The organism is Streptomyces sp. NPDC051243 (assembly GCF_044455405.1).
Lineage (GTDB): Bacteria > Actinomycetota > Actinomycetes > Streptomycetales > Streptomycetaceae > Streptomyces.
The window spans coordinates 713,341-826,383 of record NZ_JBITES010000001.1 but is presented as its reverse complement, the minus strand read 5'-3'; the positions used below and the strand labels follow the sequence as shown (position 1 = coordinate 826,383).

The window sequence follows — 113,043 nt, the reverse complement described above, 5'->3', positions numbered from 1 at the left end:
AGGTGATGGTGTGGGCGTCGCAGTCGATGAACGTGGTCACTGCGGTGGCCGATTCCGCACCGTCGACCACATGGGCGTACCGCCCGAGGACGTCGAGCGCCTGGGCCGGGCCTTCGGCCACCCGGGAGGAGGCGCTGAGCGCGCTGCGCAGCTGGCCCATGACGCCGGCCGCCGCGAGGCCGTGGCCGACCACGTCGCCCACCGACACGCCGATGCGGTTGCCGCCCACCAGGTCGACCAGGTCGTACCAGTCGCCGCACACGTTCAGCGCGCCGACCGCGGGCCGGTAGCGCACCGCCGCCCGGCGGTTGCCGACCTGCCGCCGGGCGGGCAGCATCGCCTCCTGCAGGGCCAGGGCCACCTCGCGCTCGCGGGCATGGGCCTGCCGCAGCCGGTCGTTGAGCTCCTGCAGCTCGCGGGCGCGCGTGTACAGCTCGGCCTCCAGCACCCGCGCCCGGCTGTCACCGCCCGAGCCGCCCCGCAGCCGGATGAGTTCGGTGACCTCCTCCACCCGGTGCAGGACGAACGCCACCTTCCCGTCGGGACCGGGCACGGGCGCGTTGATCGGGCTCCAGTAGCGCTCCTCCCAGGTGCCGGGGTGCACGGGGTCCTCGACGTCGTAGCGCTGCAGTGCCATCGTGTCGCGCTCGCCGGTGGTCACCACGCGCAGCATCGACGCCCGGACGTCACGCATGCCGGTCGCGGCGGGGTCGTTGGGGTTGTCCGGGAAGACATCGAAGATGTACCGGCCCACCAGCTGTTCGCGGGTGCGCCCGGACAGGTGCTGGAAGTCCTCGTTGGCGTCGGCGTAGACCAGCTCAGGGGTCAGCAGCGCCACCATTCCGGGCAGGGCCTGGAACACCGCCTCGTAGTCGATCGACGTCTCATCCATGGCTCCCGCCTCACCACCGGGATCTGACCAGTTTCCCACGCCGTATGGCGTATGTACCGATGTACTACATCTGAGCCGGTTCGGCAGGTCAGGGAGGAGGGTCCGTCAGGGACTGCTCGGCCCAGATGATCTTCCCCTCGGGCACGAAGCGGGTGCCCCACTGCTGGGTGAACTGGGAGACCAGCAGCAGCCCGCGCCCGCCCTCGTCGGTGGTACGCGGATGGCGCAGATGCGGGGCGGTCGCACCGCCGTCGTAGACCTCGCAGAAGAGCGCGCGCTCCCGGATCAGCCGCAGCCGGATCGGCCCGGCGGCGTACCGGATGGCGTTGGTGACCAGCTCGCTCACGACCAGTTCCGTGGTGAACGCCAGCTCCTCGAGACCCCACTCCGTCAGCTGCCGGGCGGCCGTCTTGCGGGCGTCGGCGACGGCGGCCGGGTCGGCGGGCAGGTCCCAGTCGGCCACCTGCTCGGTGCCGAGGAGCCGGGTGCGGGCCATCAGCAGCGCCACGTCGTCGAACGGCCGGTCCGGGACCAGTGCGTCGACCACGGTTCGGCACTGCACGTCCAGCGAGGCGGCGGCCTGCTCCAGTGCCCGCCGCAGCCGGACCCGGTCGGCGTCCACGGCCCAGGTCTCCCCGCCGGCCAGCAGCCCGTCGGTGTGCAGGGCGAGTGTGCTGCCCGCCGCCAGGGCCAGCTCCACCGACTCGAAAGGGGGACCGCCGACACCGAGCGGCGGGCCCTGCGGCAGGTCGACGAAGGTGACGGTGCCGTCGGGCATGACCACGGCGGGCGCCGGATGGCCCGCGGCCGCCATGGTGCACGTCCCGTCGACCGGGTCGTAGACGACGTACACGCACCCGGCCCCCACGTTCTGGGCTTCCGCGGCCTCCTCCGCGTCCGACTCGACGCCCTCCTCGCGGGCCGACCGCGCGACCAGGTCGTCCAGATGGGCCAGCACCTCGTCGGGCGGCAGATCCAGGGCGGCGAGCGTCCGTACGGCCGTCCGCAGCCGCCCCATCGCCGCCGCGGCGCCGATGCCGTGTCCGGGCACCTCGCCGACGACCAGGGCGACCCGGGCGCCCGACAGCGGGATGACGTCGTACCAGTCGCCGCCGAGGCCGGTCAGCTCGTCGGCCGGCCGGTAGCAGGCGGCCACCGCCACCGCGTCCTGCTCGGGCAGCCGGTGCGGCAGCAGGCTGCGCTGCAGCACCAGGGCGGCGTCGCGCTCGCGGGTGTAGCGGCGGGCGTTGTCGACACACACGGCGGCGCGTGAGACGAGATCCTCGGCCAGGTTCAGGTCGTCCTCCTCGAACGCCTCCTGGCGGTGGCGTCGGAAGAGGGTGGTGACGCCCAGGGTGACGCCCCGGGCGCGGATCGGCACGATCATCACGCTGTGCAGGCCCAGTTCGAGGAAGATGGCGGCCTGTCCGCCGCGCGCGTGCTTGGCCCACGCCTCGGCGAGCGGATCGAGTTTCGCCTCGCGCCAGGACTTGCCCGTCCGCAGACAGCGGATCGGAGGCGACTGGGCCGGATAGGCGACCACCTCGCCGATGTCGACGACGGTCAGCGGCACGCTCCCGCCGACCGACCGGTACCCCGCCCGGCGCAGCGGCACCGGTTCGGTGTCGCCCAGGGGACCGGGCGCGGGCTCGCCGCCCCGCAGCACCGACTCCAGCAGGTCCACCGTGACGATGTCGGCGAGTCCCGGTACGGCCACGTCGGCCAGCTCCTGGGCGGTGCGCGTGATGTCGAGCGTGCGGCCGATGCGCTCGCCGGCCCGGTCGAGCAGGGCCAGACGCTGCCGGGCGCGGTGCCGGTCGGAGATGTCCTCGACCGTGTAGTACACGCCGGTGGGGTGGCCGTGGCCGTCGTCGAGCCGGGTGAACGACATCATGTGCGCGGTCTCGCGCAGGGGGGCGGAGCGGGCGTGGCCGACGTGCTCGTAGCCGACGATCGGTTCGCCGGTCGCCAGGACGTGGCGCATCTGGGCCTCGATGGACTGGGAGTCCAGGCCGGGCTGGATGTCCGCGAGCCGCATGCCGAGCCGATGGGGCGGAGGGCCGCCGCCGAACTGGGCGAGGGCCGGGTTGGACCAGACGTAGCGCAGCTCCGTGTCGACGATCGCTATGCCGACGGGGGAGCGGGAGACCATCTGTTCCAGGGTGTCGCGGCTCATGTCCCAGCCGTGGGAGTCGCCGAGGTCGGACAGGAGCACGAGCCAGCGCGAGGGGCCCTGCGTGTCGAGGGCCGACGTGATCCGCACCATCAGCCTGACGGGCGCGCCGTTCTTGTGCAGGGCCGTGAGCAGTCCCGCCCAGCCGCCCTCGGCACGGCACCGCTCGATCAGCTCCGGGACCCGGCCTGCGTCCTCGGCGCTGAACAGTTCGCCGAGGTGCCGGCCCACCGCCTCCGCGGCCCCGTACGCCAGCAGCCGCTGGGCGTCCCTGGTCCACCCCGTCACCAGGCCCTGCGCGTCGAGCAGAACAGGCGCGGCGTCCGCCACGTCGAACCCCTGCCTGGCAACGCCCTGCTCCTCGTGTGTGCCCACGGCCGACCTCTCTGTCGCTGAGAGCGGTCTACCACCTCTTGTCCCCATCTTCACCCTTCCGGGCAACGCCGCCTCTTTGTGAGGGCCGGGTGGGGCGAGGGTGGGAGCGGTGGGGAGGGATGTGGCCGGTGGTGGGGGGAGGGAGGGAGTTGGTGGCGAGGGTGGACGGCGACAGAAGGGGCCGGCTGAGTCGTGGCAACGCCGCCTCTCAGTGAGGGCCGGGGTGGGCGGGAGTGGGGGGGGTGAGATGTGTGGGCCGGTGGTGGTGGGGACGGAGGGAATTGGCGGGCCTGGGTGGACGGCGACAGAAGGGGCCGGCTGAGCCGTGGGGCTGGGTGTGGAAGGGCGCGCGGGCGGAAGGGCTGCCGACGCAGGGGTGCCGTGAGGAGGGGGCCGGGAATGGCGTGTGCGGCTCCTCCTCGGCCGGTGCCGGGCAGGCCGCAGCAGGCGCCGACTCCACGGCGAACCACCGACTCGCGGACTCGGAAGAGGGGGGGGCGATGTGAGCGGGGCGCCGAGAATGCTGAAGCCCCGCCGCCGGCCGGACACCGCCGCTCCCCACTCCCGGCCGGAAGCCGCCTGCCCTCCAGCGGGCCGGATGTGAGCACGCCCCGTTCCCGGCCGGAAGCCCCCGGCGCCCTGCACCCGCCCGTCCCGGGAGTCGAGCGCGGCTCGGTGCCCGGATCGGGCATCCTTCTTCGGCCCCCTCTTGAGCAGCCGCCCTGGGTGCTCTCCGTGCACCACTCCTCGGCGCTCCGCGAGCCGCGCCCGCCGATGGCGTTCGGCAAGCTGTCCCGCCGATGAGCGGGAGCCGGGCCCTTCCAGCCATCGGGGGTGTGGGAGCCGGGGCCGTGCGGCCATCGGGACTATGGGATCCGGGCCCGCCTGGCCATCGGAGCTGTGGGACCGGGCTCGTGCGGCCATCGGAGCTGTGGGATTCGGGCCCGCCCGGCCATCGGAGCTGTGGGATCCGGGCCCGCCCGGCCATCGGGACTGTGGGATCCGGGCCCGCCTGGCCATCGGATCTGGGGGACCGGGCTCGTGCGGCCATCGGAGCTGTGGGATTCGGGCCGGCGTGGCCATCGGAGCTGTGGGACCGGGCTCGTGCGGCCATCGGGACTGTGGGATTCGGGCCCGCGTGGCCATCGGAGCTGTGGGACCGGGCTCGTGCGGCCATCGGAGCTGTGGGATCCGGGCCCGCCCGGCCATCGGGACTGTGGGATCCGGGCCCGCCTGGCCATCGGAGCTGTGGGACCGGGCCCGCCCGGCCATCGGAGCTGCGGGACGGCCCGTGCAGCCATCGGAGCTGTGGGACCGGGCCCGTGCAGCCATCGGAGCTGTGGGATTCGGGCCCGCCCGGCCATCGGAACTGCGGGAGCCAGGCCCGCCCGGCCACCGGAACCCCGGCAGCCCGGTCCCGCGCTTCGGGGACCGGGTCGCCGAGCCGTTCGGGGCGGACCCGTTACGTCAGCACCCTCTCCAGCGTCTCCAGCGCCCCCACCAGCTCCTCCGACGTGATCGTCAGCGGAGGTGCCAGGCGGATCGTCGAGCCGTGGGTGTCCTTGACCAGGATTCCCTCGCGAAGGAGGCGTTCGCCGATCTCGCGGCCCGTGCCGACCTCCGGGTCGATGTCCACGCCCGCCCACAGGCCCCGCGCGCGGAAGCCGACGACGCCCTTGCCGAGCAGGGCCGACAGGCCGCCCCGCAGGACCACGCCCAGCTCGGCGGCGCGGCGCTGGAACTCGCCCGTCTCCAGGAGCTCGACCACCGCCGTGCCGACCGCGGCGGAGAGGGGGTTGCCGCCGAAGGTCGATCCGTGTTCGCCCGGCCGCAGCACGCCGAGCACGTCGCGGCGGGCCACCACCGCCGACACCGGGACGATGCCGCCGCCCAGCGCCTTGCCGAGGAGCAGTACGTCCGGGACGACCCCCTCGTGCTCGACGGCGAGCGTACGGCCCGTGCGGCCCAGGCCCGACTGGATCTCGTCCGCGATGAACAGGCAGCCCTTGCGCCGGGTCAGCTCCCGCACACCGGCCAGGTAGCCGTTGTCGGGGATGACGACACCCGCCTCGCCCTGGATCGGCTCCAGCAGCACCGCCGCCGTCGTCTCGTCGACCGCCGCCTCCAGCGCCGCCAGATCGTTGTACGGCACGATCCGGAAGCCCGGCGTGAAGGGACCGAAGCCCTGCCGTGCCGTCTCGTCCGTGGAGAACGACACGATCGTCGTCGTACGGCCGTGGAAGTTGTCCGCGGCGACCACGATCGTCGCCTTGTCCGCCGGGACGCCCTTCACCTCGTACGCCCACTTGCGGGCCACCTTGATGCCGGACTCCACGGCCTCGGCGCCCGTGTTCATCGGCAGCACCATGTCCAGGCCCGTCAGCGCCGCCAGCCGCTCGGCGAACTCGGCGAGGCGGTCGTTGTGGAACGCGCGGGAGGTCAGGGTCAGGCGGTCCAGCTGGCGGTGCGCCGCCTCGATCAGCGCCGGGTGGCGGTGGCCGAAGTTCAGCGCCGAGTAACCGGCCAGCATGTCCAGATAGCGGCGGCCCTCCACGTCCTCCACCCAGGTGCCCTCGGCACGGGCGACGACCACGGGCAGCGGGTGGTAGTTGTGCGCGACGACCGGCTCCTCGGCGCGGATCAGGTCGGCGGACGAACGGGTGGTGACGGGAGCGGTCATCAGCGAATCTCCTGCGTGCAGCACTTGATGCCGCCGCCGGCCTTGCGGAACTCCGACAGGTCGACGGGGACGGGGACATAGCCGCGGTCGGCGAGGGCGGAGGCGAGGGCCTCGGCCTGCGGTGCGATGAAGACGTTGCGTCCGTCGGACACGGAGTTCAGGCCGAACGCCATCGCGTCCTCACGGGTCGCCAGCACCGCGTCCGGGTACAGCCGGGCGAGCACCTCGCGGCTGCCCGGCGAGAACGCCTCCGGGTAGTACGCGACGTTGTCGTCGTCGAGCACGAACAGCGCCGTGTCCAGGTGGTAGAAGCGCGGGTCGGTCAGCGTCAGGCTGATCACCGGATGGCCGAAGAACTCCTGCACCTCGCGATGCGCCTCGCGGGTGGTGCGGAAACCGGTACCGGCCAGGACGTACCGGCCCGTCCAGACCAGGTCGCCCTCGCCCTCGCACACCGACTCGGGGCGGTACACGTCGTAGCCCGCCGTCTTGAACCAGGTGTCGTAGTGCGTGGACTCGGGGCGCCGCTCCGGCGCGTGGAAGAGGGAGCCGAAGACACGGCCGTCCACGACGACCGCCGAGTTCGCCGCGAAGACCATGTCGGGCAGGCCCGGCGCGGGCTCCACCGCGTCGACGGTGTGGCCGTGGTCCCGATAGGCGCGGATCAGTGTCTGCCACTGCTCCCGTGCCAGGTCGACGTCGACGGGTGTGTCGGGGTGCATCCAGGGGTTGATCGCGTACTGCACGGCGAAGTGTCTGGGTTCGCAGACGAGATACCGCCGCCGGCGCGGCACACGGGTGTCGGTCACAGAGGGTTTCCTCCGCTTCCTGCGAGTGTCGACTGAGGGTTGACACAAAGGTAGGAAGCGCCGAAACGAGCGACAAGGAAAAAATATTGCGCGCCCACGCAGGAATGCTGCGAATTTTCCGGCAGAGACGCAGGCCTGCTGCGCGCCCCGAGGTTTAGTCCGGCGCAGGCTGACTCGCGCCCGCCTCCGGGCTCTCCGGGAGCAGATGGGACAGCACCATCACGCTGATCGTCTTCCTGATGAACGGCTCGACGCGGATCCGCTCCAGCACCTCCTCGAAGTGCTCCACGTCCCGCGCCCGCACATGCAGCAGCGCGTCCGCGCCCCCGGTCACGGTCATGGCCGCGGTGATCTCCGGATGGTTGCGGACCACCTCCGCGAGCCGCCGAGGCGGGGCCGCGCCCTCGCAGTACACCTCGACGTACGCCTCCGTACGCCAGCCCAGCGCCGACGGCTTGACCGTGGCCGTGAACCCGGTGATCACACCCGTGTCCCGCAGCCGGTCCACGCGCCGCTTGACCGCCGTCGAGGACAGCCCGACGGCCGCGCCGATCTCGGCGAAGCTCGTCCGCGCGTTCGCCATCAGCGCGGTGATGATCTTCCGGTCGAGGTCGTCGAACGGCGCGGGCCTGCTCTCCATGGCGGCACTGTATCCAGCGGGAACGTCACACGTCGGCACGTGTGCAGGCGTACGAATTGCTCCTACACTCCGGGTTCATGCTGCGTGCCCTGGCTGTCGACGACGAACGCCCCTCGCTCGAGGAGCTCCTCTACCTCCTCAACGCCGACCCCCGGATCGGCACCGCGGAGGGCGCCGGCGACGCGACCGAGGCGCTGCGCCGGATCAACCGCGCCCTGGAGTCGGGGCCGGGCGGGCCCGAGGCGATCGACGTCGTCTTCCTCGACATCAACATGCCGGGCCTGGACGGCCTCGACCTGGCCCGGCTGCTCACCGGTTTCGCCAACCCGCCGCTCGTCGTGTTCGTCACCGCCCACGAGGACTTCGCCGTCCAGGCCTTCGACCTCAAGGCCGTCGACTACGTCCTCAAGCCCGTCCGCAAGGAACGCCTGGCGGAGGCCGTGCGCCGGGCCGCCGAGCTCAGGGACACCGCAGCCCCGCGCATACCCGTGAGCGAGCCCGACCCCGACCAGATACCCGTCGAGCTCGGCGGGGTGACCCGCTTCGTCTCCGTCGACGACATCACCCACGTCGAGGCCCAGGGCGACTACGCCAGGCTGCACACCGACAAGGGCAGCCACCTCATCCGCATCCCCCTGTCGACCCTGGAGGAGCGCTGGCGCTCCCGCGGCTTCGTCCGCATCCACCGCCGCCATCTCGTCGCCCTGCGCCACATCGGCGAACTCCGCCTGGACGCGGGCACCGTCAGCGTCATCGTCGGCACCGAGGAGCTCCAGGTCAGCCGCCGGCACGCGCGCGAGCTGCGCGACCTGCTCATGAGGAGGCCGTGAAACCATGCCCCAGAACCCCGCCGACCGCCGCGTCCTCGTCACCGGCCCGCCCCGGCGCACCCGCCGGATCTCCGGCTACTACCGCCCCCGCACCGAGATCGACGAGCAGACCACACTGGGTCACACCTACGTACGGTCGCTGATGCGCACCCAGCTGCGCACCGCCCTCGCGGTGTTCGCCGTCCTCGGCCTGCTCGTCGGCCCCCTGCCGTTGCTCTTCGCCGCGATGCCGGACGCCCGCCACCTCGAATGGGCGGTCCTGGGCTTCGGTCTGTACGCCCCGCTGGTCCTGCTGGCCCGCTGGTTCGTGCGCCGCGCCGAGCGCAACGAACGGGACTTCGTACGGCTCGTCGAGGACCGCTGAGCCGAGCAGCCGAGCGAGAAAACCGAGCCGGCGGACCGAGCCGGCAGACCGAGCCGGCAGACCGAGCCAGGAAACGAGACCAGGAACCGATGCGGCCGTGAACTCCAGCTACGCCGTCCCCGCCGTCGCCCTCGTCGTCCTGGCCACCGTCCTCGTCGGCGCCTTCGGCCTGCGCATATCCCGCACCACCTCCGACTTCTACGTCGCCTCCCGGACCGTCGGCCCCCGCCTCAACGCGGCCGCGATCAGCGGCGAGTACCTCTCCGCCGCCTCCTTCCTCGGCATCGCCGGCCTGGTCCTCGTCCAGGGTCCGGACATGCTCTGGTACCCGGTCGGCTACACCGCCGGATACCTGGTCCTGCTGCTGTTCGTCGCCGCCCCGCTGCGCCGCTCCGGCGCCTACACCCTCCCCGACTTCGCCGAGGCCCGCCTCTCCTCCCAGGCCGTACGGCGGCTCGCGGGCGCCTTCGTCGTCGGCACCGGCTGGCTGTATCTGCTGCCCCAGCTCCAGGGCGCCGGGCTGACGCTGACCGTGCTGACGGGGGCGCCCGACTCGCTGGGCGGACTCATCGTCGCGGTCGTCGTGGTGGCCATCGTCGCCGCCGGCGGCATGCGCAGCATCACCTTCGTGCAGGCCTTCCAGTACTGGCTCAAACTCACCGCGCTGCTCGTCCCCGCCCTCTTCCTCGTCCTCGCCTGGCAGGGTGACGGCGCCCCCCGCCGCGCCTTCGACGAACCGGCCACCTTCCGCGAACAGAGCGTCGTCCGCGTCGACGACACCCTCGACCTGAGGCTCGACCGGCCGCTGACCGTCACGGTGAACGGCACCATCGACGGCCGCGGCCACGACGACAAGCAGCTCCGGCTCCCGGCGGGCACGCACCGCATCGAGGGTGGCACCCGCCTGACCTTCGCCCAGGGCGCCGAGGTCCCCGAACCCGACCACCGAGCGGGCGGCAGCCTGTCGCCCTCGCAGGCCGAGAGCCGCGGCGAGCGCCCGCTGTACGCCACGTACGGACTGATCCTCGCCACCTTCCTCGGCACCATGGGCCTGCCGCACGTCGTCGTCCGCTTCTACACCAGCCCGCACGGCGTCGCCGCCCGCCGCACCACCGTCGCCGTGCTCGGCCTGATCGGCGCCTTCTACCTGCTGCCGCCGGTCTACGGCGCCCTCGGCCGCCTCTACGCCCCCGAACTCACCCTCACCGGCCACGCGGACGCGGCCGTCCTCCTGCTGCCCGACCGCATGATCGGCGGCCTCGGCGGCGACCTGCTCGGCGCGCTGGTCGCGGGGGGCGCCTTCGCCGCGTTCCTTTCCACGGCGTCGGGCCTGACCATGGCCGTCGCCGGCGTCCTCACTCAGGACGTCCTCCCGTCGCGCGGCGTACGGCACTTCCGGCTCGGCACCGTCCTCGCCATGGCCGTCCCGCTCGCCGCGAGCGTCCTGGTCGGCGGGCTACCGGTCGCCGACGCGGTGGGCCTCGCCTTCGCCGTGTCGGCGTCCTCCTTCTGCCCGCTGCTCGTCCTCGGCATCTGGTGGCGGCGGCTGACCCCGCCCGGCGCGGCCGCCGGGATGCTGGTGGGCGGCGGCTCGGCGCTGCTCGCCGTCGCGGCGACCATGGCCGGCTTCCCCGGCTCCGGAGCGCTGCACGCGCTGCTCGCCTGGCCCGCGCTCTGGTCGGTGCCGCTGGGCTTCCTCACCATGGTGCTGGTGTCCCTGGCCACCCCGAGTCGGGTACCGGCGGGGACGGCGGCGATCCTGGCGCGGTTCCATCTGCCGGAGGAGCTCCGGGCGGAGGTGAAGGCATGAGCGGATTCATCGCGGGCCTGTGCGTGGCGATCCTGCCGCTGCTCGCCGCCGGCTTCTGGCTCGGCCGGCGCACGGCACGCCCGCAGAACCTCGGGGGCCTCGGCACACCGGTCGAGCACGCCACCTTCGAGACCCTGCACACCGCCTCCCTCGCCGCGCCCCCGCTGCGGGCCGGCCTGACCGAGGAAACCGCCCGCAAGTCGGCCCGCAGACTTCGCTCACTCCTCGGCACCGACGCACTGTGCCTCACCGACCAGAAGGACGTCCTGGTCTGGGACGGGGTCGGCGGCCATCACCGTACGGAGATCATGCAACTCCTCGCCGGACCGCTGGAGTCGGGCCGCGGCGAGGCCTTCCCACTGGTCTGCGAGACCCCCGACTGCCCGGTGCGCTGGGCGGTCGTCGCCCCGCTCACCGTGGACGACCGGGTCCACGGCGCCCTCGTCGCCTGCGCGCCCCGTGAGTCGGCGGTGCTGGTGCGGGCGGCCGGCGAGGTGGCCCGCTGGGTCTCCGTGCAGCTGGAGCTGGCGGATCTCGACCAGTCCCGCACCCGCCTGATCGAGGCCGAGATCAAGGCGCTGCGGGCACAGATCTCCCCGCACTTCATCTTCAACTCCCTCGCGGTGATCGCCTCGTTCGTCCGCACCGACCCCGAACGCGCCCGCGAACTGCTCCTGGAATTCGCCGACTTCACCCGCTACTCCTTCCGCAGGCACGGCGACTTCACCACCCTCGCCGACGAACTCCACGCCATCGACCACTACTTGGCCCTGGTGCGGGCACGCTTCGGCGACCGCCTCTCCGTCACCCTGCAGATCGCCCCCGAGGTCCTCCCGGTCGCCCTGCCCTTCCTGTGCCTGCAGCCGCTCGTCGAGAACGCCGTCAAGCACGGCCTGGAGGGCAAGGCCGGGTCCGCCGCGGGCAAGAGCCACATCAGCATCACGGCACAGGACGCCGGCGCCGAGGCCCTCGTCGTGATCGAGGACGACGGCGCCGGAATGGACCCCGTCCTGCTGCGCCGCATCCTCGCCGGCGAGGTCAGCCCCTCGGGCGGCATCGGGCTGTCCAACGTCGACGACCGGCTCCGTCAGGTGTACGGCGACGACTACGGCCTCGTCATCGAGACCGCCGTGGGAGCGGGCATGAAGATCACCGCCCGGCTGCCGAAGTACCAGCCGGGCGTGCACTCAGCCGGGCGGCTCACCCGGGAGTGAGGGCCTGTGCGACACAGGCCCTGCGGCTCAGCTGCCGCGGCTGACGGCCATCCCCAGCGTGATCAGCCCCAGCACCACCCACCCGAACCACAGCCAGCCATTGCTCCCGAGCGCCACCGTGTAGGCCGTCACCACGACGAGCCCACCGACGGTGATCACCCCCATCGCTTTCGTAGAACCGTCCGCAGAACCGGGCATCGCAACACCCTCCTAAGGTTCGTCCCCCTCCATGGTGCCCCCGTTCTGCTTCCGGACGGTGCACACGACAAAATGTGTGCCGCTCTTCCAGGCCCCCTCGCTCGTCCAGGAACCGGCCGTGTAGACGGAAGGGTCGAAGCCGTAGTCGCGCGGCGGCACCTCCCGGGCGCACGCCGCGTCCGACTCGGTGCGCGCCTCGGTCAGCGTCACGTCGGCGCCCAACCGGGTGAACCCGAGCACCTGCTCGTCGTGCGGCTCGTCGCAGGACGCCAGGCGGGCGTCCCGTTGGGAGCGGACGTCCAGACAGTCCCGCCGCTGCATGGTCGCCGTGTCGGCGAAGGCCGCCCCGGTCCTGCGATGCTCGCCCAGCGGCCCGTACACCGGCCCGTTCGCGCCCAGCACCAGGCAGGCGGTGCGCCGCCCGGCCGCCTCGAACCCCGCCTGAGTCGGTACGACGGCGAAGCTGCGGACGTCCGCGAGCCGGCCGCGGATCTCCGCCGTCCGCTCCTCGCACGCCGCCGGCCCCTCCTCCCGGGCCTCGGCTGCGGACGCAGCCGCGACAAACGCCAACACCTGGCCGTCGGGTGCCTTCTGTCCGCACGTGGGATCCAGAGTCAGCCGGGGCGTGCCCTGGAACGCGGCCGAACCGGGCCAGTCGGCGAGCACACAGTCACCGTTCCTCAGCGGCTCGCCGAGTCCGACGGCGTCGCCGTACGGCCGCCCCGTCCCGCCGGTGTCCTCCTGCTGGGCCATGGCGTACCAGACACCGGCCCCCGCGAGCGCCATGCCGAGGAGGCCGCCGAGGACCGCGTGCAGGATGCGCGGCCGGGTGCTGCGCCGACCGCCCGGCCCGGGACCGAACGCCTGCGGTCCGGTGGACTGCCCTGGCGGGGCACCGAAGCCCTCCGGTGCACGGGGCTGCCCGGGCGGTGCGAAGCCCTGCGGTCCGCCGGGCTGCCCTGCCACGGAGCCCCGGCCCGGAGCGTTCGGCCGGGACGGAGGGCTGAAGCCCTGTGCGGTGCCGGGCCGATCCGTTCCGGGCGGGGGGCGCAAACCGGCAGCGTCGGGACGATCGGTCGTGGGACGGGGACCGAGCCCCGCAGGGGCGGGCCGGTCGGTGGTGGGGTGGTGGCCGAGGGCCGCGGCGTCGGGTCGGTCGGTGGTGGGGTGGTGGCGGCCGAAGGCTGCCGCGTCGGGCCCGTCGGTCGCCGGACGGGAACCGAAACCCGCTGCCTCGGGTGCGGGTCCGGGTGGCGGTGCCCCGCCCCAGTGCGGCTGCGATCCGAGGTCGGTCTGGGTCCGTGCGTACGCGTCGGCCTCCGGTGTCACGATCCGCGACAGCGCCGCCTCCGCCTGAGCCGCGGTCATCCGCCGCGCCGGATCCTTCTCCAGCAGCGCCCGCACGACGGGCCCCAGCGCACCGGCCCGCGCGGCCGGCCGCGGCTCCTCCGTGACCACCGCGGTGAGCTCCGCCAGATGCGACTCCCGGTCGAAGGGCCCCCGGCCCTCGACGCCGTAGTACAGCGTGCAGCCGAGCGAGAACAGATCGGTGGCCGGCGTCGGCGCCCCGCCCGTGACCCGCTCCGGCGCCAGATAGCCCGACGTACCCACCAGCACCGAGGCCAGTGTGTACCGCGTCTCTCCGGCGTCCGGCTGCACCGAGATGCCGTAGTCGGTGAGCAGCACACGGCCGTACGGCGCACCGGTGCGGTCCGGCGCCAGCAGGATGTTCGCCGGTTTCACGTCCCGGTGCAGGACGCCCCGCTCGTGCCCGGCGGTCAGCGCGTCGAGCACGGCGAGGCCGACGCGGGCGCACTCCGCGGGTGCCAGAGGCCCGCGCTGATCGACCAGGTCACGCAGGTTGACGGCACCTGCCACGTACTCCATGACGATCCACGGCAGCCCCTCGTGCTCCAGCACGTCGTGCACGGTCACCACATGCGGATGTCCGCGCAGGCCCGCCGCATGCCGGGCCTCGGCGCGGGCACGGGCCACCCGGGCCTCACGCTCGTCGGCCTCGGCGGGGTCCCGGAACACGATCTCCTTGAGCGCGACCTCACAGGCGAGTCTGCGGTCGTCGGCGAGCCAGACATGGCCCATACCGCCGCTGCCGAGCCGGTTCAGCAGCAGATAACGGCCGGCGATGACCCGGCCCACTCCCGACGTCGATGATCCTGAAGGCATCCGGTGACTCCCGGGTTCTGCGGGGGCGCTGCGTGGGTTGCTAGGCGGTGGTGCTCGCGGTGAGCCCGTCTGTGGCCGGCCTGTCGGTGGACGGCCCGTCGGCGGACGGCACACCGGTCGCCGGGTCGGTCCAGACCGGCGCGCTTGTCTCGGGTGGCGGCGCGCTGCTGGTGACCGGGGCGCTGGACGGGGGCGAACTGGTCATAGGCGGCGGTGAGCTTGTGGTCTGCGGCGGTGAGCTGGACGCGGGCGGAGGCGAGCTGGCCGGGGGCGGCGGTGAGCTGGTCGTGGGGTCCTTGGTAGACGGGGGCGGAGCGGAGCTGGGCGGTGCCGCGGAGGACGACGGGCCCGAGGACGGGGGCCCGCTGGTGGGACCGGGGCTGCCGGGCCCGGAGCTGCCCGGTCCGGAGGACGAGGGCGGCGGAGAAGTCGAGGTGGACGGCGAGGACGATGACGATGATGACGACGATGACGACGGCGGGGAGCCCGACGGATCCTTCGCCGGCCGAGAGGTAGTCCCCGAGCCCGGGGGAGTGGACGTCGTCCCGCCCGAGGAGCCGCCGGAGCTCTCCCCGGCCACGCTCAACGTCACGTACTCACCGAACCGCAGCTCGGTCCCGGCCGGCGGATCCGACGCCGTGACCCGGGCACCGTCCGGTGGCAGCCCGCCGCCCTCGAAGGCGACCGCCAGGCCGCTGTCGGCCAGCTTCCGGCTCGCCTGCCCGAACGTCGCCCCGGCGAGGTCGGGCACCGCGCGCCGCTCGCGCGTGTCGAACGTCGTGTCCTTCTCGCCCGTCGTGCCGACGGGACGGTTGATGCCCCGCTCCGGCTCCGCTACGTCGACGAGCGCGAGCCGCTCCACTTTCCGCGTGGCGGGCCGCACGGCCACGACGGATGTTTTCTCGTATCCCTTCCACTCCTCGTTGCGGTCGTCGAAATCGACCTTTATCCGAGTCGTGTCACCCTCGAAGGGCCGCAGCGGATTTCCGCAGGAGCACTTCACGACGGGAAGGCCGTCCGCATCGACGAGAATCGCGATTCCCGCCTGAAGCAACGCGTTGAAGGGGGCGGCTTTCCCCTTCTTGTAGTCGTGATTCTTCACGAGAGTGTCGTGACGCAGGAGAACGGGTGTGAGGCGATCGAGAAAGCCGGGAATCTCTGCAGTGGTAATGGAGAGCGCGGCTGCCCATGCCTGTGCCTTCCGCTCATTGGCGGGATCGGTGAGAAACTCCTTGAGCCGTACGACATCACAGATCGTCGGCTGCTTGGATCCCCCGTACAGGCCAGGAGTGTCGCCCTGCTGCAGTCCGCCGGGCGCCGTCAGCGCCCTGACCTGCTGGTCCCGCCCCAGCCCCTGGCCCTCGTCGAAGAAGGGCGCGAGCGACGGTACCCCCGCCGCGACGGCCTTCACCATGACCAGCGGTGTGTCCCGATCGCATCCACTGAGCGCCAGCACGAACACCAACAGGACGGCGATCCTCCGAATCGCCGATTTCCCGACCCTGCGTACGAACACACGAAGCGCCATTACCGCTCCCCCCGGCGGTTCCCCCGACGCGCTTCATGCTACTGAAAGGCGCAGCCTTTCGGTTTCCTCAGTTTCCGCGTGCGTTCAGTGAGGCCAAATAGGCGTTGTACGCCTCGAGTTCCTTGTCACCGTCCCGATCGGCGGCCCGGTCCATACGCCGGGCCTGTCGCTGCTCCGAGCGATACCACTGGAACAGCAGTGCGATAAGCACCAGTACGGACGGAATCTCGCTGAACGCCCAGGCGATACCGCCGGCCGCGTTCTGGTCGGCGAGGGCCTCGATGCCGAGCGAGGCGGGCGGGTTCTTGAACGTCTCGACCATCGGCTCCGACGCCATCATCAACGCGATGCCGAAGAACGCGTGGAACGGCATTCCCGCGAACAGCTCCAGCATCCGCATGAGGTAGCCCGGCCGGTGCGGACCGGGATCCACGCCGATGATCGGCCAGAAGAACACCACGCCCACGGCGAGGAAATGCACCATCATCGCGATGTGGCCCGTCTTGGAGCCCATCAGGAAGTCGAACAGCGGCGTGAAGTACAGCGCGTAGAGGCTGGCGATGAACAGCGGGATGGTGAACGCCGGGTGCGTGATGATCCGCATGTACCGGCTGTGCAGCAGAGCCAGCAGCAACTCCCGCGGCCCCTTGCGCCCGCGCCCGGCGGGCGGCAGCGCACGCAGCGCGAGCGTGACGGGCGCGCCGAGCAGGATCAGAATCGGCGACAGCATGCTGATCACCATGTGCTGCACCATGTGCACGCTGAACATGACCATCCCGTAGTCATTCAGCCCGGTACACATGACGAGCATCACGGACAGCACCCCGACGACGTACGACACGGTCCGCCCCACAGGCCACGAGTCGCCCCGCCGCCGCAGTCGCACGACGCCCCACGCATACAGCGCGAGCCCCACCAGGCAGGCGACGAGGAAGAACGGGTCGGTCGACCACTGAAGTCCCCGCCCCAGCGTGAACGGCGGCAGATCCATCATCATGCCGTGCCCGCTGTGGTCCATCCGGCGGCTCCTGATTCGTGGGGTTGTGCGCTGTCTGTCCCCCACAGACTAGAACTGCCCCCGACCGAGCTTTCGACCGGGGGCAACTGGAGCGCGCCCCCTCAGAGCACGCACTCCGCCTCGTCGTACCGATCCGCGGGAACCGTCTTCAACGTCTCCACGGCCTCGGCCAGCGGCACCATCACAATGTCGGTGCCCTGCAGCGCCGTCATGTGACCGAACTCGCCCCGGTGCACCGCCTCCACCGCATGCCACCCGAACCGCGTCGCCAGCACCCGGTCGTAAGCGGTGGGCGTACCACCCCGCTGCACATGCCCGAGGATGACCGGCCGCGCCTCCTTGCCGAGCCGCTCCTCCAGCTCGATGGACAGCTGCCGCGCGATCCCGGCGAACCGCTCGTGCCCGTAGATGTCCTTGCCGCCCTCGTCGAACTCCATCGTGCCGGCCCGCGGCTTGGCGCCCTCCGCCGCAACGACGATCGCGAAGCGCTTGCCCGCCTCGAACCGCCCCCCGACGACCCGGGTCAACTCCTCGATGTCGAAGGGCCGTTCCGGTACGACGATGGCGTGCGCGCCGGCCGCCATGCCGGAGTGCAACGCGATCCAGCCGGTGTGCCGCCCCATGACCTCGACCACCAGCACCCGCTGGTGGGACTCGGCGGTGGTCTTGAGCCGGTCCAGCGCCTCGGTCGCCACCGTGACCGCGGTGTCGAACCCGAAGGTGACATCCGTGACCGCGATGTCGTTGTCGATGGTCTTCGGCACACCCACGACGGGCAGGCCGCTGTCCGACATCAGCCGGGCCGCCTTCAGCGTGCCCTCGCCGCCGATCGGGATGATCGCGTCGAGGCCGAGCTCCTCGACATGGCCCTTGGCCCGCTCCACACCGTCCCGCAGATGGGAGGGCTGGACCCGGGAGGAACCGAGGATCGTGCCGCCGCGGGCGAGGATGCCGCCGACCGCGTCGAGGTCGAGCTTGAGGTAGTCGCACTCCAGGAGGCCCTTCCAGCCGTCCCGGAAGCCGATGACCTCGTCGCCGTGGTCGGCGACTGCGCGGTGCACGACGGACCGGATGACGGCGTTCAGGCCGGGGCAGTCGCCGCCGGACGTGAGGACACCAATGCGCATAGCCCGAAAAACCTTCTCCACGTGGGCCGGGACCGGACCACGCTGTCCGGCTCGAATCCCCGCCACCCTAGCGGCATCGGGGGGCGGGGCCGAACCGTGCGTCCGCCTGCTGGACGACCCCGCTCACCTGTGCGGACGCACCGTCAGACGGGCTGGTTACGGCAGGCCGGCAGCCGGATGTACGAACCGTCAGACGGACTGCCGCGCCCCGGTGTTCACGCGGGCTGCTGCTGCGCGGCCGCGATGCGCTCGTTGCGCAGCGCGTCGTACCAGCGGTCGTCGGTCGGCGGCAGCGCGTTCACGTCGAGCGCCAGCTTCAGCAGCAGGTCGGCGATCAGCGGGTTGCGCGCCAGCACCGGGCCGTGCATGTACGTACCGAACACGGTGTCGTTGTACGCCCCTTCCGTGCCGTCGCCCGTGCCGTTGCCGTTGCCCAGGCGGACCTGGGCGAAGGGGCGGGCGGTGGGGCCGAGGTGGGTGACGCCCTGGTGGTTCTCGAAGCCGGTCAGCGGGGGCAGCCCGAGGCGCGGGTCGATGTCGGCGAGCACGTCACCGACGCACCGCGCGCCCTCACCCCGTACGGACACCACGTCGATCAGCCCGAGGCCCGGCTCACGCTGACCGAGGTCGTTGATGAACTCGTGGCCGAGGATCTGGTACCCGGCACACACGGAGAACACGATGGCGCCGTTCTCCACGGCCCGGTGCAGACCCCCGTCCCGGCGCAGCCGCTCGGCCGCGAGGCGCTGCGGCCGGTCCTCGCCGCCGCCGATGAGGTAGATGTCGCCGGAGGTCGGGATCGGCTGGTCGCTGCGCACGTCGAGGCGGGCCACATCGAGCCCGCGCTGCCGCGCCCGGCGCTCCACGACCAGGACGTTGCCCTGGTCGCCGTAGGTGCTGAGCAGGTCCGGGTAGATCCAGACGACCCGCAGTTGGTTGTCGCTCACTTAAGTCCCCTGAAGTCTCGTGCTCAGTTGCCGACGCGGCGGCGCAGGTCCTGGAACGCCGTGTAGTTGGCGATGACCTCGATCCGGCCCGGCGGGCACGCCTGCACGGCCTGGTCCAGGTTCTCGCAGACCTGGAACTGCTGGTTCGCGACCTCCAGGCGCACCGCGAGGTCGAGCTTGCGGTCGCCGATGACACAGATCGGGTGCCCGGACAGCCGCGTGTAGTCGACGTCCCACAGCCAGGAGGTGTCGGTGCCGTCGGCGCCGCGCGCGTTGACGGAGAGGATCACCGGGGTCGGCGGCGGGTCGATCAGAGAGAACGTCTCCAGCCAGCCGGCCGGGTTCTTGGCGAGCAGCAGCCGCAGATCCCGCTCCTGGAACTGCACGACGTCGTAGCGGCCGGCGACGGCCTGCACCTGGTACATGCGCTCCAGCGCGACCTGCGGCGGCACCCCGAACACGGCGGCCACGGCCGCGGAGGAGGCCGCGTTGGCCTTGTTGGCGCGGCCCGGCAGCTGCAGATGGATGGGCCAGGCGGAGCCGTGCGGATCGAGAACGTGATCCCCGGACAGCGCCCAGCTCGGCGTCGGCCGCCGGAAGCCGCACTCCCCGCAGAACCAGTCGTCGCCCGGCCGCTGCATCACGCCACCGCAGGACGGGCAGGACCAGGCGTCGTCCTTCCACATCTGCCCGGCCGCGACCCAGATCACATTCGGGGACGAGGAAGCGGCCCACACGACCAGCGGGTCGTCGGCATTGGCGACGATCACGGCCTTCGACCCCGCGAGACCCTCACGCCAGTTCTCGGCGAGCATCCGGGTCTCCGCGGCGCGGTCCAGCTGGTCGCGGGAGAGGTTGAGCAGTGCGATGCACTTGGGGTCGGTGTCCCGGGCGACCCCGGCGAGGTACTTCTCGTCGACCTCGATGACGCCGTACCGCGCGTCCGAGCCGCCGGCCAGCGCCGAGGTGATGCCGGCCGGCATGTTGGCGCCGAGGGCGTTGGAGACGACCGGCCCGGCTGCCCGCAGGGCCTCGGCGATGAGCCGGGTCGTCGTGGTCTTGCCGTTGGTCGCCGAGACGAGGACCACGTCCAGGTTCTGCGCGAGCCGCGCGAGGAGGTCGGGGTCGAGTTTCAGTGCCACCCGGCCGCCGATCACCGAACCGCTCCCGCGCCCAGCGGCGCGCGATGCCGCCGCGACCGCCTTGCCCGCGGTCACGGCGATCTTGGCCCGCGGCGTGAGCGGGTCCGAGTTGCCTGCCATCAGTTCTCGATCCTCCTTGCGTACGCGCCGCGCCTCTGCCTGACGGCAACGTGGTGGTGGTCAGCCTATCGAGATCCATTCGCACTCCCGAATCGCCGTACCCTTGCGGCCATGCGCAACGGCTCCATTCCGGGCACCAACGGACGCGTCCGGCCTCTCACCCTGCTCGGCGACGCGGTGCTGCGCGAGCAGTGCCGGGAGGTGACCGACTTCGGCCCCGAACTGGCGGCGCTGGTGGACGACCTGTTCGCCACGATGTACGCGGCCCAGGGTGTGGGCCTCGCCGCGAACCAGGTGGGGGAGTCGCTGCGGGTGTTCGTGTACGACTGCCCCGACGACGAGGACGTACGGCACCTCGGTCATGTGGTGAATCCGCGGTTGGTGGAGACGGACGGGGTGGTGATCCGGGGGCCGGAGGGCTGCCTGTCCCTGCCGGGTCTGGAGGCGGGGACGGAGCGGTACGACCACGCGGTGGTCGAGGGTTTCACGATGACCGGGGAGCCGGTGACGATCCACGGCACCGGGTTCTTCGCGCGGTGCCTGCAGCACGAGTGCGACCACTTGGAGGGCAAGCTGTACGCGGACCGCGTGACGGGCTGGCGCCACCGCCGCCTGATGCGACAGGTGGCCCGAGCTTCCTGGCGCCGGTGACGGTCACGCCCTGAGGGGCGCGAGGGCTCAGAACCCGGGGCCGCCCATCTTGTCCCCCGCAGCCGCAAGCCGACCCCACAACAGGTCGGCCAAACTCCGCACCAACTCCGCCCGCGAGCACGGCCGTTCACCCAGCCACCAGTCCCCGGCGGCATGCATCATCCCGACGATTCCGTGCCCCCACACCCGAGCCAGCTGCTGACTCCCCGGCCCGAGATCCAGCCGTTCTTCGATCACGGTGGCCAGTTCCTCGCCCATCCTGCGGAGCAACGGTGCGGAGTGCTTGCCGACGTCGAACCCCTGGTCCCCCACCTGGCCCCCGTCCGCCGGATGCATCAGGAACCGGTACACCTGGGGCCGTGCCTCGATCGCGGCGAGGTAGGTGTCCAAGGTGGACTCGACGCGCTCCCGCCGGTCCGCGGGGGCATCCAGCGCCGCTCTCAGGGAGTCCAGCAGCGCGTCGGTGTGCCGCTTGGCCAACGCCGCGTAAAGTCCGCCCTTGTCGCCGAAGTGCCGGTACAGAATCGGCTTCGTGATGCCCGCCTCGGCGGCGATCGCGTTCATCGAGGCCTGTGGGCCGTCGCGCAGCACCACCCTGTCGGCGGCCTCCAGCAGCTCGCGCCGACGGCGGTCGGCGGACCGCTGCTGATCGGTCCGCTGCGTGGTGTCCATGTGCTCTCCCCACCCGTGGTGAATCGCTGACGCCTGCGCAAACTAACACTCAGCATGCCCTTTCCATCGAATGGGCTGTCGAGGAGTCATCGGGAGTTGACTTTACCTACCGGCGAGTAACAAACTAGGGTTACCGCTAGTAACACGCACGTACGCCGCTGGAGGGGTCATGGCCGAGTTCACCATGGAGCTCAACGACGAACAGAAGGAGGTCCGCGACTGGCTCCACGGCTTCGCCGCCGATGTGATCCGCCCCGCGGCCGCCGAATGGGACGAGCGTGAGGAGACTCCCTGGCCGGTCATCCAGGAGGCCGCGAAGGTCGGCATCTACTCCCTCGACTTCTACGCCCAGCAGTACTTCGACCCCACCGGTCTCGGCATCCCCATGGCGATGGAGGAGCTGTTCTGGGGTGACGCGGGCATCGCCCTGTCGATCGTCGGCACCGGTCTGGCCGCCGTCGGTGTGCTGGCCAACGGTACCGAGGAGCAGATCGGGACCTGGGTGCCCCAGATGTACGGCGACGCCAATGACGTCAAGCTCGCGGCGTTCTGCTCCTCCGAGCCCGACGCCGGGTCCGACGTGGCCTCGATGCGCACACGTGCCGTGTACGACGAGGTCAAGGACGAGTGGGTGATCAACGGCACGAAGACCTGGGCGACCAACGGCGGTATCGCCAACGTCCACGTGGTCGTCGCCGTCGTCGACCCGGAGCTGGGCTCCAAGGGGCACGCGTCCTTCATCGTCCCGCCGAACACACCGGGCCTGTCCCAGGGCCAGAAGTTCAAGAAGCACGGCATCCGTGCCTCGCACACCGCCGAGGTCATCCTGGACGACGTGCGGGTGCCGGGCTCCTGCCTGCTGGGCGGCAAGGAGAAGCTGGACGAGCGGCTGGCGCGGGCCCGGGAGCGGGCCAAGGCGGGTGGCGAGCGGGTCAAGAACGCGGCGATGGCCACGTTCGAGGCTTCGCGGCCGGCCGTCGGTGCGATGGCCGTCGGCACGGCTCGTGCCGCGTACGAGGTCGCTCTCGACTATGCGATGACCCGTGAGCAGTTCGGGCGGCCGATCATCGACAACCAGGGTGTGGCCTTCCAGCTGGCGGAGATGCGGACGCAGATCGACGCCGCGCGGCTGCTGGTGTGGCGGGCGTCCTGGATGGCGATCAACGGCAAGCCGTTCACCGCGGCCGAGGGGTCGATGTCGAAGCTGTTCGCGAGTGAGACGGCGAAGAAGGTGACGGCGCAGGCGATACAGATCCTCGGGGGCAACGGCTACACGCGGGAGTATCCGGTGGAGCGGATGCACCGGGACAGCGCCATTTACACGATCTTCGAGGGGACCAGTGAGATTCAGCGGCTGGTGATCGCGCGTACGTTGTCGGGTATGCCGATTCGGTAAGCGCCCAGGGGTTTCTGCGCGACGCGGTCCGCGGGATCGTGGTGGCTGGTCGCGCCCGCGCGGCGGGGCCGCATACAGATGCGGCCCGCGTCCCTGGGCTGCCCGAGGCGCGTTGCCGAGTCGACGGAGGACGTCTGTGACGGTCAATCCCCTCGTACCGCTGATCGCCCGGGGCGAAGCCGACCGCACCACCACGCTCGCCGCCCTGGCCCTGGAACAGAGCCTGGTGATTCCGGCCGACCGCCGGGCCTTCCTCCATCTGGCCCAACGGGCTGCCTCCGACGCCCCCGAGTCCGCCGCCTTCTTCACCCTGCTGGCCGGGGGAGAGGCGCTGGCCGAGGAACGTCTGGTCGCGTTCGCGGCGGCGTGGGGAGTGACGGAGGCGGTGGCGGCAGCCCACCAGCCCCTCCCGGGCTGTCAGGCCTACCCCGCGTACGTGGCCTGGCTCGCCCTGAACGCGGCACCGGCCGAAGCGGTACTCGCGCTGACGGCCAACTTCGCGACCTGGGGCGGCTATTGCGCGACGATCGCCGAGGCCCTGCGCCGCCACTACGGCTTCACGGACGAGGCCTGCGCGTTCTTCGACTTCTTCGCGGAGCCGTCCGCAGACCTGGAGCGGACGGCAGCGGCCGCCGTCCGGGCGGGACGGGACGCCGGACAGGTCGACGAGGAACGAGCACACCGGTACGGCCACTTGCTCCAGTCCTACGAGGAACTGTTCTGGTCGACCTTGCATGGACCGATGCCTACGGCGTAGTCCCGCTGCTGTGCGCGATGCACGCCACGTCGATGCGATCCGCGAGCTTCGCCAGCTCGATGGTCAACGCGGCCACCGTGTCCTCGTCGAGCCCATCCTCCCCGGCCTCGACAAGGTGCAGCCACCGAGCACCCACGGTACGCAGCAGCTTGCTCACATCGGCGGCAGCCACCTGCAAGGTCCCGCGGTCGTCGACGATCAGCGGCAGAGTAACTTCGCGGTTCACACCCGGGATCGTAGTCGCGCAGCGCTCACGCACCGTGCCAAACAGTGGTGATGTTGCAGAACTCGCGGATTCCGTGCCCGGACAGCTCACGCCCGTACCCGGACCGCTTCACGCCGCCGAACGGGAACGCCGGATGGGACGCCGTCATGCCGTTGACGAACACGCTCCCCGCCTCCAGATCCCGTACGAAACGGTCGACCTCGGCCTCGTCCCGCGTCCATACGTTCGAACTCAGTCCGAAGGGCGAGTCGTTGGCGATGAGCACCGCCTCGTCCAGGTCGGCCGCCCGGTACAGCGTGGCGACCGGACCGAACGCCTCCTCCCGGTGGATCCGCATCTCACGGGTGATGCCGGCGAGGACGGTCGGCGGGTAGTACCAGCCGGGCAGTTCCGGCCGGCGGAGCCGGTGGCCGCCGCACAGCACCTCGGCTCCACTGTGCCGGGCGTCGTCGACGAGTTCCTCCAGATCGTCGCGCCCCTGCTCGCTCGACAGCGGGCCGACCTCCGTCTCCTCCTGCATCGGATCGCCCACCACCAGCGCCTTCATGCCCTCGACGAACCGCTCGGCGAAGGCGTCGTAGACGTCCGTGTGCACGATGAACCGCTTGGCGGCGATGCACGACTGCCCGGTGTTCTGCACCCGCGCGGTCACCGCGACCTGCGCGGCCCGATCGAGGTCGGCCGACGGCATGACGACGTACGGGTCGCTGCCGCCCAGCTCCAGGACCGTCTTCTTGACCATCTCCCCGGCGGTGGAGGCGACCGCCCGGCCCGCGGGCTCGCTGCCCGTGAGGGTCGCCGCCTTGACGCGCTCGTCGCGCAGGATGTCGTCGACCTGTCCGGAGCCGACGAGCAGAGTCTGGAAGCAGCCCTCGGTGTAGCCCGCGCGGTGGAAGAGGTCCTCGATGTAGAGGGCGGTCTGGGGGACGTTCGAGGCGTGCTTGAGCAGGCCGACGTTGCCCGCCATCAGCGCGGGCGCCGCGAACCGGACCACCTGCCACAGGGGGAAGTTCCACGGCATCACCGCGAGGATCGGCCCCAGCGGGCGATAGCGCACCCGCACGCGTGACGCGGCCGAGTCCTTCACGTCGGACTCGGCCGGCTCCTCGTCGGCGAGCAGTTCCTCGGCGTGGTCGGCGTACCAGCGCATCGCCTTGGCACACTTGGCGACCTCCGCCCGGGCCTGCTTGATGGGCTTGCCCATCTCGGTGGTCATCACCCGGGCGATGTCCTGCTGGTCCTCTTCCAGGAGCGTCGCGGCCTGGAGCAGCAGACGACCGCGGTCGACGAAGCTCGTCGCCCGATACGTGCGGAACGTCGCCTCGGCGAGCTGGAGCCTGCGCTCGATCTCCTCCTCGCCCATGGCCTCGTACGTCTTGAGCGTCTCGCCGTTCGCCGGGTTCACCGTTGCGATGGGCATGACCGACCTCCTGGGAGCTCACTGTTGCTACGACCTTCGCGCGCGGCGGGGCGGACCGCAACGCGTGTACGGCTGCTCAGGCCGAGTGCTCCGCCAGCCGGTCGAGAAACGTGGCCTGGGCCTTGACGATCACCTCGCGCGCCCGCTCGACGCCCAGCCACTCCACCCGGTCCAGCTCCGGGAACTCCTGGGTCCGGCCCGAGCGCGGCGGCCACTCCATCCGGAAGGTGCCGGGGACCACCGTCGCCGGGTCGAGGTCGGACTCGACCGCCCAGACCGTGACGATTTTGCCGCCCGACTGTCTGACGTCGCCGAGCGGTACCGCCTCCCCGTCGGGCGGCGGCAGCCCGAGCTCCTCCTGGAACTCGCGGCGGGCCGCCTCCCAGGCGGACTCCTCGGGGTCGTACTCGCCCTTCGGGACCGTCCAGGCCCCGGCGTCCCGCCTGGCGAAGAACGGGCCGCCCATGTGCCCGAGCAGCACTTCCAGCCCGCCGTCGGTGCGCCGGAAGAGGAGCAGGCCCGCGCTGTGCTTCCCGCGGGACGACGACGTCACCGCCTTGCCTCCCAAGTCATGGCCGCACCTCCGGGTGCGCGGCGAGCAGGGTCTCGACCGTGTCGGCCTCCTCCGGCCGTTTGTCCTCGCGGTAGCGGACCACGCGGGCGAAGCGGAGGGTCACGCCGGCCGGGTAGCGGGTGGAGCGCTGCAGACCGTCGTAGGCGATCTCGACGACGAGTTCGGGACGTACGGTGACCACCCAGTCGTCGCTCTCCACGGCGAGTTCCCGGAGCCGCTCGGTCTGCCAGGTCAGCATCGCGTCGGTCATGCCCTTGAAGGTCTTGCCGAGCATGGCGAAACCGCCGTCCGCCGTGCGCGCCCCCAGATGGAGGTTGGACAGCTTGCCGGTCCTGCGGCCGTGGCCCCATTCAGCGGCCAGTACCACCAGGTCGAGGGTGTGGACGGGCTTGACCTTCAGCCAGGAGGCGCCGCGCCGGCCCGCGCTGTAGGGGGCGTCGAGGGCTTTGACGACCACGCCCTCGTGGCCGCGCTCGAGGGTCTCGGTGAGGAAGCTCTCGGCCCGCGGGAGGTCCTCGGGGCCGGACACCAGCGCGCGGCGCACCCGCATCGGCTCGGGGACCAGCCGGGCCAGCTCCGCGTGCCGCTCGGCGAACGGCAGGTCGAGCAGGTCGTGGCCGTCCACGGACAGGGCGTCGAAGAAGACCGGGGAGACGGGGATCTCCTTGGCCGCCGCCGTCACATCCGTGCGGGAGCCGACGCGGCCGGCGGTCTCCTGGAAGGAGCGGGGGCGGCCCGCGTCGTCGAAGGCGATGACCTCGCCGTCCAGGATGAAGCGCTCCCCGTTCAACCGCAGGGCGGCGGTGGTCAGTTCGGGCAGGCGGTCGGTGATGTCGTCGAGGGTGCGGGTGTAGATCCGTACCGTGTCGGCCTCGCGGTGGACCTGGACACGGATGCCGTCCAGTTTCTCCTCGACCGCGCAGCCGCCCAGCTTGCCGACGGCCTCCGCCACCGAGGACGCGGTGTGCGCCAGCATCGGCAGGACCGGGCGGCCGACGGTGAGCCGGAAGCGGGCCAGCGACTCCGGACCGTCCGCGAGCAGCGCCTGGGCGACGTTCTGGAGGGAACCGGCGAGCATCACCGCCCGCCTTACGTCGGCGGGCGGCGCCCCGGTCGCCACCGCCAGGCCCTCCACCGCGACCGCGTCCAACGCGCCCTGCCGGACCTCACCGGTGATCAGCCCGAACAGGAACCGCTGCTCGTCCTCGGTGGCCGCACCCATCAACTCGCCGACCAGCCGGGCCCGTTCGGCCTGCGAGCCGGCGCCGGACACCTTGCCCAGCGCGGTCAGCCGGGCGTCCACCTCGCGCACCGTGAGGGTCGGCTCGGCGGCCGGGGCGACCGGGCGGCTCAGCATCTTCCAGCCGATGCCGAGCCGCCCCTGGGGCAGCCGTCCCGCCAGATACGGGATGACGATCGGCACGTCGTCCGCCTCGGCGTCCCGGAACAGCTCCGCCAGCAGAGCGATCTTCCGGGACCGCGCCGAGGTCGCGGCGACCTCCTGGGACACGTGGGCCAGCCGGGTGAGCAGCATGCAGCCATGGTGCGACGCGCTTCGCTGGATTACACGTCTTGAACGGGTTGTGTTGCGTCTGCGGGTCCGTCGTGGCTGGTCGCTTCCCCAAGCTCTCGGCTTCGCTCGAGCAGGGGGGACCCCCATCGCGGCGGAGCCGCATCATCGACACAGCCCCGCGCCCCTTCAGGGCGTTGCGTCGAGGTCCGTGAAAAGCAGCTCCCCGTTGATGAAGGCTCCCGCCCGGTAGCCGCCTGCCGCCGCGTTGATGACCTGTTCGGAGAAGCCCATCGCGTTGCCCACCGCCCACACGCCCGGCACGGAGGTCAGTCCCGTCGGGTCCACCACCGGATACGAGCCGAAGGGGGTCTCGTTGAGTTCGGCACCGAGCTTCTCCAGCAGCCCGGTCTGCGGGACCGCCCGCGGCGCGACGAACAGCACCTCACGTGCGTGCACCGTGCCGTCGGCCAGGCGTACGCCCGTCAGCCGGTCGTTCTCGATCACCATCCCGGCCACCTCTCCGGGCACGACCTTCACGCCGGCCGCCGCGAGCCTGCGCAGGTCGTCGTCCGAGAGGTCCGGCTCGGCCACCTCGTGGAGGAAGAAGGTCACGTCCTTCGACCACTGCGACACCATGAGCGCCTGGTGCACGCTCAGCGGCGTCGTCGCCAGCACGCCGAAGGCCTGGTCACGGACCTCCCAGCCGTGACAGTACGGGCAGTGCAGGACGTCCTTGCCGAAGCGCTCGGCGACGCCGGGGACCGCCGGCAGCTCGTCCTTGAGGCCGGTGGCGATGACGAGCCGGCGGGCGTGCACGTGGCGTCCACTCGCCAGCGCGAGCGCGAAGTCCTCGCCGCGCGTCACGTCCACCGCCCGGTCCTCGACCAGCTCGACGCCGTACCGTGCGATCTCCTCTCGTCCGACCGCCAGGAACTCGGCGGGCGGCATGCCGTCCCGGGACAGATAGCCCTGCATATGGGCCGCGGGCGCGTTGCGCGGTTCGCCGGCGTCGACGACGAGGGTGCGGCGCCGGGCGCGGCCCAGGACCAGGGCGGCGGACAGGCCCGCGGCGCCGCCTCCGACGACTACGACCTCGTACTGCTCGGTGTGCTTCTGGGTCATGGTGACCACCTCCACGACGACGGTCGCTCGGATGGCGCGGGATTGACAAACCTGTTTGCCGATTCTGCAATACAGGCATGAGTACCGACGATGTTCTCGCCGAGGTGGGGCCACGGCTCAGGAGGCTGCGCAAGGACCGGGAGGTGACGCTCGCGGCGCTGTCCGAGAGCACCGGCATCTCCGTCAGCACGCTGTCCCGTCTGGAGTCCGGCCTGCGCAAGCCCAGCCTGGAACTGCTGCTGCCGATCGCGCAGGCCCACCAGGTGCCGTTGGACGAGTTGGTCGGGACGCCGCCGGTGGGGGATCCGCGGGTGCGGGCCAAGCCTCTCGAGCGACACGGACGCACCTACTGGCCGCTCACCCGGCAGCCCGGTGGTCTGCAGGCCTTCAAGGTGCTGGTGCCGCAGCGCAACGAAGAGCCCGAGCCGCGTACCCATGAGGGCTACGAGTGGTTGTACGTACTGTCCGGGCGGCTGCGGGTCGTGCTGGGCGAGCACGACGTGGTGCTCACGGCGGGAGAGGCGGCGGAGTTCGACACGCGGGTGCCGCACTGGTTCGGGTCGACGGGGGAGGGGCCGGCGGAGTTCCTGAGTCTGTTCGGGCCGCAGGGCGAGCGGATCCATGTACGGGCGCAGCCCCGGAGGTCGTGACGCCCGCTACTGTTCCGCGGCCACCTGTTCCCTGATGGGCAAGCGACCGCTTAGTATGCGAAGCGACCCCGGTCAGACGAAGCAGTCCCGTGGAGGCCCCGCATGCAGGCATGGCAAGTGCACGAGAACGGCGAGCCCGGCGAGGTGATGCGCCTCGAGGACGTCGAGACGCCCACGCCCGCCGACGGCCAGGTCCTGCTGAAGGTGCGTGCCGCGAACATCAACTTCCCGGACGCGCTGATGTGCCGGGGGCACTACCAGGTCAGGCCGCCGCTGCCGTTCACGCCGGGCGTGGAGATCTGCGGCGAGACCGAGGACGGGCGCCGCGTGCTCGCCAACCCCGCGCTGCCGTACGGCGGTTTCGCCGAGTACGCCGTCGCGGACGCCGCCGCCGTCCTGCCCGCGCCCGAGGCGCTGGACGACGCCGAGGCCGCCGCCCTGCACATCGGCTACCAGACCGGCTGGTTCGGCCTGCACCGCCGGGCCGGGCTCGAAGCCGGGGAGACGCTGCTGGTCCACGCTGCCGCAGGAGGGGTCGGCAGCGCGGCCGTGCAGCTCGGGAAGGCGGCCGGGGCGCGGGTCATCGGTGTCGTCGGCGGGGCGGAGAAGGCCGCGGTGGCCCGGGAGCTGGGCTGTGACGTCGTCATCGACCGTCGGACCGAGGACGTCATCGGCGCCGTGAAGGAGGCCACCGGCGGCCGGGGCGCCGACGTCGTCTACGACCCGGTCGGCGGAGAGGCCTACGCTCAGTCCGCCAAGGTCGTCGCCTTCGAGGGCCGGATCGTGGTCGTCGGCTTCGCGAGCGGCAGCATCCCCAGCCCGGCGCTCAACCACGCCCTGGTGAAGAACTACTCGATCCTCGGCCTGCACTGGGGCCTGTACAACACCAAGAACCCGAAGCTGGTCCAGCACTGCCACGAGCAGCTCACCGAGCTGGCCGCCCGGGGCGCCGTCAAGCCGCTGGTGAGCGAGCGCGTACCGCTGGGCGGGGCCGCGGCCGCCGTGCAGCGGGTCGCCGACGGCGTCACCACCGGGCGCGTCGCCGTGGTCCCGGGACTCACCGAAGGAGGAGCGGCATGATCGACGCCGCCGAACTGCGCCGCCGTACGGCGGAGTTGCTGGCCGCCCACCCGCCGGCCGGCACCGAGCGCCTGGACTTCCTGCGCGCCCGCTTCGACGCGGGGCTCGCGTGGGTGCACTACCCCGAGGGCCTCGGCGGACTCGGGGCGCCCCGCTCCCTGCAGGTCGTCGTGGACGCCGAGCTGGAGGCCGCGGGCGCCCCGGACAACGACCCGCGGCGCATCGGCATCGGCCTGGGCATGGCCGCGCCGACGATCCTCAAGTACGGCACCGAGGAGCAGAAGCAGCGCTATCTGCGGCCCCTGTGGACCGGTGAGGAGGTCTGGTGCCAGCTCTTCAGCGAGCCCGGCGCCGGATCCGACCTCGCCGCGCTCGGTACGCGGGCCGTCCGGGAAGGTGACGACTGGGTCGTCAACGGGCAGAAGGTGTGGACGTCCAGCGCCCATCTCGCCCGCTGGGCCATCCTCATCGCCCGCACCGATCCGGGTGTGCCCAAGCACGCGGGCATCACCTACTTCCTGTGCGACATGACCGACCCCGGCGTCGAGGTCCGGCCGCTGCGCCAGATCACCGGCGAGGCCGAGTTCAACGAGGTGTTCCTGACCGACGTCCGCATCCCGGACTCGCGGCGCCTCGGCGAGATCGGCGACGGCTGGAAGGTCGCGCAGACCACGCTGAACAACGAGCGCGTCGCCATCGGCGGCATGCGGCTGCCCCGCGAGGGCGGCATGATCGGCCCGGTCGCCAAGACCTGGCGTGAGCGGCCCGAGCTGCGCACCCACGATCTGCACCAGCGGCTGCTCAAGCTGTGGGTGGACGCCGAGGTCTCCCGCCTCACCGCGGAGCGCCTGCGCCAGCAGCTCGTCGCGGGCCAGCCCGGCCCCGAGGGCGCCGGCATGAAGCTCGCCTTCGCCCGTCTCAACCAGGAGATCAGCGGCCTGGAGGTCGAACTCCGTGGGGAGGAGGGTCTGTTGTACGACGACTGGACCATGCGGCGGCCCGAGCTCGTGGACTTCACGGGCCGCGACGCCGGCTACCGCTACCTCCGCTCCAAGGGCAACAGCATCGAGGGCGGGACCAGCGAGGTCCTGCTGAACATCGTCGCCGAGCGCGTCCTGGGCCTGCCGTCCGAGCCGCGCACCGACAAGGACGTCGCGTGGAAGGACCTGTCCCGATGAGCACACAGCCCGACCTGCTGTACTCCGAGGAGGAAGAGGCGCTGCGGGCCGCCGTACGGGACCTGCTCGCCGACCACTGCGACGCGCCCGGCGTCATCGCACGCACCGAGTCGGACAACCCGCACGACCTGGAGGCGTGGAAGGCGCTCGCCGACGGCATGGGCCTGGCCGGCCTCCTGGTGCCGGAGGACAAGGGTGGTCAGGGTGCCACCCACCGCGAAGTCGCCGTCGTGCTGGAGGAGTTGGGGCGCGCGGTCGCTCCGGTGCCGTATCTGACGAGCGCTGTCGTGGCCACCGAGGCGCTGCTCGCCTGCGAGACCGACGGGGGGCTGCTCGCCGAGCTGGCGTCCGGGCGGAGGATCGGCGCGCTCGCCGTCGCGCTGAACGTCCTTCCCGGCGGCGCCTACAAGGTCGTACGGCATGAAGGTGGTGTCCTGCACGGGGAGTTGACCGGCGTCGCGGATGCGGCCGTCGCCGATGTGCTGCTCGTGCCCGCCGACGACGGCGGGTTGTACGCGGTGGAAGCCGACGCCGTGACCGTCACTCCGCAGACGTCCCTGGACCTGACCCGGCCCGTCGCCACGGTCACCCTGGACGGTGCGGCCGGTCGTCTGCTGGGCGACGCCGAGCCTGCCGTACGACGCGCCCTGCGGGCCGGCGCCGGACTGCTCGCCTCCGAGCAGCTCGGGCTCGCCGACTGGACGTTGACCGAGACGGTCCGCTATCTGAAGGACCGCAAGCAGTTCAACCGCCCCGTCGGTGGCTTCCAGGCGCTCAAGCACCGGCTCGCACAGCTGTGGCTGGAGGTCGTCAACCTGCGCGCCGCCGCCCGGAACGCCGCCGACGCGCTGGCGACCGGCGAGGACGTCGACATCGCGGTCGCTGTCGCCCAGGCCTACGCGGCGCCCGTCGCCGTACATGCCGCCGAGGAGGCACTGCAGTTGCACGCCGGTATCGGTATGACCTGGGAGCACCCGGTGCACCTGTATCTGAAGCGGGCCAAGGCCGACTCGATCGCCTACGGCACCGCGGGCGCCCACCGCGAGGCACTGGCCGAACTCGTTGGCCTCGGGGCTCCCTGACCTACACCTGAGCGAACCGCGCGAAAAGCCCGCCCGACCTGGGGCGGGCTTTTTCGTGTGCCCTGCACCGATGAAGTGAACACGGGACGGCGGTCCGGCCAACTCGCCGCTCAGCTCTGCTGTTCGGGCCTCTCGGAATCGCATACTCGCAGCGGTTCCCCACGCCCCGAATCGCCCCTTCAGGGAGGCAGAGCATGGCCCTCACCACTCGCCGCAGAGCCCTCACCACCCTCGGCGCCGCCCTCGCCGGCGCGGTCGCCCTGCCCGCCACCAGTGCGCTGGCGGGCGAACGGAAGCACCGCCCGCGTCCGTTGTGGCGAGCGCACGCCCACAACGACTACGAGCACCCGCGCCCCCTCCTCGACGCCCTCGACCACCGCTTCGGCAGCCTCGAAGCGGACATCTACCTGGTCGGCGACCAGCTCCTCGTCGCCCACGACCCCGAGGACCTCGACCCCGGCCGCACCCTGGAGTCCCTCTACCTCGACCCGCTGGCCGCCCGTGTCCGGGCCAACCACGGCTCGGTTTACCGGGGTTACCGGCGGCCGATCCAACTGCTCATCGACATCAAGACCGAGGGCTCCTCGACGTACCTGGCGCTGGACCAGCACCTGGCGCGCTACCAGCACCTGTTCACGACCTACGCCCATGGCCGGGTCTTCCCGGGTCCGGTCACCGCGGTGATCTCCGGCGACCGTGCCGCCCGCGTGCCGATGGAGGCGCAGAGCCTCCGCCGCGCCTTCTACGACGGCCGCCTCGCCGACCTCGGCAGCGCCGCGCCCGCCTCCTTCATCCCCCTGATCAGCGACAACTGGACACGCAACTTCACCTGGCCGGGCGTGGGCGCCTTCCCGGACGCCGAGCGGAAGAAGCTGCACGGCATCGTCCAGGCCGCCCACTCCCGTGGGCAGAAGGTGCGCTTCTGGGCCACCCCGGACGTCGCCGGATCCGCCCGGGACGCCCTGTGGAGCGAACTGCTCGCCGCCGACGTGGACTTCCTCAACACCGACGACCTCGCCGGTCTGGAGGCCTTCCTCGACGCCAACGAGGCGGTTTGACCCGGCTCGGCGGGACACCACACGTTCGGCGGACAGGCCAGCCGCCCGGACGAACCCTCCGCTACGCCACACTTACGGCCGAACGCCGTGAACCGGGATGAGGCGGCGTGGCGGAGGAGGTTGTCGATGGCCATTTCCATCTCTGTGGTGCTGTTGCTGTTCGTGCTGGCGGTGATCTTCGTCCGCAGCGGCGGACTGAAGATCACCCATGCGATCGTGTGCCTGCTGCTCGGCTTCTATCTGGCGAGCACCAGCATGGCGCCCACCATCAACAGCGGTCTGACGGCCACGGCGGACATCGTCAGCAGCCTCAGACCATGACCGTCAGCGCTTCGAGAAGACCCCGATGCCGTTGGGGACGGCGCGTTCCCGCCCGCCGTCGGTCGGATGGTTCCGTACGGACACCGTCGCCGCTCCCGGCTCCCGGGCCACCAGCGTCGACGAACCGCCGCCGTCCAGACTGAAGGCGTCCACCGAGCCCAACTCCCGCAAGGCGGACGCCACTTCGGCGATCGTCAGCCCGGTGCGGTACTCGGGCGCGCCGTCGAGCGCGAGCAGGACGACGCGCCGCCCGCGGTCCGCGATGCCCACCGCGGTGCGCACGGCCGAGGTCCTGGCGTCCAGGCCGGGCAGCGGCCGCCCGTCGTCGAGCACCGGGTAGCCGCCGAGGGCGAAGCGGTACGGGACCCGGGACGCCGACGCCACCAGCCGGTACTTCACCTTCACCCTCCCCCGGTCTCCGGCCGGGGGGACCCCCATCTCGCTTCGCTCGCCCGCGAAGAACTTCCGCAACTGTTGCGCGCCCGCCTCCCGGCCCACGAGGACGGTCGTGTCCGGGGCGATCGGCCCGCTGCCCGGGGTGTCGGCGGTCGACACGACCCGGCCCCCGCGGACCGTCACCTCGTAGGTGTCGGTACTGCACGGGGCGGCCCGGTCCGCGTCCGTGCCGCAGGTGGCGCGCACCCGGGAGGCGCTGCCCCACTTGGACGTGAACGCCCCGATGGAGCCCACCGGCAGCGCGTACTGGTTGAGCCCGCGCAGCGGCAGCCGGCCCGCGGGCGTACGGATCGAGCCGTCGAGGCTCAGGCCGTCGAGCCGGGCCCGGCGGTCGGTGCCCACGCCGAACACGTCCTCGGTGCTCGTGCCGGGTGGCAGCGCCGGGCCGAAACGCTGGCCGTTCGGCACCGCCGCCTTGAGCGCCCGGCCGCGCGCGATCGCCGGACCCACGCTGGCGCCGGTCGCCTGAACGCCGGGGTGCTGGGTCTCGCTGATGTTGAAGAAGTCGCCGTTCACGCCGGCGACGGCACCCTGCGCCGTCGCCTGCCGCGAGACGGTGGCCCGCGCCGCCACCGCGCCGGGGTGCAGCAGATCGAGGCGTACCCGTGGATTGCGCAGATCGACGGTGAGCACGTGGGCGTGTGCCGGGCCCTTCAGCGCCGCGATGTCGAACTCCTCGTACCGGACGCCCGGCGCGATCTGGATGCCCCGCTGCGCGGCGCCGGCCGGTGCCGCCCCCACCAGGGCCGCACCGGCCAGCGAGCCGAGTGCCGTGAACAGCGCGAGCGCCGCTCTGGCCGTTCCGAGCCGCTTTTGATGACGTGTCACATTTCCCCCCTGATGTCTCGTCAAATGTGGCAGGGCTCAGGGGAAGTGCACCAGACCGCGATGACCAGCGCGGTTGCTAGCCGCCGACGACCCGCGAACGGGTGAGGAAACGCACCCCCTCGGGCGCCTCCAGCGAGAAGCCGCTGCCCCGGCCCTCGACGACGTCGACGATCAGCCGGGTGTGGCTCCACACCTCGTACTGACCGCGCGACATCCAGAACGTCACCGGCTCCGGAACCCCCTCGACGACCAGCTCCGCGAGCAGCACGTCCGAGTCGCCTGTACGGAACTCGCCCTCCGGGTAGCACATCGGCGCGCTGCCGTCGCAGCAGCCGCCGGACTGGTGGAACATCAGCGGGCCATGCGTCGCGCGCAGGCGGCGCAGCAGGTCCTCGGCCGCGGGAGTGAGTTCGACGCGCGGGGTCTCCTCATACATGGCGGCAAGGAGAGCACGGGCAACGTTGCGAGAGGGTTGCACCCGGCCGGCGGGCCGGCGCCGGCGGGACCTGGATGCTTGAAGGGAAAATGGTTCTGGCCATGTCAGTGGGCGCTGTTAGCCTCCTGCAGCCCGTGTGATCCATGGGCTCACCAGGGGAGGAGAAGACTTGAACAGTGCCAGAACCAGGGGGAACCGGTTCAGACCCGGCCACCTCGCCGCCTGCTGCATGGCCGGCGCCGTCGTACTGACCACACCCGGCCTCGCACGCGCCGCCGAGAACCTGCCGCCGCGTCAGCCGCTCGTCCAGGATCTGCAGACCAATACGAAGGCGTGCGCCACGGGGGAGCAGAAGGCGTATGTCGGGGCGCCGCCCACGCTGCGGGCCGTCCTGTACGACCCGGAGGAGGACAACCAGCCGGCCGAGGCCAACATGGTCAAGGGCGAGTTCGAGGCCTGGTGGACGGGCGCGGACGGGGTGGAGCAGCGCCGTACGTACACCACCTTGGAGACGCTGTCCGGCTCGCCCCAGCAATGGCGGATGCCGGAGGACATCCCGGCGAACACGGTGATCTCCTGGCACGTGCGCGCGAACGACGGCACCGCCGCCTCCGCCTGGAGTTCGGCGGGCGACGGTTCGGTGTGCCAGTTCGTGTACGACGACACCAGCCCCGAGAAGGCCGTCGTCACGTCCTCCGACTACCCGCAGGACCAGTGGCAGGACGGCGTCGGCGTCTACGGCAGCTTCACCATGGACTCCCCGTCGGACGACGTCGCGCAGTACATCTACAGCTTCATCGGCGGCCCGCAGCTGACGGCCCGCCCCGACGAACTCGGCGGACCCGTCACGATCCGGCATCTGCCGCTACAGGACCGCCCGGACTACCTCAGCGTCCGAGCCATCGACCGTGCCGGCCGCAGCAGTACGACGACCACCTACCACTTCCGGGTCAAGTCCGGCCGCGCTCCCGTAGCCCAGTGGACGCTGGCGGACCCGGCCGGCTCCACCACGGCCACGGCCGTGACCGGGCCCACCGCCGACGCCGGCTCGGGGGTGACCTTCGGCGCGCCCGCGCCACGCGGCACCTCGCTGCCCTCCGTGGCGAGCCTCGACGGCAGCAGCCACGCCTTCCTCACTCCGAACGCCCCGGCGGTCGACGCCGGCCGGACCTTCGCCGTCAGCGCCTGGGCGCGCCCCGCGCGGACGGACCGGAACATGACCGTGGCAGGCCAGGACGCGTCGGACGACGCGGCCTTCGCCTTGGGGCTGCGCACCCGGGACGAGGGCCCCGAATGGTCGTTCACCGTCGGCGGCACCCGGATCACCGGCGGCGCCCCGGAAACCGGTGAATGGGCCCACCTCCTCGGCCTGTACGACACCGAGACCGGCCGGGCGAAGCTCTACATCAACGGTCAGGAGGCCGGCACCGGGGCGGCGGCACCCGCCGCGACCTCCGGCGCCTTCCAGATCGGCCGTTCCCGCAACGGCGACGGCTACCGGGACCGCTGGCACGGCGAGATCGGCGACGTCCGCACCTACGACCGGGTGGTCGTCCCCGTCGAGATCACCGAACTCGCCCACCGCAAGCCGACGTTGCTCGGCCACTGGTCGCTGGAGACCGCCACGGACGGCGTGAGCCCCGAGCAGGGCGGCAAGGCGCCGCTGACGCTGGGCCCGGGTGCCGCCATCCACCGTGGACCTGACGGCTCCTGCCTCCCCGACCTCGATCCGGACTGCCCGGTCGTGCCCTACGCCCTCGTCGGCGACGGCCACCTCCGACTGGACGGTGAGACGGGGTACGCGGCCACCGGAAGTGCCGTGGTGGACACCTCGGACAGCTTCACCGTCGGCGTGGTGGTCCGGCTCGCCGACTCCGAGCCGGCCGCTCCGATGACCGTGCTGTCACAGGCCGGTGAGCACACGGACGCCTTCAAGGTGCGCTACGACCCGTCGGTCCACGCCTGGCAGTTGGTGATGCCGCGGAAGGACGAGGCCGGCGCCCCCGAGGTGGTCGTCTCGCAGATCGAGGCCGCGGACGGCGGAGAGGGCCAGGGGCACCGGCTGGCCGTCGTCTACGACGACGCGACCGATCGGATCAAGCTGTACCTCGACGGCTACACCAACGCCGCCGCGACCGCCACGCTCCCGAACGGCTGGGAGAGCTCCGGCCCCCTGCAGATCGGGCGGGCCAGGGCCGGTGACGGCTGGGGCGAGTACCTGCACGGTGACGTCGACGAGGTACAGGCCTACGCCGGTGCCCTGAGGGACCGCGACATCGGCGGTCTGGGCTCGGGCACCGACCCCTGCCTGTGCTGAGACGGCATGCCCCTAGCGTGGCCCGTCGCCGACGGTGACGAAGCCAAGGGGCCTCGCGCCGGTGGCGTTGTCGTAGACGACGTCACCGGTGGACTCCTTCCAGATCCTGATGCGGAAGGTGTCCGGCGCGTCGGTCGCGGTGATCCGGAAGCCGTAGCCGCCGCTGCCGCCCACGGTGCCGGAGCCCTGGTACACGGCCCGGGTGCCGGTGACCACGAGCCAGTCGGAGCCGGTGGAGCGGAACTTCAGCCTGGCCGGGCCGAAGTCGAGGGACGCCTTGCCCGTGGGGACGGCGGCTCCCTTGGCGTACGCGGCCGCGAACGAGAAGGCCGCCTTGCCGGTCAGGGCGGGCTTGGCCGGGTAGGCACCCGCCGGGGAGGTGATCAGGCCCGCCCCGAGCGCGGGTCCGGCGGCACGGTCGTAGACGATCAGCTCGGGAAGTGTCGTGCGGTCCGAGCCGGCGTCGTTGTCCGTGACGGTGACGACCGGGCGGAGGATGCCGGCCTTGGCGTAGGTGTGCTCGGCCCGGCAGGTGGTGCCGTCGACCGTGCCCGCCGTCGGCTCGGTGCCGTCCTGCCAGTCGACCCGGCAGGTGTGGGTGTCGCCGACGTCGGCGTCCCGGAACTCGGCCGTGACGGTGGTGCGGTGGCCGGCCGCCACGGGGGCCGTCGGCCCGGTGGCGGAGGTGATCTTCGGGGCCCGGTTGACGATCGGGTCGATGCCGGTCAGGGTCGGGACGACCTTCTCGAGCAGCCCGTCGGAGCCGAACTCCAGCTTGTCGACGGTGGTTTCACGGTGGGTGCCGTCACCGCCGGGGATGGCGAACCGGTGGTAGGCGATGTACCACTCGTCGGTCTTCGGGACGTGGACCACCGAGTGGTGCCCGGGTCCCTTGACGCCGAGGGAGAGGTCCTTCTCCAGGATCACGCCGTGCTTGGTCCACGGGCCGGTGGGGGAGGGGCCGGTGGCGTAGGCGACGCGGTAGTTCTCGTCGCGCGTGTCGTTCTCCGACCACATGAAGTAGTAGGTGCCCTTGCGCTTGATGACGAAGGTGCCCTCGTTGTAGCCGCTCGGGGTGATGTCCTTGACCTTCGAGGTGTCGATGGACGTCATGTCGGCGTTCAGGGGAGCGACGTAGGCGCGGCCGTTGCCCCAGTAGAGATACGACTGCCCGTCGTCCGTGAACACGGCCGGGTCGATCATCTGGCCGCTGAACTGGCCCGCCTTGAGCAGCGGCTTGTCCAGCGCGTCCTTGAACGGCCCGGTCGGCGAGTCGGACACCGCGACGCCGATGTTCGCGTCGGCACAGAAGTAGAAGTAGTACTTCCCGTCCTTCTCGGCGATCGCCGGCGCCCAGGCTCTGCTGTCCGCCCACGAGACGTCCGGCCCGAGGTCCAGGATGACGCCGTGATCCTTCCAGTGGACCAGGTCCTTGGAGGAGTAAGCCTTGAACTGCGTGCCGCTCCAGCCCGGGAAGCCGTCGGTGGTCGGGTACAGGTAGAAGGTGTCGCCGAAGCGGACGATGTTCGGGTCGGCGTTGAGACCCGGCAGGACGGGGCTTCTCATGACGAGCGCCGAGACCGTCCAGGTGCGCTTCTTGCCGTCGGAGCCGGTCACCTCGTACGTCACCGGCTTGCTGAAGTCCTGCATGCTGCCGGAGGCGGGGCTGATCGCCGCTCCGTGAGCGAGGGTGAACTCCGGGGCGAGGGCGGTGAGATCGGTGCCCTCCTTCATCGGCAGGGTGATTTTGCTGCCGGGGTTGTCGACGAGCGCGTCCACCTTCAGCGCCGGGTGCGTGGCCTTCGCGATGCCTGCGGTGTTGCCGCTGAGCTCCATGACCTCGGTGCCCGTGAGGGCCCGGTCGTAGACGCGGAAGTCGTCGACCTCGCCACCGAAGTAGGGGTCGGCCGCGTACAGGGAGCGGCCGATGTAGCCGCTGTAGTCCTTGTTCGCGTCGTACAGCTCGGACGGCTTGATGGTGGTCGTGGTGCGGGCCGCCTCGATGCCGTCGACGTAGAGGACCATCGTGCCGGTCGAGCCGTCGAGGGTGACGGTGACGTGCCGCCACTCGCCCGGTGTGAGCTGCGAGCCCGCCGTCAGCTTGGACTCCGCCGACCAACTCGCCTTCGTGATCGCCGAGTAGAGGCTGGATCCGCCGTTGGCGGGGGTGGCGAAGAGGTACTTGTCGCTGTCGGGGCCGAGGCCGAACAGCCACTGGAAGCTGTCGCCGCCCTTCCACTTGGCGTACGCCGAGACCGTGACGCTGTCGGCGCTCTTCAGCACGCCGTTCGGGATACGGACGTACGGCGAGGTCGTCGAGGAGCTCGAACCGCCGGACATCTTGAACGAGCCGCCCTCGACCCCGGTACCGAAGTCGGGCGTACGGGCATAGGTGCCGTGGTAGCCGTGGCCACTGGAGTCACGGGCGATGGTGCCGCCGGTCTCGTCGAAGTCGTACCGCAGGAGCAGGTCGGCGGGGACGTCGGGGCCCTCCTGCGAGACCGAGACCTCGGCGCGGACCGGGATCGCGGCGCCGTCCGGCAGGCTGCCCGTCACCGTGAAGGTGCCGGCCTGCGCGTACCGCGACTCCGGGATGTCCTCCCAGGTCACCGCGACGGGACGCTTGACGCCGTCGGCGTAGCCGGCGATCACGGTGGCCGGCAGGACGGGGGCCTGGCCGATGCCGGTCTGCACGGAGACGTCCTCGACGCTCTCCACCAGTTGGTCCGGCTGGTAGGCGCGCAGCAGGCGGTCGTACTCTGCCTGCGTCACCGGCAGGACGGTGCCGTGGCGGGGCTTTGCCGGGAGGTCGTAGCCGGTGGACGGGGTCCAGGTGCCGGAGGCCAGGTCGGTGGTCTCGAAGGGGATGTAGCCGCGGCCGCCGAACTCGTCGAGGAAGGCGTACCACTTGTCCTCGGTGTTCGACTTGAACACCAGCGGACCCTCGGCCGCGCTCATCGAACCCTTGCCGATGCCCTCGGCGACCGCGTCCCAGGACAGGTCGAGGAGCGAGTCGCTCTTCTCCTCGAAGATGAACTTGCTGTTGGGCGTGGAGGAGGTGTTGTTCCGCTCGTCCTTGGAGAGCCGGAAGTACGTCCCGTCGTGCTCGATCACCGTGGAGTCGATGACCGAGTAGTCCCGGTCGATCCAGACCCTGGGCTCGCTGAACGTGTAGAAGTCGCGGGTGGTCGCGTACATCATGCGGTTGTACGTGTCGCCGGAGTGCGCCTCGTTGTCGTAGAGCTTCGACGCCCAGAACACGACGTACTCACCGCGTTGCGCGTCGTAGAACGCCTCCGGTGCCCAGGTGTTGCCCGCGCTGTCCGGGGAGACCTTGACCAGCCGCTGGTTCGTCCAGTGCACGAGGTCGGTGGACTCCCAGACCATGATGGACTTGCTGCCGGTGCGCTGGGCGGCGTCCCAGTCGCCGTTGCCGTAGATCCTCAGGTCGGTGGCGATCTGGTAGAACTTGTCGCCCTCGGGGGAGCGGATGATGAACGGGTCGCGCAGGCCCTTCTCGCCGAGCGTGGACGTCAGGACGGGCTTGCCGTCATTCAACTCCCGCCAGTGCAGCGGGTCGTTGCCCTTGCTCAGGGCGGCGTAGAGCTGTTCGCCGTCGGCCGTGCCCTCGCCGGTGAAGTAGCTGAACATGTAGCCCTTGAGGGCCTCGCGCTTCGGCAGTTCGGGGACCTTGGCGGTGAAGGCGCGGGTGGTGCTCGCCTCGCCCTTGGTGACGGTGGCGGTCAGTTCGACGGTGGTGGCGCCGGTGCCGTGCGCGGGGCGGTGGACCAGGCCGTCGGCGGAGACGACGTCCGGGGTCGCGGAGGACCAGGTGACCTTCGTGCCGTAGGAGCCGGTGGCCGGGAGGGTGAGGTTGCCGCGCACGTCGTCGAGGTTGTGGACGGCGAGGGCCGCGGCGGCCTGCTCGGTGGCGGTCCGGTCGTCGAAGTCGGGGAGCACCGTGACGTCGAAGGTCTTGGTGTCGGTCACGGTGCCCTTCCTCAGGGTCGCCGTGAGCGTGGCGTGCGCGTCGGGCTCACCGGCGGCGGGGCGCGTGACCTTGCCGGAGTCGGACACGGCTGCCGGGTTGTCGCTGGCCCAGCTGATCGCGGAGCCGCCGGCGGTGCCGGTCCTCGGCAGGTCCAGGTCGGCGACGACGGCACTGGTGTCACCGAGGCTCAGCGCGGCCTTGTCGTCGGAAACGCCCCGCGTGGCGACGGGGAGCGCGAGTTGCCCGACCTCGGAGTCGGCGAGGGCACGGTCGTAGACCCGGAAGTCACGGATGCTGCCCTTGAACAGCTTGTCGCCGGAGTAGACCGACTTGCCGATGTAGTTGGCCGTGGTGGTGCCGGAGCCGATCGAGCCCGGGGTGATGCTGACGGAGGTGTTGCGGCCGACCTCGATGCCGTCCTCGTACAGCACGCCCGTGGTGCCCGTCTGGGTGTAGGCGATGTGCTTCCAGACCGAGCGGGTCAGGTTGTGTGAGTCGGTGGGCCTGGTGGTCTGCTCCGTCGACCAGTTGCCGGACGCGATGGACGTCCGGAAGGAGTTGCCGGTGGTGAAGAGGTAGCCGTTGCCGCTGCTGCCGCTGGAGTTGCCGAAGCCGTAGACGAAGTACGGCGTGGTCTGCGTGGAGTCGATCCGCACGTCCATCGAGACGGTGATCGCGTCCATGCCCTTCATGATGTCGTTCGGCACCTTGATGTAGGTGTCCGAGCCGTTGAAGGCGAGCCCCTGACCGGTGCCCGACCAGTCGGCGGCGCCGCTCACCGTGCCGTCCCGGCCGTTTCCGGAGGCGTCGGTGGCGGTGCTGCCGGAGGTGGCGTCGAGTTTGTACCAGAGGGCGAGACCGTCGGTGATCTCCGTCGCCTCGGCGGTGCCGGCGGCCTGCGCGGGAAGGGCGGGCCCGGCGAGTCCCAGCAACAGCGACGCGGCGGTCAGCCCGGCGAGTCGGCTCGCCAGGCGTCTCGCGCGGACACGGACGCGTGCGGTGTACGGCATGTCGAGTTCCCTGCTGAGGCATGGCGGGGCCTCGGCCGTGGGCACCCTGCCGTGTCGGCTGTGTGACGTCGTGTTGCGAGAGTGTCAATCGGGGTGTGGCACAGCGTCAAGAGGTTTCGAACAATGTCCGACTGGTCGAACGTCGATGGGTGCTCGGCCGCATGAGGTACCGGCTTGGCCCCTTGAGGTACCCGTCAGCGATCGCGCCGCGCGCGACGCGACTCGGTCACTACCGGCAGCAGGGGCAGCAGCGAGACCAGGACGACGAGGGCGACCAGGGGCAGCAGATAGTCGTCGATGTCGGGGACGGAGGCTCCGAGGAGGTATCCGGCCAGGACGAGACTCTGCGACCAGAGCAGACCGCCGACGATCTGCCAGATCGTGAAGGTCCGCGTGGGCACGCCGAGCGCACCGGCCGCCGGATGCAGGACCGTCCGCACCATCGGGACGAAACGGCCGATCACCAGGGCCTTGCCGTACCCGTAGCGGGCCAGCAGCTTCTCGGCGCGTCCCGCGGTCTCCCGTACCCGCCGTCTCTCGGTGCGTGCCAGCAGGGCCCGTCCCCCGTGCCGCCCGAGCAGGAACCCGACCTGACCGCCCGCCACCGCGCCGACGCCCGCGCACAGCAGCACCTGCCACAGCACAAGGCGGGGCGCCTGCTCGGCGGTCCCGGCGCACAGCACACCGGCCGGGAGCAGGAGCGTGTCGCCGGGCAGGAAGAAGCCGAACACGAGCAGCCCCGACTCCGCGAAGATCACCACGAGGACCCCGAGGGCTCCGAAGGTCGCGAGCACCGAGGCGCCGTCCATCGGGTTGACGGCGAGTGCGGCATGGACGGTGCCCACCGGTTTGACGGCGATCATCGAGTGGTCAGCGGCCAGAGTCATCGACTGGTCCGCGGCCATCGACTGGACAGCGATCACCGCCATCACCTCCCGGCCGCCCTCGTCCCGCGCCCTCCCTGTCAAGCATCCCGTGCCTGCGACGCGGGCGCCTGCCCCGGCATCAGGGGGTGGGCGTGTCGGCGAACTGGTTGGTGTCGAAGAGGCGGTTGATGTGGCCGCCGAGTTCGGACCAGTGCCGGCCCGAGAGCTCCGCGGCGGCGCGGGCGTCACCGGTGGCGCAGACGGCGATGAGCTGGTCGTGGTGTTCGACGGTGTTGCGGCCGCCGAGCAGGGTGGAGAACTTGCGGTGGAGGATGCGGTGGAGCTGCGGGTGGAGCTGCTCGACGACCCGGCTGAGGACGGGGTTGTCGGCGGCCGCGATCGGCACGGCGTGGAAGCGGTCGTCGGCGGCGAGGGCGGCGGTCGTGTCCTCGGCCGCGACGGCGCGCTCGAAGTCACGGTTGGCCTCGCGCATGCGCTCCAGGTGCTCGTCGGTCAGCACCGGGACGGCGGTCTCCACGGCGAGCCGGTCGAGGGAGCGCAGGACGGCGAGGGTCTTCTCGGCGTCGCGGCGGTTGAGGGTCGTGACGCGGGTGTACGCGCCGGGCTTGGCCTCGACCAGACCGATGTCGGCGAGCCGGGCGAGGGCCTCGCGCACCGGGGTGCGGCTCAGCCCGAGACGCATGGCCAGCTCGTTGTCCTTGACCTTCTCCCCGGGGGCGAGTTCACCCCGCACGATGGAGTCGCGCAGACGGTGAAAGACCTCGTCGCTGAGGAGACGGCGGGAGACGGGGCTGTCGAGCGACATATTGCGTACGATACATCGGCCGTTTCGGGCTTCCGCGAGGTCAACGTCCCAGGCCGATCGGATTGGGCGGCGCCTCCCTCGCCGTACCGGCGCGGGCCCGGCGGACCAGAGCCCGGGCAAGGGTGAGCGCCGGGTCGACGAGCGGGACCTCGACCGTGTCGGCGGGCAGACCGAGGGGGATCTCCGTGCAGCCCGCGATGATCGCCTGCGCTCCCCGGTCGGCCAGCCGGCGTGCGGCGCGGGCGAGCACCGCGGTCGTGGCGTCGTCGCGGACACCCGCCTTCACCGCGCGGATTCCGGCCATCACCTCGGCGTCCTGGCTGTCGGCGTCGGGGAGCACCAGCTCGATGCCGGAACGGTCCAGCCACTCCTGGTACAGCCCCGCCCGCACGGTGCCGGTGGTGGCGAGCAGTCCTGCCGTACGCACCTGGGGGCTGAGTGTGGTCAGGTGCCGGGCCACCTCGCCGATCATGTGGACGATCGGCAGGCCGACACGGTCGACGATGCGGGGCACGAAGGCGTGTGCGGTATTGCAGGGGATGGCGATGACCGTGGCGCCGGCCTCGCGCAGGACACGGCTGCCGGCGAGGAGCCAGGGGGTGGGGTCCGGTCCGTCACCGAGAAGGGCCGCGGTGCGGTCGGGGATGGTGGGGTCGGACCAGATGACCGTTCTGAGATGGTCCTGGTCGCTGTGTCCCGGGGTCATCGACACCAGCTTGGCGTAGAAGTCGGCGGTGGCCGCGGGGCCCATGCCGCCCAGAATGCCGATGATCTCCTTCGTTCCGGTCGGGTCGGTCACGGTGGATGTCCTTGGGCATGGGGCGATGGCTGGCAGGATGCAATATATTGCATGCTGCACGCGGAGGTAAGTGGCTCCCCTGCGCGTGCGCTACCTGGAGGGCGACGGGCGGCTTTCGCAGAGCGCGGCCTGGACGGCGGCCTTGATGTCGTCGCTCTGCGCGTCCGAACCGCCCGGGTCGAGGTTCACCATGACCGTCGCCTGCCTGCCGTCGACCGTGGCACCGCCCGCCGTCTCGGACCCGAGCATGTCGCCGGTGTGACCCCAGTACAGTCCGCCGCAGGGCAGCGGCCTGCTCTCCAGGCCCAGGCCGTACGCCCGGCCGTCCGGGTTTCCGGTCGGCCGCGTCCTCGTCATCTCCCGCAGCTGGGCCGGGCGCAGCAGCTCGCCACGTACCAGGGCGTCCAGGAACCGGTTCAGATCGGTACCGCTGGAGATCATCTCCCCGCTAGCCCCCGCGACCGAGGGGTTGACCGCGGTGATGTCCATGAGGGGCGCGTCCGCGCCCGGTCGCACGTACCCGCGCGGATGCGGTCCCGGAATCGCCGGGTCGTCACCCGGCACGTACGTCTCCCGCAGGCCGAGCGGAGTGATGATGCGCCTGCGGATCTCCTCGCCGTACGTGTGGCCGGTCACCTTCTCGATGATCAGGCCGGCCAACAGATAGCCGGTGTTGGAGTAGCGCCAGCCGGTGCCCGGCTCGAAGGTCGGGGGGTGGGCGAGCGCGATGTCCACGAGGTCACGGGCGTCGTGGTGGGCCAGGGGGTCCTTGAGGATCTCCGCCGGGCCGAGGTGGTCGAGGACGTCGGGCACGCCGCTGGTGTGCTGGAGCAGCTGGCGGACGGTGATCACGCGCCCGTCGTTGCCGTGCCCGCGGACGACGCCGGGCAGATAGCGCTCCACCGGGTCATCGAGGACGACGCGACGCTCTCCCACCAGTTGGAGCATGACCGTCGCCACGAACGGCTTGGTCATGCTGCCGATCCGGAACCTGCTGTCACGCCTGATCGGCGCGCCGCTGCGCACGTCGGCGACACCGCTGGTCAGCACCGCGCTCCCGGTACGGTCCCGCACTTCGGCGAGTGCGCCGGGGCCGCCGTCGACGGTGGTCAGCCGACGGAGGAGTTCGCACAGCCGGGGGCGGCCGGTGGGGTCGGCGGAGCCGAGCGCGGTGTTCTCGCCGGTGGCCCGGACCGTGCCGGCGGCGTTCCCCCGCGGCGCGTCGCCGCTCGCCGGCGCGCCCGCCGCGACGCCGACCGCCAGGGCCAACGTCAGTAACCCACCCACCGCACGCTTGCGCTTGAACACGTCTGCCCCCTGGACGTACGCGGGTCGGCGACCTTCGGGCCTGTCCTCGCCGTACCGTCCAACGATGGCCTTGGTGCGCGAGCCGGATCGATGGGGCGGCCATCCGGGTCGAGGGTGGGGGTAACCCCCGGTTCACGGGGGCTTCGGCCTCCTGCCGGAAAACTTCGCGCGGCGATGTCGAGAACCCGCAACCGGCTCCGTCCCCGGGGTGAACGCGACCACAATGGATCGCACGAGCATCGAGGAGAGATCACGATGGCCAAGTACCTGCTTCTCAAGCACTACCGCGGCGCCCCGGCTCCGGCCAACGACGTGCCCATGGACCAGTGGACGCCGGAGGAGATCTCGGCCCACATGCGGTACATGCAGGACTTCGCCGCCCGGCTCGAGAAGACCGGCGAGTTCGTCGACGGTCAGGCGCTCGCCCCCGAGGGGACGTGGGTCCGGTACGACGGTGAGGGGCGCCCGCCGGTCACCGACGGCCCGTTCGCCGAGACGAAGGACCTCATCGCCGGCTGGATGGTGATCGACGTCGACAGCTACGAGCGCGCCGTCGAGCTGGCCGGGGAACTGTCGGCCGCCCCCGGGGCGGGCGGGAAGCCGATCCACGAGTGGCTCGAGCTGCGCCCGTTCTACGGCGTGTCGCCCGCCATCACGGAATGACCTCACCGATGGACGAGGCCCGGCTGAGGAACCTCACGCCGAGTGTGCTCGCCGTTCTCGTCCGCCGCGGAGCCGACTTCGCGGCGGCCGAGGACGCCGTGCAGGAAGCGCTCATCGAGGCGGTCCGCGTCTGGCCGGACGATCCGCCGAGGGATGCGAAGGGCTGGCTGGTCACCGTCGCCTGGCGCAAGTTCCTCGACGCGACCCGGGCGGACGCCGCCCGCCGCAGGCGTGAGGACCGCGTCGAAGAGGAGCCCCCGCCCGGACCCACGCCCTCGGCGGACGACACGCTCCAGCTCTACTTCCTGTGCGCCCACCCCTCGTTGACCCCGTCGTCCGCGGTCGCGCTCACGCTGCGTGCCGTCGGCGGACTGACCACCCGCCAGATCGCCCAGGCCTACCTGGTGCCCGAGGCGACCATGGCGCAGCGCATCAGCCGGGCCAAACGCACCGTCTCCGGCGTGCGGTTCGACCAGCCCGGTGACGTCGCCACCGTGCTGCGCGTCCTCTACCTGGTCTTCAACGAGGGCTACTCCGGGAATGTCGACCTGTCCGCCGAGGCCATCCGCCTCACCCGGCAACTGGCGTCGGCGATCGACCATCCCGAGGTGGCCGGGCTGCTCGCCCTCATGCTGCTCCACCACGCCCGGCGTGACGCCCGGACCGCACCCGACGGCAGCCTGGTGCCACTGGCCGAGCAGGACCGCGGCCGCTGGGACACGCAGTTGATCACCGAGGGCATCGAGATCCTCCAGTCGGCCCTCGCCCGCGACCGGCTGGGCGAGTTCCAGGCCCAGGCCGCCATCGCCGCGCTCCACGCCGACGCGCGCACCGCCGAGGAGACCGACTGGGTACAGATCGTCGAGTGGTACGACGAACTCGCGCGCCTGACCGACAGTCCGGTCGTCCGCCTCAACCGCGCGGTAGCCGTCGGCGAGGCCGACGGCCCACGTGCCGGTCTGGTGGCGCTCGCGGCACTGGACGACTCCCTGCCCCGCCACACCGCGGTGGCCGCCTACCTCCACGAGCGCGACGGCGACCTGGCGACGGCGGCCCAGCTGTACGCCGAGGCCGCCCAGAAGGCCCCCAACCTCGCCGAACGCGCCCATCTGACCCGCCAGGCCGCCCGCCTCAACGCCCGCCGACGCGGCTGACGGGTCGGGGCGAGTCGTCAACGCCGGTCCCTCCAGGGGAAACTCCGTGCGGATCAGGCAAAGTGCAGGGGCCCACCGGGTTCCGAACACAGAGGCGAATGCCGCTATGATCTCCGCGGCAAGGCTGTAGCGCAGAGGTCGTCGCGCCCAAGCATCAAGCTGGAGGACGTCGGTTCGAATCCGACCAGTCTTGCCGCCCTTGTCGTGGAGGAAAGTCGATTGGCGTCGGTTCGTCCTGGGCGGGCGGAGGGCGATGCCGCCCTCGGCGAGCCGGGCACCGGCGATGGACCGGTGGAGTGGTGATGACGCAGCCGACACCCGTACGCTGCCCCGCGATCGAGCACCCCGACATCCCGATCAGCGATCCCGCAGCCCTGGAGCCGTTGCTCGCCCGACTTCGCTCCGCCCAGCCGGTCGAAGCCGACGAGGCCTTCCCGCTCGGCACGGTGCGCGCGGACGGGCGTGTCGATCTGTGCAAGCAGGGACTGGGCGCGGTCGGCGCCGACCGGTTGATGCCGGTCGCCGCCGCTTCCCCGCACGCCACGCATGTCCTGCTCGGCACCAATGCCATCGGCGACGAGGGAGCCCGCACGGTCGCCGACGCGCTGGTCGACGGCCACGGCCTGCACACGCTCTACCTCGGCTGCAACCGCATCGGACCCGAGGGCGCCACCGCACTCGCCGACGCGCTGACGACGGACGGCACCGTCCGCGCCCTGTGGCTCAAGCGCAACCCGGTGGGCGACGAAGGCGCCCGGGCCCTCGCCGCGACGCTCCGCAGCAACACCACGCTGCGCACCCTCGACCTGGTCAACACCGGTCTGACCACCGACGGTCTGCAGGCCCTGTTCGAGGCCCTCACCAGCCGGCCCAGCCCGGTGGAACGCCTCTTCCTCGGCGGCAACGGCCTGACCGCCGACGCCGCCCCGCTGCTGGCCGCGCTGATCCGTGAGGCGGGGGTGCGTGAGCTGTACCTCCCCGCCAACCACCTCGGAGACGAAGGCGCCGCCATCCTCGCCGCCGCGACCGACCCCGCACGACCGGTGCGCCTCGGCCTGGGCGGCAACGGGATCGGCCCGGTCGGCGCCTCGGCCCTCGCCGGTTCCCTCGCCGGGATCGAGGCACTCGACCTCGGGCGGCCGCCGTCGGAACGCAGCCTCGGCGCCCCCGCCAACACCACCGGCGACGAAGGCGCCCACGCGCTGGCCGCCGCCCTGCCGGGCAGCCCACTGCGCCGGCTGGAGCTGTGCCACACCGGCCTGACCGGCCGGGGCGCCAAGACACTGCTGGCGGCGGTGCCCGACAACTCGCCCCTGGAGTACGTCGGTCTGGGACCCGGTCTGCCCCGCAAGGTGAAGCGGTCCTTCACCCGGCGTCTGCGGCCCGCCGGCAGGACACATCCCGACCTGCGCGCGATAGGGAGCGTCTACCGGTGAGCTCTCGTGGCGAACTGCGCTGCTTCCCCCCGGACGAGGCGGCGAGCCTGCGCCGGATCCGCCGGTACGCGGTACCCGGCTGGATGATCGAGCGGGCGACCGAACGCAGGCTGGCCGGTGACTGGCGCGGCGCCTGCGCGGCGGCCAACGTCGATGTCACCTTCGACCTGTCCGATGTCGCCGACCACTGCGGCGACGACGTCGCCGAGGCCCTGGAGGACGACCTCCGTCACTTCGCCCCGGACCTGCTGCGCTGGCACCTGCCCCGCGTCCTCGGCGGACGGAGCACCCTCGCCACGGACCGGACGGTCGTGCTGGCGCGCTACCGCCCCAAGGCGCCGGACGAGGGCCGCGGGACCACGCCGTACCTCCACATCACCACCGGTCCCATGATCGCCGGACCGCAGCGGATCGCTCTGCGGTTCAGCACGCTCGGGGTCGTCGAGCGAGCCGCGGGCGTCTTCGGACGGGACACCGGGGACTGGCGCTACGCGCGGCACCTGTGGGACGTACGGCACACCGCCGAACTGCGTGAACGGTGCGGCGGCGGCACGGACAGGCCGCCGTTCTTCCACGCCGACGGCACCCCGCGCGGCGCGGACGAACTGCCGACGGCCGATCCCGGCGACGGCGACCCGGTGACGCGGGCCGAGTGGGCCACGCTGCTGCACCAGAAGGGCGGGACACAGGCCGCCTTCGCCGCCGCCGGCATCGAGCTGGACCTGACGCCCCCGCAGAAGTCGGGCTGGTACCAGGCGGACCCGGAGCGGCTGCTGAGCGGGATGGCGCTCAACCACACCCGCCTGGAGCCGGAAACACGCCGGCAGATGTCCGAGGGCGTCGGCGACCGCTTCCTCATCGCCGAGCACTGGCGGACTTACCTCCTGCTGGAACCCACGGGCCCCGCCGGGATGCTGGTACGAGTAGTCGACCGGGACGACGTCAAGGACGAGCCCATCCTCGCCGAGGCCCTGTGGCGCAGGCTCCCCGACCTCGACCTGATGCGCGTGGGAGGCGTCGCGGCGGAGCAACTGCATCCGCTCGTCCGCGAGTCGCTGTTCCCCGCCCTCCAGGTCCCGCAAGGCCCCGTCGGCCCGCCGGGGCCGACGGCTCCCGCACCCGTACGGGTCAGGTGCCGGGGCGAATGGCACGAGGTGGCCTTCCGGCCCGGCGGCCTGCTGCGCATGCCGCACAGCGACGCGGAGCAACAACGCGAGCGCGCCATGCGCGCCTTCGGCGGTGCCGTCGCCGGATGCTTCGCCGTGGAGCAGACGTGGACCTCCGGAGAGGGCCGCCTGCCGAAGGCGCTGCGGGCGCAACGCGACGAACTGTTCATGCGGGCTCAGCACGGTGACACCCCCGGCGTGCTGGAACTCCTGGACGCCGGTGTCGACCCCCGCGTGCGGGACGCCGGCGGGCGCACCCTCCTGCACGTACTGAACCTCCTCGACCACCGGACCCTGCTGCCGCGGCTGCTGGCGGAGGGGCTGGACCTCGAGGCCCGCGACCAGCGCGAGCGCACGCCGCTGTTCGTGGCGGTCAACGACCTCGGGTCGAAGGAACTGGTGGAGGCGCTCGTCGCCGCCGGGGCACGGCTCGACGTGGTCGACCAGTCCGAGCTGTCACTCGCCCAGCTCGTCCGCCGGTACAAGCGGCGCGACCTGGCCTTCCTCCGGGCACGCGTACTGGAGGAGCACCCGGGCGTCGGCGCCGAGTGGTGGGACGAATGGCAGGACGAGCAGGAGGAGTACGACGCGGACGATCCCGACGACGAGGAAGAGCTGACCTTTTGAGCACCGAAGCGGGTCCCTTGAGCAGCGAAGCCGGTCCGTTGAGCAGCGAAGCCGGTCCGTTGAGCAGCGAAGCCGGTCCGTTGAGCAGCGAAGCCGGTCCGTTGAGCAGCGAAGCCGGTCCGTTGAGCGCAGACGGTACCGCCCCCACCGCGCCGTCCGGCCCGCTGGCGGCCGCCGACGACCTCAACCGACGGCTGCGCGCGCGCCGGACCGAGCCCGCCGCGAACCCGCAGTTGGAAGCGCTCGCGCTGGCCGTGACGGCGAATCAGCCCGTCCTGCTGTGGGGAGAGCCGGGAATCGGCAAGTCGGCCGGCCTGGAGCAGCTCGCCGCCGGGCTCGGTCTGCCGCTGGAGACGGTCATCGCCAGCGTGCACGAGCCCTCCGACTTCGCCGGACTGCCCATCGTCGGTGACGACCCGGCCGTGACCGGTGTGCCGATGGCCCCGCCGGACTGGGCGGTCCGCCTCGCCCGGGCCGGACAGGGCCTGCTCTTCTTCGACGAACTGTCCTCCGCACCCCCGGCCGTGCAGGCCGCGCTCCTGCGGGTGGTGCTCGAACGGCGGGTCGGCAGCCTCGTCCTGCCGGAGGCGGTGCGGATCGTCGCCGCCGCCAACCCGCCGTCCAGCGCGGCGGACGGCTGGCATCTCAGCCCCCCGCTCGCCAACCGGTTCGTCCACCTCGAATGGACCCATGACCCCCGGACGGTCGCCCGCGGCATGGCCGGCACCTGGCCCGAGGTGACCGTGCCCGTGGTCGCCGCCGCCAAGGTGCCCGGTGCTGTCGCACGGGCCCGTGGCGCGATCTCCGGCTTCCTCACGGCCCGGCCCGGCCTGGTCCACCACATACCGGGCGACGCCGAGAGCCGGGGCCGCTCCTGGCCGTCCCCCCGGACCTGGGAGATGGCACTCAGGCTGCTCGCCGCCGGGTACGCGGCCGGCGTCGGCCGTGAGGCGCTGGCCGCCGCGCTCACCGGTGCCGTCGGGGACGGCGCGGGCATCGAGCTGCTGTCGTACCTCGAACACCTCGATCTGCCCGACCCCGACCGTGTCCTCGCCGACCCCGACGCCTTCGCCCTGCCCGACCGCGGCGACCGTCAACTGGCGTTCCTCATCGCGGTCGTCGCCGCCATCCAGAGCGACCTCACCCGACCCTGGTGGGAGGCAGGCTGGGCGGTGCTGGCGAAGGCCGTGGACGCGGGCGTACCGGACGTGGCCGCCCGCGCCGCCACCGACCTCGCGGCGATGCGGCGGCTCGACTGGCCCGTACCGCCCGGCATCGACGGGTTCCTGGACCTGCTGCAGATGTCCGGGGCGCTGCCCGGCGCCGGCCGGTGACGGGGGACGCGCGCCGCGCCCTGGACGTGACCAAGCTGCTCGCGGCCCGCTACCGGGCGGCGAGCGACCGGCCGTATCTGGCGTCGGCGTTGTACGCGCTGACCGTCGTCGCGAGCACCGACGTCCCGACGATGGGGGTGGACCGGCACTGGCGCTGCTATGTGTCCCCCGCCTTCGTCGACGCGACGCCGGTTCCCGAACTGGCGGGCGTCTGGGTGCACGAGGCGGCGCACCTGCTGCGCGACCACCATGGCCGCGCCGACCGCCTCCCCGCCGCCGCCCAGCGCGACGGGCACCGCGTCAACGTCGCCCAGGACTGCGAGATCAACGACGATCTCCTCGCCGACGGCCTGCGCCTGCCCGAGGGGCGCATGGAACCGCGCCTTTTCGGCCTCCCCGAGGGTCAGTTGTTCGAGGCGTACGTCGACCGACTCCCGCCGCACGTACGAACGCCGGACTGCGGATCGGGCGCCCACGGCCGGCCCTCGCCCTGGGAACTCCCGGAGTCGGCCGGCCCCGCCCGGCTCGGCGAGGTCGAGGCGCAGGCCCTGCGGCGGCAGACCGCCGAGGCGATGCGCGCCCACCAGCGCACCCGCGGCACGCTGCCCGGGGGCTGGCAGCGCTGGGCCGAGGAGGTCCTGGAACCCACGGTGGACTGGCGACGGGCGCTGTCCGGCGCGGTACGGGAAGCCGCCGCATGGGCCGGCGGAGCCGTCGACTACACCTACCGCCGACCCTCGCGCCGTACTCCGGCGCTGCGCGGCGTCGTCCTGCCGAGCCTGCGCCGCCCGCTGCCGCGGGTGGCCGTCGTCATCGACACCTCCGGATCGATGGGCGACGCCGAACTGGCGGCCGCCCTCGGGGAGGTGACGGGTGTCCTGCGCGAGGTGGGCATACGCGGCAACCGCGTGACCGTGCTCGCGTGCGACGCCGACGTGCACGCCGTGTCCCGGGTGACCGCCACCGAGCAGATCACCCTGGGCGGCGGTGGCGGCACGGACATGCGCGTCGGTATCGAAGCGGCCCTCGCGGCACGGGACCGCCCGAACATCGTCGTCGTCCTCACCGACGGATACACCCCCTGGCCCGACGAGAGCCCACCCTGCCGCATCATCGCGGCTCTGATCGGCTCTGCCGCGCCGCAGCCTCCGAGCTGGGTGGAGACGGTGCGGATTCCCACCTAGAAGAAGCAGGCAGGCCCGAAGCCACGGCGCCTGACGGTAAAAGAACAGGTCAGGCGCGTTTTCGTAGCCGCTTTAGAAGAAGCCCAGCTTCTTCGGCGAGTACGACACCAGCAGGTTCTTCGTCTGCTGATAGTGCTCCAGCATCATCTTGTGCGTCTCACGGCCGATCCCCGACCCCTTGTAGCCGCCGAACGCGGCGTGTGCCGGGTACGCGTGGTAGCAGTTCGTCCAGACGCGCCCCGCCTGGATGGCGCGGCCCGCTCGGTACGCGGTGTTGATGTCCCGCGTCCATACGCCCGCACCGAGGCCGTACAACGTGTCGTTGGCGATCTTGACGGCGTCGTCGAAGTCGTCGAAGGACGTCACCGAGACGACCGGCCCGAAGATCTCCTCCTGGAAGATCCGCATACGGTTGTCGCCCTCGAAGACCGTCGGCTGGACGTAGTAGCCGCCCTTCAACTCGCCGTCGTGCTCGATACGTTCGCCGCCCGTCAGCACCCGGGCGCCTTCCTGCCGGCCGATGTCCAGGTAGGAGAGGATCTTCTCCAACTGGTCGTTGGAGGCCTGCGCGCCGATCATCGTGTCCGTGTCGAGCGGGTGGCCGGTCTTGATCTGCTCGGTGCGGGCGATCGCCGCCTCCATGAACTCGGCGTAGTGACCGCGCTGCACCAGCGCCCGGGACGGGCACGTGCACACCTCGCCCTGGTTGAGCGCGAACATCGTGAACCCCTCGAGCGCCTTGTCCCGGAAGTCGTCGTTCGCCGCCCAGATGTCGTCGAAGAAGATGTTCGGGGACTTGCCGCCCAGCTCGAGGGTCACCGGGGTGATGTTCTCCGAGGCGTACTGCATGATCAGCCGGCCGGTCGTGGTCTCCCCGGTGAACGCCACTTTGGCCACCCGGGGGCTGGACGCCAGCGGCTTGCCCGCCTCCACGCCGAAGCCGTTGACGATGTTGACCACACCGGGCGGAAGCAGATCGGCGACCAGGCTGAGCCAGTAGTGGATGGACGCAGGTGTCTGCTCGGCCGGCTTCAGCACGACCGTGTTGCCCGCGGCCAGCGCCGGGGCGAGCTTCCACGTCGCCATCAGAATCGGGAAGTTCCACGGGATGATCTGCGCGACCACACCCAGCGGCTCGTGGAAGTGGTACGCCACCGTGTCGTCGTCGAGCTCGCCGAGTGACCCCTCCTGCGCCCTGATCGCGCCCGCGAAGTAGCGGAAGTGGTCGACGGCCAGCGGAATGTCGGCGGCCAGCGTCTCCCGCACCGGCTTGCCGTTCTCCCAGCTCTCGGCTACGGCCAACTTCTCCAGGTTCGCCTCCATACGGTCGGCGATCTTCAGCAGGATGTCGGCGCGCTCGGTCACCGCCGTCCGGCCCCACGCGGGTGCGGCCGCGTGCGCCGCGTCCAGCGCCCGCTCCACGTCCTCCGCCGTGCCCCGCGCGATCTCGGTGAACGGCTGCCCGTTCACCGGGCTCGGGTTCTCGAAGTACTGCCCCTTGATCGGCGGCACGTACTCACCGCCGATGAAGTGGTCGTAGCGCGCCTGGTAGGAGACGATCGCGCCCTCGGTGCCGGGCGCCGCGTAACGGGTCATTCTGCTCTGCCTCCCGAAGAAGCGCTGCCCGCCGTTGGGCAGCTCTCGGCGCGAGGCTAGGGACGGCGAGGTTGCAAGTACGTTGCGTGGGGCGGTGTTCCAGTGGATCCAGCAGCCTGGCCGGTGGTTCCATCAGCCGACCGGTGGCTCGATCAGTCGGCGACCGGTGGCTCGGCCAGTCGGGCGGTGGCTCGGCCAGTCGGGCGGTGGCTCGATCAGCCCGTCGGTGGCTCGGCCAGTCGGGCGGTGGCTCGACCAGCCCGTCGGTGGCTCGACCAGCCGGGCGGTGGCTCGACCAGCCCGCCGGTGGCTCGACCAGTCGGCTGGTGCCTCGGTCAGCCGGCCGGTGCCTCCGTCAGCGTGGCGGACGGCCCTCCCAAGAAGGCCGTGCCATGAGCTCGGACTCCAGCGCGGCCAGCCTCGACCGTACCGCCGCCGTCGGGCGCACGGCGGCGAGTGCCCGCCACACCTCCACGTCGTCCTCACCCCATGGCGCGTGCACCCAGTCGGCCAGCAGGTCGGGGTCGCGGCGCGCGATCAGCGCCGTCCGCAGTCCGTCGGCCAGGCGCCGCCTGAGCCGCACCACCGCCGGTGCCTGCGAGCCCGGCAGCAGCGGTCCGTCGTACGCCGTGACCGCGGCCGTGACCGCACCCGTCTCCAGCCGCCGCTCCACGACCGCCACATCCGACTCCACCGGCACCGTGAGCCGGTAAGGCCGCGAGGCGAGCAGACCGGGCCCCAGCACCCGGCGCAGGCGGGCCAGTTCGGCGCGCAGCGTCACCGGCGTCACCGACTCGTCCTCGTACAGCGCGCACAGCAACTCGTCCCCGGTCAGCCCCTCCGGATGCCGGGTCAGCAGCACCAGGATCTCGCTGTGCCGGCGACTGAGCCTGACCCGGCGGCCGCCCATGAGCAACCGCGCCTCGTCGCGGCCCAGCGCGCTCAGCTCCGGCCTGTCGGCGGTGGGCGCGGGCGGGGCGAGCAGCGCCAGCTGGGACTCCGCGGCCCGTGCCACGGCCTGTACGAACCCCAGACTGTGCGGGTGCGCGAGCCCGTCCCCACCGGTGATGTCCACCGCCCCGAGCACCCGCCCGGTGCGCGGATCGTGCACCGGAGCCGCGGCACAGGTCCAGGGCTGCACGCGGCGGATGAAGTGCTCGGCCGCGAACACCTGCACCGGCCGGTCCACGGCGACCGCCGTGCCCGGTGCGTTCGTGCCGACCGCTGTCTCCGCCCACCGCGCACCCGGCACGAAGTTCATCCGCCCCGCCCGCCGCCGCGTGGTGGGATGACCTTCCACCCACAGCAGCCGGCCGTGCGCGTCGCACACCGCGAGCAGATGCTCGCCGTCGGCGGCGAACGTGCCCAGCAGCTCCCGGAACAGCGGCATCACCCGCGCCAGCGGATGCTCCGCGCGATAAGCGCCGAGATCTCCGTCCGCCAGCTCCACACTCGCGGTCCCGTCCGGACCCACACCGGCCCGCGCGGAACGCCGCCACGAGTCGGCCACCACGGCACGCACCGGCTTCGACACGGTCCCCGCCTCGGTGAACGTCTCATGGGCACGACGCAGCACCCGTACCCGCTCGGCAGGGTCGGCCCCCGGCTCCAGGGCCACCCATGGATCGGTCAACTCGGCCTCCCCGGAAGGCGATGAGGATGGGGACATCGTCACTCCGGGTGCGCGCGCGGACAACCTTTTCGACGGGCGGCACCCGAACGACGGGCACACCGGAGCAGATGTGCGAGCCTCAGGCGGCGTTGACGAGGCGTATGTAGCGCGTCCAGTCCCAGTGCGGACCGGGGTCGGTGTGGTCCGTGCCGGGCACCTCGTGGTGCCCGATGATGTGCGTGCGGTCCTTCGGTATGCCGTGTCTGGCGCAGATGGCCGCCGTGAGCCGGGCCGATGTCTCGTACAGGACGTCGGTGAAGTAGCCGGGTCGGTCGACCCAGCCCTCGTGCTCGATGCCGATGCTGCGCGTGTTGTGGTCCCAGTCCCCGGCGTGCCAGGCGATGTCGGCCTCGCGAACGCACTGGGAGGTGTGTCCGTCGGCGGACCGGACGACGTAGTGAGCCGACACTTTCTTCTTCGGGTTCTGGAAGACGGACAGGGTGTTGGGGTAAGTGGTCTGGGTCACGTGGATGATCACCTGGTCGACGGGATGGGTCGTGGGCCGGTTCGCCTCCGTGTAGTTGGCGGTGCTCGCCGGCTGCCACTCGGCGAGCGGGTAGTCCGGGCCGGGGACGTGTGCTCCGGCCCGCCACTCGGGGAGCAGGGCGTACGGGACGGCGGCGAGGGCGGTGCCCTGGAGGATCCGGCGGCGGCTGAGGCGTGGTCTCGCGCGTTCCAAAAGGGATTGCCTTTCGGTAAGGGGAGTGCATTTCAGTGGTGAGCGTGGCAGCGGGGTGGCTCAGCGCAGCGTCGCCGCCGTCTCCCGCAGTCGCGCGTGTACTCCACGGTGCGTCTCCCGTGCGGGAAGCCACTGCTTGCGGATCTTGGCCACGCACGTGTAGTTGGTGTCGCACACGTTGGCCAGCGGTGACTCGACGGCCTGGGTCGCGAACTGGTAGGCGTCCACCTCGCTGAAGCCGTAGTCGCGCACCAGCCACTGAACCAGGTCCAGCTGGGATATCCGGAACGCGTCCTCCAGCGGCCGGGCCGATCCCGTCGAGATGATGTGCGTGTCGGACTCGATGCGGGGCCAGGGCGTGGCAAGTCCCTTGAGCAGCTCGATGATCACCACGGTGTTCATCGCGCATTCGACCGCGACCCCGCAGGTCTCGCCCTCGCCCTGCCGGGCATGTCCGTCACCGAGGCTGAGCAGCGCGCCCTCGACGTTCACCCCGAGATAGCAGGTGACACCCGCCCGCATCTCCGGGGTGTCCATGTTCCCGCCGTGCGCGTCGGGCACCAGGGCGGAGCGCACCTCGAGGTTGGCCGGCGCTACTCCGACTGTGCCGTGCATCGGGTCCATGGGCAGCTCGGCCTCGATGTCACTGTCGTGCGCCCGGAACAGCGCCGTCCGACGCGTCCGGTCCAACTGCCAGATCCAGACGGTCTCCGGGAGCGGCGGTTGCAGTGTGGCCGTGGTGTGGGTCGAGGTGAGTGCGCCGAACAGCGGGACGGTGGTCGACGCGGCCCAGTCCCGGGCCGGTTCGATCGACACGAAGTGCACGGCGACCGTGTCGCCGGGCTCGGCGCCCTCGATGTGAAAGGGGCCGGTCTGCGGGTTGAGGAAGGGAAACTCGCACACCTCGGACACCAGGTCCTTCTCCGACCGCACCCGTCCGGCGAAGCAGTCCTCCGTGTACAGGTCGAGGACCGTGCCGGGCGCTATGCGTGCCACGGGCGGCGCCCCGCCGAACGTCCAGGCGTACTCGCCGGGCTCGGGTCGCACGGTCAGGATCCGGGGGTCGCTCATCGCTGCCCCCCTGCTGCGGTTTTCCTCGACATCCGAATCCCCCTCGTCGCACGGTGGTGAGCTGCTCAGGCGCCCCTGACACGGCAGCCCGGGCCTCGCGTGAATCACGGTACGGGGCAGGCAGGTCGGGCAGAAGGGCGTGCCGTGTTTCCGTGGACAGCGGCCGGATTGTGGATAACTCGCTCACTCGCACGGGTAATGCCAGGCACGGTGCGAGGAGGACGGCCGGCGCGGCGCGGGTAGCCACGGCGCCGCCCCGCCCGGAGAAACGGGGGGTCGAACGATCGCCAACTCGGCCCGGAGTCAGGCTCGTTCCGCCACAACCGCCGGATCGTCGAGCACCGCCCGCACCACCGAGTGCGCCGCCCCCAGCAACGGTCCCTCCGGACCCAGCCGTGACACGGACACCGGGCAGGCGGGCCCCGCCGTGCGCCGGTCCAACTCCGCCTCCAGCGACGGCAGCAGCCAGGGCGCGAGCCCCGCCAGCGCGCCGCCCAGCACCACACTCTCGGGGTCCAACAGATTGACCGCGCCCGTCAGCGCGACACCGAGCGCCGTCCCCGCGTCGCGCAGAGCCCGCCGTACGTCCTCGTCACCCTCGGCGGCACGCCGGGCGAGCAGTCCTACGCGGTCCTCGCCCGGCTCCAGTCCGGCCGCGCGCAGCACCGCCTCCTCACCGGCGTACTGCTCCAGGCATCCACGCCCGCCGCACGGGCACTCCGGTCCGTCCGGCTGGACGGGCACGTGCCCCAACTCGCCCGCGAAACCGCGCGTTCCGTGCAGCAGCCCTCCGTCCACCACGACCGCCGCGCCGATGCCGATTTCGGCGGACACGTGCAGGAAGTCACGCGGAATGCCGTCGCCGAGCCAGAGTTCGGCCAGCGCGCCGAAGTTGGCCTCGTTGCCCACGGTCAACGGGAAGTCCACGGGCAGCAGGGCGCCCAGGTCGGTGTCACGCCAGTCGAGGTTCGGCGCGCGTACGACGGTACGGGCATCCCGCGCCACCAGACCCGGGACGGCGACCGCCAGACCGGCGGGCCACAGACCCTCGCGCTCGGCCTCGGCGAGCACGCGGCGCACCAGCCCGGTGAGTTCCTCGATCACCGGCTCGGGGGCACGGCCCCGGTTCGCCCCGTACCGCACCGCCCTGGACCGCACCTCGCCACGCAGGTCGACCGCGCAGACGGCGAGATGGTCGACTCCGATCTCCGCGCCGATCCCGGCCGGACCGTGCCCGCTGACGGCCAGCGCCGAGCCCGGACGGCCCACCCGGCCGGGCCGCTCGGGACCGAGTTCCTCCAGCAGCCCCGAGCGGATCAGTTCGTCGACGAGCGTGGACACCGCGGCACGGGTCAGCCCGATGCGGGAGGCGACGGCAGCGCGCGAGAGCGGACCCTCGGCGCTGACGGTGTGCATCACCCGGGCGAGGTTGCGGCGGCGCATGCCCTGCTGGGTGTTGGGCAGCGCGGGCCCGGCGCCGGCGGGGTGGGCCTCGTGCGGCGGTGCGGTCATGCCTCCGTCAGTCCTCGTCCGTTCTCAGTGGCCTTCGGGGCTCCGCTCCAGCAGCGGGGCCGCGTCGGAGAGTACCCCGCTGATCCTGGTCAGCGTCTCGTCGTCCCGTTCCACGGCGTCGAGAACCGGCCCGCGCGTGGTGTTCCAGCGCCGGGCGACCGCCGCCGGATCCTCGCCGGTCAGCAGCCCGGCCGCCTGGGCCGCCGCACCCAGCGCGACCAGCTCCTTGGCCTCGGGCACCTGCACCGGGCGCCCCGACAGCCGTCGTACGGTCTGCTGCCAGGCCGTGCCCCGGGCGCCGCCGCCGATCAGCAGTAGCGGGGCCGACCGGTCGGCGTCGTCGTCCAGGACCAGGTCCAGGGCGCCGAGCAGTGCGTGGACGGCACCGTCGTAGGCGGCCTGGAGGAGCTGGCCGGCGGTCGTGTCGTGGCGCAGGCCGTGCAGCAGGCCGGAGGCGTTGGGCAGGTTCGGGGTGCGTTCGCCGTCCAGATAGGGCAGGAGGGTGAGGCCGGTGGTGGGTTCCACGGCCTCGCGGTCGAGGCCCAGCAGGGCGGCGAGCCGGTCGACGGCCAGCGTGCAGTTCAGCGTGCAGGCCAGCGGCAGCCAGTCGCCGTGCGCGTCGGCGAACCCCGCCACGGTGCCGGTCGGGTCGGCGGGGCGCCGCTTCGACACCGCGTACACCGTGCCCGACGTGCCGAGGCTCAGCACGGGCATGCCGGGACGCAGACCGAGGCCCAGCGCGGCGGCCGCGTTGTCGCCGGTGCCGGGGGCGACCAGGGTGCCCTTGGAGAACGGCAGGTCGTGGCTGTCGCGCACGGTGCCCGCGACCTCGCCGGGCCGGACCACGCGGGGCAGCAGCGCCGGGTCGAGCCCCACGCGCGCGAGGATCTCGTCGTCGTACGACTCCGTCCCCGACGCCCACCAGCCGGTACCGGAGGCGTCGCCGCGGTCGGTGGTGCCTTGCCCGGTGAGACGTTCGGTGAGGTAGTCGTGGGGGAGTCGTACGGCCTTGGTGGCCCGGACCGACTCGGGCTCGTGCTCGGCCAGCCAGGCCCACTTCGTGACCGTGAAGGAGGCGGCCGGGACGGAGCCCGTGCGCTCGGCCCAGAACTTCGCGCCGCCGAGTTCCTCGGTCAGGCGGCGGGCCTGCGGCGCCGAGCGCACGTCGTTCCACAGCAGGGCCGGACGTACCGGCTCGCCCTGTGCGTCCAGCGTGACCAGGCCGTGCTGCTGCCCGCCGATCGACACCGCGGCAGCCTCGTGCGCGGCGTCGCCGCACTGGCGCAGCGCCTCGCAGAGGGCGTCCCACCACTGGCGCGGGTCGCTCTCTCGGCCGGCTCCGGAGGACACCGTGTGCGGTGCCTGGCCGCTCGCGACGACCTGCCCGGTCGACACGTCGACGACCAGCGCCTTGGTGGACTGGGTGGACGTGTCCACGCCGACGACGAGCGGACCCTCGGCTGCTGACATCGGGCTCTCCCTTTTCCGCGGCTCTGCGGGATCTGACCTGCTGTTTCAAGGGTGCCCGAGGCGTCGCTACCCCGTCCTCACCCCTTCGGTGGACATCTTGTCCCTTCCCAGGGACGCGTCGGCATACTAATTTGTAAATCGCCATGACGAAATAGTCGTGGCAAGCAGTCGTCAGCAAGCAAGGAGCCGCGGCATGAGCTACCAGCCCACCCCCGAGGACAGGTTCACCTTCGGCCTGTGGACCGTCGGCTGGCAGGGACGGGACCCCTTCGGCGACGCCACCCGCCGTGCCCTCGACCCGATCGAGACGGTGCAGCGCCTGGCCGAGCTCGGGGCCTACGGCGTCACCTTCCACGACGACGACCTGATCCCCTTCGGGTCCTCCGACACCGAGCGCGAGGCGCACATCAAGCGCTTCCGCGAGGCCCTCGACGCGACCGGCATGACCGTGCCGATGGCCACCACCAACCTCTTCACGCACCCCGTCTTCAAGGACGGCGCCTTCACCGCCAACGACCGCGACGTGCGCCGCTACGCCCTGCGCAAGACGATCCGCAACATCGACCTCGCGGTCGAGCTGGGCGCGAAGACGTACGTCGCCTGGGGCGGTCGCGAGGGTGCCGAGTCCGGCGCCGCCAAGGACGTGCGCGTGGCGCTCGACCGTATGAAGGAGGCCTTCGACCTCCTCGGCGAGTACGTCACCTCCCAGGGCTACGACCTGAAGTTCGCCCTCGAGCCCAAGCCGAACGAGCCGCGCGGCGACATCCTGCTGCCCACCGTCGGTCACGCGCTGGCGTTCATCGAGCGCCTGGAGCGCCCCGAGCTGTACGGCGTCAACCCCGAGGTCGGGCACGAGCAGATGGCCGGGCTCAACTTCCCGCACGGCATCGCGCAGGCGCTGTGGGCGGGCAAGCTCTTCCACATCGACCTCAACGGCCAGTCCGGCATCAAGTACGACCAGGACCTGCGCTTCGGCGCCGGTGACCTGCGCTCGGCCTTCTGGCTGGTCGACCTACTGGAGAGCGCCGGCTACACCGGACCCCGCCACTTCGACTTCAAGCCGCCGCGCACCGAGGACCTTGACGGCGTGTGGGCGTCGGCCGCGGGCTGCATGCGCAACTACCTCATCCTGAAGGAGCGTTCGGCCGCCTTCCGCGCCGATCCGGAGGTCCAGGAGGCACTGCGCGCGTCGCGCCTGGACGAGCTCGCGCAGCCGACCGCTGCCGACGGCCTCAAGGCGCTGCTCGCGGACCGCACGGCCTTCGAGGAGTTCGACGTCGAAGCGGCAGCCGCGCGCGGGATGGCCTTCGAGCGCCTCGACCAGCTGGCGATGGACCACCTGCTGGGCGCCCGCGGCTGAGGCCACGCGCGCGTACCCAGTCGCCGCCTCACCACGTGCGACCGCCCGTCGAAGGCCCCGGTCGCACGCGGTAAGGGGCGCTCTCCGGTCTTCGCAGGGAATGAATGTTCCGGAATCATGTGATCCATGGAATGGGGACGTACCAACTCATCCGGAGGCATCGCGTCCTGACGGCTAAGAGGCGACTCTTGACGGTATGGCCATGCCGCCCGTACCGCCACAGCCCCCTGGACCGCCGGGTGACACACCGCCCCCGGGCGGTGGCTTCGGACCGCCTCCCACCGATGGGTACGGTACGCCGGGAGGCTACGGTCCGCCTCCCGGTGACAGCGGCCCGCCGACGTACGGTGATTGGCCGCCGCCGGAACCACCCGACCGAGGCCGTGGGCCAAGGCGGCGGAACCAGCTGCTCATCCTGCTGGCAGCCGTTGTCGCCGTCGGAGCCGTCGTCGCCGTGATCCTCACGGCCTCGGGCAGCGATGACTCGCCCGACGGGAATCCGACCAACGGGACCAGCACGAGTGGCACGCCCAAACCGTCCTTCAGCATCCCGACGGAGCTCCCCAGCAGGCTGCCGAGCGAACTGCCGACATCACTGCCGTCGGGGTTCCCCACCGAGCTGCCCAGCGGCTTTCCGAGCGATCTCGAGTCGCTGATCCCGTCCCTGGCGGACGAATTGCCGTAGGCGCGGCGCGACCGGGTGCATGAACGCACCGCACGCGCGCGTGCCGCTCCGCGTCGGCCACGCGCGCGTGCCGCGATCGAGACAGGCCTCGTGAACGGCCGTCAGATGCCCCTCGGCAGCAGCACGTAGACCACCGACGTCTCCACTCCGCCGCCGATCAGCCGGCTCTGTGCGTCGAAAGCGCCCTCGCCGTCCGCCATCCCCAAGTTCGTTGTCGTTGACGAGCGCGAGGGTGTAGTGGTCCACGCGCGCGATACCCTCGGTCTCTCCTACGAGGTCAGCAGCTCGTACGCGGCGTACACCTCGTCGATCAGCGCGTCCTCGTCGGCGCCCGACGCCGAGCCCGCCTTCTCGACCCCGTCGAGTTCGGCGGTGAAGGCCGCGTAGCTCTCCTTCGTCCGCATCCGTCTTCCTGGCCCGTACGAGCAGTTGCGCGAGACTTTCGGCGACGACGATCGCCGCGTCCTTGCTGACGGTGCCGGCGCCGCCGGCCGGGCGTTCTGGCTTCGGGCGCCGACCGCGGTCATGACCGGGGCCCCGGGTCCCGACTCGCGGCGCACGCCCTGGTTCCGCCTGTGCCTGCTGCCGGCCCAACTTGCCGACCCGTCCGTCGAGCTGACCGCCGTGCCCTGTTACGCCTGGGCGAACCGCGGCGACGGCGCCATGCGCGTGTGGACACCCCGAGGGGCTGATCAGACAGCGGCGGCGGTCCTCGCGGCCGGCGCGGACCTACATGGGCTGGATGGTGATCGTGCAGAGCCTCTTGGTGGCCCGAGTCAGGGCTACGTAGAGATCCTTCTCACCGCCGGGGCGGGCGGTGCTGATCTCCTCGGGACTCACTACGACGACCTCGTCGAACTCCAGACCGCGCGCTTCGGACGCCGGGACGATGCGCGCATGCTCCGCGATGCCCGCGGCCGTCAGCTGATCCACCCTCGACTGCGCGCAGATCACCCCGAGGAGCTCGCCGGGGTACGCGGCCGTCTGAGTCTCCAACTCCCGGGCGACGGTGGCGGCAATCGCATCCGGCTGCGTGGGCACGATGCGAGGAGGCTCACCACGGCGCAGGGACCGTGTCGGCGTCTGGTCCGGAGCGATCCGTGCGAGAAGCTCTCGGGCGGTCTCCAGGATCTCCTGAGTGGTGCGGTAACTGACGGTCAGGGTGTGGAGGTTGAATCTCGGGCCGACATGGGGGCTCAACGCCTCCTTCCAGTCACGTGCCGTCGTGACCGGGCCCGCCTGGGCGAAGTCGCCCACGAGCGTCATCGCCCTGCTCGGGCATCGTCGTACGATCATCCGCCACTGCATGGCGGTGAGCTCCTGTGCTTCGTCGACGACGACATACCCGTACGTGCGCTGCGGCGGGCCGTCGATCAGGCTCGCTGCCTCGTCCAGGAGAGGTACGTCGGCATCGGTCCACGAGCCTTCCGAAGTGTGCGACAGCCGCGACCGCTCGTGTTCGGTCAGCCCGGGCAGGTGCTCGGCGAGAGCGTCCGGGTCTGCCAGGAGAGCACGCACGAGTTCGCTGGGCACCAGTCGTGGCCACAGCGTGTCCACCGTGCGGTCGACGTGGGTGTCGTCCAGGAGGCCGGCCCGGACGGCGTCCGCGTCGAACTCATCGGCCGGTCCGGTGGCGGGTGCGTCGTCGTAACCGAGGTTGCGCAGGTCGGCCGCCGTCGCGCGGTCGAGGTCCGTGCCTGTCAGTGTGGCGACTTCCGCATCGATCTGCTCCAGGATGTCGCCCGTGCTGCGCTCCAACGCGTCGGTGACCGCGTCGACCAGGAGTTCTTTGAACACCTGACGCGCGGGGTTGTGCCCCAACCCGGTGGCGACGGCGGCGTCTCGTGCCGTGGCGACGACCTCTTCCCGGAGGCGCACCGATTCGTGTCCGATCCGCACGGTGAAGCCGCCGCTCGGAGCCTGGTGGGAGCGCACCAGGCCGGCCAGCGCGTCGGCCATCGCCGAGCTGCCCTTGAGACGGGCCACATCGAGCGGCTCGGTCGTATCCGCGAAGACCCCGGCCAGTTCCTGGCAGGTCGCCAGCACGACATCGTTCTCGCCGAGTGAAGGCAGGACCTGGGAGATGTATGCGAGGAACCGTGGGTTCGGGCCGACCACCAGGACTCCGTGCTCGGCGGCGCGCGGGAACGCGTACAGGACATAGGCCGCACGGTGCAGGGCGACCACCGTCTTGCCGGTGCCGGGGCCGCCCTGGACCACTGACACCCCGCGGTGTGCGGAGCGGACGATCTCGTCCTGCTCGGCCTGCAACGTCGCGACCGCCGCCTGCATCCGACCCGTACGGCGCGCCGTGAGGGCCTCCAGCAGGGGCCCGTCACCCACGACGTCCCCGGCGGTCGGAGCGGAGCCGTCCAGCAATTCGTCGCTCACCGAGACCACCGTGCGGTCCTCCAGGCGAAGGTGCCGACGGCGCCGCAGGCTCATCGGGTGGACGGGCGTCGCTTCGTAGAAGGGCCGCGCCGCGTTCGCACGCCAGTCCACCAGCAGGGGCAGGTCTTCCTCGTCCGTTTGCAGGCCGAGCCTGCCGATGCGCAAAGCGGTGCCGTCCGCCCGGTCGATCCGACCGAAGACCAGCCCGCTCTCGGCTCCCTCCAGCCGGCCGATCTCCTTCGCCAGACGTTGGGCGGTGACCTCTCGCTCGTGCACCTCGCCCGCACTCTCGGCCGGGCTCTTGAGCACCTCCGCCAAGCGTGTCCGCGCCTCGGAGAGCCGCTCGGTCAGCAACTCGTACAGAGCGGACACGTGGGCTTGTTCCGACTCGACCTGGCCCGCGGCGGGGTCGTTGACCTGCGACAACAGGAGGCTCCTCCAGACAGGGGGGTGAGTGCGCACTCGAAGTGGTGTCCGGCCGCCGCCGGAGCGACTGTGATCGCCGGGGGCGGGAACGGCACAGCAGGATGCCAGGTCGGAGATCTCGGGCGGTGTTGCCTCGGAAAGGCTCGGCACAGCTCTGCGACACTCCTCAAATTTGACTACTGCCGGTGGGTGGCCGAGGGTACAGCACTTCGGCGGCGGACCTGGCATCTCCGTGCCGTGACCTGGGTCACTCATCGGTCGGTACGGGTATCCCCCCAGTGCGGAGTCCGGTGCATCGGCCGCGCACCTCGTCCGCCATCGGACCTCCGTGACCAGTAGGGGTCGTACCTCAGGGTCGTCTCAGGGTCGCGGTCCGGAACCGCCGGAAGCGCGGACCCGTTTTCAGGACAGAGAGCGGCAGTGGCCGCGAAGGAGGCGACGCACATGTCGAAGAACGCGAAGATCGCCGCGGGAGGGGTGGCGGCGGGCATCATCCTGCTGATCTGGCTGCCCTGGTGGGCCGCGCTCCTGATAGTCCTGGGAGTCCCGGCCGCCGCGTACCTCACGCTCGACCCCTCACAGCGGCGCAGGCTGCGCCGCGCCACGCGCAAGGAACTCGGTCGCTGACCCTCATCCGGCCGCCGGTGCGACCGGGGCGGACAAGGCGCAGGAGTTGAGCACATCGCCGTTCGCGGGCCTGCCGACGGTACGGTCCGCGGGCGGTCGAGTGCCTCGCTGCACCCAGGAGACCAGCGCGTCGAAAGCCGAGCGGTAGCAGGGCAGGATCGGCCGGAGCCGGTCCGGATAGGTGTCGTACAGCCCGTCGACATGCGTGCCACCCGCGATCGTGAAATAGCGGTGCAGGGCTCCCCGTCCGCTCGCGTCGACCATGCCCGCGTACACGTCCGAGTCGACGGCCTTCGGCAGCAACGCGTCCAGATCACCGTGCAGGGTGATCAGTGGTCTGCCGATGCGCCCGGTCAGAGCGACGCGGTCCACCGCGCGACGGACGGACGCCGGACGCGAGGCGTAGTCGTAGGCGGCATCGGACGCGCACGGTGCCAGGATCTGCTCCGGCGTGCTCCCGGCGGACGGGCCGGGGCAGCGGGGGTCGTATGCCGGGTCGAACTCGGCGCGGTAGATCTTCTGCGTCACTCCCCAGTAGGCCTGCTCGTGGTACGGCCACAGGAACTCCGAGCCGCGCGGGAAACCGGCCGCATACAGATCCTCGTCTCGTGCGCTGCCCAGCTTGCGTGCCACAGCCGTGGGCAAGGAGGCGAGCAGGTTGGGGCCGTCCGCGGTCCACAGGGCGCCCTCCCAGTCCACGCCGCCGTCGTACAACTCGGGATGGTTCTCCAACTGCCAGCGGGTGAGATAGCCGCCATTGGAGATACCGGTCATGTACGTACGGCGGGGAGCGTGCCCATAGCGCTGGGCCACCGCCTCGCGGGCGGCCCGGGTGAGCTCGGTGGTCCGCGCGTTCCACTCGGCGACCGCGTCCCCGGGGCGCTTGCCGTCGCGGTAGAAGTCGGCGCCGCTGTTGCCCTTGTCGGTCGCCGCGTAGGCATAACCCAGCGCGAGGACCTGATCGGAGATCGCCGCGTCGGTCGCGTACTGCCTGCGGGTGCCGGGAGCTCCGGTGACGACCAGCCCGCCGTTCCAGCGGTCCGGCAGCCGGATCACGAACTGCGCGTCGTGGCGCCAGCCGTGCGTGGCGTTGAAACGGGAGGAGTCCGGGAAGTAACCGTCGATCTGGATCCCGGGGACCGCGGCCGGTGTCCGGCTGCCCCGAGCCGTCAGCCCCGCCTGGTCGGCCATGTCGGTGTAGGGCGTCCCGGCGAGTCCCGCCGTGGTCAGATCCGCGAGGCAGGCGCTCTGCTGGAAGGCCGCGCCCGGTACGCGTACGCCGTCCTGGCGCGCGCAGTGACGCTCGCCAACCGGGGTGGCCGCTACGGGAGTCGGCAGGCTGAGGGCGCCGGCCAGCAGCGCGGCGACGATGCACGGGACACCTCGGGACAGGCGCATGACGGCCTCCTGGAGCCGGAAGGTGGGAGCAGACGGAGCACAGCAGAGGGCAGAGCCGCGAGGGCTGCCTCATGGTGCGGGTCCCGTTCCGTGCCTTCCATGGGTTGGGGCCACATGGCGGGTCGCCGTCGAATGGGGCTTCGGTACAGGGGCGGGAGGCGAGGGGGGTGCGCGCCGGGCCAGGACGCCCCGTGACTCCGCGATGATCGCCGTGGCAGTGGCGGGAGGCGTCCGGTTCTAGGGCACCTGCCACTGAGCAGGCCGCTGTCGCTGCGCAAGCTGCTGCCGCTCCGCGTAAGCCGGCCTGTGTCGGCTGCGGGCCGTGGCCGCCGGCCCCGCTGCCCACCGCCCTGCCGCTGAGCAGGCCGCTGCCACTGCGCAAGCTGCTGCCGCTCCGCGATCCGCTGCCGCTCTGCGTAAGCCGGCCTGTGGGGCTGCGGGCCGTGGCCGCCGGCCCCGCTGCCCACCGCCCGCCTACATCTCAGCTCGGCCGTACGGCCATCTTGTCGAGCGCTTCCAGCAGCCCGGGCAGCGCCGGTCCCCGGCCCACCGGCAGGACCTCGCCGGGTTCGTCGTCGAGGAGCACGAACGCGATGTCGTCGGTCCTGGCGACGAGCGACCAGCCGGGGCCGTCCGCGCGCAGGGTCCGCGCGTCACCCGGGGCGAACGACGAACGGACGCGGCCGAGGGGCGGCGGGGAGTCCACGTACCCGCGTGCCTCGGCGAGAACCCGCCGGATGCCGCTGTGGCCCCCCTGGCCCTCGGCCTTCTCGGCCCCTTCACCCCGCTCCTCGTGCGAGCCCTCGCCCTGGTCCGAACCCTTGCTCTCGCCCTCGGCCTCGACCTTGCCGGCGTCGGACCCGTCGCCCGGCGTCGCGAAGGCGGCGTCGTTGACCTGGTCCCGCCACGTCGCCCACTGCAGGGCGATCTCGTCGGCGCCCAGGCGCCGCTGAGCGGGGCCCCAGACGCTCGTGTCCGGCGGCGCCAGCAGCGGACCGTCCGCGATCTCGGGGTCGGGATCGTGCGGCGCGGGAACATTGGGGGCGGCGACGGCGACCGCCAGGGGCCATCCGGGCAGAGCGGCCACGACCGTGCGCTCGTCCGGCGACAGTTCGTACTCCATGCCGCAGTCCCAGGATGCGATGGCGACGGCGACCAGAGAGACGTCGTCGATGACGACCGTCCAACGGGCGCCCTCGCCGTCCTGGCCGAGTACCAGGCCGTAGCCGTCGGCGCGCGGCGCGAGACCGAGCGCCGCGCAGGCCTCCGGAAAGTCGTCGCCCAGCACGCTCGGGAACTGCGCCGGCGTCAGCAGCACCGCCGTGAGCACGTACAGCGCATCGTCCGCGGCGGCGACGGCCTCCTCGTCCGTCCCGGCCATCCCAGCCTCCCCATCGGTTCGTCCATCGGCGCGCACCCTAGTGCGCCCGGAAGCCGCTTGTCACGACTCCCAGACATATCCGGAGCTGCAGTTTTCCGGCCGGACGGGGCGAATCGACCACGAATGACCGCGGTGTCAGGCCGCCGGGAGCCCGAGGAGGGACCGGGCGACGGTCTGCGGCGACTCGTCGCGCTCCCGGGCGAGCGCGATGACGGCCCGGCACGCCAGCTCGCTCACCCCGAAGGAGAGCGCCTCCGGAGACACCCAGCCCGCGGCCTCGTCGATCTGATCCTGGTCGTCCTCCGCACAGGCGGACACATACACGGCGGCGGCCTCGAACAGGTTGTGCGTGCGCCTGTCCTTGTCCCTGCCGGCGTCGGCCTCCGCGCGCAAGGAGCGGAGAAATCTCGCAGACGACTTGCGCATCCTGCCCCACATAGCTACCGCCTTCCCCCTGTGTGGCTGACCTGACCGATCATTCCATGTTCCCCTAATCAACGTAGAGTTGGAGTCTCGGCTGCAGAAGGGGGACAGCGCGGTGAAGCGCTTCGAGCGGCTCGCACAGATCCGGCGGATGGACCCGTTCCGCGAGGCCTCGGAGATCTACCGGCTCACCGCGGCGTACGAGTTCCCCTGGGACTTCACCCGGGCACTGGAGCTGGCGCTGTACCGCACCTACGCGGTCCCCGCCATCGGCCGGCTGCTCGCCGAGACGGCCGAGCTCACGGACCGGGCGCAGAAGCGGTACGACGACACCACGCTGCTCCTCGACGCCGTCGTCGAGCACGGCTTCGACAGCGAGCAGGGGCGTACGGCGATCCGGCGCATCAACCAGATGCACCGCAGTTACGACATCGGCAACGACGACATGTGATATGTGCTGTGCACGTTCGTCGTGATGCCCAAGCGTTGGATCGACGCCTACGGCTGGCGCAGGCTGTCCCGCCACGAGATCGTGGCCTCCGCCGTCCACTACCGCACACTGGGCAGGCACATGGGAATCCAGGACGCACCGGAGTCCTACGAGGAGTTCGAGGCCCGCCTCGACGCCTACGAGGAGGCCCACTTCGGCTGGGACCCGGCCGCGCGGCGGGTCTCGGACGCGACCCTCGACCTGATGGCCTCCTGGTACCCGCGCTCCCTCGCACCCCTTGTGCGCGCCTCGACACTCGCCCTGCTCGACGAATCGCTGCTGAGAGCCTTCCGCTACCCGGCGCCGGGCGCCACCACCCGCGCCCTCGTCAGGCGTGCGGTACGCGCGCGTGGGCGGGTGGTGCGTCTGCTGCCGCCGCGCCGCGCACCGCACCACGCCCGCCAGAACCGGGAGATCAAGGGCTACCCGAACGGCTACCGGCTCGAGGAACTCGGCACCCTCCCCGTCCCCGGTGTCCGGGGCTGCCCGGTGCGGCACAGCGGCCGGCCGGCCCCCGACTGAGGCGATCGCCCGCCCGACCGCCCGGACCGAGACGTCAGGAGTCCCGCACGGCCAGCGCCAGGAACCGGTCGTCCTCGTCGACGTAAGACGTCATGCGCCACCCCGAACCGGCCAGCAGCGGCCGGAGGTTGGGCTCGGCCCGCAGGTCGTCCGGTGTGATCCGCCGGCCCTGGCGTGCCGCCAGCGCCGCCCTGCCGATCGGGTGGAACAGCGCGAGCGTGCCGCCGGACCGCACCACGCGCGCCAACTCCCGCAGGTTCGTCGCCGGCTCGGGCAGGTGCGCGATCAGGCCGGCCGCGAACACGGCGTCGAGCGACTCCGACCGCAAGGGCAGCGCGGCCACGTCGGCGAGCAGCAACCGCCCGTCCCGACCCCGTCCGGCCCGTACGGCGGCCTCCAGCATCGCCGGGGTCAAGTCGGCCCCGACGACCACTCCCGAGGGCCCCACCGCGGCACGCAGCGGCGGCAGGGCGCGTCCCGTGCCGCAGCCCGCGTCCAGCACACGATCCCCCTCGCGCAGTCCGAGGTCGGCGACCGCGGCCGCGTAGGCGGGCCCGTCGTCGGGGAACCGGCTGTCCCAGTCGGCGGCGCGGGCCGTGAAGAACTCCTGCACGTGCGTGTGGTCGTCGCTCATGCTCCGCATGATCCCTCACCGGGACGGAGGACGCCGCTGCGCACACGTTCGAGCGTGACGCGATCGTTCCGTTGCATCGGTGCGTCATATTCCAACAGCTTTCGAAATGCGCCCCCTTCGTGCGCCCGTGCCCCGACTAGCGTCCCGGAGCCATGGGACACCTGGACCACGCCGCCCTCGGCTGGCTTACCCCCGTGCTGTCGTACGTGATGGCGTGCATAGGCGCCGCGCTGGGGCTGCGCTGCACCGTGCGCGCGCTCGGCGCCACCGGCCGGTCGCGCCGCAACTGGCTGATCACCGCCGCCTCGGCGATCGGAACCGGCATCTGGACCATGCACTTCGTGGCCATGCTGGGCTTCAGCGTCAGCGGTACGGACATCCGCTACGACGTGCCGCTCACCATCGTGAGCCTCCTCGTCGCCATGGCCGTCGTCTGCGCCGGCGTCTTCGCCGTCGGCTACGGTCGTGACCGCACGCGCGCGCTCTTCCTCGGCGGGCTCACCACCGGGCTCGGCGTCGCGAGCATGCACTACCTGGGCATGGCCGCCGTACGGCTGCACGGCGACGTCGGCTACGACCCGGTCCTCGTCGGACTCTCCGTCCTGATCGCCGTCGTCGCGGCGACGGCGGCCCTGTGGGCCGCGCTCAACATCAAGTCGCCCGTCGCCGTCACCATCGCCTCACTGATCATGGGCGCCGCGGTCAGCAGCATGCACTACACCGGGATGTTCGCGGTCAGTGTCGACGTCGAGCCCTCCGGCACGGTCCTGCCCGGGGCCACGGCGATGCAGTTCATCTTCCCCCTCGCCGTCGGCCTCGGGTCCTACCTCTTCCTGACCTCCGCCTTCGTCGCACTGTCGCCCACGACAGGGGAGCGCGAGGCGTCGGCGTCGGCCCAGCGGCCGGTCGAGGGAGCCGTCGGCTGACGGCGGGTCCCGACCGGCGACGGATCGGCAGGACACGCCCCCGAACCACTTCCGAGTGAGGAGGCCATGCGTACACCCCGTAGGACCACCGCGACCGGCGGCGAGACGCCGTCCCCGCCCCCTGTGCGCGGCCGCCGCGCCCATGCCGGACCACCGGCCGACGAAGGTCCCGAAGAGCCCCCGGGCGTGGCGCCGGACGCCCCGCCCACGCGCGCGGAGCGCTGGCGCATCCGGCCGCGCACCGTCCGCGCCAAGATCGTCTGCCTCCTCATGGTGCCGGTCGTCTCGCTGCTGGCCCTGTGGGCCTACGCCACCGTCACCACCGCGCAGGACGTCTCCAGACTGCGTCAGTTGCAGCGCGTCGACTCCGAGATCAGGGCACCCGTCACGGACGCCGTGGCCGCCCTCCAGGCCGAACGCGCGGCCGCGGTGCGCTATGCGGGCGATCCCTCCGCCGGACCGAGCGCCGCCTACGAGAAGCTCGCCAAGGACACGGACCGGGCGGTGGCACGACTGCGGCTCGACGACCGCAGCACGGTCGCCGACGGCGAGGAACTCCCCGCAGGAGTGGCTCGCCGGCTCGAGGAGTTCGTCACCGGAGCCGAGCAGCTGAGCACGGTACGCAGTGCCGTCCTCGACGGCCGCTCGGGCTGGGACGAGGCGTACGGGCGCTACACCAGGACCATCGCGAGCGCGTTCTCGGTCGGCGGCGCGCTCAGCGGCATCCAGGACGCCGAGCTCGGCTCCGACGCGCGCGTTCTGCTCGAATTCGCCCGCGCGGGCGAGGCGTTGGCCCAGGAGGACGTCGTGCTGGACAGCGCGCGCCTCGCCGGGCGCCTCGACGGAGAGCGGCTGCGGCTGTTCACCGGCGCCGTCGACACCCGCCGTACCCTCACCGAGTCCGCCGTCGCCGACCTGCGGAGCCCGGAACACGCGGCCTGGCAGCGCCTCGCCGACGGCAGCGCCTACGCCGCCGTCGCCGCCGCCGAGGACAAGGTCCTCGCCACCGAACCGGGCGCACACGCGATCGACGCGGCGCCGGAAGCGGCCTGGAGCAAGGCACACACACGCGTGCAGGGCGGCATGCGGACGATCGAGCAGGACGCCGGGCGCGGTGTCGCGGACCGCGCCGACCCCTTCACCCGCGGGCTGCTCACCCCGGCCGGCGCCGCCGTACTGCTCGGCCTCGCCGCCGTCGCCGCCTCCCTGGTGATCTCCGTACGCATCGGCCGAGGCCTCGTCGTCGAGCTGGTCAGCCTGCGCAACAGCGCCCTGGAGATCGCCCGGCGCAAGCTCCCTGAGGCCATGCGCAAGCTGCGGGCGGGCGAGGAGATCGACGTCCGGGCCGAGGCGCCGCCCGGACCGCCCGCCGAGGACGAGGCCGGTCAGGTCGCCGAGGCCCTGGGCACCGTCCACCGCGCCGCGCTCCGGGCCGCCGTGGAGCGCGCCGAACTCGCCAGCGGCATCTCCGGGGTCTTCGTCAACCTCGCCCGCCGCAGCCAGGTCCTCGTGCACCGCCAACTGAGCCTGCTGGACAGCATGGAGCGGCGTTCCGACGATCCGGACGAGCTGAGCGACCTCTTCCGGCTCGACCACCTGACCACGCGCATGCGACGCCATGCGGAGAGCCTGATCATCCTCTCGGGAGCGGCGCCCGGCCGGGCCTGGCGGATGCCGGTCTCCCTCACCAACGTGGTCCGCGCGGCCGTCTCCGAAGTCGAGGACTACGCGCGCGTGGAGGTACGACAGCTGCCCGAGACGTCCGTCATCGGCGCGGCCGTCGCCGACCTCACCCACCTCCTGGCCGAACTCGTCGAGAACGCCGCCCAGTTCTCGCCTCCCCACACGCGCGTGCGCATCACCGGCGAACCCGTCGGCAACGGCTACGCCGTCGAGGTCGAGGACCGGGGTCTCGGCATGGGCAAGGAGACCCTCGCCGAGGCGAACCGGCGCATCGAGCAGTCCGAGGCGCTCGACCTGTTCGACAGCGACCGGCTCGGCCTGTTCGTGGTGAGCAGGCTCGCGTCCCGGCACGGCATCAAGGTGCATCTGCGCACCTCGCCCTACGGCGGCACCACCGCGGTCGTCCTGCTGCCCACCGCCCTGCTGCACAACGCCACGGCGGAACGTTCCCTCGGCGACCGGACGGAGTCCGGGCGACCCGCAGAACGCGATTACGCGCGCGTGCCCGACGCCGAGCAGCACCGGGAATCCGTCCGCATGGCCGCGGACCGGCACCAGGACTCCGTCCACGCGGCCGCCGACCGACCGGCGCTGGTGGCTCCCGTGCCGCCCGCCGCCGGCCCCACGACCGACACCCCACCCCCCGGAGTCACCACCTTGCGCCTGCACCGCCCCCCGGACGACTCCGAAGCCTCCGACGACCTTCCGCGCCGCGTACGGCAGGCGAGCCTCGCTCCCCAACTGCGCGAAGGGCGCCCGGAGGAACGGCCGGTGACGGCCGCCTCCCGCGACGACGACCGGCGCACCCCCGAACTCGTCAGGGACCGCATGGCGGCCTACCGCGACGGCTGGGCGCGCGGCGGCGGCAGGCAGCCCGGCCGCGGTGCCACTCCCGAATCCACAGCGCGCAGAGACAGCAGCGAAGGAGACCCCGCATGATCCAGGATCCGAGCATGAGGGCCGACATGGGGGTCCCCCCGCTCGAGCGAAGCCGAGAGCGGGGGAGGTCCGGCGAACTCGACTGGCTGCTGGACGACCTGGTGCTGCGGGTGGACGAGGTGCGGCACGCCGTGGTGCTCTCCAACGACGGGCTCGCCGTGGGCGCGTCCACCGGCCTGCGCCGCGAGGACGCCGAGCACCTCGCCGCGGTCGCCTCCGGCTTCCACAGTCTGGCCAAGGGCGCGGGCCGGCACTTCGGCGCCGGTGGTGTGCGCCAGACCATGGTGGAGATGGACGACGCCTTCCTGTTCGTGGCGGCAGCCGGCGACGGGTCCTGTCTCGCCGTCCTCACCGCTGTGACCGCCGACATCGGGCTGGTGGCGTACGAGATGGCACGGCTCGTCAAACGCGTCGGCGAACACCTCCACACCCCTGCGCGCGCCGCAGCGCGCCCGCCCGCCGCGGGATGAGCCGGGAAGGAGGTCCGCGCACATGACGCAGGACACGACGGGCGCTCCGCGCGAGCAGGGCAGTCAGTGGTACGACAGCGAAGCCGGGCCCCTCGTCCGCCCGTACGCCATGACGGGCGGACGCACCCAACCCGGCCCCACCAGCGTCCGTTTCGACCTGATCGCCCTGGTCACGCTGGACCCCGCCGCGCCCGCAACCGGCGACGACACCGCACTCGGGCCGGAACACCGCTCCCTCATCGAGCTGTGCCGTACGGAGACGCAGTCGGTCGCGGAACTCGCCGCGGGCGCCGATCTGCCCGTGGGCGTCGTCAGGGTGCTCCTCGGCGACCTCCTGGAACTGGGCTGCGTCACCGTCAGCCGTCCGGTACCGCCCGCGCAGCTTCCCGACGAGCGGATTCTGCGCGAGGTCATCGAAGGATTGCGGGCGTTGTAGATGACTTCAGGGAAAGAAAACGGTCGCCTCGGGCAAAAAGCGATCCAACCCCCCGAAACGCAGGCGCAGTTGTCATGATGCTGACTTCGCACCGTGACGTCGACCGATGCCGGCACTCCAGAGAGAAGTGATCGATGGTCTCCGAGCACTCCGACGCATCCGACGCATCAGAGGCCTCCGACGGCGAGACGGCCGCACTGGCGTTGAAGATTCTTGTCGCCGGTGGATTCGGCGTGGGCAAGACCACCCTGGTGGGCGCCGTCAGCGAGATCCGGCCGCTGCGCACCGAGGAACTGCTCAGCGAAGCCGGGCAACTGGTGGACGACACCGACGGCGTGGACCAGAAGGTCACCACGACTGTCGCCATGGACTTCGGGCGCATCACCATCCGCTCCGGCCTGTCCCTGTACCTCTTCGGCACCCCCGGTCAGGACCGCTTCTGGTTCCTGTGGGACGAGCTTTCGCAGGGAGCGCTGGGCGCGGTGGTCCTCGCGGACACCCGGCGCCTGGAGGACTGCTTCCCCGCGGTGGACTACTTCGAGCACCGGCACATCCCCTTCGTCGTGGCCGTCAACTGCTTCGCGGGCGCGCGCACATACGGCGCCCACGACGTCTCGCGCGCCCTCGACCTGGACCAGGGAACGCCCGTGGTCCTCTGCGACGCCAGGGACCGCGACTCGGGGAAGGAGGTGCTGATCCGGCTCGTCGAGTACGCCGGGCGGATGCACACCGCCCGGCTGCTCGACTCGGTGGGCTGACTGGTCATCAGCCGCCGCCCACGGGAGCCCGGACCACGCTCACTCCGCGACGCCCTTCTCCGCCAGCACCTTCTCGATCTTGACGCGGACGAGGAGTTCGCCCGGAACGCCGTTGCGCGCCCCGAATTCCTCAGCGCGTTCCTCACCCATGTAGCGCGCCCCGATACGGCCGGCCCAGTGCCGCACCTCGCTGAGATCCTCCGAGATCCGGGCACGGCCTCGCAGCACCACGAAGTCGAACGGCGGCCGATCGTCGTCCACGCACAGCGCCACGCGGCCGTCACGGGCCAGATTGCGCCCCTTCACGGACGACTTCCCGGTGTTGAACACCACCTCGTCCCCGTCCAGCATGAACCAGATCGGCGCCACATGCGGGCTCCCGTCGGCTCGTACGGTCGACAGCTTGCCGGTGCGCGTGCCGTGCGAGACGAACGCGCGCCATTCCTCATCGGTCATCTTCTGCGCCATGCCCCCATCCTCCTTGCCCACGGGCCGGATTGTCGGGAAGGGTGGCGAAGGAGATTCCTCCGGTGCAGGGGGAGACATCTACACGGGGAGACCGGATCATGGCGCAGAACCAGGGACTTGGCTGGCTCCTGGACGACCTGACGGAGCGCGTCGATCATGTGCGACACGCGTTGGTGCTGTCCAACGACGGCCTGGTGACCGGTGCGAGCACGGGACTGCGACGCGAGGACGCCGAGCACCTCGCCGCCGTCTCGTCGGGACTGCACAGCCTGGCCAAGGGCTCGGGCCGGCACTTCGGCGCGGGCAGAGTGCGCCAGACGATGGTCGAGTTCGACGACGCCGTGCTGTTCGTCACCGCGGCCGGGAGCGGCGCGTGTCTGTGCGTGCTCAGCGGCGCCGAAGCCGACATCGGACAGATCGCCTACGAGATGACGCTGCTCGTCAACCGGGTCGGCGAGCATCTCGACGTGGATGCCCGGCAACCCGAGCGGGCACCGAGCACGGACCTCTGACCCGCTGATTCGCCGCCCCCCGTGGAGTTATCCACAGGCTCGCCACGCGATCTCGCGGATTGGCTACGGTTTTTGTCACGGCGAGCGCACACAGCGTGAGCAACTGACTCCACGGGGGAGACCGACCATGTCCGGCGACACCATCACGAAGCCTTCCCAGCCGTCCTGCACGCCGGGCCGTGCGGCTCGGGAACTTTCACTGAAGCGAAGCGATCTGGACCTCGCCGTCCACCTCGGCCTCATCCGGACCGTGCCGGACGAGGGAGGCGGGGGCCGGCGCGTGCCGCGCGGCGAGATCGACAGGGTGCGCTCGGGGGACGGGTTCCCCGACTCGTTGCTGGAGCGTGTGAAGGCCGTGGGGACGGCTGAGGGCGCTGCTCTCATGGACGTGTCCGTGGGCAGGTTCACGCGCCTCGCACGTCTGGGCCTGGTCGTGCCGGTGAAGTGGTATCTGAACCGCTATCGAGCCGTGGTCTGGCTGTATCTGGCCGAGGAGTTGAAGCGGTTCGCCGCCGACGACAAGAACGCCTCACTGCTGAAGGCCCGCCGTATGCCCGAGGGCTTGCTCGCCATGCTGGACGCGGGCGTGGACCTGCGTCCGCACAACTGGCGGGGACGTCACCGGGACTTCCTGTTGCGGCAGGCCGGGGGCCCCTGGGAGAGGGCGGGCGCCCTGGCCGCTTTCCTCGACCCCGTTCAGATCGCGGAAATCGTCCCCGACCCCTATGAGCGCTCCCACCTGAATCGCTTCCGGCCCGGGCCGCCGGCATCCGGGGCACCCGGTTCGCCCGCCGCGCACATCGCTCAGAGGCTGATGACGGCGGACGACCCGGACGAGATCAGTCTGCTCCGGACCGACCTGACAGCACTCCTGCGGGAAGCCCTTGAGACAGGGCCCGCGCCCCGTCCCACAGTGAGCCGTGCCCGGGTTCCCGTGCATCCGGAGCCCGCCGGATCGCCCCGGCCCACGGAGCCGGAGCGGCCACGCGGCCTGCTGAGCCGGCTGCGGCGCAGAACCCTCCGGGCTACAGCGCCCTGAACAGACCCTCCTGGACGACGGACACCAACAGACGTCCCTCCAGGTCGTAGATCCGCCCACGGGCGAGGCCCCGGCCACCGGTGGCGATCGGCGACTCCTGGTCGTACAGGAACCACTCGTCCGCGCGGAAGGGCCGGTGGAACCACATGGCGTGGTCCAGCGACGCGATGTCGAAGCTCCGCGGGCCCCACAGCGGCTCGACCGGGATCCGGACCGCGTCCAGGAGGGTCATGTCACTGGCGTAGGTCAGCGCGCACGTGTGCACGACCGGGTCGTCACCCAGCGGACCGACCGCGCGCATCCACACCGCGCTGCGCGGCTCGGCGCCCTTGACGTCCTCGGCACTCCAGCGCAGCCGGTCCACATAGCGGATGTCGAAGGGCTGCCGACGCGCCATCCGCTCCAACTGCTCGGGCAGCGTGCCCAGATGCTCCCGGATCTCGTCGGTGACCGTCGGCAGCGACTCCGGTTCCGGGACCTTGCGGGCCGGCGGCAGCTGGTGCTCGAAGCTCCCTTGCTCAGGCTTGTGAAAGGAGGCGGTGAGATTGAAGATCGTGCGGCCCTGCTGCACGGCGGTGACCCGGCGGGTCGTGAACGACCTGCCGTCCCGCACCCGTTCGACCTGGTACACGATCGGCACGCCCGGCCTGCCCGGCCGAAGGAAGTACGCGTGCAACGAGTGCACGGGCCGGTCGCCGTCCGTGGTCCGCGCGGCGGCGACCAGCGCCTGGCCTGCCACCTGGCCGCCGAAGACCCGCTGCAGGGACTCCTGCGGGCTGCGGCCCCGGAAGATGTTGACCTCGATCTGCTCCAGGTCGAGCAGGTCGACGAGCCTGTCGGCCGGGTTCGTCGTCATGGGTGGGATTCTCCTGTGCTCACAGCTGGCCTACGTCGGTGACGCGGACCACCGCGCGGCCCTCCGCGTCGGAGGCGGCGAGGTCGATCTCCGCGCTGATGCCCCAGTCATGGTCGCCGTTCGGGTCGTCGAAGATCTGGCGGACGCGCCACAGGCGGTTCGCCGGTTCCTCCTCGATCACCAGGAGCTTGGGGCCACGGGCGTTGGGCCCGGTGCCCAGGTCCTCGTACTCGTCCCAGTACTTGTCCATGGCCTCGCCCCAGGCCTCGGCGTCCCAGCCGGCGTCGGCGTCCATCTCGCCCAGCTCCTCGACCTGGTCGAGGGCGGCGAGTTCCACGCGGCGGAACATGGCGTTGCGGACGAGGACGCGGAAGGCACGCGCGTTCGTGGTGATCGGCTTGACCTCGTCCGCCTTCTCCTGGGCCTCCTCGGCGGTCATCTCCTCCGGGTTGGCGAGCTGCTCCCACTCGTCCAGCAGGCTGGAGTCGACCTGGCGGACCATCTCCCCGAGCCACTCGATCAGATCCTGGAGGTCCTCGGACTTGAGGTCGTCGGGGATGTTGTGGTCGAGGGCCTTGTAGGCGCTGGCGAGGTAGCGCAGCACGATGCCCTCGGTGCGGGCCAGCTCGTAGAAGGACACCAACTCGGTGAAGGACAGCGCCCGTTCGTACATGTCCCGGATGACGGACTTCGGCGACAGCGGGTGGTCGCCGACCCAGGGGTGGCTCTTGCGGTACGTGTTGTAGGCGTGGAAGAGGAGCTCCTCCAGCGGCTTCGGGTAGGTGATGTCCTGGAGGCGCTCCATGCGCTCCTCGTACTCGACGCCGTCCGCCTTCATCGCGGCCACGGCCTCGCCCTTGGCCTTGTTCTGCTGGGCGACGAGGATCTGCCGCGGGTCGTCCAGGGTGGACTCGACGACGGACACCATGTCGAGGGCGTAGGACGGCGAGTCCGGGTCCAGCAGCTCGAACGCGGCCAGCGCGAAAGTGGACAGCGGCTGGTTCAGCGCGAAGTCCTGCTGGAGATCGACCGTGAGACGGACGATGCGGCCGGTGGGGTCCGGTTCGTCGAGCTTCTCGACGATCCCGCCGTCCAGCAGCGAGCGGTAGATGGCGATCGCGCGCCTGATGTGCCGCAGCTGCTGCTTGCGCGGCTCGTGGTTGTCCTCCAGGAGGTGGCGCATCGCCTCGAAGGCGTTGCCGGGACGGGCGATCACCGAGAGCAGCATGGTGTGGGTGACCCGGAAGCGGGAGGTCAGCGGCTCCGGTTCGGAGGCGATGAGCTTCTCGAAGGTGTTCTCCGTCCAGCCGACGAAGCCTTCCGGCGCCTTCTTGCGGACGACCTTGCGGCGCTTCTTCGGGTCGTCACCGGCCTTGGCGAGCGCCTTCTCGTTCTCGATGACGTGCTCGGGCCCCTGGGCGACGACGAACCCCGCCGTGTCGAAGCCCGCGCGTCCCGCACGGCCCGCGATCTGGTGGAACTCCCGGTTGCGCAGGGTGCGGACACGGTTGCCGTCGTACTTGGTCAGCGCCGTGAACAGCACTGTGCGGATGGGGACGTTGACGCCTACCCCGAGCGTGTCCGTGCCGCAGATGACCTTCAGCAGTCCGGCCTGCGCGAGCTTCTCCACCAGACGCCGGTACTTGGGCAGCATGCCGGCGTGATGGACGCCGATGCCGTGCCGTACGTAACGGGAGAGGTTGCGGCCGAACTTGGTGGTGAAGCGGAAGTTGCCGATCAGTTCGGCGATCTGGTCCTTCTCCTCGCGCGAGCACATGTTGATGCTCATCAGCGCCTGCGCCCGCTCCACGGCCTGCGCCTGTGTGAAGTGCACGATGTAGACCGGCGCCTGCTTGGTCTCCAGGAGCTCGGTCAGCGTCTCGGTGAGCGGAGTGAGCTTGTACTCGTAGGAGAGCGGCACCGGACGGGTCGCCGAGCGGACCACCGCCGTCGGGCGGCCGGTGCGCCTGGTGAGGTCCTTCTCGAACATCGAGACGTCGCCGAGCGTGGCCGACATCAGGATGAACTGCGCCTGGGGAAGTTCGAGGATCGGGATCTGCCAGGCCCAGCCGCGATCCGCCTCCGCGTAGAAGTGGAACTCGTCCATGACGACCTGGCCGACGTCCGCCTGCTTGCCGTCGCGCAACGCGATCGACGCGAGCACCTCGGCGGTGCAGCAGATGACGGGGGCGTCGGCGTTGACGGACGCGTCGCCGGTCAGCATGCCGACGTTCTCGGTGCCGAACAGCTTGCACAGCTCGAAGAACTTCTCCGAGACGAGTGCCTTGATCGGAGCGGTGTAGAAGGTGACCTCGTCCCGGGCCAGCGCGGCGAAGTGGGCGCCCGCGGCGATCATGCTCTTGCCCGAGCCGGTGGGCGTCGACACGATCACGTTCGCGCCGGAGACCACCTCGATCAGCGCCTCCTCCTGGTGGGGGTAGAGAGTGAGGCCGCGCTCCTCGGCCCACGACTCGAAGGCTTCGTAGAGGGCGTCGGGGTCGGCGGTCGGCGGCAGCTGATCGATGAGGGTCACCCACCCATCTTGCCTGCCCTCACGTCCCATAGGGGAATCGGCTGCGGGGTCGAAGATCGCGAACGCTACTCTGTGTCGCCGACGACAAGTCAGCGATCCCGGTCAACTGGACAGCGGCACACGAGGAATGGGGCGGGCAACGGCGATGATGGGACCAGCACACTCACTGTCGGGGGCCGCCGCCTGGCTCGGCGTCGGAGCGGCCGCCGCCGCGGCGGGACACGGGATGCCCTGGCCCGTCCTGCTGTCCGGCGCGCTGATCTGCGCCGGAGCGGCCCTCGCCCCGGATCTCGATCACAAGGCCGCCACCATCTCGCGGGCCTTCGGGCCGCTGTCGCGCTGGCTGTGCGAGATCGTCGACAAGCTGTCGTACGCCGTCTACAAGGCGACCAAGAAGCAGGGCGACCCGCGTCGCTCCGGCGGGCATCGCACGCTCACGCACACCTGGCTGTGGGCGGTCCTGATCGGCGGGGGCGCCTCGGTCCTGGCGATCACCGGCGGGCGCTGGGCGGTGCTGGCGATCCTGTTCGCGCACATGGTGCTGGCTATCGAGGGCCTGCTGTGGCGTGCGACCCGCGGTTCCAGCGCCGATGTCCTGGTCTGGCTGCTGGCCGCGACCAGCGCGTGGATCCTCGCCGGGGTCCTGGACAAGCCGGGCAACGGCTCGGACTGGTTGTTCACGGCGCCCGGTCAGGAGTACCTGTGGCTGGGGCTGCCGATCGTGCTGGGCGCGCTGGTGCACGACATCGGGGACGCCCTGACGGTGTCCGGCTGCCCGATCCTGTGGCCGATCCCGGTCGGCCGCAAGCGGTGGTACCCGGTGGGCCCGCCGAAGGCCATGCGGTTCCGGGCGGGCAGCTGGGTCGAGCTCAAGGTGCTGATGCCGGCGTTCATGGTGCTCGGCGGGTTGGGCTGCGCGGCAGCGCTGAACGTCATCTGAGTGGACGGGACCCTCGGAGTACCGGCCGAGGGGAAGTGCTCGGCATCCTGGCGACGGAAGTACTCCGGGACGTCCTCACCCGGGCGATCGGTTCCGCCGAGTCCCCGGGACCAGGCATCGGACGCGACGGTTCTCCGGGTGGGCTGCCTGCCGACGGAGGCCCTGGTGGAACCCGCTGCAGGACCCCCGGTATCGCCGGATCAGCCGCCCTGGCCCGCTCCACCGCCGTAGCGCCGCTCGAAGGCGGCGACGCGGCCCTCCGAGTCGACGGTCCTCGCCTTGCCGGTGTAGAAGGGGTGGCTCTCCGAGGAGATCTCGACGTCCACGACGGGGTAGGTCTCGCCGTCGTCCCACTCGATGGTCTGGTCGCTGGTCGCGGTGGACCTGGTCAGGAAGGCGTAGCCGGCGGCGCGGTCGCGGAAGACCACCGGGCGGTAGTCGGGGTGCTTGTCCTGCTGCATGCGAACTCCTCCTCTGGCGGCGTCGGAAAGGGCCGACGGTCCGGGTCACGAGGCGCGCGGACCGAGCCACACGGGGCGGTGCGGTCTGTCGTACGGCGGTCAGCCGTACAGGGCGTCCTCGTCGACGATGTGCATGGCGGCCTCCTCTGCGGACGCCGCCGCGCCGTCGATGCCCACGTCCGTCGCGACGAGTGCGCTCTCCTCGTCCTCATGGGCTCCTTCGTCGGGGGCGACGAGGCGGCCGGAGCGCGTAGCGCCGACCTCGTTGTCGAGGAGTTCCCCGTCGGTACCCTCGGCGTCGCCCAGGCCGTCGCCGTCCTGCGGGACGAGGTCGGGCAGCTCCTCGGCGAGCCGCTGGTCGAGGGTCTCGCCCTGCTGGCGTTCGGCGGCCGTGACACCGCTGTGCTCCACCGCCCACGGACGCTCCGGAGGGGACCAGCCCCGGTCCAGGGGGTCGTCGACGCCGTCGTTCACCAGGGTGTCCTCAGCGTCGAGCAGCCCCGTGTCCTCACGTTGGTCGGATGCGTCGGGCTGGTAGACGTCGTCCCCCCATCCGTCGGCGCTGTTCACGGGTACCTCCAGGTGGTGGGGACGGGCCCGAGGTCACCGCGGTCGGCGGCGAGCCGCCGCGGCGCGGGGCACAGGCCGCACCCGGCGGGAATCGCGTGGTTTCCGGGTGCCCCCGAACCGGTGCCGCTATCCAGACTTCCACCCCTCTTCGCCCCGGCGCAACGGCACGGGGCCAGGCCGAGGCCTTGCGGATCGGCCACGCCTGGATCCCCGCCGCCGCACTGGGCAGGGCAGGGGCTGGCCGGTCCGGCCGGGAGCACGAAGGCCGGCCGGCCCATGCCACCCCGGCCCACTACAGCCCGCCGACCGCGCTCCGCGAAGCCTGGGCCGGTCACCTGGGTGGCGGCTGTGGTGGGTCAAGGTCCGTGGTCTGGGGTGGCGGCTGTGGTGGGTCAAGGTCCGTGGTCTGGGGTGGCGGCTGTGGTGGGTCAAGGTCCGTGGTCTGGGGTGGCGGCTCTGGTGGGTCAAGACCCGTGGCAGAGGGTGGCGGCCGTGGTGGGCCGAGACCCCTCACCTCGGCTTGAGGCCGCGGCGGGCCGAGCCCGTCACCTCGGGTTGCGACGGTGGTCGGCGCAGCCCCGCCACCTCGGCTTGTTGCGGCGGCCGGCTGAGCATCGCCACTCCGGTACGCGACCGCACAGCGGCGAGCGGTGGGCAAGCCCTGCCATCCGGCCCGCAACTGCTGCCGGCTGAGCCCCGCCTTCCCGGCGCGCAACTGCTGTCGGCCGAGCCCAGCCCTCGGAGCCGCGCAACCGCTGTCACGCCGAGCACGGCGGCCACAGCTCGGAACGCCGGTCGGCGGCCGAGGCTCCGCGTACCCCACCCTGGTCGGTGGCTGAGTGCCCGGGTCACCTCATCTGCCGTGGTCGGTGGCCGAGCGCCCGGCGCATCTCGCCTTGCCGTGGTCGGCGGTCGAGCGCCCGGCTCTCCTCGCCTGCCGTGGTCGGTGGCCGAGCGCCCGGCTCACCTCACCTACCCTGGTGGGCGGTCGGCGGTCGAGCGCCCGGCTCTCCTCGCCTGCCGTGGTCGGTGGCCGAGCCCCCGGCTCACCTCACCTACCCTGGTCGGCGGCCAAGCCCCCAGCGCATCTCACCCCAGTCGCCGGTCGAGCCCCCCCTCGCGCGCCCCCGCTCACCCATGCCAGGACCGCCAAAGCGCCGCATACGCCCCGTCGGCCCTGACCAGGTCGTCATGGCTGCCCAGTTCGGTGATGCGGCCGTTCTCGACGACGGCGATGATGTCCGCGTCGTGGGCGGTGTGGAGGCGGTGGGCGATGGCGACCACGGTGCGGCCGTCGAGGACGCGGGCCAGGGACCGCTCCAGGTGGCGGGCCGCGCGTGGGTCGAGGAGCGAGGTCGCCTCGTCCAGGACCAGTGTGTGCGGGTCGGCCAGCACCAGGCGGGCCAGCGCGATCTGCTGGGCCTGGGCCGGGGTGAGCGAGAACCCGCCCGAGCCGACCTCGGTGTCCAGGCCGTCGTCGAGCGCACGGGCCCACGCGTCCGCGTCGACGGCGCCCAGCGCCGCCCACAGTTCGGCGTCCGTCGCGTCGGTGCGGGCCAGCAGCAGGTTGTCGCGCAGCGAGCCCACGAAGACGTGGTGTTCCTGGTTCACCAGGGCAACGTGCGAGCGGACCTGCTCGGCGGTCATCCGGGACAGTTCCGCACCGCCCAGGGTGACCCGGCCGTCCCGGGGCGCGTAGATGCCGGCGAGCAGCCTGCCCAGGGTCGACTTGCCGGCGCCCGAGGGACCGACCAGTGCCAGCCGGGTGCCGGGCGCGACCTCCAGGGAGACCTGGCGGAGCACGTCCACGCCCTCCAGGTAGCCGAAGTGCACCCGGTCGGCGCGCACGTCGCGTCCCTCGGGCGACAGCAGGGCGTCGCCGGCCTCCGGCTCGATGTCCCGGACCCCGACCAGCCGGGCCAGCGACACCTGGGCCACCTGCAACTCGTCGTACCAGCGCAGGATGAGCCCGACGGGATCCACCAGCATCTGCGCGATGAGCGCACCCGTCGTCAGCTGACCGATCCCCATCCAGCCCTGCAGGACGAACACGCCGCCGACCATCAGGACCGAGCCGAGGATCATCACGTGCGTGACGTTGATGAACGGGAAGAGCACCGACCGCAGCCAGAGCGTGTAGCGCTCCCAGGCCGTCCACTCCTTGATCCGCCGCTCGGAGAGCTCCACCCGGCGTTCGCCGAGGCGGTGGGCCTCGATGGTGCGCCCGGCGTCCACGGTCTCGGCGAGCGCGGCGGCCACGGCGGCGTACCCGGCGGCCTCCGAGCGGTAGGCGGACGGCGCCCGCTTGAAGTACCAGCGGCAGCCGATCACGAGCAGCGGCATGGTGAGCAGCACGGCGGCGGCCAGCGGCGGCGCCGTGACGACGAGCCCGCCGAGCAGCAGAACCACCCACACCACGCCGATCGCCAGCTGGGGCACCGCCTCGCGCATCGCGTTGGCCAGCCGGTCGATGTCCGTCGTGATCCGGGAGAGGAGATCGCCCGTTCCGGCCCGCTCCAGGACGCCCGGCGGCAGTCCGACCGACCGGACGAGGAAGTCCTCGCGCAGATCGGCCAGCATCCGTTCGCCGAGCATCGCGCCGCGCAGCCGCACCTGCCGTACGAACACGGCCTGGACCGCGAGTGCGGCCACGAACAGGCCGAGGGTGAGCTCCAGTTGGAGTTCGCGCTCGGCGACGCCCGCCGACACCCGTTCCACCAGGCCGCCCAACAGCCAGGGGCCTGCCATCGAGGCCACCACGGCGACCGTGTTGACGGAGACGAGGAGGAGGAAGGCACGGCGGTGCCTGCGGAACAACTCGACCACATAGGCGCGTACGGTCGCGGGGGCGCCGACCGGCAGGGTGTTCGCCGTCGTCGGGGCCGCCGGGTCGTACGCCGGTGGCGCCACGCCGATCATGCCGACTCCTCGATCTCTTCCAGTTCCTTCAGTACGTCGTTCAGGGAGGCGCCCTTGCCCAGCGCATTGCCGAGGGCGGCCCGCTCGCCCGGGGCGTCGCCCAACTCACCGCTCAGGGCGGCCTCTTCGTCGGTCTCCCGGGTCACCACCGCCCGGTACCGCGGTTCGTCGTGCACCAGGTCGCGGTGTACGCCGACCGCCGCGACCTCGCCCTCGTGGACGAGGACGACCCGGTCGGCGCGGTCCAGGAGCAGCGGGGACGAGGTGAACACCACCGTCGTGCGCCCCGCCCGCAGGTTCCGCACGCCCTCCGCGATCCGGGCCTCCGTGTGGGAGTCGACGGCCGACGTCGGCTCGTCCAGGACCAGCACGTCCGGGTCCGTGATCAGCGACCGGGCCAGTGCCAGACGCTGGCGCTGGCCGCCGGACAGGGACCGGCCGCGCTCCGTGATGCGGGCGTCCATCGGGTCCTCGGCGCCGAGCGACCCCTGGACCAGGGCGGCCAGGACGTCCGCGCACTGCGCCGCCGCCAGCGCCTCCTCGGCACCGACGGCGCCGGACCTCGGCACGTCGAACAGTTCGCGCAGCGTGCCGGAGAGCAGCACCGGGTCCTTGTCCTGCACGAGGACGGCCGTACGGGCGGTGTCGAGCGGCAACTCGTCCAGCGGGACGCCGCCCAGCAGCACCGCAGTGCCCTCCTCGGAGGCGTGCCCGCCCAGCCGTTCGGCCAGCCGCCCAGCCGCGTCCGGGTCGCCGCACACCACGGCGGTGAGCCGGCCCGCGGGGGCGAGCAGCCCGGTGGCCGGGTCGTACAGGTCCCCGGAGGGCACCTCGGACCCGTCGCGCGACCCGTCGGTGTCGGTGGCCCGCTCCAGGGACAGCACGCCTGCGGCCCGCCGGGCCGAGGGGCGTGAGAAGGAGTAGGCCATCGCGATCTCTTCGAAGTGCCGGAGGGGATAGGTGAGGATCAGGATGGAGCTGTAGACGGCGACGAGTTCGCCGACGGTGACGCGGCCCTCGCGGGCCAGCTTGACGCCGTACCAGACCACGCCGATCAGCAGCAGCCCCGGCAGCAGCACCTGGATCGCCGAGATCAGGGACCACATCCGGGCGCTGCGCACGGCGGCGTGGCGTACCTCCTGGGAGGCGCGGCGGTAGCGGTCGAGGAAGAGCTCCTCGCCGCCGATGCCGCGCAGGACCCGCAGTCCGGCGACGGTGTCCGAGGCCAACTCGGTGGCGCGGCCCGCCTTCTCGCGCTGGAAGTCGGCCCGCCGGGTCGCCCGGGGCAGCAACGGCAGCACGGCGACCGCCAGCACGGGCAGGCCCACGGCGACGACCGCACCGAGTGCCGGCTGATAGACGACCAGGCCGACGCAGACCACCACGATGGTGACCGCGGCCGCGGTGAACCGCGACCAGGCCTCGACGAACCAGCCGATCTTCTCGACGTCACCCGTGGAGACGGCCACGACCTCACCGGCCGCCACGCGTCGGGTCAGCGCGGAGCCCAGCTGGGCGGCCTTGCGGGCCAGTACCTGCTGGACGCGGGCGGCCGCGGTGATCCAGTTGGTGACGGCGGTGCGGTGCAGGAAGGTGTCGCCGATCGCGTTTCCGGCGGCGCACAGGGCCAACAGCCCGCCCGCGAGGGCGAGTCGCGCACCGGAGCGGTCGACCACGGCCTGCACGGCGACGCCGACGCAGAACGGCAGTGCGGAGACGGACAGGAAGTGCAGCAGCCCCCAGGCCAGGGACTTCAACTGTCCGCCCAGCTGGTTCCGGAAGAGCCACCACAGGAATCGGGGACCCGAGCGTGCGTCCGGCACACCTGGATCGGGATACGGAAGGTCTTGAATCTGCATGACGTCCCAGTGGCTCGTGTCAGTGGGGGGATCGGGGATGGGAGTGATGGAGTTGATCGGGTGCCGATGCGTGGTGCGGGGACGCGCACGGCGGCAGCAAACCGTGACAGGTTCGCGTCGCAGCGTGGTCGGACGCAAACGGTTTTCCGCCGCGCCGCACAGTTCCGGTCCCCGGCGGGAACGCGGAGCGGTCGCCCATGCCGCTACCTCGCCGATCCCGCCGCCTTTCCGATCCCGTAACCCCGCCGATCCCGCAGCTCCGCCCGCCCCGCCGCCTCCCGATTCCGCGGCCGCGCCGAACGCGGTGCACCATGGAGTGATGCGTCCGCGGTGAACCGCAACCGCCGGCAGCGGCGCGTCCCCGCCGCCTCCCGCCAGGTCGTGACGGTCCATGGCGACGGCAGGGGCTCCCGGAGATCCACGGTCGTGCTCTGCACCCCGCCCGACGACCCCACCCGCCCCGAGGGCGAGGCGGAGAGTGGTGGCATCTGGTTGCACATGGGCCACAGCAGTGGCACGTCGGCCTGCGGGAGTTTGTCCGAATCGGCGATGGAGTGCCTGCTGCGCGCGCTCGATCCGGACCGGCATCCCGTGGTGGTGAGGGGGGGCAGGGCCGACCTGAAAGGCTTGCTCTGACGCAGGAGGCATCATTGCGGCCGATGCCCAACTCCCCGTAGAACACGGCCATGAAGAGACGGATCGTCATGTCCATGCTCGCGGGAGCGACCCTCCTGGCGACCTCGTTCCTCGGGGCGGCCCCCGCCCGATCGGCCGATGTGCCCGCCGAGTTCGGCACCGACTGGCACGACCCCATCACCGCCGCCCCACCCGTCACCAGACCTTCCGGCAAGTCCTGCCAAGTCGCCGTCGCCGAGGCCCAGTTCCGGGACTTCACCCCGTACAGGGGCACCTACGCACCGCCCGAAGGCTGCGGCGACCGCTGGAGCAAGGTCGTGCTGCGGATGGACGGCAAGGTCAAGGGACGTCAGTACGACCGGCTCGGCTATCTGCACGTCGGCGGCGTCGAGATCTTCCGTACGTCGACTCCGGAGCCGTCGCCCGACGGCATCGAGTGGTCCGTGGAGAAGGACGTCACGCGCTACAGCGACACCCTCCGCCGTGGCCAGGACGTCGAGATGCTCATCGGGAACGTCGTCAACGACACGTACACGGGCGTCATCGACGTCAAGGTCACGCTGACGTTCTACGCCGGCCGCACCGCCGCCGAGGTCGCCAACCACACCGCCGAGGTCACCGGCGGCCCCGCCGCTGGCCCCGACCGCGCGGCCGCGACCCCCGACCGCGTCCTCACCCTCCAGGACGGCACCCTCACCACCCCGCGCAACAGCGAACGCATAGTCGCCGAGGTGTACGCCACCGGCTCCGGCGGCGGCTGCGAGGAGTTCTGGTACCTGTCGGCGCCCGACCCGGCGCCCTACTCCTGCAAGGCCGCCGGCGGCCCCTACCGCGAGGTGCAGATCAAGGTCGACGGCCGACTCGCCGGAATCGCCGCGCCGTTCCCGCACGTGTGGACCGGCGGCTGGTCCAACCCCTTCCTCTGGTACGTCATCCCGGCACCGCGCGCCTTCGACGTCAAGCCGATCGAATACGACCTGACGCCGTTCGCAGGCATCCTCAACGACGGCCGCCCGCACCGCGTCGAGGTCTCCGTCGCCGGCGTTCCCGAGGGGCAGAGCGGCTGGAGCGCGCCGGTGAACGTCCTCGTCTGGCAGGACGCGAAGAGCGCCCACGTCACCGGCGAACTCACCGCGCACCGGGTCGGCGAGCTCGCCAACTCCTCGACGTACACGCCCGGTTCGGAGCACCGGGTGGACACGCAGGGTGGTCACCGGCTGACCGTCGCCGGCTACGTCGACACCTCGCACGGCAGGGTGACGACCACGGTGCGCCGGTCGCTTACGAACGACTCCGTGCACCGCTGGACGGACGGCGAGAACCTGGACGCTCTCGACGCCACCTGGACGGAGGAGGGATCGGTCACGGTCGACGGACGCGGACCGGCCCGTACGACCCGCACCCAGCGGACGTACACGATGGACGGCTCGATCACGATCGGTACGGGCGACCGGCTGCGGACCGTGCTGACCCTCGGTGACCGTGCCGCGGTCGTGACGACCCAGGACGGACGGCGAACCGTGTGGTCGCGGCTCGACGACACCTACACGGGTGACGCCGCCTGGACGTTGAACGTGCCGCGCGACCAGCGGCACGCGGTCGGAACGACGAGCGAGCGTTACCGGCTGCACGGCTCGGGTGGGTGCTGGGACCGTTCTCTGACCAGCGTCCAAGGGGTGCTCACCGAGGACCGCAGGGCCTGTTGAGGCGGGATGTGTGCGATGCGTCACTCGGGGCGTGATTTACGCGGATGCAACACGGCGGTCTTGTGCGGGACCAACATCACCCGCAAAGTGATCGCCACGGAATGCGCTTTCCGTATCGCAGAAGTCCCACCCGTTCCCAGGGGACTTCTGTGTGCCGCCGTCCCCAAGGAGTGCCCGTGCCGCCGTCCGTACCGTCCCTGCCGCGACGCGTCGCACGCATACTGCGTACCTCTCTCTTCGCGCAGGTCGCCTGCGCGCTCGTGCTCGGAATCGTCGTCGGGAAGCTGTGGCCCGGATTCGCCGCGGATCTCCAGCCGCTCGGCGACGGGTTCATCCGGCTGATCAAGACGATCATCTCGCCGCTGGTGTTCTGCGTGGTCGTCGTCGGCATCGCCAAGGCCGGTGACCTGAAGGCGTTCGGGCGGATCGGGCTGAAGGCCCTGATCTGGTTCGAGGTCGCGAGCACGCTCGCCCTGCTCATCGGGCTCCTCGCCGCCAACGTGGTCCAGCCCGGGTCCGGGATGAACGTGGACCCGTCCACGCTCGACGCCTCGGCCGTCGACGCGAAGACGAACGGCGGTTCGCTGCCCTCGACGACCGAGTTCGCGCTGAACGCGATCCCCACCTCCTTCATCGGCGCCTTCGCCGAGAACTCCCTGCTGCAGGTGCTGCTGCTGGCCTGCCTGGTGGGTGCCGCGCTGCTGCACCTCGGGCACACCAAGGTGCCGCAGGTGCTGCCGGCCATCGAGCAGGCCCAGGAGATCATCTTCGCGATCGTCGGCTTCGTCATGCGGCTGGCGCCCATCGCGGTGTTCGGCGCGATGGCCGTCCTGATCGGCAACTACGGGCTCGGGGTGATCGAGACCTACGGCAAGCTGATCATCCTGTGCTACGCGGCGGCGGCGTTCTTCATCGCGCTCCTCGCCATCGCCCTGAAGGTCGTCACCGGGCTCAGTCTGTGGAAGTTCCTCCGCTACATCCGTGAGGAGATGCTGCTCGCGCTCGGCACCGCGTCCACCGAGTCGGTCCTGCCGCGTGTGATGCAGAAGCTGCGCAAGGCCGGCGCCCGTGACGACGCCGTGGGTCTGGTACTGCCGACGGGCTACTCCTTCAACCTCGACGGCGCCTCGCTCTACCTGTCCATCGGCACGCTGTTCATCGCCCAGGCCGTGGGCGTCGACCTCAGCCTCAGCCAGCAGGTCACCGTGATCCTGGTGCTGATGCTGACCAGCAAGGGCATGGCGGGCATCCCCGGCTCGGCGTTCCTCGCGCTGTCCGCGACCGCCTCCTCGCTGGGCGCGATCCCGGCCGGAGCCGTCGCCCTGCTCCTCGGCGTGGACCGCATCATGGACTCGATGCGCGTCGTCACCAACCTGCTCGGCAACTGCGTCGCCGTCTTCGCGGTCTCCCGCTGGGAGGGCGCGCTGGACAGGGAGCGGGCGAGGAAGGTCCTCGACGGCGAGATCGTGGTCAAGGCGGACGACGACGAAACGGCCGTATCGGACAGCGGCGAGCCGGTCGCCGTTCCCGCTCGGACGGACAAGGAGCCGGCCTCCGAGGCCAGTTGAGCCCGACCGCCGGAACAGGCCGCGGTCCCCTCCAACCGCTGGAGGGGACCGCGGCCTGTTCCGGTGCGGCCGCCCGAAGGGCCCCCTGCGCAGCGCCGCTCAGCAGCGCCGCTTGGCACCCCCGTCGATCAGGGTGTCCAGCAACTCGCCCAGCACCCCACGCTGCTCGTCCGTCAACGGCGCGAGAATCTCCTCCGCCGCCGACCGCCGCGCGTCATGCAGCTCCCGCAGGGCCACCCGCCCGTCGTCGGTGAGCTCGATCCGGATCACCCGCCGGTTCGTCGGATCCGGCACCCGCCGTACCTTTCCGCTCGCCTCCAGCCCGTCGACCAGCGACGTCACCGCGCGCGGGACCACCTCGAGGCGCTCGGCGAGATCGGCCATCCGGGGCGGTGAGCCATAGTGCGCGAGCGTGCGCAGGAGACGGGACTGGGCCGGGGTGACGCCCAGGCCGCACTGCTGCAGGTGCTGTTTCTGGATGCGGTGGACCCGGCGGGTGAAGCGCAGCAGCTGCTCGGCGAGCGGGCCGTCGGGGTCGGGGGCGGTCATGCGGGAACAATATCAGGACGACATTCATTGTGAGCATAGGTAACAATGAGCTGAGGTCCGTCAGTCCGCATCACCACCCCTCCGTAGGAGCCCATGCATCCCGACAACGCACCCACCTGGACGCCATCCGACGTCGAGAAACAGCAACCCCGGCAGGTGCGCCGCATCGTGCGGCTCTTCCGTCCCTACCGCGGCCGCCTCGCCGTCGTCGGCCTGCTCGTCGGCGCCTCGTCACTCGTCGGCGTGGCCACGCCCTTCCTGCTGAAGGCGATCCTCGACGTCGCGATCCCCGAGGGCCGCACCGGCTTGCTCAGCCTGCTCGCGCTCGGCATGATCCTCAGTGCCGTCCTCACCAGCGTGTTCGGCGTGCTGCAGACGCTGATCTCCACCACGGTCGGCCAGCGCGTCATGCACGACCTGCGCACCGCGGTCTACGGCCGCCTCCAGCGCATGTCGCTCGCCTTCTTCACCCGCACCCGCACCGGCGAGGTCCAGTCCCGCATCGCCAACGACATCGGCGGCATGCAGGCCACCGTCACCTCCACCGCCACCTCGCTGGTCTCCAACGCCACCAGCGTGGTCGCCACGATCGTCGCGATGATCGCGCTCGACTGGCGCCTGACCGTCGTGTCGCTGCTCCTGCTGCCGGTCTTCGTCTGGATCAGCCGCCGCGTCGGCAACGAACGCAAGAAGATCACCACCCAGCGCCAGAAGCAGATGGCCGCGATGGCCGCCACCGTCACCGAGTCGCTCTCGGTCAGCGGCATCCTGCTCGGCCGCACGATGGGTCGGTCCGACTCGCTCACGACGGCCTTCGCCGACGAGTCCGAGCGGCTGGTCGACCTCGAGGTGAGGTCGAACATGGCCGGACGCTGGCGCATGGCCGTCATCACCATCGTCATGGCCGCCATGCCCGCCGTCATCTACTGGACCGCCGGCATGGCCCTCCAACTCGGCGGCCCGCAGGTCTCCATCGGCACGATCGTCGCCTTCGTCTCGCTCCAGCAGGGCCTGTTCCGCCCGGCCGTCAGCCTGCTGTCCACCGGCGTCCAGATCCAGGCCTCGCTCGCGCTCTTCCAGCGCATCTTCGAGTACCTCGACCTGCCCATCGACATCACCGAGCGGAAGGACCCCGTCCACCTCGACCGCATCAAGGGCGAGGTCCGCTTCGAGAACGTCGAGTTCCGGTACGACGGCGACGACGACGAGCGGGGCGCCATCCTCGACGGCATCGACCTCACCGTCCCGCCGGGCGGCAGCCTCGCGGTCGTCGGCCCGACCGGCGCCGGAAAGTCGACGCTGGGCCATCTCGTGCCACGGCTGTACGACGTGACGGGAGGCCGCGTCACCCTCGACGGGGTCGACGTACGCGACCTCGACTTCGACACCCTCGCCCGCGCGGTCGGCGTCGTCTCTCAGGAGACGTACCTCTTCCACGCCTCCGTCGCCGACAACCTGCGCTTCGCCAAGCCGGACGCCACCGACGACGAACTGCACGCGGCGGCGAAGGCGGCCCAGATCCACGACCACATCGCCGCCCTGCCCGACGGCTACGACACCGTCGTCGGCGAACGCGGGTACCGCTTCTCCGGCGGCGAGAAACAGCGACTGGCCATCGCCCGTACGATCCTGCGGGATCCGCCGGTCCTCATCCTCGACGAGGCGACCAGCGCGCTGGACACCCGCACCGAACACGCCGTCCAGGAGGCCATCGACGCCCTGTCCGCCAACCGCACCACGGTCACCATCGCGCACCGCCTGTCCACCGTTCGGGGCGCCGACCAGATCGCGGTCCTCGACGCGGGGCGCGTGGCGGAACTGGGTACGCACGAGGAACTCCTGGAGCGGGAGGGGCGGTATGCGGGGCTGGTCCGCCGAGACGCCCAACTGGAGCCGACGAGGTGACGTTATGTCGGGTTTGTAAGCATGTGCGGGTTACCGTTCCCGCATGTACCTGAACAATCCGTCACGGAGAACGATTCGACTGACGCGCCGGGGCCGTATCGCTCTCATCGCCGCCGGCGCAGTCGTGGCCGGCACCGCCGTGGCGGTGCCGCTGTTGAGGACGGGCGGCGTGGAGAAGCCGAAGCCCACCTCGCTGGTGGTCCCGGAGGGCTGGCGCGCGAGCCAGGTCTACGACGCCGTCGACAAGGCCCTCGCCCTGCCGCCCGGTTCCACGAAGAAGTCCCTCGAGAAGCTCGACCTCAAGCTGCCGAACGACGCCGAGGGCAACCCCGAGGGCTACCTCTTCCCGGCGACGTATCCGCTGGAGCGGGGCGGCAAGCGGGCGACGCCGGAGTCCCTGCTGTCGGCGATGGTGGACACCGCCAACAAGAAGTTCAACGGCGCCCCGATCGCCGCGGGCGCGCAGCGCAACGCCATGAACGTCTACCAGGCGGTCACCATCGCGAGCATCGTCCAGGCCGAGGCCGGCAGCAAGGCCGACATGGGCAAGGTGGCACGGGTCGTCTTCAACCGGCTCGAACGCGGGATGCCGTTGCAGATGGACTCCACCATCAACTACGCGCTCGGCCGCTCCACCCTTCGGACCACCGAGGCCGACACCCGGATCGAGAGCCCCTACAACTCGTACCAGCGCATGGGTCTGCCGCCCACGCCGATCAGCAACCCGGGCGAGGAGGCGATGCGCGCCGCGATCAGCCCTTCGCCGGGCGACTGGCTGTACTTCGTCACGGTCAAGCCGGGCGACACCCGGTTCACGGCCGACTACACGGAACACCAGCGCAATGTGGCCGAGTTCAACGCCCAGCAGAAGGCGAGCCCGAAGACGGGGAGATGATCCGCCGGCTCATCGAGGGTGGCGGTTCGCAAACGCCCTGAAGGGGCGCGGGGCTGAGCTGATGTGCGGCTCCGCCGCGATGGGGGTCCCCTGCTCGAGCGAAGCCGACAGCCTGGGGGAGCGACAAGCCACGACTACGCCGCAGACGGCTGACGACATCACGCGGCACTTCCGTAGTCGCGGCCCTCCCGGCGGAGCGTCTCCGTCAGCAACCGCCGGATGTCCCGTACGGCCGCGTGGCCGGCCCGGTTGGCGCCGATCGTGCTGGCGGACGGGCCGTAGCCGACGAGGTGGACGCGGGGATCGGCGACCGCGCGCGTCCCCTCCACCCGGATTCCGCCGCCCGGCTCGCGCAGGCGCAGCGGGGCCAAGTGGTCGATTGCGGCCCGGAAGCCGGTCGCCCACAGGATGACGTCCGCGACCACATGGCGGCCGTCCTTCCACTCCACTCCGTCCGGCGTGATCCGGTCGAACATGGGCTGCCGGTCCAGTACCCCGTCCGCGAGCCCCTGCCGGACGGCGTCGTTGAGGGGCAGCCCGGTGACCGACACGACACTCTTCGGCGGCAGCCCCTGCCGCACCCGCTCCTCGACCAGGGCGACGGCCGCCCGGCCCACGTCCTCGGTGAACGGGCCCTCGCGGAACACGGGCGGGCGCCGCGTGACCCAGGTCGTGGCCGCCGCGTACGGAGCGATCTCCAGCAGATGCTGGGTGCCGGAGGCGCCGCCGCCCACCACCACGACCCGCTGCCCGGCGAACGCCTCGGGTCCGGGGTACTGCGCGGTGTGCAACTGCCGCCCCCGGAACGCCTCCTGACCGGGATAGCGCGGCCAGAACGGCCGGTCCCAGGTGCCGGTCGCGTTGATCAGCGCCCGCGTCGCCCAGGTCCCCGCCGAGCTCTCGACGAGCAGTCGCCCGTCCGGTCCCTCCCGCACGGCCCGTACCTCGACGGGCCGCCGGACCCGCAGGTCGAAGGTCCGCTCGTAGGCGTCGAAGTACCCGGCGACGACCTCCGACGACGGCCTCTCGGGATCAGCACCGGTCAGCTCCATACCGGGCAGCGAGTGCATCCCGTGCACCTTGCCGTACGTCAGGGAGGGCCACCGGAACTGCCAGGCGCCGCCCGGGCCGGGGGAGTGGTCCAGGACGACGAAGTCACGGCCCGGCTCGAAGCCGGTGCGCCGCAGGTGGTAGGCGCTGGACAGTCCTGCCTGACCAGCGCCGATCACGACCACGTCGACTTCCTCGACCGCCTCGGCATTGTTCATGCCTCCACCAACAGCCTCGAGGGCGCGGATCTTCCCGAAGCGGACCGCCTCGGCCTCCCGCGTACAGGTCGGGTCAGGACCCCTTCGAGGCGCGGGCCCGCGTGGTCGACGGCGGCAGATCGCCGTTGTACCGCGTGTCCACGAACTCGCCGAAGTCCACCTTCTTCGGGATGAGCTTCAGCTCGGTGAAGGTGTCGGCGATCTCCTGCTCGGAGGCGACGAGTGGCTCGTCCACCGCGACCGAGATCCGGGTGGCGTTGGTGCGGTGCACCGACGCCAGCGCCACCTCGTACGGCAGCCCGGTGTCCTTCGCCCAGACCTTGGCCCACTCCTCCTGGTGGTCGTACACCCACGCCGTGGCGCGCCGCAGCCGCTCCAGGTAGTCCTTGATGGCGGCGGCCTTCTTCTTGTCCCGCAGTGCTGAGGGGGCGGCCACCTGGAAGGTCAGGCCGTTGGTGATCCCGTCCCCGGTCGTCAGGATCCGGCCCTGCTGGGACAGCAGCACCTGAGAGGTGTACGGGTCCCACACCGCCCACGCGTCGACCTTGCCGGCCGTGAACGCGGCCAGCGCGTCGGCCGGTTGAAGGTACTTGACCTTGACGTCGCCCAGGCTCAGCCCGACCTTCCTGAGGGACGCGACCAACTGGTAGTGGGCGGAGGAGCCCTGCGCCACGGCGATCGACCTGCCCTTGAGTTGCTCGGGCCTCGTCAGCTTCGAGTCGTTCGGCACGAGGATCGCGTCGCCCTTGGAAGTGCCCTTGAACGCGGCCACCGCCGTGATCTTCGAGCCCGCGCCCGCCGCGAAGACCGGCGGGGTGTTACCGACGCCTCCGATGTCGACGGCCCTCGCGTTGACGGCCTCCAGCAGCGGCGGGCCGGAGGTGAAGGTCGACCACTTGATCTTGTAGTCGAGGTTCTCGAGCTCTCCGGCAGCGCGCAGGATGGCCTCCGAACCGCCCTTCTGGTCACCGACGTCGAGGGTGAGCGAGCCCTGGCCGTCGGTGTCCGTGGAAGCTGCCGAGTTGCCGCCGCAGGCGGTGAGCAGGAGCGCGAGGGGGAGGAGGAGCGCGGTGGGGAGGAGGAGCGCGGTGGGGACGAGGCGTCGTCGCATGGTGGTTCCGTTCCGGGGTGGGTGATCAGGCGGCTTCGGCGGCGGTGTCGACACCGAGGCGCTCCAGCAGTCCGGCACGCAGTTCGGCGAACCGGGGGTCGGTGATGTCGCGCGGGCGGTCGAGGTCGACGCGTTGCTCGTGCGCGATGACCCCGTCGTCCATCACGAGGACGCGGTCGGCGAGGAGTACGGCCTCCTCCACGTCGTGGGTGACGAGCAGTACGGCGCAGCCGCGCCGCTGCCACAACTCGCCGACCAGCCGCTGGGCCTTGATGCGGGTGAGTGCGTCCAGCGCGCCGAACGGCTCGTCGAGCAGCAGCAGATCGGGTTCGCGGACCAGCGCCCGTGCCAGTGAGGCGCGTTGGGCCTCGCCGCCGGAGAGCGTCTTGGGCCAGGCGTCCGTACGGTGGTCCAGGCCGACCTCCTTGAGTGCCTGCTCGGCTACGGCGCGACCGGGCTTGCCCGGCAGCCCGAGGAGTACGTTGCGCCACACCTTCTTCCACGGCATCAGCCGCGGCGCCTGGAAGGCGACGGCCTTGCGGCGGGGCACCAGGACGGTGCCCTCGATGTCGCGGTCGAGGCCGGCGAGGATGCGCAGCAGAGTGGACTTGCCGCAGCCGCTGCGGCCGAGGAGGGCGACGAACTCACCCGGCCGGACGTCGAGTCGGAGCCGGTCGATGACGGCACGCCCGTCGAAGGAGCGGGTCAGCCCCGCCACGTGCACGGCTTGGGCGGGCTGGGGGGCCGGTACGGCCTCGGGACTCACCGGCCGGTGAATGTCGGTCGCCATTGCAGCAGCAGCCTTTCGAGGGAGCGGACGACGAAATCGGCGAACAGGCCGAGGAAGGCGTAGACGATCAGGCAGACCACGATCACGTCGGTCCGCAGGAAGTCCCGCGCCTGCACCATGAGGAATCCGATGCCGGAGTCGGCGTTGACCTGCTCGGCGAAGACGAGGGCCAGCCAGGCGATCCCGAGCGAGTAGCGCAGGCCGGTCAGGGCACCCGGCAGCGCGCCCGGCAGCACGACGTGCCGCACGAGTCCCCACCTCGACAGCCCGAGGGACTCCCCGGCCTCGATCAACTGCGCGTCCACGCCGCGGATCCCGGCGTAGACGTTCAGATACAGCGGGAATGTCACCCCGAGCGTGATGATGGCGACCTTGGGTGCCTCGCCGATGCCGAACCAGATGATGAACAGCGGGATGAGCCCGACGAACGGCACGGTCCGCAGCATTTGTACGGGCGCGTCCACCAGGTCCTCGCCGATCCGGAACAGGCCCGAGACCAGGGCGAGTCCGGTACCGACGACGGTGCCGAGCGCCAGCCCGGCGGCGACGCGCTGGAGGGACGTACCCATGGCCGAGGGCAGTGAGCCGTCGGCGATCAGATCGCCCGCGACCTGGGCGATGCGGCCGGGTGAGGCGAGCACGTCGGCGGTCAACACGCCTGTGGCACTGAGCAGTTGCCACAGGACGAGGAGCAGGACGGGGCCGGTGGTGCGGCGCAGCCAGCGCGGGACGCGGGTGCGGCGGGAGGAGGCGGGGAGGAGCGGGACGACATCGACCGAGGCCGGGCTCTCGAAGCCGGATTTAGAGGAAATATCCCTCTCAGGAGAGCTGGGTGGGGCATGGCTGATGCTCATGAGTGCTCCAGGAGGCGATGAGCGTTCGAAGGAGACGCGCGTCAGAGCCGCCGGGTCAGGTCAGGACCGGGCGGGTGCGCGAAAAAGCGAGGGTGAAGAGAGTGGGCGTCAGTGGCCGCGGCGACACGCGGCGGAGGCCACCCGCAGCAGGTCGATGTGACCGCGCGTGGTGAGCAGGGCTGAACGCAACATGCCGCTGAACGTAGCCAGATGGTGGGGCGACGGTCAACGGTGTCTCGCGAAGTGGACCTTGCGTATCACGGCTCGACCGTCGCGAGGCCGTCACCTGGCCCGCGAACTCCGGTGCATGGGCGAGGATGGGGGCATGTCAGACGCCTTCACCACCCGAGTTCTGAACATCGCCTCCGGCTCCTCGGAGCGGGTCGTGGACCTCACCTCCGACTGCGAGGCCTTCCTGCGGGAGGCGGCGGCAGGCCGTGACGGCCTCCTGAACGTCTTCGTGCCGCACGCCACGGCCGGCATCGCGATCATCGAGACCGGCGCCGGCAGCGACGACGACCTGCTGGCCGTCCTCCACACCCTCCTGCCGGCCGACGACCGCTGGCAGCACCGGCACGGCAGCCCCGGCCACGGCCGCGACCACGTCCTCCCGGCCTTCGTCCCGCCCCACGCGACGCTGCCCGTGCTGGGCGGCCGCCTGGAGCTCGGGACGTGGCAGTCGGTGTGCCTCGTCGATACGAACAAGGACAATCCTCGTCGGCAGGTGCGGTTGTCCTTCCTTGGGTGACGAGGGCGCCGACTGTAGGTCTGAAGTCCGGCCGTACCCGACGAGTCCGGCTCGCCCTCGCAGTCCACCCGCAGTTGACATCGAGCGATGCGGTGGGCCGCGCCGACGCCTGCCGGCTCTCGACCGATGAGGCGGGACCTTTCTGGATCTGATGTTGCGTCTGGTGCTGAGGGGCTGTGGGGGGTGTGAGTCCGAAGCGGTCGGGAACGGCGCTGCAAACCGGGGCATGCGTCTGGTGGCGGCGGCTCTGCTGCTCCTGTCCGGATGTGGGGCCTCGTGCTGCCTATGGCCGCTGACCTGGGGTTACCCTGGTGGCCGCTGAAACCGACCTGGGCAGGTCCACCCGGGGCACCCGGTGGACCATTCCACTTCATGAACTGCCTCGGCCCGGTAGGCGCGGCGGAAGGTCTGCGGCCCTGGCTGGATGGGCGCCCTGTTCGACCGAGTCGTTCGTGCACTCGGTCGCCGACTCGCGGCGGAATCCGAGGCTGACCTTGCCCGCGGCAGGCACTGCCCGGTCCGGTGGGATCCCTTCTTCCGGGACTTCATGAAGCCTCCGGGCTGCGGCGTTCCAGCAGTACGACGTCGCGCGCTTGTGCAGGGCGAGGCCGACGGTGCTCCCGGGGAAGATCCCGGACTGAATCGGCCAGATGCTTGCCGCCTCGGTGGAGTCCATGAGCGTGTTCAGCCGCGCGCGTCGGGGTGGACGTACACGGAATGTTCCACGACGCCGGCGTACGCGCAGCGGTCGAGCACGGCAGTGGCGGCGACCCGTCCCAGCAGCGTAGCGACGGGCCTGCCTACGCGCGCATACGCTGGTGATGTCTCGCCGAACCGGAGCGGACGCCATGAATGCAATCGCGAAGGGACCTTCCTGGCTGCATCGGAAGCTGTCGAGCCATCCGTTTGCCGGGCAGCCACGTAATCGTCGCGAGTCCCTGCTGAACCCGCGCAGCATCGCCGGGCGGGTGTTCCTCATCGAAATCCTGATCGTCGTGCTGCTGGTCGCGGCCGGGGTGACCTCCGTTGTGCTTCAGGCGGCCCGTGACGCGCTGCAGCAGGGGCGTCGGGAATCGGTCGTCGCGGCCCAGGCTTTTGCGGAGGCCCCAGGCGTGGCCGAGGCGCTGCGCAGCCCGAACCCGACGGTGGTGCTGCAGCCGCGTGCGGAAGCGGCTCGTAAGAGTGCGGGTGTGGACTTCATCGTTGTCATGGACACCAACGGGATTCGCTATACATACCCGTACCCGGAAGAGATAGGGAAGAAGTTCGTCGGCACCATTCAACCGTCGCTGGAAGGCCGCACCACCATCGAGGAGGCGGGCGGGCCGCCCCTGCCGGCGGGCCGGGGAACGGCCGTCCAGGCAGTGGTCCCCGTGACCGATGCCGACGGCGAGGTCGTCGGCCTGGTGTCCGCCGGGATCACGGTCAAGAACGTGGCGAGACTGTGGATGCCGCAGCTGCCGATCACCTTGGGTGCCGGTGCGGCCGCGCTGGCTCTGGCTGTCGGCGGGACAGTTCTGGTGACCCGGCGGCTGCAGCGGGAGACCCATGGCCTGGGCCCGGCCGAGATCACGCGCATGTACGAGCACCACGACGCGGTCCTGCACGCGGTGCGGGAAGGGGTCCTGATCACCGACGCCGATGGACGGTTGCTGCTGGCCAACGATGAGGGGAAGCGGCTGCTGAGTCTGTCGGTGGACGCGGAGGGACGGCATGTGCGGGAGCTGGGTCTGCCGGTGGAGATCACGCGCATGCTGGCGTCGGGGGAGGCGGTCACGGACGAGGTGCACGTGGTGGAGGGTCGGTTGCTGGCGGTGAACAAGCGGCCCACGTTCCCGCACCGGGCCGGAGGGGGCAGCGTGGTGACGTTGCGGGACACCACGGAACTGACGGTGGTGTCGGGGCGGGCAAAGGCGGCCCGGGGGCGGCTGGACCTGCTCTATGAGTCGGGGGTGCGGATCGGGACGAAGCTGGATGTGGTGAGTACGGCTCAGGACCTGGCTCAGGTGGCGGTACCGCGGTTCGCCGACGTCGTCACGGTCGATCTGCTGGATGCGGTGCTGGAAGGCCATGAGCCGACGGCGGAGAAATGGCGACAGCTGCGGCGTGCGGCAATCAGCGGCGAGCAGCAGGCTTTGCCGCTGTATCCGGTGGACGAAAGGATCCCGCTTTCCCCGGCGACGCCGCAGATGCGGGCGTTGGAGCGGGGCCTGGCGGTGCTGGAGGCGGACCTGCGAAAGGCGCGGGGGTGGCAGGAGCAGAACCCGGATCGCACGCGCAGGGCGCTGGAGCTGGGGGTGCATTCGCTGGTGACCGTGCCCCTGCAGGCGCGAGGTGTTGCGTTGGGCGTGGCGAACTTCTACCGGATGGGGGATTCGCCGGCGTTCGAGCAGGAGGACCTGTCCTTCTCGGAGGAGTTGGCCGCGCGGGCGGCGGTGGCCATCGACAACGCGCGACGGTTCACCCGCGAGCACACGATGGCGGTGACGTTGCAGCGGAGTCTGCTGCCGCGGGGGCAACCGGAGCAGGATGCACTGGCGGTGGCCTGGCGGTATCTGCCGGCGGAGGCAGGGGTGGGCGGGGACTGGTTCGATCTCATCGCGCTGCCGGGCGGGCGAGTGGCGCTGGTAATGGGTGACGTCGTCGGTCACGGATTGCACGCCGCGGCGACGATGGGGCGGCTGCGCACCGCCGTACAGAACCTCTCCGCGTTGGACCTCTCCGTGGACGAGGCGCTCGGCTACTTGGACGACCTGGTCGTGCGTATGGACAGCGAGGAGAGCACCGGCGAGGCGATGGAAGCGCACGAGGGGCAGGGGGTGACGGGAGCGACGTGTCTGTACGCGATCTACGACCCGATAGCAGGAGCGTGCACGGCGGCCCGTGCCGGACACCCCGACCTGGTAGTGGTGCGCCCCGACGGGACCGTCACCTGTGCGGACGTGCCGGCATCTCCCCCACTCGGACTGGGTGGCTACCCCTTCGAAACCCGTGAACTGCACCTGCCCGAGCACTCACGACTGGTGCTGTACACCGACGGGCTGGTGCGGGACCGCACCCGCGACATCGACGTCGGGCTGAACGGGCTGCGTCGGACGTTGGAGCGAGCCGGGGCGGAATGCACGCCCGAGGAGACCTGTCAGGCGGTGGTCGACGCGATGGTGCCGAGACACCCCGCCGATGACATCGCACTGCTGATCGCGCGTACCCGGGTGTTCCCGCCGCCGGGCGTGGCGGAGTGGGACGTGCCGCCGGACCATGCAGCGGTCGCCTCGGTTCGGGCGCACTGCAGGGAGAAGTTGCGTGAGTGGAGGGAGGAAGAGATCGGGTTCAACACGGAACTGATCATCAGCGAGTTGGTCACGAACGCGATCCGGTACGGATCGCCACCGATCAGGGTACGACTGCTGCACGGGCGCTCTTTGACCTGCGAGGTGTCGGACGGCAGCAGTATCTCGCCGCGTCTGCGCCGGGCGGCCACCATGGACGAGGGTGGGCGGGGGCTGTTCCTTGTGGCCCAGCACGCTCAGCGATGGGGAACGCGGTACACATCCGGTGGCAAGGTCATCTGGACCGAACAACCTCTTGGCGGCGGCCCGTCCACCGCCAAGGTCAGCACACCGGCCGAGGTTCTCCTTGAGCAGTTCGATGATCCCACCCTCTGAGTTCAGACGGTGCTGCACGCCCGTTCTGCGCCGAAGGCGCGCTCGCCCGCACCGATGGCTTCACCTCGTCGGCCAGGAGCCGCGGGGAGACGGCGCCAGTCTCGGCGTACATCTGCTGCCTCGTCGCGCGCCGCGTCCAGGCGGCCCGAGCCGGTGCCGAACACCGGCTGCGCGGCTGCCGGATCGGCGGAGGAGACCAGGGCCGCCTTCAGCTGCCGCCCGCTCCAGTCTGGGTGCCGCTGGGCGAGCAGCACCGCCGCCCCCACGTGCGCAGTGGCCATCGACGTGCCGGACAGGCGGGGGTAGAGCTTGTCGACGGGCTCGCCGATGCTCGTGCCCGCCGCGCGGGCGGCGACGTCGTGCCGCCGACCAACTGCTGCGCCCCGGCCACAGCGCGGGCATCGACTACGTGGCCGCAGCCGTCGTAGAGCGAGCACCGCTTCCGGACCACGGACGAGGCACTGACCTGGCTGAAGGCGGAGCGCGGCGCGATACTCGGCGCCGCCCTGCGGGGAGCTGAGACCGGGGCGATCGAGCCCGCTCGGCCGGCCGAACTGACCACCCGGCTACGCGCCTTCCTGCTGCGCTGCGGACACTGGCTGGACTGGGAGCAGCCGGGCGAGACAACGGTGCGGCCGGCCCGCCCCGACCCGGACCCGCTCGCCGAGGCGACCGGCCGTCCTGGCCTTCGGCGGCGTCCAGCGAGCAGCACCAGGCGGCCACCGTGCCCGAGCCGCCGTTCCTGCAGGGCTTCTCCGGCCGTCGGCCAGCGGATATGTGGCCCCCTTTCACATCACGGCGTCGGAGAGCCTGCTGCGTCACGGCGGCGGGCCGGAGCCGGCGTGTGCGGGCGTCGGCTTTGCCGCCGTCTGCGGTGGCGGGGCGTACTCGGTGAGCAGGAGGGCGATGTCGTCCGCCCGGTCGGCGGACCGGCGGGCGTCCCGCAGCAGCGCGTCGGCCAGATCCTCCAGGCGGCCCCCGCCCATGCGGGCCAGTGACGCCCGGAGCCGGTCGACGTCGGAATCGATGTCCGAGTCACGCCTCTCGATCAGTCCGTCCGTGTACAGGGCCAGGATCGACCCGGGTACGAGGCGCAGCTCCGACTCCGGAAAGTGTGCCGCTGTGTCGATGCCGAGCAGCGGGCCGCCGGGCACATCCAGGACTTCGGCCTGCCCGTCGGGCAGGCGCAGCAAGGGCGGGGCGTGGCCGGCACGGACGATGCGCAAGACCCCCGAGCGAGGATGGAGCCGGGCGTAGCAGCAGCTCGCGAGCAGCGCCGGGTCGAGGTCCATGTGGAGCCGGTTGGTGTTGGTGACGACGTCGCTCGGCCGGTGGCCGGCGGTGGCGAAGGCCCGCACCGCGCTGCGCAGCTGGCCCATGGCCGCCGCGGCGGCGACGTTGTGCCCCTCGACGTCCCCGACGATCAGCGCGACCTCGTCGCCGGTGGGGATGACGTCGTACCAGTCGCCGCCGATGTCCATCCCTCTGGTGCCCGGAAGATAGCGTCCGGTGACATCAAGACCCGGCAGTGTGGGCAGCCGGCGCGGCAGCAGCGCGTTCTGCAGGCCGCGGGCGAGGGCGAATTCGGCGTCGTAGAGCCTGGCGCGTTCCAGAGCCTGGGCGATCAGGCCGCCCAGCGCGGTGAGGACTCCGCGCTCCTCGTCGGGAAATCGGTGGACGTCGTTGAAGCCGAGCAGGCAGACGCCGACCGGTCGGTTCGAGGCGATCAAGGGCAGGAACGCCCAGGAGTTGGCCTGACTGACCATGATCCCGGGGTAGGTCTCGAGAAGCTCCTCACGGGACTCGACGAACAGCGGGGTCCCGGAGGTCAGCGCGTCCGTCACGGGCAGCCGGGCATGCAGCGGAGTGCCTTCGAACCGGGCGAGAAAGCGCTTCGAGTAGCCGCGCTGATCGAGCAGGCGCAGGCGCCGCTCCTCCACCACGGCCATCGCCAGCTTCTGACCGCCGAAAGCGGGCAGCAGTTGCTCGGCGACGGCCTCGAACACCTCGTGCGCGGTGACCGCCTCGGTGAGCGCGCTGCCCAGCGTGAGCACCCGGTAGAGGGAACCCACGCGCGGGGCTGCGGGCGGAGGGGACCAGGAAGCGGGCGGCCCCCCTTCCGTGAGGGTTGCACCGGGGCCGGTGCCGGCCGGTACGGGCTGTCGCACTGGTGCCACCCATCCCGTCATGCCCTGGGCGCCCGGGTGGAGGGAGAAGACCAGCCATGTGGCCGGTGGGCGGCGGACCAGGAAAGAGACCGGTTGCTGGGAGACCAGGGCGGCCCGGTAGCGGTCCTCGTACAGGGGATCGGCCAGCCAGGGCAGGACGTCCCAGGGGTGTCGGCCGAGCAGTTCGTCCTGGCGGACCCGCAGCAGGTTCTCCAGGCTGTGGTTGGCGTAGGCGACGCGTCCGTCGGGCGAGAGCGCGAAGAAGCCGTCGGCGAGCTGTTCGATCGCCGCCACGGCGGCCATGCGGCTCCCGGAGTCGAGTACGGCGCCGACCAGATGGGCCGAGGCCTCCAGGTCGTCAGGGCTCTCGGGCACCCGGCCCCACAGCTCGACGGTGTGGTGGCCTCCGCGGCCGTCCCGGATGCGCAGGCAGTGTGCCAGTACGTGGCGTTCCTGGACCGCGGCACGGGCGGCGGACCGGAAGCCGGGCAGATCCGCGGGCTCGATCAGGGCCGCCAGGGTGGTCGCCCGTCCGTCGAACTCGTGGGGCGGCATTCCGAAGATCGCGCACAGCTCGTCGTCGGCCGTGAGTGCTCCGGTGTCGAGATTCCAGTCGAACAGGCCCACCCGGATCACCGGAGCGGACGGCAGCGGGACCACTACCGGAGCCGCCCGCTCGTCGTACTCACCGAGCGCGCCGCGGGCCCGCAGTCCGGCGAGGGTGGTGCCCAGCCGGTCGGCGGCGGAGCGAAGCTGCCTGCGCTGCGCCCTCGACAGCCCTGTCCCGTCCGGCCTGGCCGTCCACACCACGGCCATGGTGCCGAAGGTCCGCTCGCCCGCCCGTACGGGGACGGATGCAGAGCCGAACGGGTAGGGCAGGGCGACCGAGAGCTGCGGGAAGCGCCGCATCGTCTCCTCCGCGCCGGCCAGATGGATCATGCGCCCGGAGCGGTACGCCTCCGCCACTGGCAGACCGCTGCTCACCGGTATCCGACGCCACCCGCTGAGCAGGGAGGGTGGCGACCCGCACGACGCGGCCACTACGAGCGAGCGGTGGTCGCCGGAGAGCAGAAACACACTTCCGGCATGCGCTTCGGTCAGCTCCACGGCACTGACGACGGCACTGACCAGCGCGTCGTCGCGCTCGGGCGCTTCGCCGACACTTGCGGCGCCGAACGGGTACAAGTTCGATGCCCCACCGTTGGCCGACACGTTGCCCTCGATTGTCGGTGGATGATTTGTTCCATTTTAGGGCGGTCCATGGCTCCCCGGGGGCAGGTGCCGGGCCGGGAGAGCCGTCAGCACCCACGGACCGAGCGGCGAGCGCCTACGTTTCCGCTTGGCCGGCCATTGCAGGGGCCCACCCGATCGGGATCGACCTGTCGGAGAATCCGCCCGCCACGGCTCGCGCGATGCAGGCGGATTCTGAGGGCCCCGGCACCCGCCCGCAAGGACCACGAAACGCTTGCTGACCTGGCGTTTTTCACGCTCCCGCGTGATGTGGCGTGATTCCGATGACGTATCCGGTGGAGAATCCGCGCTCGGGTATCTTGGCGGTTGTCTCAACGGAGTTCGGCGGACACCAACCGGGACAACCCGGACCGGCGGGTGCGGCTGAGCTTCCTGGGCCGACCCGGAAGGAACCGGGGCCGGTCAGGAAGAGCCTGGGCCGGTCAGGGCCGCAGGTATCCGCGTGCCGCGCACTCCCGCACCATCGGCGCGCCGTCGACCTGCCCGTCCTCCGGTGCCGTCCGGCTGTGCCCGCCGGATGCGGGGCGGCCCTGGAGGCGGGACAGTTCGCCGGCGCAGCGCTGCAGGGCCACTTCCAGGACGTCCGGCATGGTCAGGGTCCCGCTGCCGTCCGGCGGGACGAGCCAGCGCAGCGCGCCCCAGCGGCAGTGCGGGGCGGGAGCGGTGATCCACGTCCCCGCGCCGAGCAGCCGCACGCCGGTGCCGATCCACGTGGTCTGCGGTTCCGGGGGCAGTAAGAAGCCCACGTTTCGCCGGCGGGCGTCCAGCAGACAGGGCCCCGCTTCGAGCAGCGGCAGCTCCTCCAGGAGCTCGGCGACGCGCAGCCCGAGCTGTTCCGGCACGATCAGCACGTCCCAGAACCGTCCGGCCGCGAGGAGTGCGACCCCGGTGGTGCCGTTCTGCCACTCCTCCTTGCAGGCGCCGGGGTCCTCCGACGCCGCGGCCAGCCACGCCATTGACTTCGTCCACTCCATGAGTGCCAAGAAGAGCCTCCCGATGACCTGTGGACTCTCGGTGCGATGACCGGTGGGCCCTCAGTGCACCGGGTGCCGGGTGCCCCTGCCATACGTCGGGAGCTCAATTCCCCGTATGGGGTGAGCGCCCGCGCGCCAAACAGGCAGAGAGCAGGGCGTGCGCCCCCGCGTCGGCCGAGCACGCCGGGTCCGCCCCTCGTCGCCCTCCCCGCCTTGTCGCCACCCGCACGCTCTGTGTGCTCGCCGCCGCTCTCCCGGAGGCACCGCGGGCGCCCGGCAGCCGGCGGGCAGGCCGCGGGGATTTGTTCCCGTTCTAGGGTGTTTGTGTGGTGCGCTGGTTCAGGTCGTTTCACAGGCCGGCGGCGGTGGTCCCCGTCGCGCCCGGCGGCGTTCCCGAGGGGGACGCCGGCGAGCCGTCCCGGCTGAGCGAGCTGCGCGCGGCGACGGCCCGGATCGGCACCACGCTGGACGAGAACGTGACGTGTGCGGAGCTCACCCGCGAGGCCGTCCGGCAGGTGGGCGGCACGGCGGCCGTGCTGCGGGCCGGAAGCGAGGCAGAGGCGGAGTACGAGGCCGTCAGCGGCGACCCGGCGCTGCTGCCCGACGTCCGGTGGGCCCTGGCCGCGGTGCGGGGGGCGAACGCCCTCGGCCAGGCCGCGGACCCCACCCCCTCCGATGTGTCCGGCGGCACCCGCCCCGCGCTGTGCGTGCCGCTGGCCACCGACGGGCACCCTTACGGCGGACTGGTCTGCGCCCGCGACCGAGCCCTCTTCACCCCGGCGGAGACCGGATTGCTCGCCCTGCTCGCCGAACGCGCCGCCTCCCACATCCGAGGAGCCCAGGAGCACGAGCGGGTCAGGGGCATCGTCGGCCGGCTCCAGCGCGCCCTGCTCGCCGAACCGGGTCGCCCGCACCCGAACCTGGACGTCGCCATCCGCTACCTGCCCGTCGGGCAGAGCACGCTGGTCGGCGGCGACTGGTGCGAGACCGTCCGGCTGCACTTCGGCCGTACGCTGCTCGTCGTGGGCGACGTCATGGGCCACGGTCTGGAGGCCGCGGTGGACATGACGGCGTACCGCTCCTCGCTGCGCTACATCGCCTCCGCCGACCTGCCACCGCACCGCGTGCTGCGCCAGCTCGACGACAGCGCCTCCGCGGAACCCGAGCGCCGGCCGGCCACCTGCCTGATCGCCCGGGTCGATCCCGATCGCGGGCAGGTGACCTTCGCCAGCGCCGGTCATCTGCCCCCGGCCGTGATCGACGCGGGCGGCCGCACCTCACTGCTGCCGGTGCCGGTCGGCCCACCCCTGGGCACCGGCCTCGGCGGCTACGAGCCGGCCACCTATCAGCTCGACCCGGCCCAGACGCTGGTGCTGTTCACCGACGGGCTCGTCGAGCACCGCGGCGAGGACATCGACCACTCCCTGGACCGGCTGGCCGGCGTCTCGTTCGAGACCGCCGCCGGGGTCGAGGACGTCATCGACACGGCGCTGGCCCGGCTCGACGCCCGGCACGCCGAGGACGACGTCGCCGTGCTCGCCGCCCAGCTGCACGAGCGCAGCGAGCGCGGCCCCGAAGGGCGGCCCTGAGCCGTCCCGGCCTCACCAGTCGTCGTACTGGGCTCCGGAGACGTATGGGTCGTGCCGTCGTCCCGACGGCCCGGACGGCCGGCCGCCCGACGGCGGGTCCGTCTCGCGCAGGGCGGCGCACCACGGGCAGTCGGGGGTCTCGTCGGTGTCGTCCCGGACGCCGGCGAAGCCGGGGTCGGCGAAGATCGGGCCGGAGAAGGTGGGAAAGTGCTGTCGTCCGTCGATGGCAGCGGCTCCTGTCTCGATCGTGGGTGGACGCGGGGTCGAACAGACCACGGCTCCATCCGGGGGACGGTCTCACCCGACTGGGTGGTGGCGAGGCCCGCCGGCGTACCACCGGCGCACACCTCGGCGTTGCCCGGGCATGGACAGCACTGAGTCGGCGCGGCGAGTCCTAGGAGGCGATGCCGCACCCGTGACGTACGTCGTACCGGTCACCGGTGTCCGGGCCCAGCCGTCGATCTACGCGGCGCTGGTCGCCGAGTGGCAGGCCAACGGCCGTGCCGTGCCCCGGCGCCGTGACACATGGTGGGATTCCGTCGCCGTGGCCGGCGGCCCCGGACAGGCCGTCACCTCCTGGGCGGTCGGCCGGTGGACCGGCCTGGTCAGGGCTCTCCAGTCCGCACCGGGCGAGGGCCACGGCGACCGCCCGGGCCTGCGGGCGGGCGACACGAGCGAGCGTGTCCCGGCCGTCGTCGTCCCCCGGGGCCTTCCCGGCCCGGTGGAGCTGTGGGAGTGGAAGGGCAGCGGCGGGCGTGTCAGCGTCTCCGCCCCGCCTACGACCGGCTGACGCGCGCCGGAACGGCAGCGGCACCGCCGGCCTCGCGCAGCGCCAGCTTCACGAGATCGGGGTTGTACAGGGCGCCGGTTCCGTCGGGCGCCTGCAGCCACTCCAGGCGCCATCCGGCGGACCGGTCGGGCGGCGGTACGGCGACCCATGACCCCCGGCCGACATGACGTACGCCGGGCCCGACCCACTCGGTGCCCGCATCGGGCGGCAGGAAGAAGCCGACTCTGCGCGCCCCGCAGTTCACCAGCACGGGGCCCCGGGTCCGAAGTCGGGCCCGTCTCAGGAGATCCAGGGCGCCCAGGCCGAGGTGCTCGGGAACGGAGAGCACATCCCACAGCCGCCCGGCCTCCAGCAGGACCGCGTCCGCGCCCTGGTCCCACTGCCGTTTGCACGAGCGGGGATCCCTGGCCGCCGCGGCGAGCCACTCGACGGCCTGCTTCCCCATGGTGCGCTGCATGTCCAACCCCCAGCACTCTCTGCCCTGCTGTCCGGTGCAGGGCCCTTCATGCTGGTGGATATTTCTATGTGCCGGAAGGGGTGGCGCACTCTGGCGCATCCTGGCGATTCCACCCGATGCGTTCGACGGCCGCACGGCCGTTCCCCCGGTCGTCCTCGACGAGGGTCGCATGGTCGCCCACCTCAACTCCTCCGCTCGTTCGAAGACTTGGCGTGCCATGTCGTCCGTGGGCGCCGACCGTCGTCGCGAACGACTCCTCGG

The 113,043-nt window shown here is 71.5% G+C and carries 95 protein-coding genes and 5 pseudogenes (1 of these 100 only partly in view); 43 read left to right on the top strand and 57 right to left on the bottom strand.

Features of this window, described 5'->3' with window-relative positions:
• Together ACIBAG_RS03630 and ACIBAG_RS03625 are read right to left on the bottom strand one after the other, a co-directional pair.
• Nucleotides 1-892 carry the 5' portion of a PP2C family protein-serine/threonine phosphatase gene (locus tag ACIBAG_RS03630; RefSeq protein ID WP_399100494.1) on the bottom strand. 341 nt of this gene lie to the left of the window's left edge, so only the first 892 of its 1,233 coding nucleotides appear in the window; its start codon is at nucleotides 890-892; the stop codon falls past the left edge of the window.
• 88 nt (nucleotides 893-980) lie between these two features.
• Complete coding sequence (locus tag ACIBAG_RS03625; protein ID WP_399100492.1) at nucleotides 981-3,440, bottom strand: SpoIIE family protein phosphatase; 2,460 nt, start codon at nucleotides 3,438-3,440, stop codon at nucleotides 981-983.
• A gap of 600 nt (nucleotides 3,441-4,040) precedes the next feature.
• Here ACIBAG_RS03625 and ACIBAG_RS03620 point away from each other — a divergent pair.
• Nucleotides 4,041-4,244, top strand: a complete 204-nt coding sequence (locus ACIBAG_RS03620) for a hypothetical protein (RefSeq protein ID WP_399100490.1) — start codon at nucleotides 4,041-4,043, stop codon at nucleotides 4,242-4,244.
• Nucleotides 4,245-4,902: 658 nt separating this feature from the next.
• Here ACIBAG_RS03620 and rocD read toward each other — a convergent pair.
• The 3 genes from rocD to ACIBAG_RS03605 all read right to left on the bottom strand — a co-directional run bounded on the left by rocD (nucleotide 4,903) and on the right by ACIBAG_RS03605 (nucleotide 7,569).
• Entirely contained in the window at nucleotides 4,903-6,120 is a 1,218-nt protein-coding gene (gene rocD, locus ACIBAG_RS03615) for an ornithine--oxo-acid transaminase (RefSeq protein ID WP_399100488.1), read from the bottom strand.
• The gene (gene ddaH / locus ACIBAG_RS03610; RefSeq protein ID WP_399100485.1) at nucleotides 6,120-6,929 is read right to left on the bottom strand and encodes a dimethylargininase; all 810 of its coding nucleotides are present in this window, start codon (nucleotides 6,927-6,929) and stop codon (nucleotides 6,120-6,122) included. The genes rocD and ddaH overlap by 1 nt, the downstream gene beginning before the upstream one ends.
• 154 nt (nucleotides 6,930-7,083) lie before the next feature.
• Nucleotides 7,084-7,569 (bottom strand): Lrp/AsnC family transcriptional regulator, encoded by a 486-nt coding sequence (locus tag ACIBAG_RS03605; protein WP_399100483.1) that lies wholly within the window; start codon nucleotides 7,567-7,569, stop codon nucleotides 7,084-7,086.
• 77 nt (nucleotides 7,570-7,646) lie between these two features.
• Here ACIBAG_RS03605 and ACIBAG_RS03600 point away from each other — a divergent pair, with 77 nt between their 5' ends.
• The 4 genes from ACIBAG_RS03600 to ACIBAG_RS03585 all read left to right on the top strand — a co-directional run bounded on the left by ACIBAG_RS03600 (nucleotide 7,647) and on the right by ACIBAG_RS03585 (nucleotide 11,787).
• Entirely contained in the window at nucleotides 7,647-8,399 is a 753-nt protein-coding gene (locus tag ACIBAG_RS03600; protein ID WP_399100481.1) for a LytR/AlgR family response regulator transcription factor, read from the top strand.
• A gap of 4 nt (nucleotides 8,400-8,403) precedes the next feature.
• Nucleotides 8,404-8,763 carry a hypothetical protein gene (locus ACIBAG_RS03595; protein ID WP_399100479.1) on the top strand — a complete coding sequence of 120 codons (360 nt, stop codon included), beginning with the start codon at nucleotides 8,404-8,406 and terminating at the stop codon, nucleotides 8,761-8,763.
• Between the two features lie 97 nt (nucleotides 8,764-8,860).
• Nucleotides 8,861-10,573, top strand: coding sequence for a cation acetate symporter (locus tag ACIBAG_RS03590; protein ID WP_399100477.1), 1,713 nt, complete (start codon nucleotides 8,861-8,863; stop codon nucleotides 10,571-10,573).
• Nucleotides 10,570-11,787: a sensor histidine kinase gene (locus ACIBAG_RS03585; RefSeq protein ID WP_399100475.1), complete on the top strand. Its 1,218-nt coding sequence runs from the start codon at nucleotides 10,570-10,572 to the stop codon at nucleotides 11,785-11,787. Before ACIBAG_RS03590 ends, ACIBAG_RS03585 begins: the two co-directional genes overlap by 4 nt.
• A gap of 27 nt (nucleotides 11,788-11,814) precedes the next feature.
• Here the strand turns inward: ACIBAG_RS03585 and ACIBAG_RS03580 are convergent, their stop codons facing one another.
• The 7 genes from ACIBAG_RS03580 to ACIBAG_RS03550 all read right to left on the bottom strand — a co-directional run bounded on the left by ACIBAG_RS03580 (nucleotide 11,815) and on the right by ACIBAG_RS03550 (nucleotide 20,051).
• On the bottom strand, nucleotides 11,815-11,946 hold the full coding sequence (locus ACIBAG_RS03580) for a hypothetical protein (protein WP_399100585.1): 132 nt from the start codon (nucleotides 11,944-11,946) through the stop codon (nucleotides 11,815-11,817).
• A gap of 51 nt (nucleotides 11,947-11,997) precedes the next feature.
• Nucleotides 11,998-14,169, bottom strand: coding sequence for a protein kinase (locus ACIBAG_RS03575; protein WP_399100473.1), 2,172 nt, complete (start codon nucleotides 14,167-14,169; stop codon nucleotides 11,998-12,000).
• Between the two features lie 40 nt (nucleotides 14,170-14,209).
• On the bottom strand, nucleotides 14,210-15,697 hold the full coding sequence (locus tag ACIBAG_RS03570) for a DUF6777 domain-containing protein (protein ID WP_399100471.1): 1,488 nt from the start codon (nucleotides 15,695-15,697) through the stop codon (nucleotides 14,210-14,212).
• A gap of 67 nt (nucleotides 15,698-15,764) precedes the next feature.
• Nucleotides 15,765-16,715 carry a cytochrome c oxidase assembly protein gene (locus ACIBAG_RS03565; protein ID WP_399100469.1) on the bottom strand — a complete coding sequence of 317 codons (951 nt, stop codon included), beginning with the start codon at nucleotides 16,713-16,715 and terminating at the stop codon, nucleotides 15,765-15,767.
• 101 nt (nucleotides 16,716-16,816) lie between these two features.
• Nucleotides 16,817-17,842 (bottom strand): 6-phosphofructokinase, encoded by a 1,026-nt coding sequence (locus ACIBAG_RS03560; protein WP_399100467.1) that lies wholly within the window; start codon nucleotides 17,840-17,842, stop codon nucleotides 16,817-16,819.
• Nucleotides 17,843-18,057: 215 nt separating this feature from the next.
• Nucleotides 18,058-18,789, bottom strand: coding sequence for a type 1 glutamine amidotransferase (locus tag ACIBAG_RS03555; protein ID WP_399100465.1), 732 nt, complete (start codon nucleotides 18,787-18,789; stop codon nucleotides 18,058-18,060).
• Between the two features lie 23 nt (nucleotides 18,790-18,812).
• Nucleotides 18,813-20,051, bottom strand: a complete 1,239-nt coding sequence (locus tag ACIBAG_RS03550; protein WP_399100463.1) for a MurT ligase domain-containing protein — start codon at nucleotides 20,049-20,051, stop codon at nucleotides 18,813-18,815.
• A 111-nt stretch (nucleotides 20,052-20,162) separates the two neighbouring features.
• On the opposite strand from ACIBAG_RS03550, the gene def reads away from it, so the two are divergent.
• Nucleotides 20,163-20,702: a peptide deformylase gene (def, locus tag ACIBAG_RS03545; protein ID WP_399100461.1), complete on the top strand. Its 540-nt coding sequence runs from the start codon at nucleotides 20,163-20,165 to the stop codon at nucleotides 20,700-20,702.
• Between the two features lie 27 nt (nucleotides 20,703-20,729).
• Here def and ACIBAG_RS03540 read toward each other — a convergent pair whose 3' ends face one another.
• Nucleotides 20,730-21,374 (bottom strand): TetR family transcriptional regulator, encoded by a 645-nt coding sequence (locus tag ACIBAG_RS03540; protein WP_399100458.1) that lies wholly within the window; start codon nucleotides 21,372-21,374, stop codon nucleotides 20,730-20,732.
• A gap of 169 nt (nucleotides 21,375-21,543) precedes the next feature.
• Here ACIBAG_RS03540 and ACIBAG_RS03535 point away from each other — a divergent pair, with 169 nt between their 5' ends.
• Both ACIBAG_RS03535 and ACIBAG_RS03530 read left to right on the top strand, forming a co-directional pair.
• Entirely contained in the window at nucleotides 21,544-22,770 is a 1,227-nt protein-coding gene (locus tag ACIBAG_RS03535) for an acyl-CoA dehydrogenase family protein (protein ID WP_399100456.1), read from the top strand.
• 136 nt (nucleotides 22,771-22,906) lie between these two features.
• The gene (locus ACIBAG_RS03530; RefSeq protein ID WP_399100454.1) at nucleotides 22,907-23,527 is read left to right on the top strand and encodes a transcriptional regulator; all 621 of its coding nucleotides are present in this window, start codon (nucleotides 22,907-22,909) and stop codon (nucleotides 23,525-23,527) included.
• Here ACIBAG_RS03530 and ACIBAG_RS03525 read toward each other — a convergent pair.
• The 5 genes from ACIBAG_RS03525 to ACIBAG_RS03505 all read right to left on the bottom strand — a co-directional run bounded on the left by ACIBAG_RS03525 (nucleotide 23,517) and on the right by ACIBAG_RS03505 (nucleotide 28,382).
• On the bottom strand, nucleotides 23,517-23,753 hold the full coding sequence (locus tag ACIBAG_RS03525) for a DUF6213 family protein (RefSeq protein WP_031485888.1): 237 nt from the start codon (nucleotides 23,751-23,753) through the stop codon (nucleotides 23,517-23,519). The genes ACIBAG_RS03530 and ACIBAG_RS03525 overlap by 11 nt on opposite strands.
• Nucleotides 23,754-23,778: 25 nt before the next feature.
• Nucleotides 23,779-25,173 (bottom strand): NADP-dependent succinic semialdehyde dehydrogenase, encoded by a 1,395-nt coding sequence (locus tag ACIBAG_RS03520; RefSeq protein ID WP_399100452.1) that lies wholly within the window; start codon nucleotides 25,171-25,173, stop codon nucleotides 23,779-23,781.
• Nucleotides 25,174-25,249: 76 nt separating this feature from the next.
• Nucleotides 25,250-25,726 (bottom strand): NUDIX domain-containing protein, encoded by a 477-nt coding sequence (locus ACIBAG_RS03515; RefSeq protein ID WP_399100450.1) that lies wholly within the window; start codon nucleotides 25,724-25,726, stop codon nucleotides 25,250-25,252.
• A 16-nt stretch (nucleotides 25,727-25,742) separates the two neighbouring features.
• Nucleotides 25,743-27,281: an ATP-dependent DNA ligase gene (locus ACIBAG_RS03510; RefSeq protein WP_399100448.1), complete on the bottom strand. Its 1,539-nt coding sequence runs from the start codon at nucleotides 27,279-27,281 to the stop codon at nucleotides 25,743-25,745.
• Between the two features lie 165 nt (nucleotides 27,282-27,446).
• The gene (locus tag ACIBAG_RS03505; protein WP_399100445.1) at nucleotides 27,447-28,382 is read right to left on the bottom strand and encodes an NAD(P)/FAD-dependent oxidoreductase; all 936 of its coding nucleotides are present in this window, start codon (nucleotides 28,380-28,382) and stop codon (nucleotides 27,447-27,449) included.
• 77 nt (nucleotides 28,383-28,459) lie between these two features.
• On the opposite strand from ACIBAG_RS03505, the gene ACIBAG_RS03500 reads away from it, so the two are divergent.
• The 6 genes from ACIBAG_RS03500 to ACIBAG_RS03475 all read left to right on the top strand — a co-directional run bounded on the left by ACIBAG_RS03500 (nucleotide 28,460) and on the right by ACIBAG_RS03475 (nucleotide 33,751).
• Nucleotides 28,460-29,032 carry a helix-turn-helix domain-containing protein gene (locus tag ACIBAG_RS03500; RefSeq protein ID WP_399100443.1) on the top strand — a complete coding sequence of 191 codons (573 nt, stop codon included), beginning with the start codon at nucleotides 28,460-28,462 and terminating at the stop codon, nucleotides 29,030-29,032.
• A gap of 102 nt (nucleotides 29,033-29,134) precedes the next feature.
• A complete protein-coding gene (locus ACIBAG_RS03495; RefSeq protein WP_399100441.1) occupies nucleotides 29,135-30,112 on the top strand; it encodes an NADPH:quinone oxidoreductase family protein in 978 nt (325 codons plus the stop codon).
• On the top strand, nucleotides 30,109-31,290 hold the full coding sequence (locus ACIBAG_RS03490) for an acyl-CoA dehydrogenase family protein (protein ID WP_399100439.1): 1,182 nt from the start codon (nucleotides 30,109-30,111) through the stop codon (nucleotides 31,288-31,290). The genes ACIBAG_RS03495 and ACIBAG_RS03490 overlap by 4 nt, the downstream gene beginning before the upstream one ends.
• Entirely contained in the window at nucleotides 31,287-32,372 is a 1,086-nt protein-coding gene (locus tag ACIBAG_RS03485) for an acyl-CoA dehydrogenase family protein (RefSeq protein ID WP_399100437.1), read from the top strand. Before ACIBAG_RS03490 ends, ACIBAG_RS03485 begins: the two co-directional genes overlap by 4 nt.
• 194 nt (nucleotides 32,373-32,566) lie before the next feature.
• Entirely contained in the window at nucleotides 32,567-33,430 is an 864-nt protein-coding gene (locus tag ACIBAG_RS03480; RefSeq protein ID WP_399100435.1) for a phosphatidylinositol-specific phospholipase C/glycerophosphodiester phosphodiesterase family protein, read from the top strand.
• 126 nt (nucleotides 33,431-33,556) lie between these two features.
• Nucleotides 33,557-33,751, top strand: coding sequence for a hypothetical protein (locus tag ACIBAG_RS03475; RefSeq protein ID WP_399100434.1), 195 nt, complete (start codon nucleotides 33,557-33,559; stop codon nucleotides 33,749-33,751).
• A 3-nt stretch (nucleotides 33,752-33,754) separates the two neighbouring features.
• Here ACIBAG_RS03475 and ACIBAG_RS03470 read toward each other — a convergent pair whose 3' ends face one another.
• Both ACIBAG_RS03470 and ACIBAG_RS03465 read right to left on the bottom strand, forming a co-directional pair.
• Nucleotides 33,755-35,035, bottom strand: coding sequence for a phosphodiester glycosidase family protein (locus ACIBAG_RS03470; protein ID WP_399100433.1), 1,281 nt, complete (start codon nucleotides 35,033-35,035; stop codon nucleotides 33,755-33,757).
• Nucleotides 35,036-35,111: 76 nt separating this feature from the next.
• Nucleotides 35,112-35,471 (bottom strand): DUF779 domain-containing protein, encoded by a 360-nt coding sequence (locus ACIBAG_RS03465; protein ID WP_399100431.1) that lies wholly within the window; start codon nucleotides 35,469-35,471, stop codon nucleotides 35,112-35,114.
• Between the two features lie 229 nt (nucleotides 35,472-35,700).
• Between ACIBAG_RS03465 and ACIBAG_RS03460 the strand changes: the two genes are divergently transcribed.
• Nucleotides 35,701-37,788: a LamG domain-containing protein gene (locus tag ACIBAG_RS03460; RefSeq protein WP_399100577.1), complete on the top strand. Its 2,088-nt coding sequence runs from the start codon at nucleotides 35,701-35,703 to the stop codon at nucleotides 37,786-37,788.
• Between the two features lie 12 nt (nucleotides 37,789-37,800).
• Here ACIBAG_RS03460 and ACIBAG_RS03455 read toward each other — a convergent pair whose 3' ends face one another.
• The 5 genes from ACIBAG_RS03455 to ACIBAG_RS03435 form a co-directional block, all read right to left on the bottom strand.
• Nucleotides 37,801-42,789 (bottom strand): family 43 glycosylhydrolase, encoded by a 4,989-nt coding sequence (locus tag ACIBAG_RS03455; protein WP_399100429.1) that lies wholly within the window; start codon nucleotides 42,787-42,789, stop codon nucleotides 37,801-37,803.
• 194 nt (nucleotides 42,790-42,983) lie between these two features.
• Nucleotides 42,984-43,652 carry a DedA family protein gene (locus ACIBAG_RS03450; protein ID WP_399100575.1) on the bottom strand — a complete coding sequence of 223 codons (669 nt, stop codon included), beginning with the start codon at nucleotides 43,650-43,652 and terminating at the stop codon, nucleotides 42,984-42,986.
• 142 nt (nucleotides 43,653-43,794) lie between these two features.
• Complete coding sequence (locus ACIBAG_RS03445) at nucleotides 43,795-44,481, bottom strand: GntR family transcriptional regulator (protein WP_399100427.1); 687 nt, start codon at nucleotides 44,479-44,481, stop codon at nucleotides 43,795-43,797.
• A 40-nt stretch (nucleotides 44,482-44,521) separates the two neighbouring features.
• Nucleotides 44,522-45,280, bottom strand: coding sequence for an aspartate/glutamate racemase family protein (locus ACIBAG_RS03440; protein ID WP_399100425.1), 759 nt, complete (start codon nucleotides 45,278-45,280; stop codon nucleotides 44,522-44,524).
• Between the two features lie 90 nt (nucleotides 45,281-45,370).
• A complete protein-coding gene (locus ACIBAG_RS03435; protein WP_399100423.1) occupies nucleotides 45,371-46,588 on the bottom strand; it encodes a serine hydrolase domain-containing protein in 1,218 nt (405 codons plus the stop codon).
• 255 nt (nucleotides 46,589-46,843) lie between these two features.
• Between ACIBAG_RS03435 and ACIBAG_RS03430 the strand changes: the two genes are divergently transcribed.
• The 4 genes from ACIBAG_RS03430 to ACIBAG_RS03415 all read left to right on the top strand — a co-directional run bounded on the left by ACIBAG_RS03430 (nucleotide 46,844) and on the right by ACIBAG_RS03415 (nucleotide 51,634).
• On the top strand, nucleotides 46,844-47,251 hold the full coding sequence (locus ACIBAG_RS03430) for a YciI family protein (protein ID WP_399100421.1): 408 nt from the start codon (nucleotides 46,844-46,846) through the stop codon (nucleotides 47,249-47,251).
• The gene (locus ACIBAG_RS03425; RefSeq protein WP_399100419.1) at nucleotides 47,248-48,405 is read left to right on the top strand and encodes an RNA polymerase sigma factor; all 1,158 of its coding nucleotides are present in this window, start codon (nucleotides 47,248-47,250) and stop codon (nucleotides 48,403-48,405) included. The genes ACIBAG_RS03430 and ACIBAG_RS03425 overlap by 4 nt, the downstream gene beginning before the upstream one ends.
• A 302-nt stretch (nucleotides 48,406-48,707) precedes the next feature.
• Nucleotides 48,708-49,841, top strand: a complete 1,134-nt coding sequence (locus ACIBAG_RS03420) for a gala protein (RefSeq protein WP_399100417.1) — start codon at nucleotides 48,708-48,710, stop codon at nucleotides 49,839-49,841.
• Nucleotides 49,838-51,634, top strand: coding sequence for an ankyrin repeat domain-containing protein (locus ACIBAG_RS03415; RefSeq protein WP_399100415.1), 1,797 nt, complete (start codon nucleotides 49,838-49,840; stop codon nucleotides 51,632-51,634). Before ACIBAG_RS03420 ends, ACIBAG_RS03415 begins: the two co-directional genes overlap by 4 nt.
• Before the next feature lie 71 nt (nucleotides 51,635-51,705).
• Here the strand turns inward: ACIBAG_RS03415 and ACIBAG_RS03410 are convergent.
• A pseudogene (locus ACIBAG_RS03410) lies at nucleotides 51,706-51,867 on the bottom strand (hypothetical protein); the annotation flags it as partial.
• Here ACIBAG_RS03410 and ACIBAG_RS03405 point away from each other — a divergent pair.
• Both ACIBAG_RS03405 and ACIBAG_RS03400 read left to right on the top strand, forming a co-directional pair.
• On the top strand, nucleotides 51,799-52,968 hold the full coding sequence (locus tag ACIBAG_RS03405) for an AAA family ATPase (protein WP_399100573.1): 1,170 nt from the start codon (nucleotides 51,799-51,801) through the stop codon (nucleotides 52,966-52,968). The pseudogene ACIBAG_RS03410 and the gene ACIBAG_RS03405 sit on opposite strands and share 69 nt — an antisense overlap.
• On the top strand, nucleotides 52,965-54,152 hold the full coding sequence (locus tag ACIBAG_RS03400) for a VWA-like domain-containing protein (protein WP_399100413.1): 1,188 nt from the start codon (nucleotides 52,965-52,967) through the stop codon (nucleotides 54,150-54,152). Before ACIBAG_RS03405 ends, ACIBAG_RS03400 begins: the two co-directional genes overlap by 4 nt.
• A gap of 72 nt (nucleotides 54,153-54,224) precedes the next feature.
• Here the strand turns inward: ACIBAG_RS03400 and ACIBAG_RS03395 are convergent, their stop codons facing one another.
• From ACIBAG_RS03395 to xylB, 6 genes are all read right to left on the bottom strand, one after another.
• Entirely contained in the window at nucleotides 54,225-55,748 is a 1,524-nt protein-coding gene (locus ACIBAG_RS03395; RefSeq protein WP_399100411.1) for an aldehyde dehydrogenase family protein, read from the bottom strand.
• Nucleotides 55,749-56,103: 355 nt separating this feature from the next.
• Nucleotides 56,104-57,417 carry a GAF domain-containing protein gene (locus ACIBAG_RS03390; RefSeq protein WP_399100409.1) on the bottom strand — a complete coding sequence of 438 codons (1,314 nt, stop codon included), beginning with the start codon at nucleotides 57,415-57,417 and terminating at the stop codon, nucleotides 56,104-56,106.
• A gap of 82 nt (nucleotides 57,418-57,499) precedes the next feature.
• Nucleotides 57,500-58,099: an N-acetylmuramoyl-L-alanine amidase gene (locus ACIBAG_RS03385; RefSeq protein ID WP_399100407.1), complete on the bottom strand. Its 600-nt coding sequence runs from the start codon at nucleotides 58,097-58,099 to the stop codon at nucleotides 57,500-57,502.
• Nucleotides 58,100-58,159: 60 nt separating this feature from the next.
• The gene (locus tag ACIBAG_RS03380) at nucleotides 58,160-59,170 is read right to left on the bottom strand and encodes an acetamidase/formamidase family protein (RefSeq protein ID WP_399100404.1); all 1,011 of its coding nucleotides are present in this window, start codon (nucleotides 59,168-59,170) and stop codon (nucleotides 58,160-58,162) included.
• A 303-nt stretch (nucleotides 59,171-59,473) separates the two neighbouring features.
• The gene (locus ACIBAG_RS03375) at nucleotides 59,474-60,682 is read right to left on the bottom strand and encodes an ROK family protein (RefSeq protein ID WP_399100402.1); all 1,209 of its coding nucleotides are present in this window, start codon (nucleotides 60,680-60,682) and stop codon (nucleotides 59,474-59,476) included.
• Nucleotides 60,683-60,706: 24 nt separating this feature from the next.
• On the bottom strand, nucleotides 60,707-62,152 hold the full coding sequence (gene xylB, locus ACIBAG_RS03370; protein ID WP_399100400.1) for a xylulokinase: 1,446 nt from the start codon (nucleotides 62,150-62,152) through the stop codon (nucleotides 60,707-60,709).
• 193 nt (nucleotides 62,153-62,345) lie between these two features.
• Here xylB and xylA point away from each other — a divergent pair, with 193 nt between their 5' ends.
• Complete coding sequence (xylA, locus tag ACIBAG_RS03365) at nucleotides 62,346-63,512, top strand: xylose isomerase (RefSeq protein ID WP_399100398.1); 1,167 nt, start codon at nucleotides 62,346-62,348, stop codon at nucleotides 63,510-63,512.
• Between the two features lie 454 nt (nucleotides 63,513-63,966).
• Nucleotides 63,967-64,197 carry a hypothetical protein gene (locus tag ACIBAG_RS03360; RefSeq protein WP_399100395.1) on the top strand — a complete coding sequence of 77 codons (231 nt, stop codon included), beginning with the start codon at nucleotides 63,967-63,969 and terminating at the stop codon, nucleotides 64,195-64,197.
• A 269-nt stretch (nucleotides 64,198-64,466) separates the two neighbouring features.
• On the opposite strand, the gene ACIBAG_RS03355 is transcribed toward ACIBAG_RS03360, so the two are convergent.
• Complete coding sequence (locus ACIBAG_RS03355) at nucleotides 64,467-64,601, bottom strand: hypothetical protein (RefSeq protein WP_399100393.1); 135 nt, start codon at nucleotides 64,599-64,601, stop codon at nucleotides 64,467-64,469.
• 121 nt (nucleotides 64,602-64,722) lie between these two features.
• On the opposite strand from ACIBAG_RS03355, the pseudogene ACIBAG_RS03350 reads away from it, so the two are divergent.
• A pseudogene (locus ACIBAG_RS03350) lies at nucleotides 64,723-64,866 on the top strand (hypothetical protein); the annotation flags it as partial.
• Between the two features lie 60 nt (nucleotides 64,867-64,926).
• Here ACIBAG_RS03350 and ACIBAG_RS03345 read toward each other — a convergent pair.
• Complete coding sequence (locus tag ACIBAG_RS03345; RefSeq protein WP_399100391.1) at nucleotides 64,927-67,014, bottom strand: HelD family protein; 2,088 nt, start codon at nucleotides 67,012-67,014, stop codon at nucleotides 64,927-64,929.
• Nucleotides 67,015-67,458: 444 nt separating this feature from the next.
• Between ACIBAG_RS03345 and ACIBAG_RS03340 the strand changes: the two genes are divergently transcribed.
• On the top strand, nucleotides 67,459-67,641 hold the full coding sequence (locus ACIBAG_RS03340; RefSeq protein WP_031486054.1) for a hypothetical protein: 183 nt from the start codon (nucleotides 67,459-67,461) through the stop codon (nucleotides 67,639-67,641).
• Nucleotides 67,642-67,644: 3 nt separating this feature from the next.
• Here the strand turns inward: ACIBAG_RS03340 and ACIBAG_RS03335 are convergent, their stop codons facing one another.
• From ACIBAG_RS03335 to ACIBAG_RS03325, 3 genes are all read right to left on the bottom strand, one after another.
• Entirely contained in the window at nucleotides 67,645-69,039 is a 1,395-nt protein-coding gene (locus ACIBAG_RS03335; protein WP_399100388.1) for a tannase/feruloyl esterase family alpha/beta hydrolase, read from the bottom strand.
• Between the two features lie 481 nt (nucleotides 69,040-69,520).
• Nucleotides 69,521-70,420: a hypothetical protein gene (locus ACIBAG_RS03330; RefSeq protein ID WP_399100386.1), complete on the bottom strand. Its 900-nt coding sequence runs from the start codon at nucleotides 70,418-70,420 to the stop codon at nucleotides 69,521-69,523.
• 135 nt (nucleotides 70,421-70,555) lie between these two features.
• Entirely contained in the window at nucleotides 70,556-70,858 is a 303-nt protein-coding gene (locus ACIBAG_RS03325; RefSeq protein ID WP_399100384.1) for a hypothetical protein, read from the bottom strand.
• Nucleotides 70,859-70,958: 100 nt separating this feature from the next.
• Here ACIBAG_RS03325 and ACIBAG_RS03320 point away from each other — a divergent pair.
• A pseudogene (locus ACIBAG_RS03320) lies at nucleotides 70,959-71,855 on the top strand (oxygenase MpaB family protein).
• A gap of 34 nt (nucleotides 71,856-71,889) precedes the next feature.
• Here ACIBAG_RS03320 and ACIBAG_RS03315 read toward each other — a convergent pair.
• The gene (locus ACIBAG_RS03315) at nucleotides 71,890-72,489 is read right to left on the bottom strand and encodes a class I SAM-dependent methyltransferase (RefSeq protein ID WP_399100382.1); all 600 of its coding nucleotides are present in this window, start codon (nucleotides 72,487-72,489) and stop codon (nucleotides 71,890-71,892) included.
• A gap of 152 nt (nucleotides 72,490-72,641) precedes the next feature.
• Between ACIBAG_RS03315 and ACIBAG_RS03310 the strand changes: the two genes are divergently transcribed.
• From ACIBAG_RS03310 to ACIBAG_RS03290, 5 genes are all read left to right on the top strand, one after another.
• Nucleotides 72,642-73,415: an MHYT domain-containing protein gene (locus ACIBAG_RS03310; RefSeq protein WP_399100380.1), complete on the top strand. Its 774-nt coding sequence runs from the start codon at nucleotides 72,642-72,644 to the stop codon at nucleotides 73,413-73,415.
• Between the two features lie 66 nt (nucleotides 73,416-73,481).
• Nucleotides 73,482-76,037 (top strand): nitrate- and nitrite sensing domain-containing protein, encoded by a 2,556-nt coding sequence (locus ACIBAG_RS03305; RefSeq protein ID WP_399100378.1) that lies wholly within the window; start codon nucleotides 73,482-73,484, stop codon nucleotides 76,035-76,037.
• On the top strand, nucleotides 76,034-76,507 hold the full coding sequence (locus tag ACIBAG_RS03300) for a roadblock/LC7 domain-containing protein (protein WP_399100376.1): 474 nt from the start codon (nucleotides 76,034-76,036) through the stop codon (nucleotides 76,505-76,507). The genes ACIBAG_RS03305 and ACIBAG_RS03300 overlap by 4 nt, the downstream gene beginning before the upstream one ends.
• Nucleotides 76,508-76,529: 22 nt before the next feature.
• Nucleotides 76,530-76,943 carry a DUF742 domain-containing protein gene (locus ACIBAG_RS03295; protein WP_399100374.1) on the top strand — a complete coding sequence of 138 codons (414 nt, stop codon included), beginning with the start codon at nucleotides 76,530-76,532 and terminating at the stop codon, nucleotides 76,941-76,943.
• 134 nt (nucleotides 76,944-77,077) lie between these two features.
• The gene (locus tag ACIBAG_RS03290; protein WP_399100372.1) at nucleotides 77,078-77,701 is read left to right on the top strand and encodes a GTP-binding protein; all 624 of its coding nucleotides are present in this window, start codon (nucleotides 77,078-77,080) and stop codon (nucleotides 77,699-77,701) included.
• A gap of 39 nt (nucleotides 77,702-77,740) precedes the next feature.
• Here ACIBAG_RS03290 and ACIBAG_RS03285 read toward each other — a convergent pair whose 3' ends face one another.
• Nucleotides 77,741-78,169 (bottom strand): PPOX class F420-dependent oxidoreductase, encoded by a 429-nt coding sequence (locus ACIBAG_RS03285; RefSeq protein WP_399100370.1) that lies wholly within the window; start codon nucleotides 78,167-78,169, stop codon nucleotides 77,741-77,743.
• A gap of 98 nt (nucleotides 78,170-78,267) precedes the next feature.
• Here ACIBAG_RS03285 and ACIBAG_RS03280 point away from each other — a divergent pair, with 98 nt between their 5' ends.
• Both ACIBAG_RS03280 and ACIBAG_RS03275 read left to right on the top strand, forming a co-directional pair.
• Nucleotides 78,268-78,681 carry a roadblock/LC7 domain-containing protein gene (locus ACIBAG_RS03280; protein ID WP_399100368.1) on the top strand — a complete coding sequence of 138 codons (414 nt, stop codon included), beginning with the start codon at nucleotides 78,268-78,270 and terminating at the stop codon, nucleotides 78,679-78,681.
• A 127-nt stretch (nucleotides 78,682-78,808) separates the two neighbouring features.
• A complete protein-coding gene (locus tag ACIBAG_RS03275; protein ID WP_399100366.1) occupies nucleotides 78,809-79,720 on the top strand; it encodes a DUF6397 family protein in 912 nt (303 codons plus the stop codon).
• Here ACIBAG_RS03275 and ACIBAG_RS03270 read toward each other — a convergent pair.
• Nucleotides 79,707-80,576, bottom strand: a complete 870-nt coding sequence (locus ACIBAG_RS03270) for an acyl-CoA thioesterase (protein WP_399100364.1) — start codon at nucleotides 80,574-80,576, stop codon at nucleotides 79,707-79,709. The genes ACIBAG_RS03275 and ACIBAG_RS03270 overlap by 14 nt on opposite strands.
• A 19-nt stretch (nucleotides 80,577-80,595) precedes the next feature.
• Nucleotides 80,596-83,109 (bottom strand): DUF3516 domain-containing protein, encoded by a 2,514-nt coding sequence (locus tag ACIBAG_RS03265; RefSeq protein WP_399100362.1) that lies wholly within the window; start codon nucleotides 83,107-83,109, stop codon nucleotides 80,596-80,598.
• Nucleotides 83,110-83,254: 145 nt separating this feature from the next.
• Between ACIBAG_RS03265 and ACIBAG_RS03260 the strand changes: the two genes are divergently transcribed.
• Nucleotides 83,255-84,049, top strand: coding sequence for a metal-dependent hydrolase (locus ACIBAG_RS03260; protein WP_399100360.1), 795 nt, complete (start codon nucleotides 83,255-83,257; stop codon nucleotides 84,047-84,049).
• 200 nt (nucleotides 84,050-84,249) lie between these two features.
• On the opposite strand, the gene ACIBAG_RS03255 is transcribed toward ACIBAG_RS03260, so the two are convergent.
• From ACIBAG_RS03255 to ACIBAG_RS03240, 4 genes are all read right to left on the bottom strand, one after another.
• Entirely contained in the window at nucleotides 84,250-84,510 is a 261-nt protein-coding gene (locus ACIBAG_RS03255) for a type B 50S ribosomal protein L31 (RefSeq protein WP_399100358.1), read from the bottom strand.
• Nucleotides 84,511-84,609: 99 nt separating this feature from the next.
• Complete coding sequence (locus tag ACIBAG_RS03250) at nucleotides 84,610-85,080, bottom strand: DUF5709 domain-containing protein (protein ID WP_399100356.1); 471 nt, start codon at nucleotides 85,078-85,080, stop codon at nucleotides 84,610-84,612.
• A 1,131-nt stretch (nucleotides 85,081-86,211) separates the two neighbouring features.
• On the bottom strand, nucleotides 86,212-87,999 hold the full coding sequence (locus ACIBAG_RS03245) for an ABC transporter ATP-binding protein (RefSeq protein ID WP_399100354.1): 1,788 nt from the start codon (nucleotides 87,997-87,999) through the stop codon (nucleotides 86,212-86,214).
• On the bottom strand, nucleotides 87,996-89,858 hold the full coding sequence (locus ACIBAG_RS03240) for an ABC transporter transmembrane domain-containing protein (protein WP_399100352.1): 1,863 nt from the start codon (nucleotides 89,856-89,858) through the stop codon (nucleotides 87,996-87,998). The genes ACIBAG_RS03245 and ACIBAG_RS03240 overlap by 4 nt, the downstream gene beginning before the upstream one ends.
• A gap of 435 nt (nucleotides 89,859-90,293) precedes the next feature.
• Between ACIBAG_RS03240 and ACIBAG_RS03235 the strand changes: the two are divergent.
• From ACIBAG_RS03235 to ACIBAG_RS03225, 3 genes and pseudogenes are all read left to right on the top strand, one after another.
• Nucleotides 90,294-90,494, top strand: a pseudogene (locus ACIBAG_RS03235) (hypothetical protein); the annotation flags it as partial.
• Nucleotides 90,495-90,544: 50 nt separating this feature from the next.
• Nucleotides 90,545-92,200, top strand: coding sequence for a peptide-N4-asparagine amidase (locus ACIBAG_RS03230; protein WP_399100350.1), 1,656 nt, complete (start codon nucleotides 90,545-90,547; stop codon nucleotides 92,198-92,200).
• 176 nt (nucleotides 92,201-92,376) lie between these two features.
• Nucleotides 92,377-93,768, top strand: coding sequence for a cation:dicarboxylate symporter family transporter (locus tag ACIBAG_RS03225; RefSeq protein ID WP_399100347.1), 1,392 nt, complete (start codon nucleotides 92,377-92,379; stop codon nucleotides 93,766-93,768).
• Nucleotides 93,769-93,867: 99 nt separating this feature from the next.
• Here ACIBAG_RS03225 and ACIBAG_RS03220 read toward each other — a convergent pair whose 3' ends face one another.
• The gene (locus ACIBAG_RS03220) at nucleotides 93,868-94,317 is read right to left on the bottom strand and encodes a MarR family winged helix-turn-helix transcriptional regulator (RefSeq protein ID WP_399100345.1); all 450 of its coding nucleotides are present in this window, start codon (nucleotides 94,315-94,317) and stop codon (nucleotides 93,868-93,870) included.
• Between the two features lie 93 nt (nucleotides 94,318-94,410).
• Here ACIBAG_RS03220 and ACIBAG_RS03215 point away from each other — a divergent pair, with 93 nt between their 5' ends.
• Nucleotides 94,411-96,222 (top strand): ABC transporter ATP-binding protein, encoded by a 1,812-nt coding sequence (locus ACIBAG_RS03215; RefSeq protein WP_399100343.1) that lies wholly within the window; start codon nucleotides 94,411-94,413, stop codon nucleotides 96,220-96,222.
• Between the two features lie 43 nt (nucleotides 96,223-96,265).
• Nucleotides 96,266-97,117, top strand: a complete 852-nt coding sequence (gene mltG / locus ACIBAG_RS03210; RefSeq protein WP_399100341.1) for an endolytic transglycosylase MltG — start codon at nucleotides 96,266-96,268, stop codon at nucleotides 97,115-97,117.
• A 158-nt stretch (nucleotides 97,118-97,275) separates the two neighbouring features.
• On the opposite strand, the gene ACIBAG_RS03205 is transcribed toward mltG, so the two are convergent.
• The 5 genes from ACIBAG_RS03205 to ACIBAG_RS03185 all read right to left on the bottom strand — a co-directional run bounded on the left by ACIBAG_RS03205 (nucleotide 97,276) and on the right by ACIBAG_RS03185 (nucleotide 101,332).
• Nucleotides 97,276-98,385, bottom strand: a complete 1,110-nt coding sequence (locus tag ACIBAG_RS03205; RefSeq protein ID WP_399100338.1) for an NAD(P)-binding domain-containing protein — start codon at nucleotides 98,383-98,385, stop codon at nucleotides 97,276-97,278.
• 73 nt (nucleotides 98,386-98,458) lie between these two features.
• Nucleotides 98,459-99,496 carry an ABC transporter substrate-binding protein gene (locus ACIBAG_RS03200; protein WP_399100336.1) on the bottom strand — a complete coding sequence of 346 codons (1,038 nt, stop codon included), beginning with the start codon at nucleotides 99,494-99,496 and terminating at the stop codon, nucleotides 98,459-98,461.
• Nucleotides 99,497-99,521: 25 nt separating this feature from the next.
• Nucleotides 99,522-100,286 carry an ABC transporter ATP-binding protein gene (locus ACIBAG_RS03195; RefSeq protein WP_399100333.1) on the bottom strand — a complete coding sequence of 255 codons (765 nt, stop codon included), beginning with the start codon at nucleotides 100,284-100,286 and terminating at the stop codon, nucleotides 99,522-99,524.
• Nucleotides 100,259-101,140, bottom strand: coding sequence for an ABC transporter permease (locus ACIBAG_RS03190; RefSeq protein WP_399100331.1), 882 nt, complete (start codon nucleotides 101,138-101,140; stop codon nucleotides 100,259-100,261). The genes ACIBAG_RS03195 and ACIBAG_RS03190 overlap by 28 nt, the downstream gene beginning before the upstream one ends.
• 108 nt (nucleotides 101,141-101,248) lie before the next feature.
• The gene (locus ACIBAG_RS03185; protein WP_365505671.1) at nucleotides 101,249-101,332 is read right to left on the bottom strand and encodes a putative leader peptide; all 84 of its coding nucleotides are present in this window, start codon (nucleotides 101,330-101,332) and stop codon (nucleotides 101,249-101,251) included.
• Nucleotides 101,333-101,465: 133 nt separating this feature from the next.
• Between ACIBAG_RS03185 and ACIBAG_RS03180 the strand changes: the two genes are divergently transcribed.
• The gene (locus ACIBAG_RS03180) at nucleotides 101,466-101,888 is read left to right on the top strand and encodes a secondary thiamine-phosphate synthase enzyme YjbQ (RefSeq protein ID WP_399100329.1); all 423 of its coding nucleotides are present in this window, start codon (nucleotides 101,466-101,468) and stop codon (nucleotides 101,886-101,888) included.
• A 586-nt stretch (nucleotides 101,889-102,474) separates the two neighbouring features.
• Here ACIBAG_RS03180 and ACIBAG_RS03175 read toward each other — a convergent pair.
• A pseudogene (locus ACIBAG_RS03175) lies at nucleotides 102,475-102,671 on the bottom strand (GNAT family N-acetyltransferase); the annotation flags it as partial.
• 65 nt (nucleotides 102,672-102,736) lie between these two features.
• On the opposite strand from ACIBAG_RS03175, the gene ACIBAG_RS03170 reads away from it, so the two are divergent.
• Entirely contained in the window at nucleotides 102,737-105,553 is a 2,817-nt protein-coding gene (locus ACIBAG_RS03170; protein WP_399100327.1) for a SpoIIE family protein phosphatase, read from the top strand.
• Nucleotides 105,554-105,555: 2 nt separating this feature from the next.
• Here ACIBAG_RS03170 and ACIBAG_RS03165 read toward each other — a convergent pair whose 3' ends face one another.
• The 3 genes from ACIBAG_RS03165 to ACIBAG_RS03155 all read right to left on the bottom strand — a co-directional run bounded on the left by ACIBAG_RS03165 (nucleotide 105,556) and on the right by ACIBAG_RS03155 (nucleotide 109,946).
• A complete protein-coding gene (locus ACIBAG_RS03165) occupies nucleotides 105,556-105,990 on the bottom strand; it encodes a S8 family serine peptidase (RefSeq protein ID WP_399100325.1) in 435 nt (144 codons plus the stop codon).
• 381 nt (nucleotides 105,991-106,371) lie between these two features.
• A complete protein-coding gene (locus ACIBAG_RS03160; protein WP_399100322.1) occupies nucleotides 106,372-108,906 on the bottom strand; it encodes a SpoIIE family protein phosphatase in 2,535 nt (844 codons plus the stop codon).
• A 488-nt stretch (nucleotides 108,907-109,394) separates the two neighbouring features.
• Nucleotides 109,395-109,946, bottom strand: a complete 552-nt coding sequence (locus ACIBAG_RS03155; protein WP_399100571.1) for a hypothetical protein — start codon at nucleotides 109,944-109,946, stop codon at nucleotides 109,395-109,397.
• Between the two features lie 365 nt (nucleotides 109,947-110,311).
• On the opposite strand from ACIBAG_RS03155, the gene ACIBAG_RS03150 reads away from it, so the two are divergent.
• Nucleotides 110,312-111,535, top strand: coding sequence for a PP2C family protein-serine/threonine phosphatase (locus tag ACIBAG_RS03150; RefSeq protein ID WP_399100320.1), 1,224 nt, complete (start codon nucleotides 110,312-110,314; stop codon nucleotides 111,533-111,535).
• 12 nt (nucleotides 111,536-111,547) lie between these two features.
• Here the strand turns inward: ACIBAG_RS03150 and ACIBAG_RS03145 are convergent, their stop codons facing one another.
• Nucleotides 111,548-111,811, bottom strand: coding sequence for a hypothetical protein (locus ACIBAG_RS03145; protein WP_399100318.1), 264 nt, complete (start codon nucleotides 111,809-111,811; stop codon nucleotides 111,548-111,550).
• 139 nt (nucleotides 111,812-111,950) lie between these two features.
• Here ACIBAG_RS03145 and ACIBAG_RS03140 point away from each other — a divergent pair, with 139 nt between their 5' ends.
• Complete coding sequence (locus ACIBAG_RS03140; RefSeq protein ID WP_399100316.1) at nucleotides 111,951-112,325, top strand: hypothetical protein; 375 nt, start codon at nucleotides 111,951-111,953, stop codon at nucleotides 112,323-112,325.
• On the opposite strand, the gene ACIBAG_RS03135 is transcribed toward ACIBAG_RS03140, so the two are convergent.
• Nucleotides 112,312-112,782, bottom strand: coding sequence for a hypothetical protein (locus tag ACIBAG_RS03135; protein ID WP_399100314.1), 471 nt, complete (start codon nucleotides 112,780-112,782; stop codon nucleotides 112,312-112,314). The two genes, ACIBAG_RS03140 and ACIBAG_RS03135, sit on opposite strands and share 14 nt — an antisense overlap.
• Nucleotides 112,783-113,043 lie beyond the last annotated feature (261 nt).

Excerpts from the sequence above, each read along its gene's own strand:
- ACIBAG_RS03300 (WP_399100376.1), top strand. The coding sequence starts at position 76,034 with ATGATCCAGGATCCGAGCATGAGGGCCGACATGGGGGTCCCCCCGCTC.
- ACIBAG_RS03180 (WP_399100329.1), top strand. The coding sequence starts at position 101,466 with ATGTCAGACGCCTTCACCACCCGAGTTCTGAACATCGCCTCCGGCTCC.
- ACIBAG_RS03255 (WP_399100358.1), bottom strand. The coding sequence starts at position 84,510 with ATGCAGCAGGACAAGCACCCCGACTACCGCCCGGTGGTCTTCCGCGAC.
- xylA (WP_399100398.1), top strand. The coding sequence starts at position 62,346 with ATGAGCTACCAGCCCACCCCCGAGGACAGGTTCACCTTCGGCCTGTGG.
- ACIBAG_RS03330 (WP_399100386.1), bottom strand. The coding sequence starts at position 70,420 with ATGGCCGGGACGGACGAGGAGGCCGTCGCCGCCGCGGACGATGCGCTG.
- ACIBAG_RS03455 (WP_399100429.1), bottom strand. The coding sequence starts at position 42,789 with ATGCCGTACACCGCACGCGTCCGTGTCCGCGCGAGACGCCTGGCGAGC.
- ACIBAG_RS03190 (WP_399100331.1), bottom strand. The coding sequence starts at position 101,140 with ATGAGCATCAGCCATGCCCCACCCAGCTCTCCTGAGAGGGATATTTCC.
- ACIBAG_RS03420 (WP_399100417.1), top strand. The coding sequence starts at position 48,708 with ATGACGCAGCCGACACCCGTACGCTGCCCCGCGATCGAGCACCCCGAC.
- ACIBAG_RS03475 (WP_399100434.1), top strand. The coding sequence starts at position 33,557 with ATGGCCATTTCCATCTCTGTGGTGCTGTTGCTGTTCGTGCTGGCGGTG.
- ACIBAG_RS03270 (WP_399100364.1), bottom strand. The coding sequence starts at position 80,576 with ATGACGACGAACCCGGCCGACAGGCTCGTCGACCTGCTCGACCTGGAG.
- ACIBAG_RS03595 (WP_399100479.1), top strand. The coding sequence starts at position 8,404 with ATGCCCCAGAACCCCGCCGACCGCCGCGTCCTCGTCACCGGCCCGCCC.
- ACIBAG_RS03380 (WP_399100404.1), bottom strand. The coding sequence starts at position 59,170 with ATGAGCGACCCCCGGATCCTGACCGTGCGACCCGAGCCCGGCGAGTAC.
- ACIBAG_RS03540 (WP_399100458.1), bottom strand. The coding sequence starts at position 21,374 with ATGGACACCACGCAGCGGACCGATCAGCAGCGGTCCGCCGACCGCCGT.
- ACIBAG_RS03510 (WP_399100448.1), bottom strand. The coding sequence starts at position 27,281 with ATGCTGCTCACCCGGCTGGCCCACGTGTCCCAGGAGGTCGCCGCGACC.
- ACIBAG_RS03490 (WP_399100439.1), top strand. The coding sequence starts at position 30,109 with ATGATCGACGCCGCCGAACTGCGCCGCCGTACGGCGGAGTTGCTGGCC.
- ACIBAG_RS03495 (WP_399100441.1), top strand. The coding sequence starts at position 29,135 with ATGCAGGCATGGCAAGTGCACGAGAACGGCGAGCCCGGCGAGGTGATG.
- ACIBAG_RS03565 (WP_399100469.1), bottom strand. The coding sequence starts at position 16,715 with ATGGACCACAGCGGGCACGGCATGATGATGGATCTGCCGCCGTTCACG.
- ACIBAG_RS03215 (WP_399100343.1), top strand. The coding sequence starts at position 94,411 with ATGCATCCCGACAACGCACCCACCTGGACGCCATCCGACGTCGAGAAA.
- ACIBAG_RS03560 (WP_399100467.1), bottom strand. The coding sequence starts at position 17,842 with ATGCGCATTGGTGTCCTCACGTCCGGCGGCGACTGCCCCGGCCTGAAC.
- ACIBAG_RS03485 (WP_399100437.1), top strand. The coding sequence starts at position 31,287 with ATGAGCACACAGCCCGACCTGCTGTACTCCGAGGAGGAAGAGGCGCTG.
- ACIBAG_RS03240 (WP_399100352.1), bottom strand. The coding sequence starts at position 89,858 with ATGCAGATTCAAGACCTTCCGTATCCCGATCCAGGTGTGCCGGACGCA.
- ACIBAG_RS03230 (WP_399100350.1), top strand. The coding sequence starts at position 90,545 with ATGAAGAGACGGATCGTCATGTCCATGCTCGCGGGAGCGACCCTCCTG.
- ACIBAG_RS03135 (WP_399100314.1), bottom strand. The coding sequence starts at position 112,782 with ATGCAGCGCACCATGGGGAAGCAGGCCGTCGAGTGGCTCGCCGCGGCG.
- ACIBAG_RS03450 (WP_399100575.1), bottom strand. The coding sequence starts at position 43,652 with ATGATCGCCGTCAAACCGGTGGGCACCGTCCATGCCGCACTCGCCGTC.
- ACIBAG_RS03340 (WP_031486054.1), top strand. The coding sequence starts at position 67,459 with ATGTCGAAGAACGCGAAGATCGCCGCGGGAGGGGTGGCGGCGGGCATC.
- ACIBAG_RS03170 (WP_399100327.1), top strand. The coding sequence starts at position 102,737 with ATGAATGCAATCGCGAAGGGACCTTCCTGGCTGCATCGGAAGCTGTCG.
- ACIBAG_RS03335 (WP_399100388.1), bottom strand. The coding sequence starts at position 69,039 with ATGCGCCTGTCCCGAGGTGTCCCGTGCATCGTCGCCGCGCTGCTGGCC.
- ACIBAG_RS03155 (WP_399100571.1), bottom strand. The coding sequence starts at position 109,946 with ATGGAGTGGACGAAGTCAATGGCGTGGCTGGCCGCGGCGTCGGAGGAC.
- ACIBAG_RS03220 (WP_399100345.1), bottom strand. The coding sequence starts at position 94,317 with ATGACCGCCCCCGACCCCGACGGCCCGCTCGCCGAGCAGCTGCTGCGC.
- ACIBAG_RS03535 (WP_399100456.1), top strand. The coding sequence starts at position 21,544 with ATGGCCGAGTTCACCATGGAGCTCAACGACGAACAGAAGGAGGTCCGC.
- ACIBAG_RS03430 (WP_399100421.1), top strand. The coding sequence starts at position 46,844 with ATGGCCAAGTACCTGCTTCTCAAGCACTACCGCGGCGCCCCGGCTCCG.
- ACIBAG_RS03575 (WP_399100473.1), bottom strand. The coding sequence starts at position 14,169 with ATGCCTTCAGGATCATCGACGTCGGGAGTGGGCCGGGTCATCGCCGGC.
- ACIBAG_RS03390 (WP_399100409.1), bottom strand. The coding sequence starts at position 57,417 with ATGTCCCCATCCTCATCGCCTTCCGGGGAGGCCGAGTTGACCGATCCA.
- ACIBAG_RS03195 (WP_399100333.1), bottom strand. The coding sequence starts at position 100,286 with ATGGCGACCGACATTCACCGGCCGGTGAGTCCCGAGGCCGTACCGGCC.
- ACIBAG_RS03310 (WP_399100380.1), top strand. The coding sequence starts at position 72,642 with ATGGGACACCTGGACCACGCCGCCCTCGGCTGGCTTACCCCCGTGCTG.
- ACIBAG_RS03285 (WP_399100370.1), bottom strand. The coding sequence starts at position 78,169 with ATGGCGCAGAAGATGACCGATGAGGAATGGCGCGCGTTCGTCTCGCAC.
- ACIBAG_RS03395 (WP_399100411.1), bottom strand. The coding sequence starts at position 55,748 with ATGACCCGTTACGCGGCGCCCGGCACCGAGGGCGCGATCGTCTCCTAC.
- ACIBAG_RS03275 (WP_399100366.1), top strand. The coding sequence starts at position 78,809 with ATGTCCGGCGACACCATCACGAAGCCTTCCCAGCCGTCCTGCACGCCG.
- ACIBAG_RS03280 (WP_399100368.1), top strand. The coding sequence starts at position 78,268 with ATGGCGCAGAACCAGGGACTTGGCTGGCTCCTGGACGACCTGACGGAG.
- ACIBAG_RS03425 (WP_399100419.1), top strand. The coding sequence starts at position 47,248 with ATGACCTCACCGATGGACGAGGCCCGGCTGAGGAACCTCACGCCGAGT.
- ACIBAG_RS03355 (WP_399100393.1), bottom strand. The coding sequence starts at position 64,601 with ATGCGGACGAAGGAGAGCTACGCGGCCTTCACCGCCGAACTCGACGGG.
- ACIBAG_RS03500 (WP_399100443.1), top strand. The coding sequence starts at position 28,460 with ATGAGTACCGACGATGTTCTCGCCGAGGTGGGGCCACGGCTCAGGAGG.
- ACIBAG_RS03465 (WP_399100431.1), bottom strand. The coding sequence starts at position 35,471 with ATGTATGAGGAGACCCCGCGCGTCGAACTCACTCCCGCGGCCGAGGAC.
- ACIBAG_RS03375 (WP_399100402.1), bottom strand. The coding sequence starts at position 60,682 with ATGACCGCACCGCCGCACGAGGCCCACCCCGCCGGCGCCGGGCCCGCG.
- ACIBAG_RS03460 (WP_399100577.1), top strand. The coding sequence starts at position 35,701 with ATGGCCGGCGCCGTCGTACTGACCACACCCGGCCTCGCACGCGCCGCC.
- ACIBAG_RS03295 (WP_399100374.1), top strand. The coding sequence starts at position 76,530 with ATGACGCAGGACACGACGGGCGCTCCGCGCGAGCAGGGCAGTCAGTGG.
- ACIBAG_RS03585 (WP_399100475.1), top strand. The coding sequence starts at position 10,570 with ATGAGCGGATTCATCGCGGGCCTGTGCGTGGCGATCCTGCCGCTGCTC.
- ACIBAG_RS03185 (WP_365505671.1), bottom strand. The coding sequence starts at position 101,332 with ATGTTGCGTTCAGCCCTGCTCACCACGCGCGGTCACATCGACCTGCTG.
- ACIBAG_RS03200 (WP_399100336.1), bottom strand. The coding sequence starts at position 99,496 with ATGCGACGACGCCTCGTCCCCACCGCGCTCCTCCTCCCCACCGCGCTC.
- ACIBAG_RS03325 (WP_399100384.1), bottom strand. The coding sequence starts at position 70,858 with ATGTGGGGCAGGATGCGCAAGTCGTCTGCGAGATTTCTCCGCTCCTTG.
- ACIBAG_RS03445 (WP_399100427.1), bottom strand. The coding sequence starts at position 44,481 with ATGTCGCTCGACAGCCCCGTCTCCCGCCGTCTCCTCAGCGACGAGGTC.
- ACIBAG_RS03520 (WP_399100452.1), bottom strand. The coding sequence starts at position 25,173 with ATGCCCATCGCAACGGTGAACCCGGCGAACGGCGAGACGCTCAAGACG.
- rocD (WP_399100488.1), bottom strand. The coding sequence starts at position 6,120 with ATGACCGCTCCCGTCACCACCCGTTCGTCCGCCGACCTGATCCGCGCC.
- ACIBAG_RS03315 (WP_399100382.1), bottom strand. The coding sequence starts at position 72,489 with ATGAGCGACGACCACACGCACGTGCAGGAGTTCTTCACGGCCCGCGCC.
- ACIBAG_RS03305 (WP_399100378.1), top strand. The coding sequence starts at position 73,482 with ATGCGTACACCCCGTAGGACCACCGCGACCGGCGGCGAGACGCCGTCC.
- ACIBAG_RS03290 (WP_399100372.1), top strand. The coding sequence starts at position 77,078 with ATGGTCTCCGAGCACTCCGACGCATCCGACGCATCAGAGGCCTCCGAC.
- ACIBAG_RS03245 (WP_399100354.1), bottom strand. The coding sequence starts at position 87,999 with ATGATCGGCGTGGCGCCACCGGCGTACGACCCGGCGGCCCCGACGACG.
- def (WP_399100461.1), top strand. The coding sequence starts at position 20,163 with ATGCGCAACGGCTCCATTCCGGGCACCAACGGACGCGTCCGGCCTCTC.
- ACIBAG_RS03205 (WP_399100338.1), bottom strand. The coding sequence starts at position 98,385 with ATGAACAATGCCGAGGCGGTCGAGGAAGTCGACGTGGTCGTGATCGGC.
- ACIBAG_RS03550 (WP_399100463.1), bottom strand. The coding sequence starts at position 20,051 with ATGGCAGGCAACTCGGACCCGCTCACGCCGCGGGCCAAGATCGCCGTG.
- ACIBAG_RS03570 (WP_399100471.1), bottom strand. The coding sequence starts at position 15,697 with ATGGCGCTTCGTGTGTTCGTACGCAGGGTCGGGAAATCGGCGATTCGG.
- ACIBAG_RS03480 (WP_399100435.1), top strand. The coding sequence starts at position 32,567 with ATGGCCCTCACCACTCGCCGCAGAGCCCTCACCACCCTCGGCGCCGCC.
- mltG (WP_399100341.1), top strand. The coding sequence starts at position 96,266 with ATGTACCTGAACAATCCGTCACGGAGAACGATTCGACTGACGCGCCGG.
- ACIBAG_RS03260 (WP_399100360.1), top strand. The coding sequence starts at position 83,255 with ATGATGGGACCAGCACACTCACTGTCGGGGGCCGCCGCCTGGCTCGGC.
- ACIBAG_RS03600 (WP_399100481.1), top strand. The coding sequence starts at position 7,647 with ATGCTGCGTGCCCTGGCTGTCGACGACGAACGCCCCTCGCTCGAGGAG.
- ACIBAG_RS03505 (WP_399100445.1), bottom strand. The coding sequence starts at position 28,382 with ATGACCCAGAAGCACACCGAGCAGTACGAGGTCGTAGTCGTCGGAGGC.
- ACIBAG_RS03605 (WP_399100483.1), bottom strand. The coding sequence starts at position 7,569 with ATGGAGAGCAGGCCCGCGCCGTTCGACGACCTCGACCGGAAGATCATC.
- xylB (WP_399100400.1), bottom strand. The coding sequence starts at position 62,152 with ATGTCAGCAGCCGAGGGTCCGCTCGTCGTCGGCGTGGACACGTCCACC.